Here is a 113,741-nt window from a genome sequence, read left to right on the forward strand (position 1 = left end):
CAACAGCAACACATACTACGAGGCGCGGCTGATCGGAGCGACCACGGAGTAGGTGCTCGAGTCACCCTGGATGGCCTGGCTGGGTTTGCCATCGATGCTGACGGGAATGTCGCCCGCAATGGTCACACGGTTGAGCTTGCGGGGCTGGCCGTCGTAGTTGTCCGGTGCGTAGTGCTGCGTGATGCGGTTATCGAACAGGACCACCTGGTTGGGCTCCCAGTTCACCCGGACCACGTTCTCCGGACGCGTCACGTAGGCCTGCAGCAGGCGGATGATGTCCTTGGATTCGGTGTTGGACAGGCCCACGATCCTGAGCCGCTGCGCGAAGCCCCCAATAAACAATCCGCGCTCGCCGGTCAAAGGGTGGACCCGCACCACAGGGTGGGCGGTTTCGAACTTCAGCCGGGTGAATTCCTTGCGTCGTTCTTCCGCGTTGGAGTGCTCAAGGTTCTTGGGCACCGAGTAGTCGTAGTCGTTGGTGTGGATGGCCCACAGGGTGTCCGCGAAGTTCCGCAACTCCTCCGGAAGGTCCTGGTATGCCCCGGCCGAGGACGCGATCAGGGTCTCGCCACCGTAGGCGGGGAGATCGATGCTGCGCAGTGTGGAGGCCTGCGGCGGGTTGACCACGAAAGTGACGTCCGTGTGCCAATTGTTGGCCGAGCCATTCTCGCTGTCCACGGGCAGGACATTCTCTTCGCCGTCCACCGAAGCGACCGTCGGGTGCGCCTTGGTGAGCGGGCCGAAGTGGCTGGCGAACTTCACCTGGGCTTCGTCCGTGAGAATGTTGGCCTCGCGGAAAACAAGTGCCTTGTGCTCGTTCAGGGCTGCCCGGATCTGCGCAATGGTTTCTTCACCCAGGTCGCCGCTGATGTCCAGGCCACGGATTTCGGCGCCGATACGGGAGCCGAGTTTGGCGAACTCGAGTTTGGTTTCGGTAATGACGGTCATGACGTGTTCCTTACTTGTTGAGATGGATCTTGTTGTGATGGTTGCGGCAGGTGCCGCGGGGTGGTTCAGGAAGCGGCAGCGCCAACAGCGGTCCGCCAGCGGGAGAAGTGCTTTTCAAGGGCAACCAGCAGGAAGTTCACGCCGAGCCCCAGCAAGGACACTGTGAGGATGCCCGCGTACATATCCGGGATGAGGAAGCTGCTCTGCGTATTCACGATCAGGTAACCCAGCCCAGCCTTGGCTCCCACCATTTCAGCGGCGATCAGCACCAGGATGGAGGCGGTGCCGGCCATGCGAATGCCCGTGAAGATCGTTGGTACAGCCGACGGGAGAATGAGCTTTTGGAAGAGCCTGAAGCTGTTGAGCCCCAAGGAGCGGGCGGCCCTGATCAGGAGCGGGTCCACGGTCTTCACACCGGCAATGGTGTTGAGGAGAACCGGGAAAAAGGCGGCGTACGCCACAATGCTGATCTTGGATTCTTCTCCGATGCCCAGCAGCAGCGTGAACACGGGAAGAAGAGCCAGCGCCGCTGTGTTGCGGAAAAGCTCCAAGAACGGGTTCAGCACCGAGTTCAGGCGTCCGTACCAAGCGATGAGCAAGCCCAGCGAGACACCCGCCACCAGGGCTGCGCCGAAGCCGGCCACGGACCGGGTGAGACTGGCCGCGATATGGCCTTGGATGGTGCCTGCTTCGAAGAGCTTGCCCCAGGCCAGCAGCACTTCGTGCAGCGGCGGGAGGAACACCCGGGTGGACGGGCTCGCCAAATATGTAGGTCCAAGCTCCCACAGTGCCAGGAAAGCCAGGACCGCTGCGGACTTCCACAGACCCGACCCCACGGCTCCGGCGACGCGTCGCGCTATGCCGGGTGCCGGCGTCGTACGCTCTTCAGTTGCCACCTGAGTAACGGAACGTTCGACGGCGTCACTTGGGTCAGGCGCGGTACCCGCCTTGGGCGCTGTGGCGGCAGTTTCGGCTTGAGTGAGTGTGGTGGTCATCAGGTGGCGCTCCGTTCGGTGATGGTTGCCGGTTCGTCCGGTGCGCTGCCGTCCGGCAGGATCTTGCGGTGCCCGGCGTCCTGGGCCCGGCGGACTTCGTCGTGCAGAAGAGTCCACACCTGGTGGCGGTGCTCCACAAAGGCGTGGTTGGAACGGATGTCCTCGTCGCCGTCGCGGTCCGGGATGTTGATGTCCACGATTTCCTTGAGCCGGCCGGGGCGGGCGCTCAGCACAGCAACGCGCTCGCCGAGGTACACAGCTTCATCGATGCCGTGCGTGATAAAGACGATGGTCTTGCCGGTGGCCTTCCAGATCCTGAGGAGCTCATCCTGAAGCTGCTCGCGGGTCTGGGCGTCCAAGGCTGCGAACGGCTCGTCCATCAGCAGCACATCCGGCTCGTAGGCCAGGCTTCGGGCGATGGCAACACGCTGTTTCATACCGCCGGAGAGTTCGTGAGGGTAGCGGTCCTCGAAGCCCGCGAGCCCCAGCAGGGCCAGGTATTCGCTGGCTTTCGCGGCGCGTTCGCGGCGATTCAGCTTCTTGCCATCCGGACCCACACCTTCGAGCCCGATGGAGACGTTGGCCGACGCCGTCCGCCACGGGAACAACGCATACTGCTGGAACACCACGGCGCGGTCCTTGCCCGGCCCGGTGACGGCTTTGCCATCCACCAGGACTTCACCGGAAGTCGGGGTGGAGAGCCCGGCCAGGAGGTCCAGGAGCGTGGTCTTGCCCGAGCCGCTGGGCCCTACCAGGGTGAGGAACTCGCCGTCGCGAACGTCCAGGCTCAAGGAATCTATGGCGGTGAGGCGGGTGGCGCTTGTGGTTTTGGTGGCCCGGACCGTGAATTCCTTGGTGACGTTCCGGAGGCTGATTTTGGCGGTCATGGCTATCCCTTCGCTGCAGCGAGCTCGTTGAACTCGTTCGTGTAGTACTTGGAAGGCGTGAGCTTGTCCTTGACGATTCCCGACGAGTTCAGCCAGGCCTCCCAGCGGGTGAAGTCCTCATCCTTGACCACACCGTTTTCCGGAACGCCGGGGCTCTTCCAGAACTTCAGGTTGGCTGTGCTCTCATTGCGGCCACGGCTCTCGATGATCTTGGTGTAGCGGGCAATGACCTCATCGCGGGGCGTTTCAGTGGCCCACTTGAGTGCTTTTGCGATGGCCGTGGTGAAGGTCCGGGTAGTGGTGGGGTTCTTCTCGATGAAGTCGTTGCGGAGCACAATCTGGCCGCCGGCGAACGTGCCGAACAGCTCGTAGTCGTTGAACAGGGACCTCAACCCACCGGCCTCGATGGCCCGGTCCTGCAGGACGCCGCCCAAGGTTCCCACGTCCACTTGTCCGCGGCGGATGGCTTCTTCGGTGTCATTCGGCGCGAGGGGCACCAGTTGGACTTGCTTGATCTCGTCCTGGCTGAGCCCGTTCTTGGTCAGGTACGTGTTGATGACGGCTTCATGGTGGGCGCCGAGTGTGTTGACGGCGATCTTCTTGCCGATCAGGTCCCGCGGTTCCTTGATGGCGCTGTCCGCTTTCACGTAGTAGCCGCTGAAGTTCTTCTCGTCCGCGCCGTAGTAGTTGATGACGCCTTTCACGGGCGCACCGGCTTCGATGAGTTTGGTGACGGCGCCGGTGAACGCGCCACCAAAATCGGTCTGGTTTGTGGCCGCTGACTGGATGTCCTGGGGGCCGCTGGTGGTGTTTCCCACCCACTTCAGCTTGACGTCACCCAGGTATCCAAGGTCTTCCGCCAATTCCGGGAAGGTGACCTGGTTGGCCCAGCCCTGGTACCGGAGTTCCGTGATTTCGTTGCCGGCTTGAGCGCCTTGCCCGGCTTCGGCTGCACCGCCGCAACCGGACACCGTCAGCCCTAGTACGACGGCGGCCGCGACGCTCAGCAGGGGCAGATGCAGTTTCATGGGAGCTACTTTCGATGGTTTGTGATCTGTTGGGTGGCCGGCTTAGGCAAGTGCTTGGGAGCCTTGCAACGGCTTGGGAACGATGTAAACCCATCCCGACGCCGACTGGGAAGTGCGGCGGTAACTCCCGGAAACCCTGCGAAACAGCCCGAAATGGAACGAAATCCGGGGCCATTCCCGGCAACCCTGGGACACAAAGACGCCGTGTTGAGCCCTGTGAACAACAGCGACAGGTGGGCCGGATATGACTGGCGCGTCCCGCCGTCGGGCGTTCATACTGCGGGACCCCACAGTCATATGGGGGTTTAGTTCGTATTGATCCTCACAACCGGGTGGAATTCTTCGCTGTGCGGGGTGCCGGACGGATACGGTAGATACATGACGTCTAGCATCGCCGCCGAATCTGTTCGGCCTACCCGCAATATTCCCGCCGACATTGCCCGTTCATGGCTCCTTGTGAATGCCATGAAGACGGAGCTTTTTGACGAATCCGCGGGTTCACGGGCAGACGCCATCATCCTTGACATCGAAGACGCCGTTGATCCTTCCCAGAAGGACATTGCCCGTGAGAACGTGGTCAACTGGCTGACCTCCGGTGGCAAGGCGTGGGTCCGCATCAATGACGCCACCAGCCCATTCTGGGCCGACGACCTTGCTGGATTGCGTGGCACCCCGGGCCTGCTCGGCGTCATGCTCGCCAAGACCGAGTCCGCTGACCAGGTCACAGAGTCCTACCACCGCATGGACGGCAAGACTCCCGTAGTCGCATTGGTTGAGTCCGCCCTCGGCATCGAGGAAGCAAACCACATCGCCCGTGCACAGGGTGCTTTCCGGCTTGCCTTCGGTTCCGGCGACTTCCGCCGCGACACCGGCATGGCGGCCACCCCGGAGGCCATGGCCTACCCGCGCGCAAAGCTCGTCGTCGCCAGCCGCGTTGGTAACCTGCCGGGCCCCATCGACGGCCCCACCGTCGGCACCAACCACCCCATCCTGCGTGAGCAGACGGGCATCACCGTGACCATGGGCATGACCGGCAAGCTCTGCCTGGCAATCGACCAGACCACCGTGATCAACGAGGTCATCAGCCCCACGCCTTCGGACGTCGCCTGGGCCACGGACTTCATGAACGACTTCGAGGCCAACGGCCGCGTCATCCGCGATGGTTCCGACCTCCCGCGCCTGGGCCGTGCTGAGAAGATCATGAAGCTCGCAGTGGCCTTCGGAGTTCAGCCTTCGCTGTAAGCATGCTTGTCCACGGGGTCGCTTGGGACACTTCGTCCCCTTCGCTGCGAATGTTCACGCCGGACGCGGAGTTCAGTGACGTTGCGTTGGTCCAGGGTTCAGCCCTGGGCCTTCGCGTAATCCCCGGATTGTGGTGCCTTGGCCACACCAAAGTCCACGGCCCCGGGGATCGGACGCATGTCCCGTGCCGCAGCGGTTCTCCAGCCGAGCGTGGGAAGCAATGCGGAGCCTGCTTCGCGCGGGACGACTCCCGGCTGATGCACGACTTCCACCGCGGCACGTCCGTACCCACCGGCCTCCGTGCCTACGTGATGCAACCGCACTGGCTCTACGTGGCGACGTTCGCCAACGGTGCCAGCAAAGTGGGTACGGCCTCTGCTCCGCGCAAGTGGAAACGGCTCGCCGAACAGGGCGCTGTCCACGCTGCCTATGTGGCGCACACCGAGGACGGCCGCGTCGTTCGTGTTCTCGAGGACTTGGTGACGCGCGAGCTTGGCCTCGTCCAGCAAGTCCGCTCCGCTTCCAAGGCTGCGGGCCTCGTGGAGCCGCGTGCCGGCGTCGAGCTTTTGACGCTGAACCGTCAGCACGCTGGCCGGGTGCGCGAGCTTCTAGGTGGTTTGGCGATGACCGGCTATTCCGTTGTGGAGGAAGAGTGGGAGCGGCCCGCCTTTGCGGAGCGGCTCTGTGTTCCTGCTGCCGAAGGGGTCCGTCGCCACGCATACCCGGCAACGTTCGACGGCGGCGGGCACGGTTTGCGGATCCGCTCCCTGTCGGGGGCGATCGCCTTGGCGGGCCTCCCGGATGCTTCGGGTAACGAGGTAGAGGGCAGTTTTGTGGCGGACCTGGGTGCTTTGAAGGGCCGCAAGATCGAGTTCGGCCCGCACACCACGGAAATCCCGGCGCTGCAGGACTCCTTGTTCTAATGCGTTGTGGGCCTCGCAACGCCCCCCCTTTGCGTTGTGAGGCCCGCTATGCAGGGTATTTCGGGGTTTTAGGGTGCAGAGTAGGCCTCGCAACGCCCCCCCTTTGCGTTGTGAGGCCCGCTTTGCAGGGTATTTCGGGGTTTTAGGGTGCAGAGTAGGCCTCGCAACGCACCCCGTAGACTTGGATGGTGCTGGAACAATTTTGGGCTACGGCCTCTACGTCTTACAAAGTGCTGGTTTTCAGCGCCATGGGGCTGATCGCCGTCGGGCTCATCCTGTCCATTGTGGGGAATACCTCCGGCAACCAAGGTCTGGCCATTGCTTCGTTGCCCGTCATTGGCGTCGGCCTGGTGCTCCACGTCGCCGGACTGGTGGTTCGGGGCCAGAAGATCCGCAAGAGCTACAAGAAGTAACCTCTTCACCCAAGCAACCCGCTGCGTCCGGGCTCCCGGGGCCGATAGGGTTGGACCATGAGTATCAATCCGGACTTGCAGGGCCGAAGCTACCCTGCCGCAGAGGTATACGACGTCGGGCGTGAAAAGATCCGCGAGTTCGCAAAGGCTGTAAAAGCCAGCAACCCGGCGCATTTTGATGTTGAGGCAGCCAAGGCCCTGGGCCACAGTGACCTCGTAGCCCCGCCGACTTTCGCCATCATCGTCGCCCAGCGTGCTGACGCCCAGTTGGTCCAGGACCCGGAGTCGGGCATCGACTTTTCCCGTGTGGTCCACGCCGACCAGCGTTTCACGCACCACCGAGCCATCGTTGCCGGCGACCGCCTTGTTGCCGAATTGCATGTTGACGGCGTCCGGGCCATGGGCGGGGGAGCGATGATCACCACCCGCTCTGAGATTTCCACCGAAGCCGGCGAAAAGGTCGCCACCACAACCTCGTCCATCCTGGTCCGCGGAGAGGGACAGTAACCATGAGCCCAACATTCGAAGAACTGACGGTCGGCCAGGAAATCGGCACCCGCAGCATTGACGTCACCCGTCAGGACCTGGTCAAGTACGCCGGAGCATCGGGCGACTTCAACCCCATCCACTGGAACGAATCGTTCGCAACCTCCGTGGAACTGCCGGGTGTCATCGCGCACGGCATGTTCACCATGGGTGCCGCAGTGCAGTTGGTGAGCGACTGGGCAGTCGACCCCGCCGCCGTCGTCGATTACCAGACCCGCTTCACCAAGCCCGTCCTCGTCACCGACACTACCGGGACCGATGAGGCGGGTGCTGTCATCGACGTCACCGGCGTGGTGGGAGCGCTCGACGCCGATGCCCGCACCGCACGCATTGATCTCACCGTCGTTGCGGGCGGACAGAAGGTCCTCATGAAGTCGCAGGCGGTTGTGAAGGTCTCTTGAACCAACCGAACACCACTCAACGGCGCGCTACTTCGACTGACATGTCGCGGTGGCGCGCCGCTGTTCTTGCTTCATATGGGGCCAGCGGTATCGCGTTCGCCACCTGGGTTTCCCGGCTCCCTGCCATCCGTGACGGGCTGAATCTCACGCCTGGTGGCATCGGCCTCTTGCTCATGTGCATGACGGTGGCCTCGTTCATTTCGATCTCCGCCTCGGGGCTTATTGTGTTGCGGCTCGGTCCCAAGCTGACCACGAGGATCGGCAGCTGCATGGTGGGTGCGGGCCTTGTCATCGTGGGTGTGGGCACCTCTATGGCAGCCAATCCGCTGGTGGTGGCCGCAGGCTTGGTAGTCCTGGGTCTGGGTACGGCCAGTTGGAACACTGCGTCCAATGTGGAAGGGGCCTCGCTTGAACGCGAATTGCAACGGCACATCATGCCGCACTTGCACGGCGCTTTCAGCCTCGGAACCGTCGCCGCTGCGGGGTTCGGTGCCTGGGCCGCTGCCATCCATATGCCGGTGTTCTGGCATTTCCTGATCTCGGGTGTGGTTGTAGCGTCATCCGTGGTTACCGCAACCTTCTGGTTCCGTGCGGAAAAGACCGCTGCAGCCACGCACACGTACCGCGCCGAAGAAACCGACACTTTCCAGGATCCGTCCACGGGCCCGCTGCCCATCATCTCCGGAGACGCGGCCGGCCCTCAGACGGACGCCGGCAAAGCCGCCGCTCCACTGGATAACAAGCGGCTCGTGGCCCTTGCCTGGCGTGACCGAAGGACTTTGCTGATCGGCGTCCTGGTCCTCGGCTTGGCGTTAGCCGAAGGAGCCGCGGGGGACTGGGTTGCACTGGCACTCGCTGATGGTTACGGGCAGTCCGATGCCGCTGGGGCTGTCGGTTATGGGCTCTTCGTCACCTTCATGACCATCGGGCGTTTCACTGGCACTGTCATCCTGGATCGATTTGGACGTGTAGTGGTGATGCGCTGGTGCTCGGCCACCGCCGTCGTGGGCCTTGCGCTGTTTGTTTTTGCTCCGGTTCCATGGCTCGCGTTTGTAGCCTTGGCGGTGTGGGGCCTTGGTGCCTCACTCGGATTCCCCGTGGGGATGTCTGCCGCTGCCGACGATCCTGTGCACGCGGCGGCCCGCGTGTCAGTGGTGTCCACCATTGGTTACGGCGCTTTCTTGTGCGGACCTCCGCTCCTGGGGCTGTTGGCCGAACATTTCGGCATCCTGCATTCGCTGCTGGCACCCCTGGTACTGCTGGTGGTCAGCTTCTTCCTGGCACCATTGGCCGGTCAACAGAAGGCGAAGTCAGCGCACGCCAGCTAAGCCCGTTAGGCTTGATTGGTGACCCAAACGCTGCTTTCCGAACTGACCACTGCTGCCGTCGGCGGCCCCGCGGGCAACTATGTTGAGGCCCGCACCGAGGCAGAAATTATCGACGCCGTCCGGTCGGCCGACGCTGCCGGTGAAAAACTCCTGATCATCGGCGGTGGCTCCAACCTCCTGATTTCCGACGAAGGCTACCCCGGTACCGTTCTCCGAATCGCCTCCGAAGGATTCACCGTGAACTCCGAAGACAGCTGTGGAGGCGTGTCCGTCGTAGTGCAGGCAGGCCACAACTGGGACGCCCTGGTGGAACACACGGTGCTTCACGCCTGGTCAGGCCTGGAAGCATTGTCCGGTATTCCGGGAGCGACCGGAGCCACCCCCGTGCAGAACGTAGGAGCCTACGGCGCCGATGTTTCACAGACCATTGCAGCTGTCCGTACCTGGGACCGCGAACGCAACGCAGTGCAGACATTCACCAACTCCGAGCTCAAGTTCGGATACCGCGATTCCATCCTGAAGCAGACCACAGTTGAGGGCTCGCCCCGCTACGTGGTGCTGACAGTGGAGTTCCAGTTGCCGCTGGGACGGATGAGTGCCCCCATCAAGTACGCCGAGCTGGCCCGTGTACTGGGCGTCGAGGCAGGCAAGCGCGCCTACTCCAATGATGTGCGCAGGGAAGTCCTCCGGCTCCGCGCGTCCAAGGGCATGGTCCTGGACTCAGCAGACCGCGACACCTATTCCACGGGCTCATTTTTCACCAACCCGATCGTGCCGGCGGAGCGTGCCTCAGCCCTGCCGGAGAACGCGCCAAGGTATCCCGCTGGCGACGACGGGCTCGTGAAGCTCTCCGCTGCGTGGCTCATAGATCAGGCGGGATTTGGTAAAGGCTTCGGTCTTGAGGAATCCAGCGTCTCCGGTGGGCGGGCTTCCCTGTCCACCAAACACACACTTGCCATTACCAACAGGGGTTCAGCAACGGCTACGGACATGGTGGCCATCGCGCGTGAGGTGCGTTCCGGCGTCGTCGAGCGTTTTGGCATTGAACTGCACCCGGAACCATTGCTGATCGGCGTCAACCTCTAGCGAGTGCGGCGTTCGGCTATCGGCAGGACCTTGTTGAGCAGCAGGAACGTGAGGCCGCAGCTGACCGCTCCCAACAGGAAGATCTGGCTGAACGCGATACTTTGCGGCGACGGGCCGCTGGGCATGAACAGCCCGGCTGTGGCGAAGCCAACTAAACCCAGGAGCAGGACGATCGCTCCGAGCAGGAAGCTGCGGACTTGGGCTGCGGCTGCCGGGTAGAACCAGGGTTCGGGGGCGTCGTCGTCGCGGTCGGCTACGGGCTGGGTGGCGGCAGCGGTTCCGATGAGTAGCGCGGCTGCCGCAGTTGCCACCAGGCTGACCGTCTGAATGGCCTGCATTGAAGGGGAGAGGCTCACGCCGGTACCCACCGCCACGATCAGCCCGGCGCCGAGCCCGGCGAGCGTGCAGAACCAGCCGGCGGTAGCCAACCACCGGCTCATCGGCCGCACGAACGGAGCAAGATCACCAAAAAGCATGAACCCATCCTAGGATCTACTGCTGGGTGACGGCTGGGAGGCGCGGCAAGGTTCCCTGTGCTGGCCGGTCCTTTTAGGATGAAGCATGCCTGCCGAGAGAACCACTCCCACTCCGCGCGTCATGGGTCGGTTGCGGCTCGCCAGCCAAGGCCTGTTGGGCAGCGGCTTCACTACAGTTTCGGACGCGGTCCGGTGGATGACGGCCATGCAGGCGCAGGACCTCGGCTCAGCTTTGTGGGCAGTAGGCCAGCGTGTTCCGGGCACGGTTGCGTCGGATGTCCGGGCCGCCCTCGACGCCGGGACAGTGGTCCGCTCGTGGCCCATGCGCGGGACACTGCACCTGGTTGCCCCCGAGGACCTCCGCTGGATTCTGGGTATCACCAGCGACCGACTGATGAATTCACTGGCAGCTCGCCACCGTGAACTCGGCATCACGCCCGATGACATCAGCCATTGCCGGGACATCGCGTTCAAAACCACTGAGGTCCTTAAAGCAGGGGGTGCGCCAGGAGCCACACGGGAGCAGTTGTTCCAAGCGTTCGAGGAAGCCGGCCAGCTCACCAAGGCGCAACGTGGCATTCACTTGCTGGGGAGCCTCTGCCAACGTGCGTGGCTGGTCCAAGGGCCAATGGCAGGGACCAACGGCAAAGTGGGCGTGCAGCAGCTGTTCGCGCCGTTCGACGAGTGGATTCCGGAGTCCAGGCAGCTGGGACGCGAGGACGGAATTGTCGAGCTGCTGTTCCGCTACTTCCAGAGTCACGGCCCCGCAACCATCAAGGATTTTTCGTGGTGGAGCCAAGTGCCCCTGACGGAAGCGCGCCAAGCCCTGAACGAGGTACATGGCCGCCTGTTTGAGCTGCAGTTCGGTGGCACTAGTTACTGGCTCTCGCCGGAGACAGCAGAAATGCTCGACGACGGCGTCCCCGGCTCGCGCTCGTTCCTGGCGCTCCCGGGGTTCGATGAATTCTTGCTCGGGTATCAGGACCGGGACCTCGTGCTGGCTCCCGAGCATGCGGAATTGGTGGTGCCTGGCAAGAATGGAGTCTTCAAAAGAATCATGGTGTCCGGCGGAGAAGTGGTGGGAACGTGGGCAAGGGCCGTGAGCGGAAAGACCATAGGTGTGGTGCCTGAACCATTCACGGGGCATCTGGGTCCGGCCGCTGAGCGTTCGTTCCAAGCCCAGGGCCGTGCCTACCTGAAGTTCATGGCCGGCTGAACCCGCCGGAAGAGTGCCAGGCAGAACCCCTAAGACGTCGAAAACCCGCTGTTCCGTTGCTGGGCAGCAACGGAACAGCGGGTTAGCGACGTGCTAAGCCGGGCAGGATTAGAGCTTGCCTGTCACAATGTTGAGCATGCGGCGGAGCGGCTCGGCTGCACCCCACAGGAGCTGGTCTCCCACGGTGAAGGCGCTGATGTATTCCGGGCCCATTTCGAGCTTGCGGATACGGCCCACAGGGATGTCCAGAGTGCCGGAAGCGGCCACGGGCGTCAGGTCAGCCATGGAGGCTTCCTTGGTGTTGGGAACAACCTTGGCCCATTCGTTGTCCTTGGCCAGGAGATTCTCGATTTCGGTCACGGACAGGTCTTCGCGCAGCTTGAGCGTAAGGGCCTGGGAGTGGGAACGCATGGCGCCGATGCGGACGCACAGGCCGTCCATGGCGATGTGGTCCTTGCCTGCGGTGCCATTGCCGGTGCCGAGGATCTTGTTGGTCTCCACCCCGGCCTTCCACTCTTCCTTGGACTGGCCGTTGCCGAGATCGGCGTCGATCCACGGAATGAGGGAGCCAGCCAGCGGCACGCCGAACTGGGTGGCGTCAACGCCGGTGCGCTGGGCAGCGAGGACCTTGTGGTCGATTTCGAGGATGGCCGATGCAGGATCGTCCAGTTCGCTGCTGACCTCGTTGTTGAGGGTGCCGAACTGGTTGAGGAGTTCACGCATGTGCCGGGCGCCGCCACCTGAAGCTGCCTGGTATGTCATGGAGGTGCCCCACTCGACCAGGTTGTTCTTGAAGAGACCGCCGAGGCCCATCAGCATGCAGGAAACCGTGCAGTTGCCGCCGATGAAGTCCTTCACCCCACCGGACAGGCCGGCGTCGATGACATCGCGGTTGATGGGGTCCAAAACGATGATCGAGTCGTCGTTCATGCGCAGGGTGGAAGCAGCATCGATCCACAAGCCATCCCAGCCGCGGTTGCGGAGTTCGCCGTGGACCTGCTTGGTGTAGTCGCCACCCTGGGCGGTGACAATAATCGGCAGCTTGGCCAGCGTCTCAATATCGAACGCATCCTCGAGCTTGCCGGCCCCCTCAGCAAAGGACGGGGCGGCACCTCCTGCGTTCGAGGTGGAGAAAAATACCGGGTTGATGTTGGCGAAGTCGTTCTCTTCCTGCATGCGCTGCATCAGGACGGAGCCGACCATGCCACGCCAACCGACCAGTCCAACGGACGGATTAGCTGCTGTAGTCATTCACCAAGTCTAAACTTTCGGAGCGAACTGCCGCTGTTGGTTACGTCACGCACACGCTGCACGACGACGGCACTCGCTGTGGCGGAACCAGGAGGCTGACGCGCGTGGCTAGCGGCTGCTGGCGTCGGGTTCCTGGAGAAGGAGGGCTTTGCGCTTGCGCAGGGCAAAGAAAGCACCAAACGTAAAGACCTGCGTGACAACGATCAGCACGATAATCCCGGCAATCCTGTTGCCGCCCAAGATCATGGTGAGGCCCACAATGGCAGATATCAGGGCGAAGAGCGGCAGCAGCATATAGCCCAGCACGAACAAGGTTTCAGGTTTTTTCAGCATGCTTAGTCTTCCTGGGTTTCCTGGCTAGCGTTCCGGCGCCATGTGGTGAACCGGTAGTTGGTGCCGTTTTTAGCAGTGAGCCAGCCTTCGGGCGGGGCTACCGCGTCGAAGGTCCAATCCTCACCGAGTTCCGGTGCGAAGGTGTCGCCTTCCAGCTCGGCATCAATAATGGTGACTACGGCCAAGTTAGCGATGCCCATGGACTGTTCAAAGATTTCGCCGCCGCCGATAATCCACACTTTCTGGCCCCCGGGGGCGAACTGAGATTCCAGCAGTGCCGCATCAAGGGATGAAACCACGACGGCGCCCTGGGCCTCGGGCGTGGACGCCCAGTCGGCGTTGCGGGTCACCACAATGTTGGTCCGGCCGGGAAGCGGACGGTACTTTTCGGGGAAGGACAGCCAGGTCTTGCGGCCCATGATGACGGGGTGCCCCGTAGTGAGCTGGCTGAAGTGCTTCAAGTCCTCGGGCAGGTGCCACGGCATGGAGCCGTCCTTACCGATCACGCCGGACTTGGTTTGGGCCCAGATCAGTCCGATGCCCGTCATTCGGGCCGCGGTCTCCTGGGTGAAGATGACGCCGGGAAGCTGGGATGGAGTCTCAGGGGTAGGCACGCTCATACTGCAATCGGCGCCTTGATGGTGGGGTGGTGGCGGTAATCCACAACCTCGAAGTCATCCAGCGTGTAATCGAAGATGGAGTCCGGCTTGCGGAGGATCTTCAACTGCGGGTACTCGTACGGCTCGCGGCTGAGCTGCTCGGCAACCTGGTCAACGTGATTGTCGTAGACATGGACATCGCCGCCGGTCCAGACGAATTCGCCGGGATCGAGTCCAAGCTGCTGCGCCACCATGCGCGTCAGCAGGGCGTAGGAGGCAATATTGAAGGGGACGCCCAGGAACGTGTCCGCGGAGCGCTGGTACAGCTGGCAGGACAACTTGCCGTCCGCCACATAGAACTGGAAGAACGCATGGCACGGCGGCAACGCCATGTCCTTGAGCTCGGACACGTTCCAAGCCGACACAATGTGGCGCCGGGAATCGGGGTTGGCCGCCAGATTGGTTATCAGCTCAGAGATCTGGTCGATGTGCCCGCCGTCGGGAGTGGGCCAACTGCGCCACTGCACACCGTACACAGGGCCCAATTCGCCGTCGGCATCCGCCCATTCGTCCCAGATGGAGACGCCCTGATCCTGCATCCACTTCACGTTCGAGTCACCGCGCAGGAACCACAGGAGTTCTACTGCCACGGACTTGAAGTGAACCCGCTTGGTGGTGATGAGCGGGAAGCTTTCGGCGAGATCGAACCTCAGCTGGCGGCCAAAAACGCTGCGCGTTCCCGTTCCGGTGCGGTCCGACTTGTGTGTGCCGTTGGCCATGACGTCGCGCAGAAGGTCTTCATATGGGGTGGGGATGCTCACGAGTCCAGCTTACTTGTTTGGGCAAGTCGTCCCCGAAGCAGGTCTACGAGCGATTCGTCACCTATGCCTATGTCGCGCGACGTTCGAATCAAATCGTCGACGGCGGCAATAACCGCGGCGTCTCCGCCCGCCACGGCACGCGTCGGCTGAGGTGGCCCGACGACGATAGTCCCGTTTCGCCGTCGTGATTCAATCAATCCCGACTGCTCAAGTTCTTTATAGGCGCGAGCCACAGTTCCGGCGGCGATACCAAGATCGGCGGCCAGGCTGCGGACCGTGGGAAGCCGGCTCCCGGGTTCCAAAACCCCTACCGCAATCAGCGAGCTGAGTTGTCGTCGGATCTGCTCGTAGGGCGGCACCGGATCGGAAAGGTCCAAGGTAATTCCGGCAGTCATTGTGCGCGTTCCCCATGTTTGACAGGCTCGCTGCGGGGGATGGCGCGGAACAGGCTGCGCACCGGTACCACCGAGACGATCACGGCGATGGCCGCCAGCACCATTCCGACCGTGATGGCCGGGCTGGGTGCCAGCGGATATTCGCCATCGCCCGGTGAGAACACGCTGTACCAGGCATCGCCGGTGATCATCAGCAGCGCTCCCGCCTGCCCCAGGCAGTATGCGGCCAGTGTCCTCAAGATTCGATACATGCTGATGGCCCTCAGGGCGGCGTCCAGGCCTCTGTCACCATCCCCTTCCGGAATACCACGACGCCGGCGCACGACGAGGATGGCCACCGTACCTGTTCCGGCAACCGCAGCAGAGAGCAGAAGAACAGCGTGCCATGTCCCGGGGACAAAGGGCTGTTCTTCCGCGGCCACGGCCACGGCGAAGGCTACTGCCACGGCAAGCACCAATGCGCTTCCGATCGCGAAGGAGAGCAATCCTCGCGAAACGGGCTGTCGCGGCCAGTGGATTGGCGCTTCGGTTCGTCCGTAATTTCGCGCCATCAACGCCTCACCCACCGCAATGGCCGACAGCAGAGTCGCGGCAGCAATGGCGGTCAGGACGGGAAAAGGCCATGGATTGAGAGGACGCACGGCGACAAGGATCACCACCACTCCGGCCAGGAGCGCGAGTCCGCCCACGACGCCCAACACCGCGCCAAGGGAGATGGTGAGCCGGACAGCGCCGTGCGTTCGGGAATCGGCGCGCAGCGTGTTTGCGCTCGTGGTTTTCCGGACTTTGAGAAGCGACGGGAGTTCAGGGACCTTCCACCACAACATGGCGAGGAGCACTGCCATGTTGACAATCCCCAGGACATTGAACCAGGACGACTGCCACACTGCACCCGGCTCCGGTTGTGCCGCGAAGTTGCCGGCGATGGAAGCCAGCCCTGCGGCGATGGTCGCGACGGTCCGGAGTAGCCGGTTAGTGGCAATGGTCCGGAGTGTTCGATTGTCGTCGGCGTCGAGGGTTTCCAACTGCCTGCGCCGGGCGATCAGGAGAAGGACCACCCAGGTTCCCAGGGCCAGGACCAGCAAAGCCCCGCCCAGCCACAGCGCCATATCCGAGCCCGGAATCCGACCGTCCTGCCCTTGAAACGTCGTAGTGGGGGCGGAGGGTGCGTTGGGCTGCTGGGGGGAAGCCGGCGGCGCAGGCTGTGCCGGCACCAGGGCGGCGTGCCCAGGCAACGCTGCGATCCATGCAATGGCCAACGCTGCGTAGAGAAAGATCACGCCTGTGGTCCGCGCAAGATTTCGGGGAAGGAAGTCCCTGATTCTGCGGACCGTCAGTTCCGCGTATCTGCGGGGTGCCTTCGGTGCAGGGTAGCTCAGTTGACCCAAGGCGTGAACGGCGAGGCAGGCCAGGACGGGCCAGGCTAGAGCGACGCCGATCTGGTCCGGAGTTGCGGGGGCGCTGGAACCCATGGGGTTCGCGCGAATGATCCCCGCGTCCATGGCACCCTGCAGGGAACTGGCCATCCACCCGATGATGCCTACCCACCACCCGTGGGAGGCAACGGCCTGGGCATCCGGCTTGGACCAGACCTGCATGCGCAGAAACAAGTACAGGATGACGGCGCCGATTACAGGCCCCAGGAAAAACAACGTTGGCAGAACAACCACAGCAAGACCCCCACATCTTTTGTATCAATCTACTGATACAAAGAAGTGAGGGTCAAGCAAGCAGTTCCTAGTCGTCGAAAGGCTTGACCTGCTCAACGGACACTATTTTCCGTTCAGACCCGCGAGCTACCTGGCAAACAATGACCTCACCCGGCGACAGGTAGGGATCAGCGGAAGGCAGCAGGTTCCGCAGGGCCTGTGACATGTGTTGGCCCAACTGCTTCAGCGCCGTGGGCAGGGCGGGGCGATGCGTACACACAGCGATCGGCACTTGCTTGTCGAACAGGGCCTCAACAGCGGCTGCGGTTTTCTTGGGGGAGCGTTGGTGGGTGTGCTCGGTGAGTGCTTCCACCAGTTTCACCTTGGCTCCGCTGGCCTTGGCATAGGGGGCGATAGTGGCGACACAACGCGCCCAAGGGCTGGTCACCACACGTTGCGGTTTCCACACCTCCAAAAGGCGCTGGACAGCCACTGCCTGCCGTTGGCCCGTTGCTGCCAAGGGGCGGTCGCCCTCGGCTTTTGTCCATGAGGAGCGCGGCTTCGCTTTGGCATGGCGGATCAGTACCAACGGCCACGTGTCCAGTTCCCCGCGGACGTGGGCCTTCTCGAGGTATTCGAGCGGCTCCACGTCCGTAGGGTTGCTCAGGAAGCTGGCAGCCCGGTCCGGGCTGCACCACATGACGCTGTCCACTTCTTTGCCGTCGGGCCGGAGCTGCGCTCCATTGACCTTGACCGCCCAGTACCGGACCACCTTCAAGCCGGCAGCTACATGGTAGTGAATAGCTGGAAGAGGTATGCCCAGTGGTGCCTGTAGGCCTATCTCTTCCCACACTTCACGGGCGGCGCATTCGGGAACTGTTTCGCCGGCGTCGAGCTTTCCTTTGGGCCATGACCAATCGTCGTAACGGGGGCGGTGGATCAGGAGAACCTCAAGGGCACCTTTGGTGACGCGCCATGGAATCGCGCCGGCGGCTACAACGGCCACCGGCTCGCCGGGGTGATCTGTTTGATCTGCCACGGGGGTATCGCTGTTCAACTGGGTCCTTACCGCCGGGCCGCAGCGCGCTGGCGTGAACGGGAAGCCAGGAGCCAGGACTGCATGTCCAGCAACGGCTTGCCGTCTTCGTCCAAGTGGTGCCTGGTCCAATGTCCGTGATCGTCCAGGTGCCAGCTGGCGGTCCCGTCGTCAACATAGCGGCGCAGCAGGTCCATGACAGTCGCCGTGTCTTCTTTGCTGGCCAGCTGCACCAGTGCCTCTACGCGGCGGTCCAGGTTGCGGTGCATCATGTCTGCGGAGCCGATGTACACCAACGGATCGCCACCGTTGCCGAAGGCAAAGACGCGTGAGTGTTCAAGGAAGCGACCCAGGACGGAGCGGACCCTGATGTTTTCGCTGAGTCCCGGCACCCCCGGGCGCAGGGAGCAGATACCGCGCACCACGACGTCAACCTTCACGCCGGCCTGCGAGGCCCGGTAGAGGGCATCGATGATGGCTTCGTCCACCATGGAGTTGACCTTGATCTGTACCAATCCGGGAGCGCCGGCCTGGGCATGGCGGATTTCGGCTTCAATCCTGTCCATCAAGCCGGCCCGCACCGATCGCGGCGCAACGAGCAACCTCTTGAACGTGGACTTTGGGGCGTAGCCGGAGAGCTGGTTGAACAGCTTGGAGAGGTCTTCTCCCACTTGTTCGTTGGCGGTCAGCAAGCCAAGGTCTTCGTAATAGCGGGCTGTGCGCGGGTGGTAGTTGCCGGTGCCGATGTGGCAGTAGCGCCGCAGTCCGTCCACTTCCTGGCGGACCACCAGGGACAACTTGCAGTGGGTCTTCAGGCCGACGATGCCGTACACCACGTGAACGCCCGCTTGTTCGAGCTTTCGCGCCCAGGAAATGTTGGCTTGCTCGTCGAAGCGGGCCTTGATCTCCACGAGGGCCAGGACCTGTTTGCCTGCCTCAGCGGCATCGATGAGAGCGTCAACGATGGGGGAGTCACCTGATGTCCGGTACAGGGTCTGCTTGATGGCCTGCACCTTGGGATCCGCTGCAGCCTGCTCCAGGAAGGCCTGAACGGAGGTGGAGAACGAGTCATACGGGTGGTGGAGCAGGATGTCCCTGCGGCGCATCGCTGCAAAGACGTTGGCGGCCTTCGAAGTCTCGGACTCGTTGAGGTAGCGGGACGTGTGCGGGACATGCTTGGGGTAGTGCAGGTCAGCGCGGTCAATGGCGCTGATAGCTGACAGTCCCCGGAGGTCCAACGGCGCGGGAACCGAGTAGACCTCGGACTCTTCAACCCCGAGCTCACGGATCAGCAAAGCCTTGATGTTCGGGTTGATATCGGTGGTGACCTCTAGGCGGACCGGCGGGCCAAACCGGCGGCGCAGGAGTTCCTTCTCCAGGGCCTGCAGGAGGTTCTCGGCGTCGTCCTCTTCTACTTCCAGGTCCTCATTGCGGGTGACGCGGAAGGTGTGGTGTTCCAAAACTTCCATCCCGGGGAAAAGCTTGTCCAAGTGGACAGCGATGACTTCTTCCAAGGCGATGAAACGGGCTACGCGGCCCGGGATGGCACCGGCGCGCGGTCCGTCCACGGAAATGAGGCGGGGGAGCTGGTCCGGAACCTTGACGCGGGCGAAGAGCTCCTTGTCGCTGATCGGGTTGCTGACGATCACGGCGAGGTTGAGGGAGAGGCCGGAGATGTAGGGGAAGGGATGTGCGGGGTCCACAGCCAGCGGCGTCAGGATGGGGAAGACCTTCTCCTGGAACATGATGCTGATCCGGTGGCGGGCATCCTCATCCAGTTCATTCCAGTGCATGATGTGGATGTGCTCGTAGGCCAGCGCCGGGCGGATCTGCTCAGCGAAGACCCTGGCGTGACGTTCCTGAAGCCTGTGGGCCTCTTCGCTGATCTGTTCCAGCACCTCAATGGGGCTCAGCCCGGCCGGTGAAGGCACAGCCAGGCCTGTGGCTATGCGCCGCTTGAGGCCGGCAACACGGACCATGAAGAACTCGTCGAGGTTGGAGGCAAAAATCGACAGGAAACCGACACGTTCCAACAGGAAAAGGTCAGGATCTTCGGCGAGCTCCAGCACACGGGAGTTGAAGGCCAGCCAGCTCAGCTCGCGGTCCAGGAAGCGGTCCGGGGAGATGTCGCCTTCGGGCTCCAGGCTCGGTGCGAATTCCGGAATATCGATGCGGTCCTGGGTGGCTCGCGAGGCCGGCACTTCCGATGATCCGAAGCGTGGGGGCAGGGTTGCGCCCTTCGAGGTGGATCCGGCGGTGCCGACGGGGTCCGGCTGCATGGGTTCTCCTAAGCTCAGGACGGGGTTTCCTCCCACATTACAAGCAATTGCGGTGCTCGAATCCAAGATGTCACCGGCTTTCCGGCAACTGATCCCCTCAGGTTAATTTTTGGTTAAAGGCCCATACATCACGTCGGTGTCCCAGCGAACAAAGCCAAGCTTCTGATATAGAGCTACTGCTGCCTCATTGTCAGCATCAACGTAGAGCATGACGGCGTGCAGGTCCTGGTCCTGGAGGTGCTTGATGCCCGCAACCGTGAGCGCCTTGCCAAGCCCCAAACCCTGCGCCGCTGGAGTCACGCCCACCACATAGACCTCGCCGATGGCCGGGTGGGGACCTTGCCGGGGATGGACCTTGGTCCAGTGGAAACCCAGCAGCTCGCCTTCAGCGTTCACAGCCAACAGGAAGCCTTCGGGATCGAACCAATCCTCAGCCTTGCGTGCCTCGAGGTCCGCCAGTGTCATGGACCCCTGTTCGGGGTGGTGGGAGAACGCGGCCCTATTGGCTGCCAGCCACGCCTGCTCATCCCGGCCCGGCACGAAGGCACGGAGCGAAACACCGTCCGGAAGTCCGGCGTCGGGCAGTGCTGCGGTTGAAGACATCAACCGCATCTTCCACAGTTCGCGCATCGGACCGTAACCGAACTGCGTGGCCAGCTCGGCGGCGGCCTCATGGTTGCCGTGGGACCATGCGCTTAATCCGTCGAGGCCCCGCTTGCCCTGCAGCGCGCCCAGCAGCCTTCCGGCAACGCCCTGGTTGCGGTAGCTGGGGTGGACGGCCAACTCCAGGACACCGCTTCCGTCTTCACTTTCAACGACGACGGCGACACCCGCCAGATCCTCTCCGGTGGCCGGATCAGAATCTTCGTCCGGTGCATACAGGACGAAGGACAAGACTGAATGCTCGCCCGAGTCCGCACCGCGCAGCATGACAATCGTCTGTTCGGAGAAGGGCGGATTCCCGTCGGACTCCCCGGCGGCTGCGGCGAGGGTCTTGACGTCCCTGAGGAGTTCAGTGTCCAAAGCTCCGGCAATGATCAGTACGGGCCAGTTTTCCGGGTGCGCGTGACTCATGATGCAAGGCTATACGTCCGGTGCAACCCTGATGATTTGATGTCACTGGAAATGGGAGGTAGTCTCAATATCTCGTTCGGCTTTGCGGTTTGTCCGCGAGTCAGCACAGGGGGGATCCACCAGTGGGGTGGCCTCGATACGTTCGACCCGTATGTCCTCCACCAGGAAATGAAAAAGAGGCCAGGATCCGTGTGGATCCTGGTCTCTTTTTTGGTCTGCTTCATCTGTCCGGGTTGCCGCTCAGGCTTCGGACAACTCATCGTCCGGGAGGCGGACAAGGGTGAGCCGGTAGCCCACGTTGCGGACTGTACTAATCAGGTTCTCGTGATCCACGCCGAGCTTGGCCCGAAGCCGCCGGATGTGGACGTCCACTGTCCTGGTGCCTCCGTAGTAGTCGTAGCCCCACACTTCGGTCAGCAATTGCTGGCGGGTGAATACGCGGCCCGGGTGCTGGGCCAGGTACTTCAGGAGTTCGAACTCCTTGAATGTCAGGTTGAGTGGCTGGCCGCTGACACGGGCGGTATAGCTTGCCTCGTCAATCACGACGCCGGCGGCCCGGATTTCGGTCTGGGTTTCCTCTTCGCCGGGGACGGCACGCGCCATGGCAAGCCTGATGCGGGCCTCTACCTCCGCAGGCCCGGCGGAGTCCAGCACAATGTCATCCACTGCCCAGGCCGAGGAGACAGCAGCCATGCCGCCCTCCGTGAGGATCAACATGAGCGGCGCACTGAGGCCGGTGGCTTTCAGCAACTGGGTCAGTGAGCGGGCACCCACCAGGTCCTTCCGGGCATCCAGGAAGACGATATCCGTGGGGTCGGTTTCCAGTAGTGCTGTGGGTTCTGCCGGGAGGATGTGCACGCGGTGGTTCAGCAACTCCAAGGCAGGCAAAATGTCCACCGAAGAGCCGGTGCTGTTCGTTAGGAGCAGGATGTGCGACATAGTTCCTCCAATGGGCTGTACGCGCATCATCGGGCGTCGAAACCGGAGTCTCACCGGTCGGTCACAACGCATTGGCAGCCTCTCCCGTTGTAACGGGATCGCGGCCAACACAGTGCGCTGTTGAAGTCTGAGTATACCCATCAGTGCCTTGCGACACATGGATTCGTGACGGGCAAGCGCTGGAATTACGACATATTGGGTCAGCTTAAGGCAGGATTGTCGAGAGGTCGTAAGGCGCATCGGATTGAGGTCGGCACACAGTGAAGTCTTGGAGCATCGGGGTATTCGGACTCGTGGCGCTCGCAGCCATCGTGGCCAGCACCTTCGTTTCCCGGGAAGCCATGGTGGGCGCAGGCATCGCGGCGTCAGCGGCTGTCGGGATCGGGTGGCCGCACTTTCTGGCTGTCCCGGCCAAGAAAACGCTGGCCGCCGTCATTGGTCTCGCCGGCGCGGGATCTGCTGTCACCGCTGCCTATATGCCGGCGCCCGGATTCCTGGACGGTACACCCGCGTTCGTGGCTCTGGGCGTGATGGCAGTGTTCGTCGTCCAACTGGTCAGGGGCACCGGGCAGGCCCAACGCTTGGAATCCACCCTCGGCTGCTCTGCCGGTGTGCTGCTGAACTGCCTTGGCGCGGGATGGATCGCCAGTGCACGGTTCAACGGCGTCAAGGAGATGGTCCTCGTGGCCGGACTCAGTGCCGCGGTGGCCCTGCTGGTGGGAATCATCCGTTGGCCGGACCGGATCGTGGCTCCGCTCGGCGTTGTGATGGCTGGCCTGATGGGGCCGCTGGCAGGGCTTGTTTTCTCCGATATCGCCGTGCTTCCGGCCGCTTTGGTTGGCGTGGTGGTGGGTTCCGTCCTCGTTTGCTTCCGGCGGATGACCACCCTCCGGCGGGGGCGCCTCAACATCCCGGCAGCAATAGGAATGGGCGTAGCGCCCGTTTGGGCTGTGGGGGCCTTGGCTTACTTCATAGACAAACTACTCATCTACTAACGGTTAGGATTGCATCATGTCTGTACTCGCATTTGAAATCTTCTTCCTCGTTCTCCTTGGTCTGGCCAGCGTCGCCATGGCATGGTTTGCGGGATTTGTCGTTTACCGCCTTTTCAAGGGCCAGAAGTAACCTTCTGATCCTGCAGCTCGACAGAGGTAATCGTTGTGCCTATTGAGATCCCAACAGATCTGACGCCCGAACTCGTCCCTCTTTCCTGGCTCATTGGTGAGTGGGAAGGCCGCGGCCGGCTCGGCAGCGGAGACGAGGATTCCGAGCATTTCGTCCAGCACGTGTCCTTCACCCACAACGGGCTTCCGTACTTGCAGTACCGGGCCGAGACCTGGCTCAGTGACGACGCCGGCGAGAAGTTGCGCCCGTTGACCGTTGAGACAGGGTTCTGGGCGTTGGAGCGGAAGCTTGAAGAGGGCGACGGCGGTCCCGGCCTGATCCCGGCCGACATCGTCCCCGTCCTCAAGACAGCTGACGAAGTCGAGGAGCGTCGAAACAAGGAGGGCGGCTTCGACATCTCAGTGTCGATCGCCCACCCCGGCGGAATCACCGAGCTTTACTACGGCCAGATCAAGGGACCCCAGATCCAGCTGAGCACCGACATGGTGATGCGTGGAAGCCACTCCAAGGAGTACACGGCGGCCACCCGCATCTTCGGTTTGGTTGATGGCAACCTCCTTTGGCGCTGGGATGTCGCTGCCAGCGGCAAGGCTCTCGAAGCGCACGCCTCGGCATTCCTCCACAAGGTGTCCTGACCCGAGGCCTCACTGTACGTTCCACGGCAACCAGCAGAAGGAGCAGATAGTGAACAACCTCAAACCGGAGGGCTACAGTGGGCTTAAGGCTGTCTTCTTCAATGGCACGCTGAAGCCCTCGCCGCAGCTCAGCAATACCGACGGCCTGATCAAAATCAGCCGGGACATCATGGAGAAGCAGGGCGTCAGTACCCGCCTCATCCGGACCGTGGACCACGACATCGCCAGTGGTGTCTACCCGGACATGCGCGAGCACGGCTGGAAGACCGACGAGTGGCCTGAGATCTACCCGCATGTCCGCGACGCCGACATCGTTGTGGTTGCAGGGCCCATCTGGTTGGGCGACAACTCATCCATGACCAAGAAACTCATCGAGCGCTTGTATGCCCACTCCGGCGAACTGAACAGCAAGGGCCAATGGGCTTTCTACCCCAAGGTGGGCGGCTGCCTCATCACCGGCAATGAAGACGGCATCAAACACTGTTCCATGAACGTGCTGTACAGCCTTCAGCACATCGGCTTCACCATTCCGCCCCAGGCCGACGCCGGATGGATCGGCCCGGTGGGACCCGGACCCAGCTATCTTGATGAAGGATCGGGCGGGCCTGAGAGTGATTTTACTAACAGGAATGCCACCTTCATGACGTGGAACCTGCTCCACATGGCCAAGCTCCTGCGGGATGCCGGGGGAATTCCCGCCTACGGCAACTTGCCGGAGGAATGGAAAGCGGGCACCCGATTCGATTTCGAAAACCCGGAATACCGCTGACCCGCAAGGACTTCTACTACATATGACTTACAAGAGCCCCCTGTTGTCGCGCCCTGGCGCCGTTGAAGATACCGGCCTCGATGCCGGCGTCGCGGCCCACTACGGTGAACCCCTGCGTGAGCAGCGCGCCCTGGCGACCGGTACCGCCGTCGTCGATCTTTCGCACCGTGGCGTGGTGACCGTGAGCGGCCCGGACCGGCTCAGCTGGCTGAACACACTCTCCTCCCAGCAGCTCACGAATCTCCAGCCGGGCGTCGCCAGCGAACTGCTGCTGCTCAGCGTCCAAGGCCGCATCGAGTTCGATGCCCGCGTTATTGACGACGGCAGCACCACGTGGCTGATCGTAGAGACCGCCGAGGCCGCGCCGCTTGCTGAGTGGTTGAACCGGATGAAGTTCATGCTCCGCGTCGAGATCAACGACGTCTCGGAGCATTGGGCCGTGCTGGGCGCCACCAAGCCGGTGGAGCAACTGTCCGGCCGCCTCGTGTGGGAGGATCCGTGGCCGCACGTGAGCCCTGGGGGTTACGCATACAGCATCGTCCCGGAAGAATCGCATCCCGGACTTGAACGCCCTTGGTTCGAGTACCTTGTACCGGCCAGCGAGTTGGATGAAGTCGTTGAAGGCCTTCCCCTGGCAGGCGCCATGGCGGCAGATGCCTTGAGGATTGCAGCGTGGCGGCCCCGCCTTGGCGCCGAGACTGATGAAAAGACGATTCCCCACGAGCTGGATCTCTTGAGGACCTCGGTGCACCTGAACAAGGGCTGCTACAAGGGCCAGGAGACCATAGCGCGTGTCCACAACCTTGGCCACCCGCCCCGGCGCCTCGTGTTCCTCCAGCTTGATGGGTCACAGCACACGTTGCCGGCCGTTGGCAGCGTCGTATTTGTCGGGGAGCGCAAGGTAGGTACTCTGACATCGGTGGCGCAGCACTTTGAAATGGGACCCGTTGCTCTGGCCGTGATCAAACGGTCCGTTTCGGCGGAAGAAACCCTGACAGTGATGGACGGCGAGGAACCGTACATCGCAGCCCAGGAAGTGATCGTCGCCCCCGACGCCGGCCAGGTTGTCGGGCGCCAGACCGGATTCCTGAAGGGACCCCACCGATGACCCAAGCTACAGGCCCCGACGACGAAACGTTGGCCTTGGCCCATGCCTTGTTCGATGCTGCCCGCGAAGGTGACGCAGAACTGCTGCGTGGCTACTTGAACGCCGGCGCTCCTGCCACGTTGACGAATGCCGCTGGTGACTCCCTGCTGATGCTGGCGGCCTACCACGGGCATGCGGAAGCCGTGCAGCTGATCCTCCATCACGGTGCTGACGTAAACGCCGCGAATGATCGAGGACAGACCCCACTCGCCGGAGCTGTCTTCAAGGGATACACGGATGTGGCGCGGGTCCTGCTGGACGCGGGAGCAGATCCCGACGCCGGAACTCCCACCGCGCGCGAGGCCGCCTCGATGTTCGCCCGATCGGAGATCCAAGCCCTCCTGGGCTAAAGCAGGTATCACGAGGGGAGCCCGGTCGCTGTGCGGCCGGGCTTTCCTGCGTGCGGGCTTTCTTGCGTGCCGGATACTCCACGTGGAATAGTTGTTGTGGAATAGTTGTTGTGGAATATTTGATGGGGAAGAAGGTCATCGTGCCGAAAATCGCAGAACTGACGCCGCTCGGTGTCGCTTCACTGGCGCTCCTGGCAGAGCAACCCATGCATCCGTACGAGATGTACCAATTGTTGATGGCACGCCATGAGGACCGCCTCGTCAAAGTCCGCCCCGGCACGCTTTATCACGCAGTGGGCCGGCTGGCGGAAAGCGGGCTTGTGGAGGCCGCAGGAACGGAACGCGAAGGCAACCGTCCCGAACGGACCACCTACAGGATTACCGCCGCCGGACATGAGGCCCTCGATGCGCGGATCCAAGACATGCTCTCCACGCCCGTCAACGAATACCCCGTGTTTCCCCACGCAATCGCCGAAGCCCATAACCTTCCCGCGGCTGTGGTGATGGAACTGCTGGCGGAGCGGCTGGCAGCCCTCGGAGCCGATCTCGACTTCCTCGTGCATGCCGAGGCAACCGTGACAGCCAAGGGGCTGGATCGCAAGTACTGGATCGACATCACGTATCAACAAGCAATGCGCCGAACGGAGATCGCGTGGATCCGCGAACTCCTCGAGGAGTTGCGCAATGGGCGCCTGCCCTGGGATGAACCCCGGCCAACTCCAACCGAACTTTCATACAAGCCAAAGGAATCCCTTGGAAAACGTAGCTAAGCCGTGGCCGGCCCTGTGGTCACTGGTGGTGGGCTTCTTCATGATCCTCATCGACACCACTATCGTGTCGGTGGCCAACCCTCGGATCATGGAGGGCCTCAACACGGACATCAATGCCGTCATTTGGGTTACCAGCGCCTACTTGTTGGCCTATGCCGTGCCGTTGCTGATCACTGGCAGGCTGGGTGACCGCTTTGGGCCCAAGAACCTGTACCTGATCGGCTTGGTTGTCTTTACGCTCGCTTCGCTGTGGTGCGGACTCTCCGGCGACGTCACCATGTTGATCGCGGCCCGGGCAGTCCAAGGCTTGGGTGCGGCCATGATGACTCCCCAAACCATGGCCGTAATTACGCGCATTTTCCCTCCGGACCGCCGTGGTGCAGCCATGGGGTTGTGGGGAGCCACAGCCGGCATGGCTGTGCTGATCGGACCGATCCTCGGTGGCTTGCTCGTGGACAGCCTCGGCTGGGAGTGGATCTTCTTCGTCAATGTCCCCATCGGGATCGTGGCCTTCATCCTGGTGATGCGTTTCGTGCCGAAACTGACCACGCACAGCCATACGTTCGACGTCGTGGGCGTGGTGCTTTCCGCCGTCGGCATGTTCCTGCTGGTCTTCGGCATCCAAGAGGGTCAAACGTACAAGTGGGGAACAGTCACAGGCTTCGTTTCCGTGTGGGGACTGATCATTACAGGACTTGTGGTCCTGGTGCTGTTTGTCGCCTGGCAATGGCTCCTTGAACGCCGGGGCGGGGAACCCCTGCTGCCGCTTGGCCTGTTCAAGGACCGCAACTTTTCCCTGGGCAACACCGCCATCATGGCGGTTGGCTTCACGGTGACCGCCTTCCCGCTGCCCACCATCTTCTACTACCAAACCGTCCGGGGACTGACGCCGACGCAGTCTGCGTTGCTGATGATTCCCATGGCCGTTATTTCAGGTGCGCTGGCCCCGTTCGTGGGCAAGCTCATAGACCGTGCCAACCCGCGCTGGTTCGCATCCTTCGGCCTCGTCTGTCTGGCCGGGGCTCTGTTCTGGACGGCGTCCCTGCTGGGGCCGGATACTCCCATCTGGATGTTCCTGCTGCCCAGCGCACTGCAAGGTGTTGCCAATGCCTTCATCTGGGGGCCGGTGTCCAACGCGACCACCCGCAACCTGGAACCACGCCAGGCAGGGGCCGGTTCCGGCGTCTTCAACACCACGCGCCAAATCGGTGCTGTCCTCGGTTCGGCTGCCATCGCCGCCCTTATCCAGTCGCGGCTCGCAGCGGAGTTGCCCGCAGCTCCCGCCGGGGCTCCTGTTGGCGAAGCCTCCCTGGGCGGAGTGTTGCCGGAAGCGCTCCACGCGGGATTCTCGACGGCGATGAGCCAGTCCATCATGTTGCCCGCCTGCGCGATTCTGCTGGGTGCCGTGGTGGCGTTGTTCTTTGGCAAGCCAAAGTCGGTCAGCGGTTGGGGTGGGGAAGCGGCTGGAGAGCCGGCCGTGCAGGAAACTGTCCGGAAGTAGCATTTGTTCGGTGTCGGGACCAGCCCACTTTTGGGCTGGTCCTGCCCTGTTTAAGCGCTGTTCCCGCCCTTTACTTGCCCAATGTAGGGCCGGTTCGGCGCTTTGTTAGCCGAGGAGCACGCTCGCGTGGAGCCCGCCGGTGGCAAAGCCAAGGCTGCGGGCCATCGCGAGCGCTCCGGTGTTGCTGACATCGGCCTTCCATTGGAGGGTCAGCCCGGATGCCAGGGCCTCGTGCGCAGCGATGGACGCGGCCAGGGTGCCCACGCCGCGTCGTCGCCAGGGAGGCGCAACCAGGACGCCCATGTTGGCCAGGATGCCTTCCCACTCGGCATAGGCTCCGCAGGCCACGGGCGTAGGCTGGTCCTCTTCGGGGTGCATGATAGTGAAGCGATGCTCGAGCCCTTGCAACCCGACTTCATTGACGTCATCCGGCGGGCATAATCCCTCCAGGCTGATTGCTTCGGGGTTGCCCTGCGAAACCGTGAGTTCGTCGGACGGCTGCTTGAGCGGTAGATCGTCCGCGAAGAACAAGGCGGATGACCCGAGGCCGTGTCCGCCGTGTGACCGGGTGATGGTCAGCAGCGTCACGTGCTGAGCGAGCTCGGTGTCCGGAATTGGCGCCGCCGCATCCAGCGCCCACTGCGGCCCCACGAGCGCCGAGACGCCAAAGAGGCGCAGGAAAACCAAGGCCCGCGCAGAATCATCCACACGGGTAATGCGGTTGCCGGGTTCCCCTGGGTCTACCGCAGAAGCGGTGAGCCGGGCAGCCGCGCTGGCGAAAGCGTCGTCGTCGAGCCCCAAACGGCGAGCCCACGCCAGCTGGATAATGGCAGCAGACGTGGGCTCTAGAGTCATGGATTCAGCCTAGCGGACTAGCCGAACAGCACAGACGCTTCGTCGTAACGGTGTTGCGGCACGGTCTTGAGCTTGCCGAGAGCTTCCTCGAAGCCCACGTGGGAGATGTCCGTCCCCTTCAGGGCCACCATGGTGCCCCAGCGACCTTCCACCACGGAGTCGATGGCTGCCATGCCCAGGCGCGTGGCCAGGACGCGGTCGTAGGCCGTGGGGACGCCACCACGTTGGATGTGGCCGAGGATGGTGGCCCGCGTTTCGATGCCCGTGCGCGCTTCGATTTCGGGGGCGAGCTGGTCAGCGATGCCGCCAAGGCGGGGACGGCCGAACGTATCCAGGCCGCGCTCGGAGTGCGGGGACTCCATGTGGTCCGGAACGAAGCCCTCGGCAACCACTACCAGCGGCGCACGGCCACGGTCGTGGGCTTCCTGGACCCATTCGGTGATCTGTTCGATGCTTGCCTTCTGCTCCGGAATCAGGATGGCGTGGGCCCCGGCTGCCATGCCGGCGTGCAAGGCGATCCAACCGACGTGGCGGCCCATGACTTCGGCGATCATGCAGCGGTGATGGGATTCGCCGGTGGTGCGCAGCCGGTCGATGGCCTCAGTGGCGATCTGGACAGCGGTATCGAAACCGAAAGTGTAATCAGTGGCATCAAGGTCGTTGTCCACGGTCTTGGGGACGCCAACAATCTTCAGGCCCGCGTCGGTGAGGCGCTTGGCAGCTGCCAGTGTTCCCTCGCCCCCGATAGCGATGATGGCGTCGATGCCAAGGCGTTCCATGTGTGCCTTGATGACGTCCGGGCCACCGCCGTTTTCAAACGGGTTGGTGCGGGAGGTGCCCAGAATGGTGCCACCCTGCTTAGCGATACCGCGGACCATGGTGCGGGGGATGTCGATGACATCACCTTCAACTACACCGCGCCAGCCGTCGCGGAAGCCCACAAACTCCTGGCCGTGGATGGCAATGCCCTTAAGGACTGATCCCCGGATCACTGCGTTGAGGCCGGGGCAGTCGCCACCGCTGGTAAGAATGCCAATTTTCATGTTTGCTCACTCATGGCTTGGAGGAATACGTGCAGAGCGCCACGCTGAGCTCCCAATGATTGTAGACGCGCATGTGGGGTGGGACACAAACGGTTACTTTTGACCTTGGCCGTGCGGTATTGGAAACCTAGCTGAAAACAACGAAACGCCCCGCTAACTGGCGGGGCGTTCCATTGTTTCGGCTTGCCGTAACCGGCAACTACCGGGAACGCTGGCTGATGAAAGATTCGAGCGCGATCTTGTTGTTCTGGTCAGGCAAGATGAGCCAGCCCAGGATATAGGCCACGAATGCGGGGCCGGGCAGCAGGCAGAAGAGCAGGAAAGCGACCCGGACGTACGCTACGTCGACCCTGAGCTTTGCTGCGATTCCGCCGCAGACTCCGCCGAGCCAGCGTTGCGGACCACGCTTCAGGCCGAAGCCCCTGACGATGCTGAAGAACTTGTCCATGGCTACACCCTTCCCTGTTGCGGTTGCTTTGTCACGTTGCTGCTTCGAGTCACTTCGCCGGGCTCTTCGTGCTGCCGGAACCCTTACGGGCCGAGACGAGACCACCGACCACCAGGGCTGCGCCGGCGCCGATCATCAGGCCGATCAGGACATACGTACCGTTCAGCGTGACCCAACCGAGTGTCGAGATGACAATTAGGGCCGCCAGGGCGATCACAATCAATCCCCACACCACTGTGCCGATCCGTGCCTGGTGGGGTTCGTCGTCGTCCGCGTGCTCCACCTTGAAGCTGGGCTCCAACGGTGGCGTGAGCGGGATCTGCTGAAGGCTCGGCTTTGGAAGGGCCTCCGTGGGGCGGGTTTCCTTGGGCAGTGGCTCGGTTGCTTGGGCTTCCCGTGCCTTGCCTGGCTCGTTGGTGCTCATATCAGTTTCCTTCCTGGATGGTCACGTTGCTGAACGTGCCGTCAATTTCCACCACGAGGTTGGCTCCGGGCTTTTCTGTGTTGTAGAGGGTTCTCTCGTCCTGCAGCCGGCCGCCCCGGTCCGTGCCGCGTTCGTTGAGGTTGCCGAATGTCATGTCTGCCCGGACCTCAACGGGGACGTCATCGGGAATGACCACGGTGACGTTGCTGGCTGTGGCATCAACCGGAATCAGGACCTCGGAAACCAGCGGGGGCGTCATGGTGATTTCGCTCAGGTCCACCACACCTTGTGCCCCGGTTACATCGATGCCTTGCCGTGCCTGCTCCAGACTGGTGGGCGCCCAGTTCACGTCATGGAAGGTGAAGCGGTCGCCGTCCCTGGGGACCACATTGAAGATTCCGCCGATGATCAGGGCGGCCACGGCGAGGAAGCCAAGGAAGCCTGACGTCCGCCCACGAAGTCCCGCGATGAGGATGCCCAACCCGAGTACGGCGGCACCGGCAGCCCACACCACGGCGTTGCCCGAGTTGCCCAAATCAATGACGTTTCCGGCGTCGAGCGCTTTCAACGTGCCGCCGGCAAGAAGTGCCGCACCGGCTGAGACCGAAACGATCGCAGCCCCGGGTCCCCTGCGCTTGGGAACGGCGGGCTTTGGTTGCCAGCCTTGCGGGGGAGTGGAACCGTAAGGAGGACGCGGGCCCGAAGGCGTGGACGGTCCTGAGGGGCCGAACGGCCCTGACGGGGGAACCGGCCCGGAGCCGTGGCCATGACCGGAACCGTAGGCGCCGCCTGCGGAAGGAGCTCCGTAGGTTTTGCTGCCGGGCTGGCCACTGCCGTAGACAGGCACACCGGTGTTAGTGCCGGTGGTCGTGGTGGACGCGAAGGACGTGGGCGTACCGTAGGCAGCTGTGTTGCCGGAAGAGTACGGCGTCGCGGAGTAATTCTGATGGCCCACAGGTGGAGTTCCCTTCGAAGCTTTGTTGCGTTGAACCAGGAAGTAGATGAGGTAGAAGACGCCGCCCATCCAGAAGAGCGTCCAGAACAGTCCGGGCAGTCCATCCCAACCCCAGCCCCAGAAGCCGCGGCCCAGGCTGGGCAGGCCGATAATGGTGGTGATCAACGCACCGGTCATGCCCCCTGACCATCGGCCCGCGGCTGCTTCCTGCACGTGGATGCGGCCGTCAGGCTCCGGGAGGAGCGCCCAGGCTACGCCGTACAGCAGCACGCCGACGCCCGCGAACAGTGCCAGGACAATGAAGATGCCCCTCACAATCAGGGGGTCGATGCCGAACCGGTGGGCCACTCCGCTGGAGACGCCGCCGATCCAACGGTCCGGTCCCCGGCGGATGCCTTGGTCACGGATCCAGTCGAAGAAGTTCTGCTGGGAGGTTGCAGGAGCGCTGCCGGCCTGCGGATAACCGCCGCTGGCGGCACCGGTTCCCGAGGGCACGCGGGCTTCATCGGGTGCCGCGGATGGTGCCCCCGAAGGTGCCCCGGAGGGTGCCCCGGACGTAGCGCCAGGGGCGCCGGTGGAAGCGCCGGTGTTGGCGCTGGAGCCGGATTCGCCGGCGGTGCCTGGCGTTCCGGGTTCCTCTGGGTTCATGCTGTTCGCGTTCATACTTCGATCCTGCCGCCCGGGCCATCCTTCCCTCTACTGGGGGATACCCTGATTGATCCCTGAGCGACCCCCGAACAACGCCGGTTTCCGGTCCGGGGCACCCTGATCCGTGTTTGGATTGGTACATGACAACCGTTGTGCAACGCCCCACGCTGGTCCGCAGCAGCGACCGCATGATCGCGGGCGTTTGCAGCGGTTTGGCCGATCATTTGGGCTGGCCGGTCAAGTTCGTCCGGCTGGGGATGATTCTGGCCTGCTTCGCCGGTGGAGCAGGCGTGGCCTTCTACGCGTGGCTGTGGACCATGGTTCCCACCGCGGACGAGAACGCCAAGCGCAACGCCCGCCGCCCGGCGTCGCCCATTGCTCCTGCGGTGAGCCTCCCGCCCACCTTCGCGGCCCCCGGCCCTTCCGCGGAGCCAACGTACGACGCCGGCCCCTCGCCGACCGTGGCCGGCGCGCCTCCGGTATCCGGTTCAGTCACAGGGAGCAGTCGTGTTCCAGGCAACGGTTCTGTCCCGGGTAATGGTTCTGTCCTCGGGCAGGCAGGCGCCGGGTCCGTCGCCGAACCTGCGGCCTTTGGCAGTGCCGCGTCATCGTGGGATTGGGCAGGATCCAGGGGCGAAGCAGCCAACGGCACCGGAAGTACGTTGTCGTCCTGGTTCACGTTCCGCAAGATCCAATACGGCAAGGAAATCCTGCTCGGCGCAGCCTTGCTCTTGGTTGCTGCGATCCTGATCGCCCGCCAGTTCGGCGTCGACGTCCCTTTGGGCACACTGATTCCGGCGGCCGCCATCCTCGGTGGCGCAGCTATTGCCTGGATGCAGCTCGATGAGACCCGCAGGGCCGGCCTGGTGGACAAGACGAAGGCCGACCAGGCCGGCGGATGGACGCGCCTGGCAGCGGGTTTGGCGCTAGTGGTGGCCGGCGTCCTGGTGATGGTGTCCGGTTCGGGGTCGTGGGAGCAGACGTGGCTGGCGCTCCTTGCCTCTGTCGCTGTCCTGGGCGGTGTTGCCTTGGTATTGCTGCCGTGGGGGCTGAAGTTCTGGAAGGACCTTGAAACGGAACGGGCCGGCAGGGTCCGTGAAACTGAACGCGCAGAGATCGCTGCCCACTTGCACGACTCCGTCCTTCAGACCCTGGCGCTCATCCAGCGCCGGGCGGGCTCCGAGCAGGACGTCATCCGGCTCGCAAGGGCCCAGGAACGCGAACTCCGCTCTTGGCTGTTCAGTGATCCCGCCAAGGAATCGGGCCTTCTGGCTGACAGGATCAAGGCCGTGGCGGCAGAAGTGGAGGACTCCCATGGGCATGCCGTTGAGGTAGTCACTGTAGGGGACACCGACATGACGGACCGGCATGAGGCCTTGGTCCAGGCAGCCAGGGAAGCCATGCTCAATGCCGCCCGCCATGGTGGCGGGACAGTGTCCGTTTACTTGGAGAGCACTGCCGGCAGTACGGAAATCTTCATCAAGGACCGCGGCCCGGGCTTCGACCCTGATGCTGTCCCGGATGACAGGCTGGGCGTGAAGGAGTCGATCATCGGCCGGATGAAGCGGCACGGCGGCACGGCGGTCATCAACAGCAGCAGCGATGGGACGGAAGTCCGATTGTCCCTTCCATCAATAAGTCCGGACGCCGGCGAGCAGCGGAATGGTGAGCAGCGGAATGGCGACCTGCGGAATGCCGAACATCGGAATGGAGAAACAAAGCAATGAACAACAGCCCTGAAAGTGGTGTCGGACGCAGGGTGCGTGTGGTCATCGTGGACGACCACACCATCTTCCGTTCTGGTTTGAAAGCGGACCTCGACGAACGCATGGATGTGGTGGGCGAGGCCGGCACCGTGGAGCAGGCCATTGCCGTCATAGCCGAGACGCGCCCTGAAGTCGTGCTCCTGGACGTGCACCTCCCGGGCGGATTGGGCGGTGGCGGACGTGAAGTCATTGCCGGCTCCGGCGCTTTGCTCGGCACCACCAGCTTCCTTGCCTTGAGCGTGTCCGACGCCGCCGAGGACGTGGTGTCGGTGATCCGGGCCGGAGCACGTGGATACGTCACCAAAACCATCTCGGGCAAGGAGATTTCCGACGCCGTCATCCGCGTGGCCGATGGCGATGCCGTCTTCTCTCCCCGTTTGGCAGGCTTTGTGCTGGACGCTTTCGGGACCGCTCCCGCTGACATCGCAGACGACGAATTGGACAAGCTTTCTGCCCGCGAACTCGAAGTCATGCGGCTCATTGCCCGGGGTTACAGCTACAAGGAGGTGGCCAAGGAGCTGTTCATCTCCATCAAGACGGTGGAAACACATGTGTCGGCAGTACTGAGGAAGCTACAGCTATCCAGCCGCCACGAACTTACCAAGTGGGCGGCCGAGCGTCGCCTCCTCTAACGCTCCCTCACGTCCCGTCGGGTTTTCCCGATCGGTCTCTCACGTCCCGCGCCTTAAACGGAAACGCTCTTCCACCTGTCACAGGTGGAAGAGCGTTTGCGTTGGCTGGTTGCTACTTGGCCTTGCCCAGGAACTCCTGGATGCGGCGGACACCCTCTGCGAGGTCGTCATCGCCGAGTGCGTAGGACAACCGCACGTAGCCGGATGGACCGAAGGCTTCGCCCGGAACGACGGCAACTTCAACTTCGTCGAGGATCAGCGTGGCGAGTTCCGCAGAGGTGGACGGGCGGACGGGACCATTGGAGGTCTCAAATTCCTTACCCAACAGGCCGCGCACGTCCGCGTAGACGTAGAAGGCGCCGGTCGGCGTCGGGCATTCAACACCTTCGATCGCGTTCAGGCCGGCGACAATCGCCTTGCGGCGTCGGTCGAACGCAACTTTCATTTCGTCGACGGCGGTCAGCGGCCCCGTGAGGGCTGCTGCGGCTGCGATCTGCATGATGTTGGAGACGTTGGACGTCGCATGGGACTGCAGGTTGGTGGCGGCCTTGATGACGTCGGCAGGGCCGATCATCCATCCCACGCGCCAACCGGTCATCGCGTAGGTCTTGGCAACACCGTTGAGGATGACAACCTTGTCGCCCAGTTCCGGCGCAGCAGTGGCGATGGACGTGAACTCGACGCCGTCGTAGGTCAGGTGCTCGTAGATCTCGTCAGTGACAACCCAGAGGCCCTTGGACGCGGCCCACTTGCCGATCTCCGCAACCTGCTCCGGGCTGTAAACAGCGCCGGTGGGGTTGGACGGGGAAACGAACAACAGGATCTTGGTCCTGTCCGTGACAGCGGCTTCGAGCTGCTCGACGGTTACCAGGTAGCCCTGTTCCGGGCCGGCGAAGACCTCAACGGGCACGCCGCCGGCGAGCCGGATGGCTTCCGGGTACGTGGTCCAGAAAGGGGTGGGGATGATGACTTCGTCGCCCGGGTCCACGAGGGTCGCGAACGTGTTGTAGACGGCCTGCTTACCCCCGTTGGTCACCAGGACCTGGGAAGGATCAACCTGGTAACCGGAGTCCCGCAGGGTCTTCTCGGCGATAGCCTTCTTCAGCTCGGGGAGCCCACCTGCGGGGGAGTAGCGGTGGTACTTCGGCTGGCCTGCCGCCTCAATGGCGGCCTGGACGATGTAGTCCGGGGTTGGAAAATCAGGTTCGCCGGCACCGAAACCGATCACGGGACGTCCCGCGGCCTTCAGTGCCTTGGCCTTGGCGTCAACGGCAAGGGTGGCGGATTCTGCAATGGCGGAGATTCGCTGTGAAATGCGGGCGGTAGTTGTTCCGGCAGACATCTATGTACCGTTCTACGCAGGCAGCTCGAGGGCTGGATGATGGGATTCGACGTAAACTACCTTATGCTGTTCTGCGGAGCTCCCGGGTGCCTACAGAACTTTGTGACTGATAATGCTGGTCACAGGCTTTTAGGGCTGGGAGGTCCGGAATCGGGCCGGTTCGACTAACGCGAAATTCTTGCGTAGACTGGTTCACCGGTGTTGAAAAGCACCGCAGGCTGAAGTGCGGCCTGAAACATGGATTCGATCCATAGGGTAGTGGCGCAATTGGTAGCGCAGCGGTCTCCAAAACCGCAGGTTGCAGGTTCGAGTCCTGTCTGCCCTGCGCAAGCTGTTCCGGCGGAAACGCCGGGGCACGCGCAGCAACCATGGCTCTGATCAGAGTCGGGTCAACGACTTTGCAAGGTGAGTGAGGACCAGGTGACCGAAACAGCTGCCAGCAGCTCGAAGGGCCGTCCCGCCAAGAAAGCCGATCGCGGCTTCTTCGCCCGTATTGCACTCTTCGTCCGCCAGGTCATTGGTGAACTGAAGAAGGTCGTTGCGCCCACCCGCAAGGAACTGATCAATTACACGCTCGTGGTGCTGGTGTTCGTGGCCATCATGATGCTCATCGTCAGCCTGCTGGACATCGCCTTCGGGACGGGAGCCAGCTGGGTCTTCGGTGGGACAGGCGTCACGGACCGCTAAGCGGATCTGTCCGCAAACTGTGTGAAATTCCTTGTTAGCTCAGGGATTTTGCGGGGTTTGCGGAATTGAGCCATTTAAATAGGCATGTTAGGCAATGAGGAAGCAGGAGACCAAGTGTCTGAGCAGGAGCTCGAGGTAAACGAGACTGAGCTGGAAGAAACTGAGGGCGCCGCAGCTGAGGCTGTGGAAGAGTCCGAGGTTGATTCCGCTGCGCCCGAATCTGCCGACGCCGACGATTCCGAAGAGGACTTCGAAGCTGACGTGGACGCCGAGTCTGATGCCGCGTCGGACGACGCTGCAGGCGACGAGGAAGAGTCCGACGGCGACGACCTGGCAGCCGCTGCTGCTGCAGCGCCGGCCGATCCGGCTGAAGAATTCAAGGGCAAGCTGCGCCGCCAGGAAGGTGACTGGTACGTCATCCACTCCTACGCCGGTTACGAAAACCGCGTGAAGGCCAACCTTGAGACCCGCATCCAGACCCTGGACATGGAAGATTACATCTTCGAGATCCAGGTGCCCATGGAAGAGGTCGTCGAGATCAAGAACGCGCAGCGCAAGGTCATCAACCGCGTGCGCATTCCCGGCTATGTCCTTGTCCGCATGGACCTGACCGATGCTTCCTGGGGCGCCGTTCGCCACACGCCGGGTGTCACCGGCTTCGTGGGCAACGCCCACAACCCCGTCCCGCTGCGGCTCGATGAGGTCTTCTCCATGCTCGCCCCGGTCTTCGAAGAAGAGCAGGCAGAGCAGGGCAAGCCCGTCAACAAGCAGAACCAGGCTCCCGTGGCCGTCGACTTCGAGGTCGGCGAGTCGGTCATCGTCAAGGAAGGTCCGTTCGAGACCCTCCCGGCAACGATCTCCGAGATCAAGCCCGAGTCCCAGACCCTGGTGGTCCTGGTCTCGATCTTCGAGCGCGAAACCCCGGTGACGCTCGCATTCAACCAGGTCACCAAGATCTAGCTGATTCCAAAATTTCGCTCCAGTCCTGCCTGCTTAGCAGTTCGGGAGCGGCCGGCCGCCTCGCCATGGCGGCCACCAACCTGGGACGCGCTCCTGTGTCCCAGGAAGCTATTGAGAGAAGGACCCTACATTGGCTCCCAAGAAGAAGGTCACCGGCCTCATCAAGCTGCAGATCCAGGCAGGTGCCGCTAACCCGGCTCCGCCGATCGGTCCTGCGCTTGGCCAGCACGGTGTCAACATCATGGAATTCTGCAAGGCGTACAACGCTGCAACGGAATCCCAGCGCGGAAACGTTATCCCGGTTGAAATCACGGTTTACGAAGACCGTTCCTTCACCTTCATCACCAAGACCCCGCCGGCTGCAGAGCTCATCAAGAAGGCTGCAGGCGTCGCCAAGGGTTCGGCTACCCCGCACACCGTCAAGGTTGCAAAGCTGACCCAGGCACAGGTTGAGGAAATTGCTTCCACCAAGATGGAAGACCTCAACGCCAACGACATCAAGGCAGCTGCCCTGATCATCGCAGGCACCGCCCGCTCCATGGGCATCACCGTAGAAGGCTAGTAACCTTCGAAGGCCCTTGTGGCCTTCACCCGCCGGGCAACCGGCATCTGAAACATTGAAATGTCGCAGGATCCTTGCCGGATCCGCGACTTGTGGCAGGGCCCAGCGCGGTCCGCAGACCACAACTGCACAAGGAGAAATAGCAGCATGGCAAAGCGCAGCAAAGCATATGAGGCAGCCGTAGCCAAGATCGAGGCAGACAAGGTCTACGCCCCGATCGAGGCCATCACCCTCGCGAAGGACACCAATCCTTCCAAGTTCGACGCAACCGTTGAGGTCGCTTTCCGTCTGGGCGTTGACCCGCGTAAGGCTGACCAGATGGTTCGTGGCACCGTCAACCTGCCCCACGGCACCGGTAAGACCGCCCGCGTCCTCGTTTTCGCAACCGGCGACAAGGCTGAAGCAGCTATCGCTGCCGGCGCCGACTTCGTTGGTTCCGATGACCTGATCGAAAAGATCGCAGCCGGCTGGACCGACTTCGACGCCGCAGTGGCAACCCCTGACCTCATGGGCAAGGTTGGCCGCCTCGGTAAGGTCCTCGGCCCGCGTAACCTGATGCCGAACCCGAAGACCGGTACGGTTACCCCGGATGTCACCAAGGCTGTCAACGACATCAAGGGTGGCAAGATCGACTTCCGCGTCGACAAGCACTCCAACCTGCACTTCATCATCGGCAAGGTGTCCTTCGACGTCAACAAGCTGGCTGAGAACTACGCAGCTGCTCTGGAAGAGGTGCTTCGCTTGAAGCCGTCCGCTTCCAAGGGCCGCTACATCCAGAAGGCTACCGTTGCCACCACGTTCGGTCCGGGCATCACCGTTGACCCGAACGTCACCAAGGTCCTCGTCGACGCGTAAGCTTCGCGGGCACTTGCTCTGATAAAAGGACCGTCCGGCTTTGCCGGGCGGTCCTTTTTCTGGCTCTTTTCCCTGTTCACCACCGGGGGAGAGCCGTAGGCTGTGGTGCGTGCCGACGTCGAACTCTTCCGCCATCGCCGGGTTGTCCGTGCAGCGGATCCCGGTGCCGAAAAGCCCCGACGCGAAGGGGGAGCCCGATTTCCGCGCCTTCCATGACTTGGACGTTGCCCACCACATGGATCTCTGGGGGAACCTGGACCGTTGCTCCACGCTGGCCGAAGCTGTCCTCTTCTGGCAGGGCAATGAATACGAAGAACGGCATGTTTTCCTGGCACGCCTCGGCGGTACCGTAGTGGGCAGCGGCACACTGACTCTGCCCCTTAGCGAAAACACGACGACGGCGGGCGTGGACGTCCTGGTGGACGCTGCCTTTCGTCGGCACGGCATTGGGACGAGGGTCCTCGGGGTGCTGGAGCAAGTGGCGCGTGAGCGGGACCGCACGTCCTTTGACGCGTTTTGCGCCGAGCCAATCCGGTTCCTTATCCCGGGCGTTGAGTTGCTGGAGGCAAAGTCAGGAACGGGTGGCGTCCCACTGGATTCCGCCTCTACCCGCTTTGCCCTCCATCACGGATATTCCCTGGAGCAGGTCGAAACCAACAGCACGCTGCCCCTCCCGGTCGAAGAAGCGCTCCTGCAGGACCTTGAAGAGCAGGCAACAAACCGGGCAGCAGGCTACAGCGTCATCGGGTGGCAGGACCGCTGCCCAGATGAGCTTGTGGATGTGTTCGCGAAGCTCAAAAGCCTCATGAGCACCGAGGTGCCCATCGCAGGCCTTGGCTGGGAGGGCGAGGACTGGGATGCCAACCGCGTCCGTCTCGAGGAATCCACGTGGCTGGCAGGCGGCGTTGCTTCCATGGCGGCTGTTGCCCGGCACGACGCCACGGGGGAGTTGGCGGCCTACACCATACTCACCCACCGCGAGGCTACCCCGGGCATGGTCTACCAAGAGGACACGTTGGTTGCCCCAGGGCACCGCGGACACCGCCTTGGCATGCTGATCAAGATTGCCAATCTTCGCCGTATCCACGAGCTATGGCCCAGCGCCACGTCCGTGATGACATGGAACGCCGATGAAAACCGGCATATGCTGGCCATAAATATCGCATTAGGATTCAAGCCCTCCGGCTTTGACGGCGAATGGCAGAAACGGCTGGAATGACTGTAGACGAGGCGAAGACCGTTCAAGTCGAGCAGCTGTGGGTGCCTGACACCCTGGACAGCCCCGACGCCGCTGATTTCCTGGACGCCGTTGAAGTTGGGCGCCGGGTACGTATGGAGACATGGGGGAGTGACGACCTCGCCTATACGCCTTTGGAAAAGCTGTTGGAGTTTTCCGATCCCTATGAGCGCCAGATTATTTTGGTGGCAAAAGTAGAGGGCGTCATTGTGGGCACGGTAGATATTGCCCTGCCCTTGGCGGATAACCTGGACCTGGCCGAGTTCACCCTGGACATCCTTCCTGAGTTCCAGGGCCAAGGGGTTGGCCGTCAGTTGCTGGAGGCAGCGGAGCAGCTCGCCCGGGCGGAGGGACGCACCATGGCGTTGGTGGATACCAACCACCCGGCAACGTCGCTCACTGAGGTACCCGAGGACCAGTTGATCCCGGGCAGCGGGGCCGGGTTTGTTCCTGAGAGCAGCAGGGAGGTGGACTTCGCCAAGCGTGCCGGGTACACCCTTCAACACATCGAACAGTTCAGTTCATGCGTGCTGCCCCTGGATTCCAAGCTGGTGGGGGATCTGCAGCTTGAAGCCGAAGAAGCCAACGGCGGCCGGTACACCTTGCACCACTGGACTGACCGTTGCCCCGAGCCCTGGCTGGAAGCCGTGGCCGCACTGGAGAACGCCGCGGGCGAGGTAGTCCGTGACGCTGGCGACGAAGACGCCCCTGAAGTGGAGGCGAGCGGAATGGTCTTCGACGCAACGGTACTTCGCGAAACCGAGGATGCGGCCTTGGCGCAGGGCAGGCGAACGGTGGTGACCGCCGTCGAGCATGTGGAGAGCGGGCGGCTGGTGGGTTTGACCACCATCAGCGTCCTGGCGCACCGCCAGGACGTGGTTTTCCAGGACGACACGTTGGTCCTGCAGGAGCACCGGGGCAACAAGCTCGGTCTGTTGATCAAGATCGCCAACATGGAACGGCTGAGTGAGCAGTTTCCGGACGCCCGGGTCATCTATACCTGGAACGCGCCCGAGAACAGGTACCTCCTGACCGTGAACAAGCAGTTGGGATTTACCACCGCGGGCGTCACCGGACTGTGGCAGAAGGAACTTCCGGGCAGGCTCGCAGGGGCTACATCGTCAGACTAGGCATGGCCGATTTGGTTTGCTGAACACTCTCCCGTAACCTTGAAGTACCAAAGACCGTCGGTTGATGGGAATCCACTCTTTCGAGCAAAGCTCAATTCTGTAGCTGTGCCCTTGAGGTAAAAGTGAATTCCTTGACGAAGGACCCTGAACATAGGGCGGCCGGCGCAGGTGAACGAAGCAAGTCTCCACGGATCAAACTGTGTTGAGCCAAGCCCCGTGCATCTGCGCGGGGCGTTTTTAGTTTTAGCTCTCGTGAGCGGGGACCCGGAAGACCGGCTTTATTCCCCGGAAGGAGGGTTATGACAACGCCTAGCAAGATCTCAGCAGTTGCAGAGATCACCAACGATTTCAAGGAATCGAACGCGGCTGTCCTGACCGAATACCGCGGGCTCACTGTTGCACAGCTCAAGGAACTGCGTGTTGCGCTCGGCCAGGACACCAAGTTCTCGGTCGTCAAGAACACCCTGAGTGCCATTGCAGCCAAGGAAGCTGGAGTTGAAGCATTCAACGATCAGCTCGCCGGCCCTACTGCAATCGCCTTCATCAAGGGTGACGCTGTTGCTGCTGCCAAGAGCCTGACGGACTTTGCCAAGGCCAACAAGCAGCTGGTTATCAAGACCGGCGTCTTCGAAGGCAAGGCATTGGACGCAGCAGGAGTTGCCGCACTGGCAGCCCTCGAGTCCCGCGAGCTGCAGCTTGCACGTGTTGCTGGTGTCCTCAAGGCTCCCGCATCCGCTGCTGCACGCATCATCGACGCCCTGCGCCTCAAGCTTGAAGAAGAGGGCGGCGCATCTGCACCGGCCGCTGAAGAAGCCCCGGCCGCTGAAGAGGCTGCTGCTGAAGAGGTTGCGGCTCCGGCCGAAGCCGCTGAAGCTGCAACCGAAGAGAACTAAGTTCTCCCCTCAATCAAACTCTGGTGCATGGACAGGCTTAGCCCGGATCTGCACCAACTAATGGAAGGACGCCACCATGGCGAAGCTCAGCAACGAAGAGCTCATTGAAGCTTTCAAGGAACTGACCATCATCGAGCTCTCCGAGTTCGTCAAGCTCTTCGAAGAGACCTTCGAAGTTACGGCTGCTGCTGTTGCAGTTGCTGGCCCCGCTGCCGGCGGTGCTGCTGAAGCTGCTGAAGAGAAGACCGAATTCGACGTCGTTCTCGAAGCTGCTGGCGACAAGAAGATCGCAGTGATCAAGGAAGTTCGCGCCATCACCTCCCTCGGCCTCAAGGAAGCCAAGGACCTGGTTGACAGCGCACCGAAGGCTGTTCTCGAAGGCGCCACCAAGGAAGCTGCCGAGAAGGCAAAGGCTCAGCTCGAAGAAGCTGGCGCAACGGTTACCCTCAAGTAACTCGTCTTGCTTGTGGAAGCCCCGTCCGGTTCGCCGGGCGGGGCTTCCTGCGTTAACGCACCCAAGGTTTCGGGCACCCAAGTAGGTAGCAGTTAAGCGCGTTTTGGGCTCTCAAAACGCGCTCAGCTGCGACTTAGTTGGGTTCGCTGATGTCCGCTACTACCGCGCCCAGTGCTGCGGTGAGTGCGTCCGCGTCCACGAAAGCACTCCGGCCATGCGCCCCGGCACCCATCGAGATACGTCGCCCGGCAATGGTGGCGTCGGCATAAACAGGCCACGGTGTGGTGCTGCCCAGCGGAGTGATGGTTCCACGCTCGTAGCCGGTGGCGGCCAAGGCGACGTCGGCGTGGGGGAGCGAGAGCTTATTGACGCCTACCAAGGCTCGCAGCTTGGGCCAGGAGATCTGGCGGTCCCCGGGAATGAGTGCGAAGAGGAAACTGCCGTCGCGGTGTTTGACCACCAACGACTTCACAATGTCCGCGGGCCTGATGCCCAGGATGTCGGCAGCCTCTTCCAAACTGCGGGCAGCTGGACGCTCGACGACGTCGACGTCCAGTCCGCGCGCGGCGGCGTCTGACAGGAATCGTTCGGCACCGTCCATCCCGGGCACAGGCACTGCGTCAGTCATCAGTCGCGGTAAAGGAGGAGGGCTTCACCCTGGCCTCCGCCTCCGCACAAGGAGACAGCCGCTTTTCCGGTTCCCCTGCGCTTGAGCTCGTGTGCGGCATGCAGCGCGAGCCGTGCTCCGGATGCCCCGATGGGGTGGCCCAAGGCAATGGCGCCGCCATGGATGTTGCACTTCTCCAAGGGATAGCGGAGGTCCTTGAGGGACTGGACGGCCACGGAACCGAAAGCCTCATTGATTTCGATGAAGTCCAGGTCCTCCGCCGTCCAACCGGCGCGCTTCAATGCCTGCGCTATGGCGTTCGAAGGCTGTGAATGGAGCGAGTTGTCAGGTCCTGCAACCTGCCCGGGCTTACCCACCACAGCCAGGTAGTCCAGCCCGTTGTCCTTGGCGAAGCGGCGACTGGTCAGTACCAGTGCGGAGGCGCCGTCGGACAGGGGAGAGGAGTTGCCGGCCGTGATGGTGCCGTCGGTGGCGAACGCAGCCTTGAGCGGTGCCAGCGTCTCCACTGTGGTGTTGGGGCGGATGCCCTCATCCGTGGTGAGCACCAGCGGATCGCCCTTGCGCTGCTTGACGCTTACCGGAGCGATTTCGACGTCGAAAGTTCCGGCCGCGATGGCGGCGGCAGCCCGCTGGTGAGAGGCCGCCGCAACTTCATCCTGGGCCTTGCGATCGATGCCGAGCGTGACGTTCTTCGTTTCCGTGGACAAGCCCATGGACTGTCCGTCGAAAGCATCGGTGAGGCCGTCATGGGCGGCGACGTCCAGCGCCTGGATGGCTCCGTACGTCCACCCCTGCCGGGATCCCGGAAGGAGGTGTGGCGCCCGGGTCATGGATTCCTGGCCTCCGGCAACTACCACTGTGGCATCGCCGCTGCGGATCATGCGTGCGGCATCAATGACGGCTGTGAGGCCGGATAGGCACACCTTGTTGATGGTGACGGCAGGGATGTTCCAGCCGACACCTGCGGCGATTGCGCTCTGCCGGGCCGGATTCTGGCCTGCACCGGCCTGAAGAACCTGGCCCATGATGACAGCGTCCACCTGTTCGGCTTTGACACCGCTGGCCGCCAGCGCGGCGGTTATGGCATGAGCGCCGAGGTCGACGGCGGTGAAGCCCGCCAATTGCCCGTTGAGCCGACCCTGTGGTGTGCGGGAAGCAGCAAGGATGACAACGTCATTGTCGTCAGCGGAGTTGGTCATGGTCTCTCTTCCGATCCGGGAGTGGTGTAGCAAGGCTATCGCGGAGCGCGCGCCAGCCAATCTCTTCAACAATTGTGCCGTTCCTCCCATTCCTTGTCGGCTTCCTCAAGTACGTGCCCGGCATTGGTGCCTGCAGCAACCGTGCTTGCAATCACGGCCGATCTGGGGTAGACAGAAAGGCTGCTTTGCCGTATCGTAGATATTTGCGTCTTCCCTGTTAACCTTCAGCCTTCATATAGCGGTGGGCTTTACCTCTCAGCTGCGTCATTGACGTGCCGTTCCGAAACGTGCACTGTCATAAGCGGACTGGGTCCGGGTCATATAGCGGAACCGGAAAAAGTATCCTGCGGAGCACTCTGCAGGATGCAAACGGGGGAGATCTGAAAACGCCTGAAGGTCTGTGGAAGGATCCCTCTTGGTCGCCTCGAGCACCTCTAATAACGAAACCGCTAACACGGCAAGCACCGATGGTGCCACCCGCCGCCTCTCATTCGCAAAGATTCACGAACCACTTGATGTTCCGAATCTTCTCGCCCTGCAGACAGACAGCTTTGACTGGCTGGTCGGAAACGAACGCTGGCAGGCGCGGGTAGCGAAGGCTGTCGAGGAGGGCGACCTCAGCGTCGCCACCACCTCCGGACTTGCCGACATCTTCGAAGAGATCTCCCCCATCGAGGACTTCCAGGGCACTATGTCCCTGAGCTTCTCCGAGCCGGAGTTCGCTGACCCGAAGTACACCATGGCCGAATGTAAAGACCGTGACGCCACCTACTCGGCCCCGCTGTACGTCAAGGCCGAGTTCATGAACAACAACACGGGCGAAATCAAGCAGCAGACCGTGTTCATGGGCGACTTCCCCCTCATGACTGAAAAGGGAACGTTCGTCGTCAACGGCACCGAGCGTGTCGTTGTCTCCCAGCTGGTCCGTTCGCCGGGCGCCTACTTTGAGCGCACCGCTGACAAGACCAGTGACAAGGACATCTTCACTGCGAAGATCATCCCGTCGCGTGGCGCATGGTTCGAACTCGAAATCGACAAGCGCGATCAGGTCGGCGTTCGCCTCGACCGCAAGCGCAAGCAGTCGGTCACGGTTCTCCTGAAGGCCCTTGGCTGGACCGAAGGCCAGATCCTGGAAGAGTTCGGCCAGTACGACTCCATGCGTGCAACGCTGGAGAAGGACGCCACTGAGACCCGCGAAGACGCGCTTTTGGACATCTACCGCAAGCTGCGTCCAGGCGAGCCGCCCACAGTTGAGGCTGCCCAGTCCCTGCTGGACAACCTGTACTTCAACGCCAAGCGCTACGATCTTGCCAAGGTTGGCCGTTACAAGATCAACCGCAAGCTCGGCATCGACCGCTCCCTTGGTGACAAGGAAGCATCGGTCCTGCACGTTGAAGACATCGTTGCCATGATCAAGTTCCTCGTTGCGCTTCACGCCGGCGAGAAGACCCTCATGGGCAAGCGCGACGGCGAAGACCACGAGCTTCGCGTCGACGTCGATGACATCGACCACTTCGGCAACCGTCGCATCCGCGCCGTAGGCGAACTGATCGAGAACCAGGTCCGCACCGGCCTCTCCCGCATGGAACGCGTCGTCCGCGAACGCATGACCACGCAGGACGTCGAGGCCATCACGCCGCAGACACTGATCAACATCCGTCCCGTCGTGGCAGCCATCAAGGAGTTCTTCGGAACTTCGCAGCTGTCGCAGTTCATGGACCAGAACAACCCGCTCTCGGGTCTGACCCACAAGCGCCGCTTGTCCGCGCTTGGCCCGGGTGGTCTGTCCCGTGACCGTGCAGGCATGGAAGTTCGAGACGTTCACCCGTCCCACTACGGACGTATGTGCCCCATCGAAACTCCTGAAGGCCCGAACATTGGTCTGATTGGTTCGTTGGCATCCTACGGCCGCATCAACCCGTTCGGCTTCATCGAGACGCCGTACCGCTTGGTTTCCGAGGGCGTCGTGTCCGACGAAGTCCAGTACCTGACGGCCGACGACGAAGCCGAGGTCCTGATCGCACAGGCCAACGCTCCGCTGGATGCTGACAAGAAGTTCTCGGAAGAGACCGTTCTTGTCCGTGCCCGTGGTGGTGGAGGCGAGCCTGTCCTGGTTCCCGCTGCCGACGTTCAGTTCATGGACGTTTCCCCGCGCCAGATGGTGTCCGTGGCAACTGCCCTGATCCCGTTCCTTGAGCATGACGATGCCAACCGTGCACTCATGGGTGCCAACATGCAGCGCCAGGCCGTGCCGCTGGTCCGTTCCGAGGCTCCTTTCGTGGGCACCGGCATGGAGCGCGCAGCAGCCGTCGACGCCGGTGACGTTGTCATCGCGAAGAAGGCAGGTGTGGTCACAGAGGTTTCCGCCGAGCTGGTTGTCATGATCAACGACGACGGTACCGAGACCAACTACCGCATCAACAAGTTCGCCCGTTCCAACCAGGGCAACTGCTACAACCACCGCGTATTGGTCAGCGAAGGCCAGCGCCTGGAAGTTGGCGGCATCATCGCAGATGGTCCCGCAACGGACCAGGGCGAGCTCGCCCTTGGTAAGAACCTGCTCGTGGCATTCATGTCATGGGAGGGCCACAACTTCGAGGACGCCATCATCCTCTCCCAGCGCATTGTTGCTGAGGATGTACTCTCCTCCATCCACATCGAGGAACACGAAATTGACGCCCGCGACACCAAGCTTGGTGCCGAGGAAATCACTCGTGATATCCCCAACGTGTCCGAGGAAGTCCTTGCAGGCCTGGACGAGCGTGGCATCATCCACATCGGTGCCGAGGTTGAAGCCGGCGACATCCTGGTCGGAAAGGTCACCCCTAAGGGTGAAACCGAACTGACCCCGGAAGAGCGCCTCCTCCGCGCAATCTTCGGTGAGAAGTCCCGCGAAGTCCGCGACACCTCCCTGAAGGTGCCCCACGGCGAGTCCGGTACGGTCATCGGCGTGCGCGTCTTCGACCGTGACAACGACGACGAACTGCCTCCGGGCGTGAACCAGCTGGTCCGCGTCTACGTCGCAGCCAAGCGCAAGATCACCGACGGCGACAAGCTCGCCGGCCGTCACGGCAACAAGGGTGTTATCTCCAAGATCCTTCCGATCGAGGACATGCCCTTCCTTGCAGACGGTACCCCGGTGGACATCGTCCTGAACCCGCTGGGTGTTCCGGGTCGAATGAACGTTGGCCAGGTTTTGGAAACCCACCTCGGTTGGGTTGCCAAGACCGGTTGGAAGATCGAAGGCGAGCCGGAGTGGGTCAAGAACCTCCCGAACCTGCCCCGTGAAACCGGCCAGACCACCGTTGCCACCCCGGTGTTCGATGGCGCCCGCGAAGAAGAAATCACGGGCCTGCTTGACTCCACCAACGTGACCCGCGATGGCGACCGCCTGATCGACTCCTCCGGTAAGACCCGTCTGTTCGACGGCCGCTCCGGCGAGCCGTTCCCGGATCCGATCTCCGTCGGTTACATGTACATCCTGAAGCTCCACCACCTGGTGGACGACAAGATCCACGCGCGTTCCACCGGCCCGTACTCCATGATCACGCAGCAGCCGCTGGGTGGTAAGGCTCAGTTCGGTGGCCAGCGCTTCGGTGAAATGGAAGTGTGGGCGCTCGAAGCTTACGGTGCCGCTTACACCCTTCAGGAACTCCTCACGATCAAGTCGGATGACATCCATGGTCGTGTGAAGGTCTACGAAGCCATCGTCAAGGGCGAGAACATCCCTGAGCCTGGCGTTCCCGAGTCCTTCAAGGTCTTGATCAAGGAAATGCAGTCGTTGTGCCTGAACGTGGAAGTTCTTTCCACCGACGGAACCACGATCGAAATGCGTGACTCTGATGACGCAGTCTTCACGGCTGCGGAAGAACTGGGCATCGATCTGTCTCGCGCAGAGCCCAGTTCCGTAGAAGAGGTCTAGCAGCTGTTCCGGCGGGCAGCCTCACAACTGTCCGTCGGAACAACTCCCTCTTCCCGTAACCAAGACTTCAGAATTTAGAGAACAAGAGAGAACAGGGACCATATGTCCAGCGAATCCTCCTTCGGCCTCATGCAGATCGGCCTCGCCACCGCGGAAGACATCCGCGGATGGTCTTACGGTGAGGTCAAGAAGCCGGAAACCATCAACTACCGCACGCTCAAGCCCGAGAAGGACGGCCTCTTCTGCGAGAAGATCTTCGGCCCGTCCCGCGACTGGGAATGCTACTGCGGTAAGTACAAGCGCGTCCGCTTCAAGGGCATCATCTGCGAGCGTTGTGGCGTTGAAGTCACCCGCGCCAAGGTGCGTCGTGAGCGCATGGGCCACATCGAGCTGGCCGCGCCTGTAACCCACATCTGGTACTTCAAGGGCGTTCCCTCGCGCTTGGGCTACCTTTTGGACCTGGCACCGAAGGACCTTGAAAAGGTCATCTACTTCGCTGCCTACATGATCACCAGCGTTGACACCGAAAGCCGTCACGCTGAACTGCCGAACCTCCAGGTCGAGCACGACCTCGAGAAGAAGCAGATGGTGGACAACCGCGACAGCGACATCGCCACGATCGCCCGCGACCTTGAAGACGAGCTTGCCCGTCTTGAAGGAGAAGGCGCCAAGGCTGCCGACAAGAAGAAGGCCCGCGACTCTGCTGACCGCCAGATGGCGAACGTCCGCAAGCGTGCCGACGCCGATATCGAGCGCCTTGAGCAGGTTTGGGATCGCTTCAAGAACCTCAAGGTCGCTGACCTTGAAGGTGACGAAGGCCTCTACCGCGAACTGCGCGACCGTTACGGGCTGTACTTCGAAGGCTCCATGGGTGCCGAGGCCATCAAGAAGCGCCTCGAGACCTTTGACATGCAGGCTGAAGCTGAGTCACTGCGCGACACCATCCAGAACGGCAAGGGCCAGCGCAAGACGCGTGCCCTGAAGCGCCTGAAGGTTGTCAACGCGTTCCTGACCACCAACAACAGCCCGCTCGGCATGGTTCTCGACGCCGTTCCGGTGATCCCGCCGGAATTGCGCCCGATGGTCCAGTTGGACGGTGGCCGCTTCGCGACCTCCGACCTCAACGACCTCTACCGCCGTGTGATCAACCGCAACAACCGACTCAAGCGACTGCTTGACCTCGGCGCTCCGGAGATCATCGTCAACAACGAGAAGCGCATGCTTCAGGAAGCTGTTGACAGCCTCTTCGACAACGGTCGTCGTGGCCGCCCCGTTACGGGTCCGGGCAACCGTCCGCTGAAGTCCCTGAGCGACATGCTCAAGGGCAAGCAGGGTCGTTTCCGCCAGAACCTCCTCGGCAAGCGCGTTGACTACTCCGGCCGTTCGGTGATCGTCGTCGGCCCGCAGCTGAAGCTGCACCAGTGTGGTCTGCCTAAGCAGATGGCCCTGGAGCTCTTCAAGCCGTTCGTGATGAAGCGCCTGGTTGACCTCAACCACGCACAGAACATCAAGTCGGCAAAGCGCATGGTCGAGCGTTACCGTCCGCAGGTTTGGGACGTGCTGGAAGAGATCATCACCGAACACCCGGTGCTGCTCAACCGTGCACCTACCCTGCACCGCCTCGGCATCCAGGCCTTCGAGCCGCAGCTTGTGGAGGGCAAGGCAATCCAGCTTCACCCGCTGGTTTGTGGCGCCTTCAACGCTGACTTCGACGGCGACCAGATGGCAGTACACCTGCCGCTGAGCCCGGAAGCGCAGGCCGAAGCCCGCATCCTGATGCTGTCCTCGAATAACATCCTGAAGCCGTCCGATGGCCGTCCGGTGACCCTTCCTTCGCAGGATATGATCATCGGCCTGTACCACCTGACCACCAAGCGCGTCGGCTCCGCCGGCGAAGGCCGCATCTTCTCCTCGGTGTCGGAAGCCATCATGGCGTACGACGCCCGTGACCTGCACCTGAACTCCCAGGTGAAGATCCGTCTGGACGACTTTGTGCCTTACGCAGGATGGGAAGCTCCGGAAGGTTGGGAGCCCGGTCAGCCGGCGCTCGTTGAAACCTCCCTGGGCCAGGTCATCTTCAACCAGACGCTGCCCGAGGATTACCCGTGGGTTGAGGCTGTTGCGGATAAGGGCGAACTGTCCCGGATCGTCAATGACCTCGCCGAGCGCTACCCGAAGGTTGTTACGGCGGCAACGCTGGATAACCTGAAGGATGCCGGTTTCTACTGGGCCACCCGTTCGGGTGTCACGGTTGCCATCTCCGACATCGAGGTGCCTACCTCCAAGCCTGCCATTCTGGCCGGTTACGAGAACATGGCTGCCAAGATCCAGGGCCAGTACGACAAGGGCCTGATCGACGACGACGAGCGTCGCCAGGAACTGATCGAAATCTGGAACAAGGCAACCAACGAAATCGCCCAGGCGATGCGTGACAGCCTGTCCCCGATGAACACCATCAACCGCATGGTGTCCTCCGGTGCACGTGGTAACTGGATGCAGGTCCGCCAGATCGCGGGTATCCGTGGTCTTGTGGCCAACCCGAAGGGTGAGATCATTCCTCGCCCGATCAAGTCCTCCTACCGCGAGGGCCTGTCGGTTCTGGAATACTTCATCGCCACGCACGGTGCCCGTAAGGGTCTGGCCGATACCGCTCTCCGTACCGCCAACTCGGGTTACCTGACCCGTCGTCTGGTGGACGTTTCGCAGGACGTCATTGTCCGCGAAGAGGACTGTGGTACCGAACGCGGTCTGGTCACCCCGATCGCCGTGCCGGATTCCAACGGTGAGCTCGTCCTGGACGAGAACGTCGAGAACAGCGCCTACGCCCGTACGCTGGCCGTCGACGTCGTCGATGCCCAGGGCAACGTCCTGGCTGCCGGCGGCACCGACTGCGGCGACGTCGTCATCGACCAGCTGCTGGCTGCAGGCATCACCGAGGTCAAGGTCCGCTCCGTGCTCACTTGTGAGTCCAAGGTCGGCACCTGTGCACTTTGCTACGGCCGTTCGCTGGCCACTGGCAAGACCGTGGACATCGGCGAGGCCGTGGGCATTATTGCCGCACAGTCCATCGGTGAGCCGGGTACCCAGCTGACGATGCGTACGTTCCACACCGGTGGTGCTGTTTCCGCCGGTGGTGGCGACGACATCACCCAGGGTCTGCCCCGTATCCAGGAGCTCTTCGAAGCCCGTACTCCGAAGGGTGTTGCACCGATTGCTGAAGCAGCCGGCCGCATCACCATCGAAGAGTCCGAGCGCCAGATGCGCCTGGTCATCACTCCGGACGATGGTTCCGAAGAGATTGCCTACCCGGTGCTGCGCCGTTCACGTCTCCTCATTGAGGATGGCGAGCACGTCAGCGTCGGCCAGAAGCTGATCAACGGTCCGGTGGACCCGAAGCAGGTTCTGCGCATCATGGGCCCCCGTGCCGCACAGAAGTTCCTTGTGGACGAGGTTCAGGGCGTTTACCGCAGCCAGGGTATTGGTATCCACGACAAGCACGTCGAGGTTATCGTCCGCCAGATGCTGCGCCGCGTGACCGTCATCGAATCCGGCGACTCCGACCTGCTCCCCGGTGAGCTTGCAGAGCGCGCCCGCTTCGAGGACGAGAACCGCCGCGTCGTGTCCGAGGGCAAGGCCCCGGCTTCGGGCCGTCCGGAACTCATGGGTATCACCAAGGCTTCCTTGGCTACCGAGTCCTGGCTGTCGGCAGCTTCCTTCCAGGAAACCACCCGCGTCCTGACGCAGGCGGCCATGGAAGGTAAGAGCGATCCTCTGCTCGGCCTCAAGGAAAACGTCATCATCGGTAAGCTCATCCCGGCTGGTACGGGTCTGCCCCGCTACACAGAGGTCACTGTGGAGCCGACGGAAGAAGCGAAGGCAAGCCTGTTCACGGGCCCCAGCGCTTTCACCGACTTCTCCTATGACGCCCTGGGTGGCGACGGCGCTCCCGAGTTCCACGCCATCCCGCTGGATGACTACGACCTCGGCAACGACTTCCGCTAAACCGGCTCACGCCGTCACCGCAAAGTTGACGCTGTAAGGTTCGGCCCCGTACTCAGTGAGTGCGGGGCCGGACCCGTTAACGGCGGCTTTTGCCCGGCGAGCCGGGGGAGCGGAGGACGACGGCGGCAGCCGGCCTGCGCCGTCGTCCTCCATACACCCGATTAAGGCGCCAGATCAAGCCGTGCTAGACTTTTGGTAATTGTTCTGTGTGGCAGTGGATGAAGGCCGCCGCAGCATCATTTTGGTTTTGTTCTCATGGTGCTGGGTGGAGCCTGTTTCCGGGTTGCGGGCAACATGCGCAACGAATGCCGCACTTTTGCACGCCTACCGGAGTTTCGGCCGGCTGCACGAGCAACGCCAAAGTTCCCACGTTTACACCGGCTGGCGCCTGTGTGTGGGGGCAGAGATCAAACAACGGAGAACACGAAAGTGCCTACGATTAACCAGCTGGTCCGCAAGGGCCGCACGCCGAAGGTCTCCAAGACCAAGGCTCCCGCGCTGAAGGGCAGCCCGATGCGCCGCGGTGTTTGCACCCGCGTTTACACCACCACCCCCAAGAAGCCGAACTCGGCTCTCCGTAAGGTGGCACGTGTGCGTCTCAACGGCGGCGTAGAAGTTACCGCCTACATCCCCGGTGTTGGCCACAACCTCCAGGAGCACTCCATCGTGCTCGTTCGTGGTGGTCGTGTTAAGGACCTTCCGGGTGTCCGCTACAAGATCGTCCGCGGCGCACTCGACACCCAGGGTGTAAAGAACCGCAAGCAGGCTCGCAGCCGTTACGGCGCAAAGATGGAGAAGAAGTAATATGCCTCGCAAGGGTCCGGCCCCGAAGCGGCCGCTAGTTTCCGATCCCGTTTACGGCTCCCCGTTGGTCACGCAGCTGATCAACAAGGTTCTTGTCGACGGCAAGAAGTCCACCGCAGAGCGCATCGTTTACGGCGCACTCGAAGGTGCACGTGCCAAGTCCGGCGGCGACCCCGTTGCCGCTCTCAAGAAGGCCATGGACAACGTCAAGCCTTCCCTCGAGGTGCGTTCACGCCGTGTTGGTGGCGCTACCTACCAGGTTCCGGTTGAGGTCAAGCCGGGTCGCTCCACCGCCCTCGCTCTGCGTTGGCTCGTGGGCTACTCCAAGGCCCGCCGTGAGAAGACCATGACCGAGCGCCTCCAGAACGAAATCCTGGATGCCTCCAATGGTCTTGGTGCCGCTGTGAAGCGTCGCGAAGACACCCACAAGATGGCCGAGTCCAACAAGGCCTTCGCACACTACCGCTGGTAAAAACTTTCCGGACGCCGCCGGCTCACTGAGCCGGCGGCGAACGTGTAGTCCATCCGAAAGGGAGACCCCGTGGCACAGGACGTGCTTACCGACCTTAATAAGGTCCGCAACATCGGCATCATGGCCCACATCGATGCCGGCAAGACCACCACTACCGAGCGCATCCTGTTCTACACGGGTGTGAACCACAAGATCGGCGAGACGCACGACGGCGCTTCGACGACTGACTGGATGGAACAGGAAAAGGAACGCGGCATCACCATCACGTCTGCCGCCGTGACTTGCTTCTGGGACAAGAACCAGATCAACATCATTGACACCCCGGGCCACGTTGACTTCACGGTTGAGGTTGAGCGCTCCTTGCGCGTCCTCGACGGTGCAGTCGCAGTGTTCGATGGCAAGGAAGGCGTGGAGCCGCAGTCCGAGACTGTTTGGCGCCAGGCTGACAAGTACAACGTTCCGCGTATCTGCTTCGTCAACAAGATGGACAAGCTGGGCGCTGACTTCTACTTCACCGTAGACACCATCATCTCCCGCCTTGGTGCCAAGCCGCTGGTCATGCAGCTGCCCATTGGTGCTGAGAACGACTTCATCGGTGTTGTTGACCTCCTCGAAATGCGCGCCCTGGTTTGGCCTGGCGACGCTAAGGGTGACGTCACCATGGGCGCTTCCTACGAAGTGCAGGAAATCCCGGCGGACCTCCAGGCGAAGGCCGAAGAGTACCGTGCACAGCTCGTTGAGACTGTGGCCGAGGCTTCCGAAGAGCTCATGGAGAAGTACCTCGAAGGTGAAGAACTCACCCTCGAAGAGATCAAAGCCGGCATCCGCAAGATGACCATCAACTCTGAGCTCTACCCGGTCTTCTGTGGTTCTGCCTTCAAGAACCGCGGTGTCCAGCCGATGCTTGACGCTGTTGTTGACTTCCTGCCGAACCCGCTCGACGTCCCGCCGATGATCGGTCACGATCCCCGCGACGAAGAGAAGGAACTCACCCGCAAGCCGTCTGCAGACGAGCCGTTCTCGGCCCTCGCCTTCAAGATTGCCGCGCACCCGTTCTTCGGTCAGCTGACCTTCGTCCGCGTGTACTCCGGTCACGTCGAGGCAGGCGCCCAGGTGGTTAACTCCACCAAGGGCAAGAAGGAACGCATCGGCAAGCTGTTCCAGATGCACGCCAACAAGGAAATGCCTGTCGAGGGCGCTACCGCCGGCCACATCTACGCAGCCATCGGTCTGAAGGACACCACCACGGGCGACACCCTGTGCGATGCCAACAACCAGATCGTCCTCGAGTCCATGAGCTTCCCGGAGCCCGTGATCTCGGTTGCCATCGAGCCCAACACCAAGGGTGACCAGGAGAAGCTCTCCACGGCCATCCAGAAGCTCTCCGCTGAGGACCCGACCTTCCAGGTCTCCCTCAACGAAGACACGGGCCAGACCATCATCGCCGGCATGGGCGAGCTTCACCTGGATATCCTGGTGGACCGCATGCGCCGCGAATTCAAGGTCGAGGCAAACGTTGGCAAGCCGCAGGTTGCTTACCGCGAAACCATCAAGCGCGCCGTTGAGCGCCTTGACTACACGCACAAGAAGCAGACCGGTGGTTCGGGTCAGTTCGCAAAGATCCAGATTGCGATCGAGCCCATGGACACCGCTTCCGGCGAGCTGTACTCGTTCGAAAACAAGGTCACTGGTGGCCGCGTTCCGCGCGAATACATCCCGTCCGTTGACGCTGGTATCCAGGATGCACTGAACGACGGCGTCCTGGCCGGTTACCCGGTTGTCGGCATCAAGGCCACGCTGATTGATGGCGCGTCCCACGACGTTGACTCCTCGGAAATGGCGTTCAAGATCGCCGGGCGTATGGCTTTCAAGGAAGCTGCACGCAAGGCGAACCCTGTTCTGCTTGAACCGCTGATGGATGTTGAGGTCCGCACACCTGAGGAATACATGGGTGATGTTATTGGTGACCTGAACGCCCGTCGTGGCCAGATGCAGTCCATGGAAGACGCAGCAGGTGTGAAGGTTATCCGTGCACACGTTCCGCTGTCCGGCATGTTCGGCTACATCGGTGACTTGCGGTCCAAGACCCAGGGTCGCGCTGTGTACTCCATGACGTTCAACAGCTACGCGGAGGTCCCCAAGGCAGTAGCCGACGAGATCATCCAGAAAACCCGCGGCGAGTAATCTCCCGGTAACGGATGCAATTCCGGTATCGGGAAGGCATCTGAGCGCTTGAGGCGGGGCTGCGGCGACAGCCGCGGCCCGGCACCTGCGCAAACAGGCTCGAGGAACTACCATTGGTTCCTGAATCTGCAATTTCACCAAAACCAAGCCCCCAAGTAGACTTGCTAAAGTTTCTGCCGCGAAAAGCGCGGCCGAGGAGCACTTCACTTGAAATCGTTCTAGGAGGAACCTGTGGCAAAGGCAAAGTTCGAGCGGACTAAGCCGCACGTCAACATCGGCACCATTGGTCACGTTGACCACGGTAAGACGACGCTGACTGCCGCCATTTCCAAGGTGCTGTACGACCAGTACCCGGATCTCAACGAGCAGCGCGACTTCGCGTCGATCGACTCTGCTCCGGAAGAGCGCCAGCGCGGTATTACCATCAACATCTCCCACGTGGAGTACCAGACCGAGAAGCGCCACTACGCACACGTAGACGCCCCGGGTCACGCTGACTACATCAAGAACATGATCACCGGTGCTGCCCAGATGGACGGCGCAATCCTCGTGGTTGCTGCAACCGATGGTCCGATGGCTCAGACCCGTGAGCACGTTCTGCTCGCCCGCCAGGTTGGTGTTCCCTACCTGCTGGTCGCACTGAACAAGTCCGACATGGTTGATGACGAAGAACTCCTCGACCTCGTCGAAATGGAAGTTCGTGAGCTCCTGAGCTCGCAGGGCTTCGATGGCGATGAGGCTCCGGTTGTTCGCGTTTCCGGTCTCAAGGCTCTGGAAGGCGACCCGGTTTGGGTCAAGTCCGTCCAGGACCTGATGGCAGCTGTCGACGAGTCCGTTCCGGACCCCGTACGTGACCGCGACAAGCCGTTCCTGATGCCGATCGAAGACGTCTTCACGATCACCGGTCGTGGCACCGTTGTTACGGGCCGCGCCGAGCGTGGAACCCTCGCCATCAACTCCGAGGTTGAGATCGTCGGCATCCGCCCGATCCAGAAGACCACGGTTACCGGTATCGAGATGTTCCACAAGCAGCTCGACGAAGCATGGGCCGGCGAGAACTGTGGCCTCCTGCTCCGCGGTCTGAAGCGCGACGATGTCGAGCGTGGCCAGGTTGTCGTCAAGCCGGGTTCCATCACCCCGCACACCGACTTCGAGGCTAACGTCTACATCCTTTCCAAGGACGAAGGCGGACGTCACAACCCGTTCTACTCCAACTACCGCCCGCAGTTCTACTTCCGTACCACGGACGTAACCGGCGTTATCACCCTGCCGGAAGGCACGGAAATGGTTATGCCTGGCGACAACACTGAGATGACCGTTGCGCTCATCCAGCCGATCGCTATGGAAGAGGGCCTCGGCTTCGCTATCCGCGAAGGCGGCCGCACCGTTGGTTCGGGACGTGTAACCAGCATCATCAAGTAGTCTCTACTTGTAGATCGGTGACACTCCGGCCCAGCCGGTAGTTAGCTAAGAGAACCCCACCGCTACGGCGGTGGGGTTCTTTTTGCTATAGTTACTCTATCGAATGGATAAAGGCAGGCCAGCTGCTGCGTCCGGCGCAACCTAGGAGCTTCCATGACTGCATTCCTCATACTGCTGCTCATCGTCGTCGTTGGCGGGGTTGGCTTTGCGGTCGGTTTGGCTATGGGGCGCCGAGGGACTTCGTCCGATGCTTTTTCCACGCCGGACCAAGCCGCCTATCAAGCGGGCTACCTCGCCGGCCACCTGGCCGGTTGGCGGGATGCTGAGGCCAGGGGCCAGGGTAAGGACGGACCCTCGACCATGACAGTCCCTCCTTCCCCTGTGAGCCCGCCAGTGGCTCCGCTGTACACGCAGTCGTCCACGGGGTTGCCGGCCCAGCCCTCCATGCCAGCACCAGCTGTCCGGCACCCCTTGCCGAACCAAGCGGAGTATTTCCAGCCGCCTAGCCCGCAGCCCGTAGGCCCGGCAGCCCCGTATTCATCGCGGCAGGCCGTTCCGCAGCAGGCCATGCCACGGCAACCTGTCCCTCAGTCGCGGGCGGCTTTCCTTGCTCAGCAGCCGCCGGTCGTGCGGGAAACTCCCGAAGCCGCCGCTGCCCGCAAGGCGAAGCGTGACCAGCAAAACATCAACGTCACCCTCTACGTGGCCAGCCTACTGCTGGTAGCTGCAGGGGCCTTGTTCGTGGGCACGAGCCTTCCTGCACTCTTCCGCTTCGTGGGTATTTGGTTCATCACTGCTTTGTTCTACGTGTCGGGCATGGTGATCCATTCCCGGGTTCCCCGCCTGCGACCAGCTGCGGTTGCCTTCGTCGGAACCGGCCTGGCACTCATCCCCGTCACCGGCTTGGCCATGTACAACTTCGTTCTCCACAACGGTCCTGCTGCCTGGCTGGTCACATCGTTGCTGGGCACGGCCGTTTATGCATATACAGCAGTAAAACTGGACAACAAAGTCCTGGCCTTCCTTTCCCTGAGTTTCGTCGTCTCAACGGCGTGGTCCGGTGTCTCCGTTCTTGGGGGCGCCTTGGTCTGGTACTTCACGGCACTCATCGGCGTGGCCATTCTCCTGACTGTTGTTTCCTTGCTGCGTCCCAAGTGGCTTCCTCCGTTGTATGTCCGTCCGCTGATGCTGCTGCACCCCTCCCTGGTTCCCCTCGTGGCCGTTGTCGTGACTTTCACTCCGCATCTCTTGTCGAAGGGGGAGTACGCCTGGGTGATGTTGATGTGCGGCATCTACTTCGCTGTCATGTTCTTCGTGCCGCGGGCGCGGTACAGGAGGCAGCATCTTTATGCTGCCAGGGCTGCGCTGACACTGGCTGTCCTCGGGGTGGTGTGGGATATCACCGGTGACGTGAGCTCGGTGATGTTGGCAGCAATAGTCTGCCTCAGTGTTCAGTCCCTGGCAGTTGCCTTCGGCGGCAGGAAGTTGTTGCCGCGCTTCTGGTGGAACGACGCCATTTCCTGTCTGGCCTTGCAATTGATCACCGCGGCCGTACTCACTGTTGTGCTGGAGTTCGGGGCGTTCGACCTTCCCAACTATGTTCCGCTGTCCCTGACAATGCTGACTGCCATGGTGGTTGGTTGGAAACTGGGCCAAGGCATGGAGTTCGCCCCGGCCGTGGTGCTCGGGGTGGGAGGTGCGCTCGGAGGCCTGCTGGGTGCATGGACCGTCGCGGCACTCTTGGCTTCAGCGGCACTTTACTGGTTCGTGCGCGCAACGGTTGGGCCGGTCTCTTCGCGCCGGTACTTGATTCTTGCGGGACGGATCGCGCTCACCCTGGCAGTGCCCGCCGGTGTGGCAGGCATGATGACCGGAAATCAGGACAGGACTGCTTACTCCCTGATAGCGCTAGTGGCCGTGGCTGCTGTGCAGCAAGTTGTGAGCGCCGGGCTTGAACGAGGGGGAGTCCGCCTGTTGGCTCCGCAAGCGTCTGTGGCTGGCTTCGGCGGTGCCGCCGCGGCTGGGCTCCTTGTCCTCCCGGTGTTCGATGACGGCGCCGGACGCCCGGTAGTGGCCGCAGCTGTTCTGCTCCTCTTGTCGGCGGGCCTGGTCTCGGGCCTCCTGATGTTTCCGGGAACTCATCGGGCGCCGGATGCACCCGTGGCGTGGCGCCCAACGGTGGCTGAGGTAATCGCTCCGGCAACTGCGGTTCTTGCTGGCGGCATGGCAGCATCATTCGTGTCCTGGACGCTGGGAAATGCTGTCCTGCTGGCTTTGCTTGCCTACCTTGTGGTCACGGCCCTTCGAATCCACCCGTCCTTCCACAGGCAGTGCTATTGGTGGCTGGCCCGGGCAACCGGCACGGTGTTGGCGGCATCGGCCTACGGAGATGCAACGCGCGATGGCTGGAGCATTCGCCTCGTAGGCGAAGTTCCCGCGATTGGGCTTGTACTCGTCATGGCTGCTGCGCTCCAGTTGTTCCTTCCCCTGAATGCCGGCAACCGACGCCGTTACCCCCGTGCTTCCGTGCTCGATGCCGGCGCTGTGGTTGTCGTCATGGCCGCGGCTACCACCTTCCTTACTGTCACCACCGCGTGGGGAGCTTGGAGCGTCAGGGACAGCTGGCAGCCGGGTGTTGCCGCGGTAACAACTGCCGTCGCTGCCGTCCTGGTCAGTTCGGTTCTCCGAAGTCACTCCGCAGCGTGGATCTTCGCTCCCTTGGCATTTGTGCTCCTCCTGGCTCTTCGGCTGGGGAATATCCGGGACGTCGAAATCTTGCTTGCCATCTTCGCGAGCTACAGCGGTTTCATGATGGGCGTGGTAGGCGACCGGTTGATCCGGGGTGGTTACCTGCTTGGCGTCCGGGTGCTTGCGGGCGCCTTGATCGCTGTAACGGTCGGTGATGTCACGGACTCGCCCGCAGCGGTGTCCATCAGCCTGGCCCTGGTGCTTGCGTTGCAGCATGTGTTCACCTTGGTCCTGCGCAGGCGTGGCGTGGATGTCGCCTTCCAACAGGCAACCGTTCAGCTCACCCTGGGTGCCCAACTCTTGCTGCCGTTCGCCTACTTGCTTGCAGGAGATTACGACGGCGGTGGCCGCTGGGTACTGTTGCTTCAGTTGGCCTTGGTCCCGGCTTCCGCTGCGGTCGCCTGGCGTGTCCTCGGTGCACGCGGGTCCCAATACTTCGGTGTCGCGGCCATAGGAGCGGGAGTCATCGCAGCCGGGCCCGCGCTCACGTTCCCTGTATCGACGTGGCTGCAGCAACCACTGCTGGACAAGTCCCAAGTACCCGTAGTCTTGCTCGCACTGGCTGTCGCCATGATTGGAGCCAGGGCCGCGTTCCGGCCGGAAAAGACGCCTCCCGGTGCAATCGAGGGTGTTACAGAGCGGTGGTTCTGGCTCATCTCTGCCATCGCGTTCACGGTTGCGGGCGGCCTTCTGACCTTAGGTGTGTCCTACTCCCTGACCGGACTTTCCGTGTTGGTCCTGGCTTGTGTTCTGTTCTCAGCCTCACACTTTGAACGAATGCCGGCTCTTTATGCGGCAGCCGCTCCAGCCGTGCTGGTAGGGGCGATTCCCGCCGTCGACGGGCTGCTGCAAGGCCTGCCTGCGGGCGTCTGGAGCGATTACGCTGTTTGGCTCATTGGCGGAGTCGGGACCGCTGTGCTCCTTTATTCGCTAAAGACCTTTGGCGGACCGGCAATGAGGGACGAGGACTGGCGGCGGAACTCCCTGGTTGCGGCCGCGGCCTTGGCTGTTGCATCATCCGCGGCGGTGGGACTGGGAAGCGACGAAACATCCATGGTCGGGTTTATCCTGGTGGTCGCAACCGGGGTGCTGGTGGTGGCTGAGGTTCCGCACGGTAAATGGGTGGCCGCTGAGGTTGCGGGACTGGTCTCTGTCGCAGCCCTCCAACGGGCGGTCCTGTTTGTGGACGCATCCAGGCCTGATTGGTTCTGGGCCGCGCAGTGGTACGTGATAGCCGGCGCCGTTATAGCAGGGCTGCGCTACATGAAGGGGCAGCGGGCGGATGGCCTGCTTCGGCTGTGCATTGCAGCCGGAGCTCTGTCGCTGACGTCCGTGGGGACCATCTTCAGCGGTACTTCATCGCAGCAACTGTACGTACTCGTGGCACATGTCCTGCTACTGGCCGCCGGCCTGCTGCTGGCGGAGCGGGTGCTTGTCTGGTGGGGGGCCATTGCCGTTGCGCTGAGCATCATGTGGGCGTTGCGCTCCTATGCCTTTGCGATGCTTGCCCTCGTCGCTTTGGGCCTGATTGTGCTGGCGGTGTGGCGCTTGAACCGGAAGCCGCCAGGCAATACAGGCGAACCGGGAGAGGGTGGAGCTCCGAGTGACGCCCCGCCTGCGCGGACCCGTGACGGAATCCGATAATGTTGCAGTCTACGGAGAGGAGCGCACCATGGAATTTTTGATTTTCCTGGCAGTCATTGCAGCTATCGGCGGCGGCGTGTTGTGGGGTCGAAAGAACTTCAAGACCGAGATTGAACGCGCCAAGAGGATTCGGCGCGCCAACAAAAACAAGTAGGGCAACGTTCCGTAGTGCGGGAGTTAACCCGGGCGGGCTACATGACGATAATTTCCGCGGCCTATAAGTGACGGTGACGTGCACGGCCCAGCGCCCGGTACCAGTAGAACGAATCCTTGGGCGTCCTTTCCAAGGTTTCGAAGTCCACATGGATCAGGCCGAATCGCTGCGAGTAGCCCGCCGCCCACTCGAAATTGTCCAACAAGGTCCAGACGTAGTATCCGCGAAGATCCACATCCTCGGCTATGCCTCCAGGCCCGGTTGCCGTCAGTGCGTGGCCTAGATGTTCAGCCAGGTATGTGATGCGGTTGTGGTCCTGGACAGGTCCATCGACGTGGGCAGGTTCGGGAAAGCTGGCTCCGCCTTCGGTGATGTAAATGGGAGGAAGTGCATCACCGTACCGGTCCTTCATTTCGCGTAGCAGCAGGGCCAGGTACTCAGGCGCAACCGGCCAGCCGAACCCGGTGGTCTCATACTCCTGGTAGGCGGCCAGATGGAATGGAACCTTGGTCATCTCCTGCGACCTTCCGGTGGGTATCTCCGCCGGACCGGGGCCTGCCGCGGCCTTCACGGGGTAGTAGTAGTTGAGCCCATAGAAGTCCAGCGGTTGGCTGATCAGTTCAAGGTCGCCGTCGTGAACTGTACCCAGCGAGCGGAACCACGGTTTCATGGGCAGGGGTGGCTTGGGGTATTGGCCCAGCAGGATCGCATCGGCATAGATGCGGTTGAGGATCAGGTCCAGGGCCTGCGCCATCAATCGATCGACGAGACTGGTGCTGGCTGGTTCGACGGGGCAGTGCATGTTGGACACGCCGATCTGCCCCTTCACTCCTGCGCCTCGGAGGGCCTGGACCGCCATTCCATGGCCCAGCAATTGATGATGTGCGGCAGGCAGTGAGTCGAACAGCAACTGCCGGCCTGGTGCGTGCACTCCCAACGAGTATCCCTGCACGGTGACTGACACGGGCTCGTTCATGGTCACCCAGTGCTCAACGCGATCCCCGAAGCGCTCGGCTGCGGCTTGGCAGTAGACAGCGAAGCGTTCGGCTGTGTCCCTGTTCATCCACCCCCCGGCATGTTCCAACTCCAGCGGGGTGTCCCAGTGGTACAAGGTGGCCATGGGGGAGATGCCTGCGGCAAGGAGTTTATCGATCAGGCGATCATAGAAGTCCAACCCCCGCTGGTTGACCGCGCCCTTGCCTCCGGGCTGGATGCGCGGCCACGAGAGTGAGAAACGGTAGGAGTCGACTCCGAGCTCCTGCATCAAGGCGATGTCTTCGTCCGAACGGTTATAGTGATCGCAGGCCACGGTGGGGGAGCCGCCGTCGACTATTGCTCCAGGCTTTTCACAGAACGCATCCCAGCCGGACGGTCCCCGCCCATCAGCGGTCAGCGAACCTTCTATCTGGAAGGCTGCGGCCGCGACACCCAGCGTGAACCCCGGGCGGAGTCGGGCGGCGAGATCTTCCACGGAGCCTGAATCCTGGGCGTTCATGACCCCATCATCCTCACCGGATGGGGGCCGGGCAATGGCTCCTCAGCGTCGATTGGCCTTTACACCATATTTCCGCCATACTGGATGAGTTGTTCAAGCGCTTCTTCGTGTCCCGATCCGGATAATGCCGGGTGTCAGGGTCCAGGCTGAAGCCCAAACATAACCCTGAACCCCATGATTGCGGTCGAGTTTGCGTGGAAATCGCGACACGCCCGACCGCGGGGGTCGGTGCGCCGACAAGGTGAGGAACCCGGATTACTCCGGATTCAGCTTGTGCGGCGTGTGGTGGTAAATCCTCAAACGCTTCGGCGGCCACATCAACAGGTAAGTAAACAGAGCAGCCCTAACTAGAGCAGCACTAGCTGAAAGAGAGTCAGGCGACATGGCGGGACAAAAAATCCGCATCCGGCTGAAGTCATATGACCACGAGGTCATTGATGTTTCAGCGCGGAAGATCGTTGAGACGGTCACGCGCGCAGGCGCAACGGTAGTCGGCCCGGTGCCGCTGCCGACGGAGAAGAACGTTTACTGCGTTATTCGCTCTCCTCACAAGTACAAGGACAGCCGTGAGCACTTCGAAATGCGTACTCACAAGCGTCTGATCGACATCATCGACCCCACGCCGAAGGCTGTTGACTCGCTTATGCGTCTCGACCTGCCCGCCGACGTGAACATCGAAATCAAGCTCTAGGGAGGTGCTGAGAGACTATGACCGCAACCCGTAACGTAAAGGGCCTGCTGGGCACGAAGCTCGGCATGACCCAGGTCTGGGACGAGAACAACAAGCTCATCCCGGTAACTGTTGTCCAGGCTGACTCGAACGTCATCACCCAGCTGCGCAACGCAGAGGTAGATGGCTACGTCGCCGTACAGATCGGCTACGGCCAGATCGACCCCCGCAAGGTCACCAAGCCGCTGGCTGGTCACTTTGAAAAGGCTGGCGTGACTCCTCGTCGCCACGTCGTCGAACTGCGTACCGCAGACGCCGCATCCTACGAGCTGGGCCAGGAGCTCTCTGTTGAGATCTTCGAAGCCGGCCAGAAGATCGACGTCGTCGGCACCTCCAAGGGTAAGGGCTTTGCCGGTGTTATGAAGCGTCACGGCTTCCACGGCGTTGGCGCTTCCCACGGTGCCCACAAGAACCACCGTAAGCCTGGCTCCATCGGTGGCGCATCCACCCCGAGCCGCGTCTTCAAGGGCCTGAAAATGGCCGGCCGCATGGGCGCCGAGCGTCACACCACGCTGAACCTCACGGTTCACGCCATTGACGCTGAGAAGTCGCTGCTCCTTATCAAGGGTGCCGTTCCCGGTGCCCGCGGCCAGGTCGTACTCGTACGCACCGCCGTGAAGGGAGCCTAGTTAAATGACTAGCACTGTCAAGGTAGACCTGCCTGCAGAGATCTTCGACGTCCAGACCAACGTGCCGTTGCTGCACCAGGTCGTCGTCGCACAGCTCGCTGCTGCACGCCAGGGTACCCACAAGACGAAGACCCGCGCCGAGGTTTCCGGTGCAGGTCGCAAGCCGTTCAAGCAGAAGGGTACCGGCCGCGCCCGTCAGGGTTCCATCCGTGCTCCTCACATGACCGGCGGTGGCGTTGTCCACGGTCCGACTCCTCGTGACTACAGCCAGCGCACCCCCAAGAAGATGAAGGCTGCTGCACTCCGCGGCGCCCTGTCTGACCGCGCCCGCAACGGCCGCATCCACGTCATCGCTGAACTGGTAGCCGGCACCAAGCCGTCCGCCAAGGAAGCACTGGCTTCGCTGCGTGCAGTCTCCGAGCGCAAGAACCTGCTCGTCGTAATCGAGCGCGCCAACGATGTTGCTGCACTGTCCGTGCGCAACCTCGAAGGTATTCACGTTCTGTACGCAGACCAGTTGAACACCTACGACGTGCTTGTCTCCGACGACGTGGTCTTCACCAAGGCTGCTTTCGAGGCGTTCGTCGCTGACAAGGCCAAGAACGAGGAGGCCTCCAAGTGAGCGTAACCACCATCAAGGACCCGCGCGACGTCGTGCTTGCACCCGTCGTTTCGGAAAAGAGCTACGGTCTGATCGACGAAGGCAAGTACACCTTCCTGGTGGACCCTCGCTCGAACAAGACCGAGATCAAATTGGCCGTTGAGAAGATCTTCTCGGTCAAGGTTGACTCGATCAACACCATCAACCGTGCCGGTAAGCGCAAGCGCACCAAATTCGGCTGGGGACAGCGCAAGAGCACCAAGCGTGCAATTGTCACCCTCAAAGAAGGCACAATCGACATCTTCGGCGGTCCGCTCGCGTAGCGGAGACCACTTTAACGAGGAAATAAATTATGGGAATCCGTAAATACAAGCCGACTACCCCGGGCCGTCGTGGCTCGAGCGTAGCCGACTTCGCTGAAATCACGCGATCGACTCCGGAAAAGTCGTTGCTGCGTCCGCTGCACAAAACAGGCGGCCGTAACAACTCCGGTAAGATCACCACCCGTCACAAGGGTGGTGGGCACAAGCGCCAGTACCGTCTGATCGACTTCCGTCGTCACGACAAGGACGGCATCAACGCCCGCGTTGCCGAAATCGAGTACGACCCGAACCGTACGGCTCGCATCGCACTCCTGCACTACGTTGATGGCACCAAGCGTTACATCATCGCTCCTAACAAGCTGTCCCAGGGTGACTTCGTCGAGGCTGGTCCTGACGCTGACATCAAGCCGGGCAACAACCTGCCGCTGCGCAACATCCCGGTTGGTACCGTAATCCACGCAGTTGAACTGCGTCCGGGTGGCGGCGCCAAGATGGCACGTTCCGCAGGTGCTTCGGTACAGCTCGTTGCCAAGGAAGGCCGCTTCGCACAGTTGCGTCTGCCCTCCGGCGAAATCCGCAACGTTGACGTGCGCTGCCGCGCAACCGTCGGCGAGGTCGGCAACGCCGAGCAGTCGAACATCAACTGGGGCAAGGCCGGCCGTATGCGCTGGAAGGGCGTTCGCCCGACCGTCCGTGGTGTAGCCATGAACCCGGTTGACCACCCGCACGGTGGTGGTGAAGGTAAGACTTCCGGTGGACGTCACCCGGTTAACCCGAACGGCAAGCCCGAGGGCCGTACCCGCCGTCCGAACAAAGAGAGCGACAAGCTTATTGTTCGTCGCCGCCGTACTGGCAAGAACAAGCGATAGGAGCCTGGACACATGCCACGCAGCCTGAAAAAAGGTCCTTTCGTTGACCAGCACCTCTTTGTGAAGGTCGCACGGGAAAACGATAAGGGCACCAAGAACGTCATCAAGACCTGGTCCCGCCGTTCGATGATCATCCCCGACATGCTCGGGCACACGATCGCCGTACACGACGGACGCAAGCACATCCCGGTGTTTGTCACAGAGTCGATGGTCGGGCACAAGCTCGGCGAATTCGCTCCCACGCGGACATTCCGCGGCCATGTTAAGGACGACCGTAAGGGCAAGCGCCGCTAGGCGCCTGACTTTACGTCTTAGACGAGAGAAGGAAAGCAATGGAAGCCAAGGCTATTGCGCGTCACATCCGCGTAACGCCTATGAAGGCCCGGCGCGTCGTCAACCTTGTTCGTGGTAAGCAAGCGAATGAGGCTCTGGCAATTCTGAAGTTTGCCCCCCAGGCAGCTTCGGAGCCGGTATTCAAGGTACTTCAGTCGGCAATGGCCAACGCACGTGTCCTCGCGGACCGTGACGGCGTTGCATTCGACGACAGCGACCTCTTCATCACCGAAGCATTTGTTGATGAAGGCCCGACCATGAAGCGGTTCCAGCCGCGTGCCCAGGGCCGCGCCTACCGCATTAGGAAGCGGACCAGCCACATCACGCTGGTTGTCGCAACCCCGGAGAAAGAGGAGGCTCGCTAAGTGGGACAGAAAGTAAACCCGCACGGGTTCCGACTCGGCATCACCACCGACCACGTTTCGCACTGGTTCGCTGACAGCACCAAGCCCGGACAGCGCTACAAGGATTTCGTCCGCGAGGACATCAAGATCCGTCAGCTCATGTCCACCGGCATGGAGCGCGCCGGCATCGCCAAGGTCGAGATCGAGCGCACCCGTGACCGTGTCCGCGTGGATATCCACACGGCACGCCCGGGTATCGTTATCGGCCGCCGCGGCGCTGAAGCAGACCGCATCCGCGGCGAGCTCGAAAAGCTCACCGGCAAGCAGGTTCAGCTGAACATCCTCGAGGTCAAGAACCCCGAGATGGAAGCACAGCTTGTTGCCCAGGGCATCGCTGAGCAGCTGACTTCCCGCGTGGCTTTCCGCCGTGCGATGAAGAAGGCCATGCAGTCCGCACAGCGTGCGGGTGCCAAGGGTATCCGTGTTGCTTGCTCGGGTCGTCTGGGTGGCGCAGAAATGTCCCGCTCGGAGTTCTACCGCGAAGGCCGTGTGCCCCTGCACACCCTCCGCGCGAACATCGACTACGGCTTCTACGAAGCCAAGACCACCTTCGGCCGTATCGGTGTGAAGGTTTGGATCTACAAGGGTGACGTAACTGCCAAGGAACTGGCTCAGCAGGCAGCTGCTGCTCCGTCCCGTGGCCGTGCAGGAGACCGTCCGGGCCGTCCGGGTGGCGACCGCCGTCGTCGTAACGACCGTCCGGCAGCTGAGGCAGCACCCGCTGCCGTTGAAGCACCGGCCGCTGAAGCTGCTGCTCCGGCAGCAGAAGGAGGACAGGCTTAAATGCTTATCCCACGTCGAGTCAAGCACCGTAAGCAGCACCACCCGGGTCGTTCCGGCGCTGCAACGGGCGGCACCAAGGTCAGCTTCGGTGAGTACGGTATCCAGGCTCTCAGCCCGGCATACGTAACCAACCGTCAGATCGAGTCCGCTCGTATCGCGATGACCCGCCACATCAAGCGTGGCGGCAAGGTCTGGATCAACATCTACCCGGACCGTCCGCTGACGAAGAAGCCTGCTGAAACCCGTATGGGTTCCGGTAAGGGTTCTCCGGAATGGTGGGTCGCAAACGTCAAGCCGGGCCGGGTTCTCTTCGAACTCTCCGGTGTCAATGAAGAGGTAGCTCGCGAGGCCCTGCGCCTGGCAATCCACAAGCTCCCGTTGAAGGCACGCATTGTGCGTCGCGAAGGTGGTGAATAGAAATGGCAGTAGGGTCGAAGGATCTCGCACCCGCACAGCTGGACGGTTTCGACAACGAGCGTCTCGTTGAAGAACTCCGCAAGTCCAAGGAAGAGCTGTTCAACCTGCGTTTCCAGTCCGCCACCGGACAGCTGGAGAACCACGGTCGCCTGCGTGCGGTAAAGAAGGACATCGCACGCATCTACACCGTTCTCCGTGAGCGCGAGCTGGGCATTCGTGCCGAGGTTGCCGCACCGGTTGTGGAAGCCAAGGAAGAAAAGAAGTCCAAGAAGGCTGCCAAGGCTGACAAGGCCGAGGTTGAAGCTGGAGAGGACGCCAAGTGAGCGAGAAGGAAACTGTGACGGAAGCAGCAGCCAGCGCTGAACAGCGCGGTTACCGTAAGACGCGTCGCGGCTACGTTGTCTCTGACAAGATGGAAAAGACCATCGTTGTTCAGGTTGAAGACCGCGTGAAGCACGCTCTGTACGGCAAGGTTATTCGCCGCACCTCGAAGATCAAGGCTCACGACGAAGAGAACACCGCCGGCATCGGCGACCTCGTTCTCATCTCTGAGACCCGCCCGCTGTCCGCTACCAAGCGGTGGCGTCTGGTGGAGATCCTCGAAAAGGCCAAGTAAATCCGACGCCGGGCACGCCTGGCAGTGATTCACTGGAAAGGCCCGCATTCCTTTGGGAATGCGGGCCTTTCCGCTTCTCCCGCCGTTTCGGTTACAGGCTGTAAACGTGCTAGGATATTGAGTTTGTATGGCGCCACTTGTGCGTCGTCCACTACCTCGTAAACAATCGTGCCGCTGCATACTGCCCCGCGCAGAGTTTTCTGCAAGGGAAGCTGATGCTTGTGGCACGGGCGTTTAGGCCTGTACTGGCAAAATCCAGGCAGGTCAAGAGACACCCCGATCAACCGTTCCGCAAGGCTCATTCCGTATGCATGATTTCGGTCTGAGAACCGGCGCGACGCAAGGAGTAAAAATTGATTCAGCAGGAGTCGCGACTCAAGGTCGCCGACAACACGGGTGCTAAGGAAATCCTTACCATTCGCGTTCTCGGTGGATCCGGTCGTCGCTACGCAGGCATCGGCGACGTCATCGTCGCCACCGTCAAGGACGCTATCCCTGGCGGCAACGTAAAGAAGGGTGACGTCGTCAAGGCTGTCATCGTTCGTACCAAGAAGGAACGCCGCCGTGCGGATGGTTCCTACATCAAGTTTGACGAAAACGCAGCTGTGATCCTGAAGAACGACGGTGACCCCCGCGGTACCCGTATCTTCGGCCCGGTTGGTCGTGAACTTCGCGACAAGAAGTTCATGAAGATCGTTTCGCTGGCCCCGGAGGTGCTTTAGTCCATGGCTAAGATCAAGAAGGGTGACCTCGTTCAGGTCATCACTGGCGCCAAGCAGGAACGTGGCGGCGACCGCGGCAAGCAGGGCAAGGTCCTGCGCGTATTCCCCGACACCAACCGCGTGCTGGTAGAGGGAATCAACCGCGTCACCAAGCACTCCAAGGTCGGTCAGTCGCAGCGCGGCACCAAGACCGGTGGCATCGAGGTTGTTGAAGCCCCGATCCACGTTTCCAACGTTGCTTTGGTTGACCCGTCCACCAAGAAGCCGACCCGTGTTGGTTTCCGTCTCGACACCGTTGAGAAGGATGGCGCTACCAAGACCGTCCGTATCCGCGTGTCCAAGGCCACCGGGAAGGACATCTAATGACTGAGACTCTCGAGACTCCGGTAAAGATCGTTCCGCGTCTGAAGACGAAGTACGCAGAGACCATCAAGAAGTCACTGCAGGACGAATTCAGCTACGCGAACGTCAACCAGGTTCCCCGCCTGGTGAAGGTTGTAGTGAACATGGGTGTTGGAGATGCCGCCAAGGACTCCAAGCTGATCGACGGCGCTGTCCGCGACCTCACCCTGATCACCGGCCAGAAGCCGCAGGTAACCAAGGCCCGCAAGTCGATCGCACAGTTCAAGCTGCGCGAAGGCATGCCCATCGGTGCACACGCAACTCTGCGTGGAGACCGCATGTGGGAATTCGTGGACCGTCTGGTTTCGCTGGCACTGCCGCGTATCCGCGACTTCCGCGGCCTCAACGGCAAGCAGTTTGATGGCAACGGCAACTACACCTTCGGTCTGACCGAGCAGGTTATGTTCCACGAAATCGACCAGGACTCCATTGACCGCGTTCGCGGTATGGACATCACGGTCGTCACCACCGCCAAGACCGATGACGAAGGCCGCGCGCTGCTCAAGGCGCTTGGTTTCCCGTTCAAGACCGAAAACTAACTACGTGACAGGTCCGTCCGCGCAGGCTCTTAGGAGCAAGCGCAGCGGAAACCGGTACGAGGAAGGGCTATAGCCCAAATGACTATGACAGATCCTGTCGCAGACATGCTCACGCGTCTGCGCAATGCAAACTCGGCATACCACGACACCGTGTCCATGCCGTACAGCAAACTGAAGGCACGCGTTGCTGACATCCTGAAGGCAGAAGGCTACATTGCCGGCTGGAAGGAAGAAGACGCCGAGGTTGGCAAGAAGCTGACCATCGACCTGAAGTTCGGTCCGAACCGCGAGCGTTCCATCGCTGGCGTCCGCCGCATCTCCAAGCCGGGCCTCCGCGTTTACGCGAAGTCCACCAACCTGCCGCACGTGCTGGGTGGCCTGGGTATCGCAATCCTGTCCACCTCTTCCGGCCTCCTGACTGACAAGCAGGCCGGCAAGAAGGGCGTGGGCGGCGAAGTCCTCGCGTACGTCTGGTAACGGGAAAGGAAGAGAATAATGTCACGTATTGGACGTCTCCCCATCACCGTTCCTGCCGGAGTTGAGGTCAAGCTCGATGGCTCCGTCATCAGCGTCAAAGGTGCCAAAGGCGAGCTGAGCCACACTGTGGCCAGCCCGATCGAGGTTACCCAGGAAGAGAACACTCTCACGGTCACCCGCCCGAACGACGAGCGCAACTCGCGTTCGCTGCACGGCCTGACCCGCACCCTGATCGCCAACATGATCCAGGGCGTTACCGAGGGCTACGAGAAGAAGCTTGAAATCGTTGGTACTGGTTACCGCGTTCAGGCCAAGGGTTCTGACCTGGAGTTCGCTCTGGGCTACAGCCACCCGGTCAACGTCTCTGCACCCGAAGGCATCACCTTCGTAGTAGAGGGTCCGACCAAGCTCTCTGTTGCGGGTATCAACAAGCAGCAGGTCGGCGAGGTTGCTGCCAACATTCGCAAGCTGCGCAAGCCCGACCCCTACAAGGGCAAGGGTGTCCGTTACGCCGGCGAAGTCATCCGCCGCAAGGTCGGAAAGGCTGGTAAGTAAACCATGGCCATCGCAATTAACAAGAAGCGTTCGAACAAGAGCAAGTCGGCTGCACGCAGCCGTCGCCAGCTTCGTATCCGCAAGCGCATCACCGGTACGGCTGTACGTCCTCGTCTGGTCGTCAACCGTTCGGCACGTCACGTATTCGTCCAGGTTGTCGATGACAGCAAGGGTGTAACCGTGGCTTACGCTTCCACTCTGGAAGCTGACCTCCGCGCATTTGACGGAGACAAGACTGCCAAGGCCAAGCGCGTCGGCGAGCTCGTTGCCGAGCGTGCCAAGGCTGCAGGCGTCGAAGCTGTTGTCTTCGACCGTGGCGGTAACAAGTACCACGGCCGCATCGCCGCCGTCGCTGACGGTGCTCGCGAAGGTGGGCTGGCACTGTGACCGTTGAAAATAACGAAAAGGACACCCAGGTGACTGAAGCTGTAGCTGCTGAAGCAACTGAGACCGCACCCGCTACCGATGACCGCCGCGGCGGACGTCGTGGCGAGCGCGGCGACCGTGGCCAGGGCCGCGGCGACCGTGGTGGCCGTGGTGGCCGCGACGGCGGTCGTGAGGCTGAGAAGAGCCAGTTCGTAGAGCGCGTTGTCACCATCAACCGCGTTGCCAAGGTCGTCAAGGGTGGTCGTCGCTTCAGCTTCACCGCTCTCGTCGTCGTCGGTGACGGCAACGGTATGGTCGGCGTCGGCTACGGCAAGGCCAAGGAAGTTCCCGCGGCTATCGCAAAGGGCGTTGAAGAGGCCAAGAAGTCCTTCTTCCGCGTTCCCCGCGTTGGCAGCACCATCCCGCACCGTGTGCAGGGTGAGGCCGCTGCAGGTGTAGTCCTGCTGCGTCCGGCTTCCGCCGGTACCGGTGTTATCGCCGGTGGTCCGGTCCGCGCGGTATTGGAGTGCGTGGGTATCCACGACATCCTCTCCAAGTCGCTCGGTTCCTCAAACGCGATCAACATCGTTCACGCGACTGTTGCCGCTCTGAAGCAGCTCGAAGAGCCCGCTTCCGTGGCTGCCCGCCGTGGCCTGCCGCTGGACGAGGTTGCTCCTGCTGCTCTGGTGCGCGCGCTCCAGAACCAGAAGGCAGGTGTTTAGTCATGGCTAAGAACCTGACTCCCTCCGACGCCAAGTTGGAGATCACCCAGATCAAGGGCGTCATTGGCGCCAAGCAGAACCAGAAGGCCACCCTTCGGTCCCTCGGCCTGAAGCGCATCGGACACACCGTTGTCCGTAACGCTGACGCTGTGACCGTTGGAATGCTGAACACGGTTCCGCACCTCGTGAATGTAGAGGAGGCGAAGTAATGGCAGAGAACAAGACCGCCGAAGAGACTGCTGAGAAGCAGCACGCTCTGAAGGTCCACCACCTGCGCCCCGCCCCGGGTGCCAAGACCGCCAAGACCCGTGTTGGTCGTGGTGAAGGCTCCAAGGGTAAGACCGCTGGTCGCGGTACCAAGGGTACGAAGGCCCGCTACCAGGTAAAGGCTGGCTTTGCCGGCGGCCAGCTGCCGCTGCACATGCGCCTGCCGAAGCTGCGCGGCTTCAAGAACCCGTTCCGGGTTGAGTTCCAGGTTGTTAACCTGGAGAAGCTCAACGAGCTGTTCCCGGAAGGTGGCGTTGTCACCGTCGAGTCCCTGGTTGAGAAGGGTGCCGTTCGCAAGAACCAGCCCGTCAAGGTGCTGGGCACCGGCGACATCACCGTCAAGGTTGACGTCACCGCTCACGCATTCTCTTCCAGCGCTGCGGAAAAGATTGCTGCAGCAGGCGGAAGCACCACTGCTCTCTAAGAGCCAGTGGGGCAAATGCCCGTTGTAAAAGGATCCCGGTATGCGGGGCTTCGGCCCTGTATACCGGGATTTTTTGCGTGATTGTGGACTCTCGATTATTCCGACGGCGTCACAAGCGGTTAGACTCGGTTGTTGGGTTTCATTGATCCCATCCACATCCTTGTACTTTCTACTCAGGAGGACGCTTGCTAAGCGCATTCGGCCGGGCGTTTCGGACGCCTGATTTGCGACGCAAGTTGTTGTTCACGCTGGGAATCATCACAATCTTCCGCTTGGGAGCTTTTATCCCCTCGCCTGGTGTGAACTACCAGAATGTCCAGCAATGCTTGAACACCGGTGACACCTCGCAGGGCATCTACCAGCTGGTGAACTTGTTCAGCGGCGGCGCGTTGCTGCAGGTTTCAGTGTTTGCCTTGGGCATCATGCCCTACATCACGGCGAGCATCATCGTGCAGCTGCTCCGGGTGGTCATTCCCCGGTTCCAGCAGCTCTACGAAGAGGGCTCCTCCGGTCAGTCAAAGTTGACGCAGTACACCCGGTACCTCACCATCGCTCTCGGACTGCTGAACGCCACCACGTTGGTGTCGCTCGCCCGGTCCGGCCAGCTGCTGCCAGGCTGCAACCTGCCCATCATTCCTGATGAGAGCATCATGACCACCATCCTCATCATCATCACGTTGACGGCCGGCACAGGCCTCATCATGTGGATGGGCGAACTGGTCACCGAAAAGGGTGTGGGCAACGGCATGTCGCTGCTCATCTTCACCTCCATCGCTGCAAGCTTCCCCGGCTCGCTGGGCTCCATCTGGGAGTCGAAGGGCCCGGGCACCTTCTTCATGGTCCTGGCCGTCGGCTTGCTGACGGTGGCCTTGGTGGTCTTCGTGGAGCAGTCTCAGCGCCGCGTCCCCGTTCAGTACGCCAAGCGTATGATTGGACGCCGCACAGTGGGTGGCACCAGCACCTACATCCCCATCAAGGTGAACATGGCCGGCGTCGTGCCTGTTATCTTCGCCTCCTCCATGCTCTACCTGCCCGGGCTGATTTCACAGTTCAACCAGCCGGCGCCAGGGGAGCAGATGGCCCCGTGGGTTGAGTGGATCAACAACAACCTCACCCGTGGCGACCACCCCATCTACATGGCGCTGTATTTCGCCATGATTGTTTTCTTCACCTACTTCTACGTTGCCATCACCTTCAACCCTGAAGAAGTGTCGGACAACATGAAGAAGTACGGCGGGTTTATTCCGGGCATCCGGGCGGGTAAACCGACCGCGGACTACCTGCAGTACGTGCTTTCCAGGATCACCTTGCCTGGAGCCCTTTACCTGGGCTTCGTGGCGTTGATTCCTTTGGTTGCACTCGTCCTGATCAACGCCAACCAGAACTTCCCGTTCGGTGGCACGTCAATCCTGATCATGGTGGGTGTTGGCCTGGAGACCGTCAAGCAGATTGATGCGCAGCTACAACAACGTCACTACGAAGGGCTTTTGCGATGACGAGAATGCTGATCATTGGACCTCCCGGTTCGGGCAAGGGTACGCAGGCTGAGCGGATTTCCGAGCGCCTCGGCGTAGTCGCCATCTCCACCGGCGACATCTTCCGTGCCAACGTAAAGGGCGAAACCCCTTTGGGCATCGAAGCAAAGAAGTACATGGACGCCGGGGACTTCGTTCCGGACAGTGTCACGAACGATATGGTTCGCGATCGCCTGAGCCAGAGCGACGTCGAAAACGGCTTCCTCTTGGATGGCTACCCGCGCACCACCGCGCAGGTGGACTACCTGGACCAGATCCTCGCTGAGGGTGAGCAGGAGCTCGACGTCGTGCTCCAGCTGACCGCCGACGATGAAGAGCTGGTAACCCGCCTCCTTGGCCGCGCCAAGGAAACGGGCCGTTCGGATGACAACGAAACCGTCATCCGGCACCGCCTGGACCTCTACCACGAGCAGACCGAGGCAGTTGTGGCCAAGTACGCCGAGCGTGGCATCCTCACGCAGGTTGATGGCATCGGTGGTATCGACGAAGTTACCGACCGTGTGCTGACGGCGATCGAGTCGGCCAAGGCCGTTTAGCTGGTTCTCCACATAGCCGGTAAAACGGCAGTGGAGCGAGGGGTGTGTCCCGTACGGTGAGTGCGGGACACACCCTTTTTCTTTTTCACGCTGCATTCCAATTTCGGCCATGCTCCCGGGTACGGGAAAATGGTTGAAGCACGGGGCCTGGTCGGCCTCGACAGCAAACCTTTCCAGAGGAGATCATGGCGTTCGGTCAGCCCCGCATTGAATACAAAACCAACGAGCAGATGCGCACCATGCACCAGGCAGGCCTTGTCCTGAGCCGTGCACTCGACGCTGCCGTTGCGGCGGCCAAGCCGGGCGTCACCACCAAGGACCTGGACGATGTCTTCGCCGCAGTCCTCAACGATGCCGGAGCAAAGTCCAACTTTCTTGGTTATCACGGCTTCCCGGCCACCATCTGCACCTCGGTCAATGAGGAAGTGGTGCATGGCATCCCGGGCGGCAAGGTCCTCAACGACGGCGACATTATCTCCATCGACGGCGGCTGCATCGTTGACGGCTGGCATTCCGACTCTGCCAGGACCGTAATTGTTGGCAACGTTGATCCCGAAGACCAGCGTCTTTCCGATGTCACCGAGGCAGCCATGTGGCGGGGCATCGCAGCCCTCGCCCAAGGCAAGTTTGTGGGAGACATCGGCAACGCGATCGATGACTATGTGTCATCCGTCCCTGGAAAGCCGTTGGGCATCCTGGAGGATTACGTCGGCCACGGCATTGGTTCGGAGATGCACATGGCCCCGGACGTTCTGAACTACCGGACCAGCCACCGCGGCCCCAAGATCCGGCCCGGCCTATGCCTGGCCATTGAACCCATGCTGGTACGTGGTGGCATCGAGACTGCTACCCTCGACGACGACTGGACCGTCGTCACCACGGACGGCAAGCGTTCCTGCCAGTGGGAGCATTCGGTAGCTGTTCACGAAAAGGGCATCTGGGTCCTGTCCGCCCCGGATGGGGGCGCCGCGCAGTTGGCACCGCTCGGCGTCGTGCCTGTTCCCATCCCGTAACACCTGCAAATGAAGAGCTGGGCTACTCAAGTAGCCCAGCTCTTCGCATATCCAGGAAGGCAGTTATGCCTTCAGTTTGGGCTTTACGTCCTTGGTGTAGATGCCCTCGAGGGTTTTCTTGAGCTCGGTCATGGTTGCTTGGACGTCACCTTGTTGCGTCAGGATCTTGGCCGCCGATTTGGCCATCTCCTGATCAGCGCCCGGAAGGAACACGCGGGCATTGTCCTGAACTCTGGTGGCGGTGAGTTGATCCATGGCGGTCTTGATCTGTGGCGTTGCCGCAAGAACCGCTGTCATGTCAGCTGAGAGCCTGGTGGGCATGTAGCCGGTGGCGGCCGAGAAGGCGGCAGTGTTCTCAGGTTCGGTCATGAACTTGAGGAACGTCGCCGCGGCCAGCTGCTCTTCCTTGCTGATGCCGCTGGGGATGCCGAGGCCCGCGCCGCCCGTGGGGCAAACGCCGCTGGGCGCCTCAGGGCCGCCGGGCAGGAAGCCGACGCCAACGTTGAATTTGGCGGCCTTCAGGACGCCGAGCAAGGAACCTGTGGAAGAGATAGTTGACGAGGTGATCCCGGCGGCGAAGTCGTCTGCTGCCTCTTTGGACGAAACGCCGGCCCATCCGTCCTTATAGATGGAGTCCTGGGCCCACTGAAGTGCGGCTACGGACTGCGGCGAATCGCAGGTGATGTCCCAGTCCTTTGACCAGCTTCCGCCCCAACCCCACAGGTTGTTCTGCAGGGTCCACCCTGCGTAGCCGGCCAGGGCAGGGTAGATGTAGGCGTATTGCGCACCCGAGGTGGCCTTGAGTTTCGGCGCCCACTCTGCGAACTCTTGCCAGGTGGCCGGCGCCCTGTCGGGAAGTCCGGCGGCCTTGAAATGGTCCTTGTTGTAGTAGAACAGCGGCGTGGAACGGCCGTAGGGGAGCGCCCACTGCTTGTCCTCGTATTTGTAGTCGTCCACCAGTGACTTTTGGAAGTCGTCGATTTTGATATCCAGCTGCTTCACCAAGCTATCGATGGGAATGATGCTGCCGTTGGAGTAGTAGCGGAACCACCAGACGTCAGAAAGGACTACCAGTCCCGGCAGGCCCGTCTTGGCTGCCTGGGACGTCTGGAACTTCTGGGCGATCTCTTCGTAGTTGGCGCCCGCCGTCACCAGGTTGACCTTGATGTTTGGGAATTTGGCGTGGAACTTCTCGATGATCGCCTTCTCCACGTCCTGTGACTTACCCGGGTGGTTGGTCCAGAAGTCGATGGAGGCTGCGGGCTTTACTCCGCTGAAGTCGATCGTGGCGGTGTCGACGGCGTCTGCCGTACCCGCCGTCGACGGTCCGCCGCATGCGGCGAGGGCCGCAGCTCCGGCGCCGAGGCCTGCCAGTCCAAGGAAATGTCGGCGGTCAAGGTTGGTGTGCATGGTGCTTCCTCTCAATAACGTACTTCGATGCGAATGGTGCGGTGGGAGAAAATCAGCCGGTGACACTCCCTTGGGTCAGGCCGGCAACGATGTAGCGCTGGAGCGCTGCGAACACCAGCAGAATGGGAACGATAACCAGTACGGCGCCTGCCATGAGGATTCCCCAACCGGCCCCATTGCCTTCCGAGTTCTGCAGCAGGGTCAGGCCCACCGGGAGCGTCATGGTTTCGGGGCGGTCAGTGATGATGAGCGGCCAGATGTAGTCGTTCCATTCGCTGACCACAGTTACCAGCGCGACCGTCGCGATCGATGGCACCGAGACCGGGACGATGATCTGCCACAGCCGGCGCCAATGACCCGCACCGTCGATTTCAGCTGCTTCGAGGATCGACGGCGGCAGGGTCAGGAAGTGTTGTCGGAGCAGGAAGGTACCGAACGCCGTCCCCAGGCCAGGAAGGATGATGCCCCACAGAGTGTTCTTGCCGCCCATCCCCGCGATCAGGATGTAGTTGGGCAGGATGGAGACCTGCGCAGGGACCATGAGGGCCACGAGGATCAGCACGAAGATCACGTTCTTGAACGGGAAGCGAACAAACACCAGCGCGTAAGCCGTCAGAATCGCCAGGACGACCTTGATGCTCGAACCCACCACTGTAACAATCAGGCTGTTGGCGAAGAACTGTGCGAACGGGACCGTGGTCATGGCCGTGGCATAGTTCTCCAGGTTCAGGGACTCAGGCAGGATCTTCAGATCCATGGTGACGATCTCGCCTGGTTGCTTGAAGGAACTCAACAACATCCAGAGCAACGGCAGGAACACCACAAGCGTGGCAATGATCAATGGAATGTAGCCGGTAGCCACTGTCTGGAGGAGGTTTGCGCTGGAGAAGGGGCGGGGGCGCTCATGCTGTGCGGCTGGCTGTGCGGCCCTTTGCGGGGGATCAACGACGACGGCGGGTGAGGGCGCGCTCATGAGTAGTGGACCTTTCGCTCAACGAACCGCAGTTGAAGAACAGTAATGATCAGTAGGATCGCGAAAAGGATCACCGAAATCGCCGCAGAGTAGCCTGCCCGGTTGTAGGCGCCGAACGCCTGCAAGTACGCCTCGTAAATCAGCGTGCTGGTGCCGTTGCCCAACGGAGTCATGATCCGGATGAGGTCGAAGGCCTGCAATGAACTCAGCATCGTGGTGATCAGCAGGAAGAACGTGGTGGGGGAGAGCAAAGGCATGGAAATGTTGAAAAATCTCCGCGCGCTGTTGGCGCCGTCCAACGCCGCAGCTTCCATCACGTCTCGGGGCAGGGACTGCAGGCCCGCCAGATAGACCACGGCACAGTAGCCCAGGTTCTTCCAGACGTACACGATGATGACCATCACCAACGAGAGCTGGGGATCGTTGATCCACTGCGGGCTCTGTTGTCCAAGGCCGCGCAGGACCCAGGCGAGCACTCCGTAGCCGGGATCGAAGATAAACAACCACACCAAGCCAACACCCACACCGGACAGCACATAGGGCGCGAACACCGCGGAACGGGCGAACGTGGTGCCGCGGACTTTGGAGTTCAAAGCAAGGGCAACCAACAGGCCGAGGACCATCGAACCGCCCACCGTCACCAGGGTGAAGATAGCCGTAGTCCCCAGGACCTTGGACGCATCCTCACTGGTGAAGAACGTGACGTAGTTCTGCAGCCCAACAACCGTGGCCGAAGCCGAGCCGAGCGTCCAATCCAACGTTGAATAGTAGATGTTATTGATCAGCGGCCAATAGGTGAACGTGCCGATCAGCACGAGGTTGGGCAGGGCCATGGCCAGGAAGACCAGGAAGTCCTTGCGGCTGCGGCCGGACCAGCGCCGTCTCCCCGGACGGGGCCGGGCGGCGTCGACCGGCGGCGTGGGATCCGGCCTGCCAGCAGGTGCAGCACTGCTGCTTTGAATCTGTCGGGTAGTCATGAGTCACTAACGGTTTTGGGCCAAGGCGGGCGCCAGCTCCCGGACCGGGGCGGCGAAGACAGGCCTAGCTCACCACACCGAAAGTCACCGACCGGACGAAAAGGGTGCCCCGTACCGATAGTTGGCTGACACTTCCAGAGCCGTTTACGCGGCGTTACTCGCGTGTTCGAATTCGAGGCTCGGCTCCCACTTTCCATGGTCCTTGCCCTGCGGGCGGGCTGAGCCCCTCTGCGCGCTCGGTCGTTCCTCCCCAACGGCCCCCTAACCTCGCAAGCTCGGCCAGGGAACCCGGCCGTCGTGGGCCCACCTTAGACGCGCGCTGCCGGGTCACCGCCCGGCTGGCCTTCGAGGCGGGGAGTGTGGCAGGTGGAGAATGGAGGCATGAATTCGATCACCGATGTTGCTGGCATACGGGTTGGGCATGTGCAGAGGGTGGGGGAGGGGTGGTTGTCCGGGGTTACTGTGGTGCTTCCTCCCGTGGGGACGGTGGGGTCCGTGGATGTGCGCGGCGGGGGTCCGGGGACTCACGAGACAGATGCCCTGGATCCGACAACGCTGGTTTCCACCGTGGATGCCGTGGTGCTGACCGGGGGCAGTGCCTTTGGACTGGCCTCCGCGGGTGGGGCGCAGCTGTGGTGTGAGGAGCAGGGGAGAGGTTTCGCTGTTCCCGGGACTGTGGTGCCGATTGTGCCGGCGGCCGCCATCTTCGACCTCGGGCGCGGTGGCGACGTCAAAGCGCGACCCGGAGCCGACATGGGCTACCAGGCAGCCGCCGCAGCCTTCGCCTCAGGCGACCATGCCGCCGTCGAGCGTGGAAACGTGGGTGCCGGGACCGGGGCCGTCGTTGCGCGCGGCCAGTTCAAGGGCGGGATCGGTACGTCGTCCATCACTCTTGCAAGCGGGGTGATCGTTGGAGCCATTGCGGTGGTGAACGCGATGGGGGTGCCTGTGTTTGGCCCTGCGGACCTGCAGCCCTCTGCGCGCTCGGTCGTTCCGCCGCAGGGGCTCAACACAACGTTGGTGGTGATTGCGACCAATGCCGTACTCGATGTGGCTGAGTGTAAGCGGACTGCTTCTGCCGGGCATGCGGGCTTGGCCCGGGCGTTGGATCCGTCCCATACTTTGGCGGACGGTGACACCGTGTTCGCGTTGGCGACCGGCGCCGTCGGGCTTGACCGCAGTACTGAACAGGCGCGGCAGGTCTCGCTGATAACGCTCCAAAGCGCCGCTGCGGAAGCTGTTCGGCTGGCGATTCTCGACGGCGTCCTGGCAGCCGAAAGCGTTTCGACGGCGGCGGGTGACTTCCCCCGGTATGGGCAAGCGGGGGAGTGACGGCTGGAGGCAGGTGCGCTACCATTGACGGATTTAACTTTCCGGCCTCATTGGCGTAGAGTTATTTGTTGGTTGTCTGTGCAGCCACGCCCTTTTTAGTGTCGTGGTTCCAAGAGGGCCAAGCAAACAAAAAACGTCCGCTGGATCTTCGGTGCCTAACTGGAGGACAGCGGCAAACAACAGTTAGCGGAGGATATGGCCAAGAAGGACGGGGTCATTGAGATCGAGGGCGTTGTGACTGAGGCGCTGCCCAATGCGATGTTTCGTGTTGAGCTCACCAATAAGCACGTCGTTCTCGCACACATCTCTGGGAAGATGCGACAGCACTACATTCGAATCCTCCCCGAGGACCGGGTAGTGGTGGAGCTGAGCCCATACGACCTCACACGTGGTCGTATCGTCTACCGCTACAAGTAAATTGCTGGGCGGCAAGGCAATAGTGCCTAAGCCGCTCCAGCAGATCAACTGCAAAACACGCAAAGGAACGCCATGAAGGTCAAGCCGAGCGTCAAGCAGATCTGCGACAAGTGCAAAGTGATCCGCCGTAACGGCCGGGTCATGGTGATCTGCGAGAACCCGCGCCACAAGCAGCGCCAGGGCTAATTCCCCTTTCGGGAATCAGCGTCCGCGAGGACAAACCTGGGCTGCTAGCCCACGCAAGTAAATAAAGGCAGCACAAGCTGTGCCAGGACTGCATTACAGAGCCTGGTCAGCGAACCCCCGGTCGGAGGCTGGGGCCACACTGAACGTGTGGGTGTACTGCCTACGACCTCCGGTTTATTCAAGGAGTACTGCCACTATGGCTCGTCTCGCTGGCGTAGACATTCCCCGCGAAAAGCGGTTGGAAATTGCGCTTACTTACATCTACGGCGTGGGCAAGACCCGTGCACACGAAACCCTGGCTGCCACCGGCATCAGCGCTGACGTTCGCGTCAAGGACCTGACTGACGCCGAGCTGGTCCAGCTGCGTGACTACATTGAAGGCAACTACAAGGTTGAGGGTGACCTTCGCCGCGAGGTAGCCGCTGACATCCGCCGCAAGGTAGAGATCGGCAGCTACGAAGGCCTGCGCCACCGCAAGGGCCTGCCCGTACGCGGACAGCGTACGAAGACCAACGCTCGTACCCGTAAGGGCCCGAAGCGCACCGTCGCCGGCAAGAAGAAGGCCGGACGTTAATCCCTCGGGATTAATCCGGTTTTCCCCCGATAACTTTCTGTAGGAGAAACAATGCCCCCGAAGACTCGTGGAGCGGTTCGTAAGCCGCGTCGCAAGGATAAGAAGAATATTGCGCTTGGCCAGGCGCACATCAAGAGCACCTTTAACAACACCATCGTGTCCATCACGGACCCGAACGGTGCTGTAATCTCATGGGCTTCCGCCGGTGAGGTTGGCTTCAAGGGCTCCCGTAAGTCCACCCCGTTCGCTGCCCAGATGGCTGCCGAAGCTGCTGCAAAGCGCGCTCAGGAGCACGGTCTGCGCAAGGTTGACGTATTCGTCAAGGGCCCGGGATCCGGACGCGAAACCGCAATCCGTTCGCTTCAGGCCGCTGGCCTCGAGGTTGGCTCCATCCAGGACGTCACCCCCAGCGCCCACAACGGTTGCCGCCCGCCGAAGCGCCGCCGCGTCTAATTAGGTCTTCCCCGCCTGACCGGCCGGGCCTGCTATGGATGGTTTCGATCATCCATCAGCATGGCCCGGCTGGTCAGGCTGGAAACCGAAGCCGATTTCCACCACCTGTGTTGCGTCATATAGCGGATGCTCGCCGAAAGGAAACCTAAGTGCTCATTGCACAGCGCCCCACCCTGTCTGAAGAAGTTGTATCCGAGAACCGCTCCCGTTTCATCATTGAACCGCTGGAGCCGGGCTTCGGCTACACCCTCGGAAACTCCCTCCGCCGTACCCTGCTCTCCTCCATCCCCGGTGCCGCTGTAACCAGCATCCGGATCGATGGCGTGCTGCACGAGTTCACCACGGTTCCGGGTGTCAAGGAAGATGTCACCGAGATCATCCTGAACATCAAGAACCTTTCGGTTTCCTCCGAGCACGATGAGCCGGTTGTTGCTTACCTGCGCAAGCAGGGCCCCGGAGTCGTCACCGCCGCGGACATCGCTCCGCCGGCCGGCGTCGAATTCCACAACCCGGATCTGCACATTGCCACTCTGAACTCGAAGGGCAAGTTCGAACTCGAACTGACCATCGAGCGCGGCCGTGGCTACGTTTCGGCAGCTCAGAACAAGTCCGGCGACTCCGAGATCGGCCGTATTCCGGTTGACTCGATCTACTCGCCGGTCATGAAGGTAACTTTCCGCGTGGAAGCTACCCGTGTTGAGCAGCGCACCGACTTCGACAAGCTCATTGTCGACGTCGAGACCAAGCAGGCCATCGCCCCGCGCGATGCTGTCGCTTCCGCAGGCACCACCTTGGTGGAACTGTTCGGTCTGGCTCGTGAGCTGAACACCGCAGCTGAAGGTATCGAGATTGGCCCGTCGCCGACGGACGCTGCCCTGGCAGCGGACATGGCTCTGCCGATCGAGGATCTGGACCTCACCGTCCGTTCCTACAACTGCCTCAAGCGTGAGGGCATCCACACCGTGGGTGAACTCGTTGCCCGCTCCGAGGCTGACCTGATGGACATTCGTAACTTCGGTGCGAAGTCCATTGACGAGGTCAAGGCAAAGCTCGTGGAACTGGGTCTGTCCCTCAAGGACTCCCCTCCCGGTTTCGATCTCGCAGCCCGCGCCGCAGCCATCGAAGAGGACGACGCCGCGTTCAGCGACGACGAGCTCTAAACAGCAGATCTTGGCCGCCGGGTCCAGCGATGGACCTGACCGGCTTACATAACAGGAGAAATAACTATGCCTACCCCCACTAAGGGTCCGCGCCTCGGAGGCGGCCCGGCTCACGAGCGCCTGATGCTCGCGAACCTGGCAGCTGCTCTTTTTGAGCACAAGCGCATCACCACCACGGTCACCAAGGCCAAGCGCCTTAAGCCGTACGCAGAGCGTCTGGTCACCTTCGCCAAGCGTGGCGACCTCGCTTCCCGCCGCCGCGTTCTCGGCCTGATCAGCGACAAGGGCGTTGTCCACGAGCTGTTCACCGACATCGCCGGCGCCGTTGCTAACCGCGATGGTGGCTACACCCGCATCACCAAGATCGGCAACCGCAAGGGCGACAACGCGCCCATGGCTGTCATCGAGCTCGTTCTCGAGCCGGTTTCCCCGAAGCAGGCCGTTGTTGCTGAAGCAACCGCTGCCGCTGCCAAGGCTGCTCCGGCTGCCGAGGAAGAGGTCGTTGAGACCGAAGCTGTAGAGACCGAAGCTGCTGAAACCGAAGAGGCTCCGGCCGCTGAGGCAGAGGCTGCTGAAGCTGAAGCTGCTGAGACCGAAGAGGCTCCGGCCGCTGAGGACAAGAAGTAATTCACTGAATTCTTCACAGTAGACTTAAGTCTATGAACGAACGAAAACCCGCTGCCCCCGTCATGGGGGGCGGCGGGTTTTTGCGTGTCCGGCTGGATCTTTCCTACGACGGCGGCCCGTTCAATGGGTGGGCCCTGCAGCCCGGTCTTCGCACCGTTCAAGGATCCGTTGAAGAGGCTTTGGCGCTTCTCCTGCAGCGCCCGATTCGCGTGACGGTTGCCGGCAGGACCGACGCCGGAGTCCACGCCCGGGGCCAAGTGGTTCACCTGGACCTGAGCGAAGCCGAGTGGCTGTCGCTGCCGCGGGGGCACGAGCTTGATCCCGGCGCTGCGCTCTTGCGCCGCCTCCGTGGCGCCTTGAGCCGAATTCTCGGTGACCTGACGGGTGCTATTGAAGTGCACGACGCCGGTCTGGCGCCCGAGGGCTTCGACGCCCGCTTCTCAGCGTTGTGGCGGAGGTACAGTTACCGCATTGCCGACGGTCCGGAACGCTGGGACCCGGTTCTGCGCGGGATTACTTTGTGGCACAAGGCGCCGTTGGACGTTGCGCTCATGAATGAAGGAGCCCGTTCGTTGCTGGGCCTCCAGGATTTCCGTTCCTATTGCAAACCCCGAGAGGGAGCGACGACCATCCGCGAGCTGCAGCAGTTCTCGTTTGCTCGTGGAAGCGACGACGTTATTGTTGCCACCGTGCAGGCCGATGCGTTCTGCCACAACATGGTGCGGTCCCTGGTAGGTTCGGCCTTGCGAGTTGGAGAGTGCCTGGAAACTCCGGCGTGGCTGCACTCGCGGCTCCTGGAACGGAAACGCGATGCCAAGTCCGTTCTCGCTGCGCCGCACCCCTTGGTGCTGGAGGAAGTTGCTTACCCGTCCGACAGCGAGTTGCTGGCTCGCGCGGAGCTGACTCGGGCGCGCCGGGAGTAGCCCTTTCTGTCGATGAGCTATAGGGGTTGCCCGCCTTCACGACGCGTTCCATCCTCCGGGCGAGTTGGTTCTTGTACCCAGGGCAGCTGTGCTCCGGCGGGCAAAGCAGCTGCAGGTGCTGTCCGTGGTTGTTTGCGCATTGCTCGGGACAGGAAAACTGCCATGACGGCAAGTGCGAGCACGAGGCCTACCACTGTCACGATCATCCACAGCGGAATCTCAGGTCCGTTTGATGTGACTGCAGTCGGGTTCTCAATGGCAGCCGCAGGGGTAGCGGACTGCGATGCCGACTCAACCAATTTGACTCCGTTGGCGGTCAGGAAGTCACGGAGCGTTTGCGTGTCGGTGATGTAGTTGGCCTGCCCCGCCCCTTGGTATACGTAGGCGGAATTGATGCCAATAACCTGCCCCTCTTCATTCATCGAGGGCCCACCCGACATGCCGGGAGTGATGTCGGTATCGATTTCGGTACGGGGAACGCCTTGAGTTGAATAACTGCGTGAGCTGACCGCACCGGATCGATAGGACGGCTTTTGCCTTTCCACATCCGAGGTGGAGCCTACGAGATCAGGAAAGCCGATGGAGGTAACCTTCTCGCGGACCTTTGGCGCTTCCGAACCGATCGACAACGCAGGGGTGTCTTTCATATCCGCGATGCGCAGGAGGGCGTTGTCACCTTTCTCAAATCCCTGTTTTGCGATCAATTGCGCTGTGATGGCAGTCTTTCCGCTAAGGACTCCACCGTCGATGCCAGAGGGTTGGTCAATTTTGATTGAAGGATCGCCCAAGGTCATTGGCCAGTCAACGTCCGCAGCCTTGACTCCGGTCAGGCCCTGCTCTTCTATGATGTTGGAGTAGACGCTGACGCGAAGTCCGTCATCAGCTTCCACACAGTGGCCGGCAGTTGCCACATGCCCGGTGTCACTAACGAACCATCCCGTGCAATAGGCGTAGACGGTGGTCTTGAATGTTTCGGTGGTGCCGTCTTTGAACGGAACCTGGACGGAGGCGCTCCACGCACTGTCGACCCACACAATGGACTTGTCTATGGTGTCCGCATTGATGTCGGCTGCGGCAGGTGACGCGACCAGGAGTGGTGCAGCTACCAGTGCCGCCAACGCAGCCGGTACCGTCAGCTTCTTTTCCGGCTTCTTGACCGTCTCCGACCTTTTCATGATCATTCCTAGGCTTTGATGTGGGCAGACGTTGGGCGGATCCCAGGCTGTACATGGAGTGTAGAAGAGTGGCTCTCGTCTTGACACGAGTAGGGCGTACTCGACTTCCGGAAGCAGCGCTACCTGAACCCCCGCTGCAGGTACTCGCTTGCGCAGAAGAAGCTACTGGGGGTGGGACTGTTGGAGGACCCCCTCCCGGCTCTGGGTACCGGAAGGGGGCCGTTGTGGCCGCCCGTGGTCTGGGATCCGCGAACGGCCGGTTTTTAGGGCAGTAACACCAGAACCCTAAAAAGTGCCGGCCAGATTAGTCATCACATTGAGGACGGCCGGACCCATGATGACGATGAAAAGCACCGGCAAGATGCAGAACATCAGGGGGAACAGAACTTTGACGGGCAGCTTCATTGCCTGCTCTTCTGCCCTTTGGCGACGCTTGATACGCATTTGCTTGGCTTGTGTTCGGAGGACATTGGCGATGGCGATCCCATAGGTATCGGCCTGCACTATGGCCCCGACGAATGCCCTGAGGTCGTGGACATCCACACGTTCGGCCAAAGCCACGTATGCTTCCTTGCGACTGCGTCCCGCCTGCATGTCCTGCAGTGTTCGGAGCATTTCCATGGCCAGCGGTCCCGAACCATTCTGCCCAGCCCTGGCCATGGCCCCTTCAAAACCAAGGCCGGCTTCAACGGAGATGAGCATCTGGTCCAGAGTGTTGGGTAGCTCAGTTTGGATGGCCTTTTGCCGTTCGGCAGCGCGGCCGTGGATGAGCAGGTCAGGGATGAAGTACACCAGCAACACGGCGACCAGGTACAGCAGGAAACCCTGGCCCGAAGGGGCTCTCAGGAAGAACAACAGACCCACGAGACCTGCTGCCAAGGCCAACGCTGGTTTGAGGATCAGGAGGCGTCCCAAGGGCATGCTTGCTGGTCGGCCCAATTTGGCCAGCAACTTGTCCAACCAGTTGGTGTAGCCCTTGGGGGTGAGCTTTGCACCCAGGCGATGCAGGTTCAATGCTGACGGCTGCGCCCCCAAATCAGTGGCCATTCCTGCGCTACGGCTCAAGTTGGCTCGCACTGTTGCCAGGCCAGCGCGATCCACTGAAATGAAGGCCCACGCCATCAAGGCGATGGGAACTACGATCAATGCGACGGACGTCCATGCAATAACGTTCATGGTCACTCCCTAGAACTTAATCTTGACGACGCGGCTGAGCCAGAAGGAGCCCAACGCAAGAAGGACGACGGCTACCACGAGCATGATCCAACCCACGGGGTGCGTGAAGAGTGGCTGGATGTACGTCCCGTTGGCGAGGCTGAGGTACAGAAACATGCCGGTCGGCAGCGCTATGAGCACATACGCTGACAGCCGACCTTCAGCGCTGAGGGCCCGCACTTGGCCTTTGATTTGTGACCGCTCGCGGATCGTTTCAGCCACGTGGTCCAGTACCTCAGCCAAGTCGCCGCCCACTTCACGGTGAATCTCAATGGCCTGGGTGGCCCAGAGGAAATCCTCACTGTGTAGACGGTTTGCTGCATCCAGGAGTGCATCGCGGAGATCACGTCCCAGACGAACTTCTCCTACGATCCTGGCGAATTCTTCCTTGGTAGGTGACTGTGCCTCCAGAGCCACAGCATCGACTGCCCGCAGCAAGCTATGACCGGCCCGCATGCTGCCGGACAGCATTTGCAGCGTGTCGCCCAGTTGAGCTTCGAACTGCGCCCGGCGTCGGGACGTCATGACGCTCAGAACCATGCGTGCGCCGATGGGCACTAAGATTCCGAAGAGTATCGCCACCAAGAGACCGCCGAGGATGAATCCTACGACGGCACCAGTGAAGGTGGCGCAGATAACCAAGAGCACGTAGTCCGCCGGCCGCATCCTGGAGCCGGCCTGCTCAAGGAGAAGCCTGGTTCCGGAAGCCCTGCTGGCCGAAACTGACCCATCTACCATTGCAACAGCAGAATTTGTCATCCGGGTCAGCATGGAATCCTGAGTGCCGGCGTTAGGACGCCGCCGGGACAATGCGATTGCCGAGTTTCTCGACCGAGGGATGAGAAAGAGCCCGATCGCCAGGGCCGCAAATCCCAGGATTATCCCGCCGATGAGCAGTAGGGGACTGGTTGCGGTGATCACCTCTTTCCACCGCCAGACGTCATCGTTCCAAAGACCGCTGGTGAAATATGAATGCCCAAGTCCGCAAAATGGTCTACGAACCGTGGCCGCACTCCTGTAGGAACGGGCTTTCCAAGGAACCGCCCATTGACGTCCATGCCGGCTGAGTAATCGAAGGTGAAGGCGTCCTGCAGGGTGACAACGTCACCTTCCATGCCCTGGACCTCCGTCACATGCGTGATGCGGCGGGTGCCGTCGCGCAACCTCGAGATTTGGACAACCAGGTTCACAGCGGACGAAATCTGCTCACGGATCGCCCGGAGAGGTAAGTCCATGCCGGCCATCAGGACCAACGTTTCAAGGCGGGCGATGGCGTCGCGCGGAGAATTTGCGTGAACAGTGGAAATGGAACCATCGTGGCCGGTGTTCATTGCCTGAAGCATGTCCAGTGCCTCACCGCCACGAACTTCGCCCACTACGATCCGGTCGGGGCGCATGCGCAGGGAATTGCGCACGAGATCGCGGATGGCGATTTCACCCTTTCCTTCGATGTTGCTTGGTCGGCTTTCCAACCGGACAACGTGCGATTGCTGGAGCTGCAGTTCCACGGCGTCTTCGATGGTGACGATGCGTTCATCTGAAGGAAGAAACGATGACAGGACATTCAGGAGTGTTGTCTTTCCCGTTCCTGTACCGCCCGAGACGATGATATTCAGCCGGGCCTGTACGCACGCGTGAAGCAGTTCGGTGATCTCGGGGCTCATGGTTCCCAATTGGATGAGATTCTGGGCCGTTAGCGGCACACGGCCAAACTTTCGAATCGTGAGTGACGATCCATTGACAGCGAGCGGAGGAATAATCGCATTGACTCGGGATCCGTCCGAGAGCCTTGCGTCCACCAGTGGAGAGGACTCGTCAATGCGGCGGCCAACCTTGGAGACAATCCGCTCAATGATTCGGCGAAGATGCTCTTCGGAGCTGAAATGAACATTGGTTAAGTGAAGCCTTCCGGCAATTTCCACGTAGACCTTGTCGGCACCGTTCACCATGATCTCTGTGACGTCCTTGTCGTCAAGGAACCGTTGAAGCGGCCCAAGACCAAGAACGTCGTCAGCGATTTCCTGGACCAGTCGTTGTCTCTCCTGGGATGTCAGCGGAATGTCGTCTTCGTCAATAACGGCACGGAGTTCCTCTTTGACGTAGCGGTGGAGTTCCGCCTCATCCAGTGTGGTGTCTGAAATTCGGGAACCCATACGATCAAACAACGCTGAACTGGTGCGTTCTTTGACTGCTGACAACGCTTGACTGGAGTCCTCGTTAGCTGGTCCTGATCCCGTTGAATCGGCGATGTAGTCAGGGGTGTGGGTTGCTGGCCCGGCCCATGGATCTCCCAATGTTGATGTGCCGGGGGTCTCAACTTCCAGCCCCCGAGCGGTCTGAAGGCGCTTTGCGAGGTTCACTTAACTACCGCCCTTCGGTGCAGCTGCTTGTGCGGCCGTTCTTCCCAGCCCGGCTTGAAGCGGTCCACGAGCTGACGGAGACCGCGGAGCGTGACATCCTTCGTCCCGTCTTGAAGTACGGGGATGCCCCTATTGGTTGAGTAGGGGAGTGAACGGGACCGCGGCAAAGTGACATCCACCGGGCACCCTATGGTTGCTTCCACATCAATCAAAGTCAGCCCGCTGCGTTTGTCCGCGAAGTTCAGGACAACGTGGCGCTGTTCGGGGACCAGCCCGATCTCGTCAAGTATTTCGAGACCGTTCCGAAGTCCTCTGATGCTCGGGATATCCATTCCACAGACCCACACGACGTCGGAGGCACGTTCGAGGGTCGCCAGGACGTGCTCACCAAGACCCGGTGCGGTATCCACAATCACGTAGTCGAATTCCCTGGCCAGTTGTTCAAGGAGATGCCCCACCTGTTCCGCGGAAATATGCTCGATTTGGGAGGGGTTGCGGGGTGCACAGAGGGCATAAATACCGGCGGGATGAACTGAGAGATATGACTTCAGCACCATGCTGTCCTGGACTGCCGCACCGGTAACCGCATCCGCGATTGTCCTATCCGGGTCTATGAGGAGCCCGGATGCGACGTCGCCGAACTGGAGGTCCAAATCGGCGATGACTACCCTCATGGGTGAGGTTCGCCCCAGCCCAATAGCGAGGTTGGTTGAGATGGTCGTCTTGCCCACGCCGCCTTTGGGCGACATGACGGCGATAATCCGCCCTCCCTGTGGCCCTGCGTCTACTTGTCCACCCAAGCCTCTGCGACGCCCGGCAGCTGCGAGGCTGGCACGCTCCAACAGCGCTCGAATGGTGCCCGAATCCGCGGAGGGCTCCAACAAGTCACGGATGCCTGCGCGCATTGCCGGGAGTGCGACTTCCGCTGTATCCGTCGAAGCGAGCACTACGCTGATCTCCGGATACTGAAGGTCGAACAGGCTTGCCAATCGGATTGCGTCGTCGGACTCCAGCCCGGGCCCCAGGACAAGGACTTCCAGCAGTTGACCGGACAGCACCCGGAGGACGTCGTCCGGGCCCTGCGGCAAGTAGTCGGCGATGATGGACTGCACATCGCCATGCATGCCGGCAGCGGCTTGGCGGACGCGCTTTTCGAAATCGACATCAGCCGTGATGACTAGAAAGCGGCTCATTGGAGTACCTCTGCCTTCTTGATGGTGACGCGCGCGCTTTCCTGGGCCTCGGCGGGTTCTTTCGTCAGCCAGATGTCCCCGTATTTTGCTCCGTAAACGATCTTGGTGGCGTCCACATCGCTGCGGGCGAGTGTCACGATGAATGAACCCTCCGGCAGCTGTGTGTTGGCCTGTTCGGAGCTTGCTTGCGCGGTGTTCGAGTTCCTGGCTGTGGCCCGCTGAACGCTGGTAACTAGCACTTTGTGGAAGACGAGCTGGGCTGAAGCGTCAGTGTCGGATTGCCCGTTCTCGCCCATCAACACCACGACGCCTACGGTGTCGCCGGCGGCCAGTCGCCCGCCTACAACGCGCTGCGCATCAAGTTGTACTGAAACTTCTTGAAGTCCGTCGGGCACTGGGACTGATCCCGGGGCCGCCAGGCTGTTGGGATCCACCAGGCGGTTTCCCAGCAGGGCTTCACCAGGCATGAGTTCTGCCCCCGCGACTTTGCCCTCCATTCCGGAGAGGCTCTTGAGGGCACCATTGGGTACCGAAGCCGCGGGTAGCGAAGCAAGCTTTACAGCAGACTTGATCTGCTGAAGATCGGCTCCCTCGGGAACCTGACTTTGTATAACGAGGACATCAACGGGCTGGAGGTCCTTTTGTGCCCGCGCGTCTGCTGCTTGAACGTATGTGACCAGTAGCAGCGTGCCGACTATTGCCAGCACGACTGCGACTATGCCTCCCAGTAGGCGAGTTTTCACTTTGATTCTCCTTAGTGCAATGGAGTTTTCTCCCAGATTGGTTACTACTCGGTGAGTTGGACGCCCAAGGCGCCGTACGTGGTTGGGCCGCCCAGAGTTGCGGCCTCCGTCAGACTTACTTTCTTGATGAAGGTGCCGTACAAGCCTGTGTCGCTGTTCTTGAGACCCAGGGACTTCTGAAGGGCAGAGGCATCGGAGGTCATGTAGCTGGATCCGCCGCCCGTGAGATGCCACCCCCGGAGAGAGATCTGCGCGAAGGCCTCGATCTTGAAGGACTTCTTGTAGGGTGAGGAAGCGCAGGGGTTGGTTCCCGTACCCTTCTTCACTGGGCAGGCTGTTTCGAAAATCGGAATGAGAAGTTCCACAGGCTTGCCGGCTTTGAGCTTGGTCTCCCAGGAAGCGAAGGCAGCGGTGCAGGTGGAATCGAAATCATTGCCCTCGTTGGCCTCCAACCAGGGATCGTCAATGTCTATGTGCACCGTGCAGGTGGAGCCTGGGTGTTTGAGCCAGCCGAATCCACCGGGAAGCTCGAATCCCGATGAAGACTGGTGCTGGCATGCGTAGTCCGGGTCGTCGGAAAGCGTGGTGCCGTGAACCGGGAAGAACTGCAGGCCCTTGGTGAAGCTCGGGTCCGCCTCGCATTGGGAGAACGTCAGCGGGATGGCATCCGTAGCTGAGAATCCGCCGAATTTAGCTTGGGCCGAGGCCTGGATGTTGGCTGTCTCGACGCCCAAGGCTCGCGCGAACACCAGAGTGAAGTGATTATCGCCGGAGGTGTTGCGGGATTGGGTGGTGACATCAACGGTCCCGGCGCCCAGATTTACCGAGGCTTCCGGCGCATTGCTGACACCGTCGAGTGCATTCAAGCCCGCCAAGGAGGTTGCTGCTGATGTGGGTGCAGCACAGTCGGCTGAAGCTGCGTTCTGCGCACAAGCCTGGGCGATGCCAATTGCTGATGAGTCGGCACCATTCTGCAGCTGTGCGTGCTCGGAGTACATCATGGCAACATCTACGGCGAAAGCAGTCATGCCCAGTAGGGCCACCATCAGCATGGCGGTCATGGGAGCAACAGCGCCGCGCTCGCGATCATCGTGTTTCAGCCGCCGCATCGCATGACTCCTGTCCCGGAGATGTCCAGTTCGGCCGGCATCCCAGGCACCAGTCCTGGAAATCCAGTCATCCACGGCGTGCTGTAAGAGATATTGACCTCCACGTTGCACGGGCTTGTGCCCGACGACGTGACGGTGATGTCGCCCGGAGCCAAGTCCACGGTGGGCGCGGCGGCTACACCAGCCGCCTGCGCGTCGCCGACGCTGTAGCTGGAATCTGATTGATGAATAGCTGCGTAGCGGGCTGCTTCGCGAGCGGCCTCAGACAAGGAAATCTGGATGTTGAATGCCCGGCCGAACTCAAAAATCCCGAGTACCAACACCAGGAATATCGGCAGTACAAGTGCGAATTCAACTGCTACCGCACCAGACTGGCTTTTGGCGGTAGAGGGCTTTCTGTCAAAGAGCGTTTTACTCTTCCTACCTTTGGATCTCATAGCAACTCCCAGAAAACGATTCCGGGCCGGCTGCAGCCGATGAGTGTATCGGAGCAGCCGGCCCGGGTTTCGATATGAAGCCGGCCAGTTCCGAGCTACGGAAGTGTGGTGACGACCGTGGTGAAGCCCTTCAGCACCTCTGTGCCGAGTGTGAGCACGGTGCCCACGATGACCGCCGCGATCAGGGCAACGAGCAGGCCGTATTCAACAGCCGTCGCACCCTTCTCCTCGGAGGTGAAGCGGTCTTTGACGCCGGCGATGAACGAAATTACGGAAACCATGAGAGATGACATTGGAAAATCCTTCCCAGAATAAAGTTGGCAAATGATGAATAACGAACTCCGAATTGAAATTCGTCCGAGTTTCGAACTGCCCCCATGTTGCCTTTAGCGGTTCGGAATTCGATGAGATAAGAATTCACCAGGGCAGGCAGAAGCCACAATGCGTAGTCGTACTCGATTTAATGGGCCACTCATTACTTGGTGGCGCACTGCGAAGGCAGTGAGTACTCAGTTTCGACGCCATAACAGGCGGAAACTACTTGGTTTGCAAAGCAGCCTTATTAATTGCGGCGCACCCCGAAGTCACAGGAAGGGCGTACTAACCTCGGCTAGTTCATGAACAGGGCCACGCCCAGAGCGGCGACCACCATTGCAGGGCCGTGAGCCGTCTCCACGGGCTTTTCGGCTGATCGCAGGCGCAACATCAGCACCGTGAGCACCCCGCCCACCACGAATCCCAGAAGCCCCCCGAAGAGTACTTGGCCCCAACCCAAGTACCCCAAGTACAGCCCCAGGGGCGCTGAAAGCTTCACATCACCCATTCCGAGGCTTCCCGGCGAAATAAGTCCCAGAATTAAGTAGCCGGCGAACAGGATCGCCCCTCCGGCGAGAGCTCGAATCAAGTCAGCCCATCCTGGCGTGAGGGCAGCGGAGGCAAGGAGCAGGACCAATCCGCCCCCAAACAAAAGCAAAACCAGTGCGTTCGGCAGCAAGTGGACGGTGAAATCAATCCGCGAAAGCTGCACTCCTAGCAATGCCAACAAAAGAAATGCCGGCAACTCCGGAGAAAACCCAAAACGCCACGCCAGTAAGCCAAAAAGCAGCGCGGTGACCGCCGCCGTCGTGATCCGGACCTTGAGGGCAGGCGCGCCGCCGAGTCGCGGCAGCGTGCGGGCGATCACTAGCTCGGCAGTAGGGCTGAGCAGCAACCCGAGGAGCGCAATGAGGAGCGGAACGCCGGGGCCATCGGTCATGTTTCTCCCTTAGTAAAGGTGCGCTACCCCTAGGGGTGGTTACCCCATTTTGACCCGGACGCCCTAGTGACGGTATTGTTTAGAGTCGTTGTGCGTGTCCTATCTCGATGACACATGCCTTCCGGGGGATCCAGTTGCAGGATCGCTAACTCCTGAGGCATTTCGAGATCTTGGGATAACTGGTACATAGAGCCCTCACCTCTGCTCCGGTAGCGCATACATAGATAGGTGCACGCCTTATTGCGTGCCGCCTAAAACATGAACGCCAGAACAAGAACGAGGCAAAACCGTGCGTACGTACACCCCGAAGCCCGGCGATATCAACCGCCAGTGGCACGTCATTGACGCCACCGACGTTGTCCTTGGTCGTCTTGCCAGCCAGACCGCAACACTGCTGCGCGGAAAGCACAAGCCGACCTTTGCGTCCCACATGGACATGGGCGACTTCGTCATCATCATCAACGCTGAAAAGGTTGCCCTCACCGGCGCCAAGCTGGAGCAGAAGCGCGCATACCGCCACTCCGGTTACCCGGGCGGCCTGACCTCCGTCAACTACGCCGAGCTGTTGGAATCCAACCCGGTTCGCGCTGTTGAGAAGGCCATCAAGGGCATGCTCCCCAAGAACTCCCTCGCTGCACAGCAGTTGGGCAAGCTCAAGGTCTACCGTGGCGCTGAGCACCCCCACGCTGCACAGCAGCCGAAGACTTTCGAAATCACCCAGGTCGCCCAGTAGTCCTGGCCACCAACCAACTTTTCATTACAAGGAGAACCGTGGCTCAGAACGAAGAACTGACCGCCGAAGCCGTCGAGGCTGAGGAAACCCTCACCAGCTACACCTCTGAAAGCACATCTGGTGAAGATGCGCCCAAGAAGGAGCGCCCGGCACTGACCGTTGCCGGTGCAGCAGTTGGTCGCCGCAAGGAAGCCGTTGCACGCGTTCGCGTTGTTCCGGGTTCCGGCAAGTGGACCATCAATGGCCGCACGCTGGACAACTACTTCCCGAACAAGCTGCACCAGCAGGACGTCAACGAGCCCTTCAAGATCCTTGATCTCGAAGGTGCCTACGACGTCATCGCCCGTATCCACGGCGGTGGCATCTCCGGCCAGGCCGGTGCGCTGCGTCTCGGTGTTGCTCGCTCGCTGAACGAGATCGACGTCGACAACAACCGCGCCACCCTCAAGAAGGCCGGTTACTTGAGCCGTGACGCCCGCGTCATCGAGCGCAAGAAGGCTGGTCTCAAGAAGGCACGTAAGGCTCAGCAGTACTCCAAGCGTTAATCTGCGCTTACTCGAAAGCCCGTTCCGCCGTTTCGGCGGGGCGGGCTTTCGTCGTTTCAGAACCCGGACAGGGGAGTCAAGAGGGCCGCCGCATGTGACCCTCCGGCGGCCCCTTGAACCAGTGCTGTCCCGGCGTCGTCTAAACTTGACCCGATGTCTAGATTATTTGGAACAGATGGCGTCCGCGGTCTCGCGAACGGATTGCTCACCGCCGAACTGGCTATGCAGCTCGCGCAGGCAGCTGCCGTCGTACTCGGCCATGACCGCACAAGCGATGGGAGACGGCCGCGCGCCGTCGTCGCCAGGGACCCCCGGGCCAGCGGCGAATTCCTTGCCGCTGCCGTTGAAGCCGGGCTTTCAAGCTCTGGCATCGACGTGTACGACGCCGGTGTGCTCCCCACGCCCGCAGCCGCTTACTTGGTGGCAGATCTCGACGCCGACTTCGGCGTCATGCTCTCGGCCTCCCACAACCCGGCTCCGGACAACGGTATTAAGTTCTTCGCCCGGGGCGGTCAAAAGCTTCCGGACGATGTTGAGGACGCCATCGAGGCGCAGCTGGGTAAAGAGCCCCAGCGGCCGGTAGGCGCCGAAGTCGGACGCATCCAGCGGTTCTCAGACGCCGAGGACAGGTACATCGTGCACCTGCTGGGCACGCTCCCCAAGCGTTTGGAAGGCCTGAAGGTGGTCCTGGACTGCGCCCACGGCGCAGCAAGTGGCTGTTCGCCCCAGGTGTTCAAGGACGCCGGGGCTGACGTCGTGGTGATCGGAGCAGAGCCGGACGGCCTGAACATCAACGACGGCGTGGGTTCCACGCACCTGGGCCCGCTGAAGGAAGCGGTGGTCAAGCACGGCGCGGACCTTGGGGTAGCGCACGACGGCGACGCCGACCGCTGCCTGGCCGTTGACCATGAAGGCAATGAAGTGGACGGCGACCAGATCATGGCGATCCTGGCGTTGGCACTCAAGGAAGCCGGAAAGCTCAAGGACAACATCCTTGTTGCCACGGTCATGAGCAACCTTGGCCTCAAGATCGCCCTTCGCGATGCCGGTATCACCATCCGCGAGACCGGAGTTGGTGACCGTTACGTTCTGGAGGAAATGCGCGACGGCGGGTACAACCTTGGTGGCGAACAGTCCGGCCACGTGATCTTCTCGGACTTCGCCACCACGGGTGATGGTGTTCTGACTGGTCTCCAGCTTGCCGCGCAGGTTGCGCTGACGGGCCGCAGCCTCAAGGACCTGTCCAGCGCCATGACCAAGCTTCCGCAGCTCATGATCAACGTCAAGGACGTGGACAAGGCCCGTGCCGCCACGGACGAGGGCGTTGCCCAGGCCGTTGCAGCAGCTGAGCTTGAACTGGGTGAAACCGGCCGTGTGCTGCTCCGCCCCTCAGGCACCGAGGCGTTGGTCCGAGTCATGGTGGAAGCCGCTGACATGGAAACAGCCGAGCGCATCTGCAAGGGTCTTGCTGCCGTGGTCAAGGACCGTTTGGGCGCCCCCAGCGAAATGGCAGTCTAGGAAAGCACACTTTTTGGCCCGCTCCCTTGCTTGAGTTGAAGCAGGGGCGCGGGCCTCAGTGTTTAAGGACTAGAGCCTAAGCATCATGTACTAGAGGTAGTCCGGCGCTGCTTCGAGCCCAAAATACTCTTCCACGGTCGCAATGCCGCTCGTGACCATGTCCGTGGCTGCTTCCACGCCGATGTAACGCAGGTGCCAGGACTCGTAAAAGTACCCGGTGGTGTCGTGGAACATCCACGGATAGCGGACCACAAAGCCGAACTTGTGGGCATTGGCTTTCGCCCACACAGCGGCGGGCTGTTCGGCAAAGCAAGGTTGGAAGCTGCAGGCACCCGCGCCGTCGCCAATGTCGAAGGACCAACCAGTCTGATGCTCTGAGTGCCCTGGGCGGGCGGACGCGCGGTCCGCTGCAGCCTGACCGGTACTGGCTACATATCCGTTGTAGGTAGTCACCTGAGTGGAATAAGAACGGTAACCGGAGGCCAACGTCATGATGACGCCCTCCGCGGCGGCTGCGCCGAACATCTTTTCTGCGGCAGACGCCGTCGTGCTGTTAAGCAGAGCCGCTTCGCCGCTGACGGCGAGCCGTACGCCCGGCTGCACCAAATCTGTCGGAACGAAATCCTGGGGAGCCAATGGCCGGTGCTTGTTGACTACAACCCAGGGGCTCGCCGGATCCGTCAGCGAGTGCTGAGGGGCTACGGAATGCGAGGGAGCGGTGCTGGCAGGTATGTCGCTGGAGGGTGCAGGCTCAACGGGTGCAGGCTCGGTGGTAGCGGCGCTGGGCGTGGCCACGGAGGACGCTGCAGAGGCCGAGGGGACGTCGCTGGCGGCGTTGGCTGCGACAGGGGAGGGAGTGGTGTTGTCCGGCGTGCAGGCGGCCAGGGCTGCCATTCCGGCACCAGCGGTCAGGAGGCTCGCGAAAACCCGCCGGCTGGGCAGTGGTTGAGGATTGTTCTGCAAGCTAGACCTTCCTCAGCAGCATGCGGCGAATGGAGTGGTCTGCGTCCTTGGTAAGGACCAGCTGTGCACGTCCGCGGGTAGGCAGCACGTTCTCCTCAAGGTTTGGCTCGTTGATGCGTTTCCAAATGCCGCGTGCGGTGGATTCGGCGTCGTCGTCGGACAACGTGGCGTAGCGGTGGAAGTAGGACTCGGGCTGGGCGAAGGCTGTGGTCCGCAGCTTCCGGAAGCGGTCTACGTACCACTCCTCAATATAGGAAGTTTTGGCGTCGACATAGATGGAGAAATCAAAGAAGTCGCTGACAGCCAGTCCTTGTTTGCCGTCCATGCGGGGACGGGCGGGGGCCAGGACGTTGAGGCCTTCAACGATCAGGACGTCGGGTCGCCGCACCACGACTTCCTTGCCCGGCACGATGTCGTAAGTGACGTGGGAGTACCAAGGGGCGCGGACTTCCTCGGCACCGCCTTTGACTTCCGAGACGAAGCGAAGAAGGCCGCGGCGGTCGTAGGACTCCGGAAAACCCTTGCGCTCCAGCAGATGCCGGCGCTTCAGCTCGGCCAAGGGGTAGAGAAAACCATCTGTGGTGATGAGTTCCACGTTGGGAGTTCCGGGCCAGCGCCTGAGCATTTCCCGGAGCACGCGGGCGATGGTGGACTTACCAACAGCAACTGAACCGGCCACGCCGATCACGAACGGCGTCCGCTGGGTTTGCTCGCCCAGGAAGGTGGTGGTGGCTGCGTGCAACTGGTGGGACGCCTCGACGTACAGGTGCAGGAGGCGTGACAGCGGGAGGTAAACCTCCCGGACTTCCTTCATGTCCAAGGGATCGCCGAGGCCGCGGAGACGGAAAATGTCCTCTTCGTTGAGGGGCTGCTCCATCTGCGCTGCAAGCCTGGACCACGTTTGACGGTCCAGCTCTACAAACGGGGAAGCGCCGTCGCCATTAGCTTCGGTGCGTTGCAAAGTCACGCTCATGATTCTGCCCTCCGCGGGGCGGATCAGGAAATGCGCGACGACGAGCAGGTGAATTGTGAGTGGTCGATCTCGCGCGGAAAGGGGGTGGAGGGGGGATGTCCCACATCAGTTGTTTGCCCTAGCCGCTAGGCTTGTACCCATGTGTGGAATCGTAGGCTATGTTGGCAATTCGTCTCGCAAGGCAGCTGGATACAGCGCTCTTGACGTTGTGGTGGAAGGGCTGCGCCGTCTGGAATACCGCGGCTATGACTCCGCCGGCGTCGCAGTAGTCGCTGATGGGACCATTTCGTCCCGTAAAAAGTCCGGCAAGCTGAGCAACCTGATCGCGGAACTGGAAGCAAATCCCGTTCCCGAGTCCATGACCGGCATCGGCCATACCCGTTGGGCTACGCACGGCGGGCCCACCGACCGCAACGCACACCCGCATCTTTCCGACGGCGGCAAGCTGGCAGTCATTCACAACGGCATCATTGAGAACTTCGCTGAGCTTAAGCAGGAACTGCTGGGCAAGGGCGTCACCTTCGAGTCGGAAACCGACACCGAAGTTGCAGCCGCCCTTATCGGTGACATCTTCCGCACCCGGCTCAATGGCGACGGCGGCAACCTTACCGAGGCGATGCGCCTGGCTTGCCAGCGACTCGAAGGCGCTTTCACCCTTCTCGCAGTCCACGCGGACCAGCCCGACGTCGTCGTGGCCGCCCGTCGCAACTCCCCGTTGGTGGTGGGCCTGGGCGATGGCGAGAACTTCCTCGGCTCCGACGTTTCCGGCTTCATCGACTACACCCGCCGCGCGGTGGAACTGGGACAGGATCAAATTGTCACCATCACCGCGGACACCGTAGAGATCACCGATTTCTTCGGCGCTCCCGCCGAGGGCAAGGAATACCACGTTGACTGGGACCCCGCTTCGGCTGAAAAGGGTGGATTCAGCTCCTTCATGGAGAAGGAAATCAACGACCAGCCGGACGCCGTAGCGCAGACCCTCCTGGGCCGCTCGGACCTCAACGGCAAGCTCACCCTTGACGAAGTCCGCATCGATCCTGAGCTCCTCAAGCAGGTGGACAAGATCATCGTGCTGGCTTGCGGTACCGCAGCGTACGCCGGTCTCGTAGCCAAGTACGCAATCGAAAACTGGTGCCGGATCCCCACCGAGGTGGAGCTCGCACACGAGTTCCGCTACCGTGACCCCATCGTTGACTCCAACACGCTGGTGGTCTCCATCAGCCAGTCGGGCGAGACCATGGACACGCTGATGGCTGTCCGCTACGCCCGCGAGCAGGGCGCCAAGACGATCTCCATCTGCAACACCAACGGTTCAACCATCCCGCGTGAATCCGACGCCGTGCTCTACACGCACGCAGGTCCTGAAATTGCCGTTGCATCCACAAAGGCATTCCTGGCGCAGATCACAGCGGCGTACCTACTGGGCCTGTACCTGGCCCAGCTGCGGGGCAACATCTTCTCCGGCCAGATCAAGGATGTCCTCGCGGACCTCAACAAGATCCCGGCCAAGATCCAGAAAATCCTGGACAACGCAGGGCCCCTGCGCGAGCTCGCCCGCAGCATGAAGGACGAGAAGTCCGTCCTGTTCCTGGGCCGCCACGTGGGCTACCCGGTAGCCCTGGAAGGTGCCTTGAAGCTCAAGGAAATCGCCTACATCCATGCTGAAGGCTTCGCCGCCGGCGAGCTCAAGCACGGTCCGATCGCCCTGATCGACGACGGCCAGCCGGTCTTCGTTGTTGTCCCGTCCCCGCGTGGCCGCGATTCCCTGCACGCCAAGGTAGTCAGCAACATCCAGGAAGTCCGCGCACGTGGTGCCCGTACCCTGGTGATCGCTGAAGAGGGCGACGAGTCGGTCAAGGATTACGCAGAGCACGTCTTCTACGTACCGGAGACCCCCACTCTGCTGATGCCGCTGCTCACCACCGTTCCGCTGCAGATCTTCGCTGCTGAACTCGCGGGTGCCAAGGGTTACGACGTCGATCAGCCGCGTAACCTGGCCAAGAGCGTGACCGTAGAATAACGCCATGATTGTTGGCATTGGCGTAGACGTCGTAGACATCGAGCGGTTCGGCCGGCAGTTGGAACGGACACCGGGACTGCGGGACCGCTTGTTCGTTCCTGCCGAGCGGGAACTCAACACCCGGTCCCTGGCTGCACGTTTTGCTGCCAAGGAAGCCGTGGCCAAGGTGCTGGGCGCTCCGGCGGGCATGAACTGGCAGGATTGCTGGATTGGCCTCGACGAGAACGGACCCACCGTTCAAGTCAAGGGGACAGTGCTTGCTGTGGCTGAGGCCAAGGGCGTCAAGCGCTGGCACTTGTCCATGAGCCACGACGGCGGCATAGCCACGGCGACTGTCCTCGCCGAGGGCTAAGCGAACTTCATAAAACAATGATCAGCGCCTTCACCGGACAACAGATCAGGGATGCGGAACAACCGCTCCTGGACTCCGGTGAGGGCGCTGTTCTGATGCAACGGGCAGCTTATGGCTTGGCGCAAGCCGTGGCTCGCGAGGTCAAAAGCAGGCGAAAGCTTGCAGGCGCCAGTGTCACGGTGCTGGCCGGCAAGGGCAACAATGGTGGCGACGGCCTTTTCGCTGCGGCACTGTTGGCCCGTCGCGGAATGCGCACGACGGCGGTACTCGCCGCACCTGAGGTGCACCAGGAAGCCTTGGCTGCTTTCGTCGCAGCAGGCGGGCGCGTTGTCCAGCTGGAGGCCGGGAACGCAGAGGAGCTTGCGGTCCTCAGCGCGGGCAGTGACTGCATTATCGACGCGCTGCTCGGGACCGGTGCCCGCGGGGGATTGAGGGAAGCCCCGGCGGAGTTGGTGGCTTCACTTCAAGAACTGCGTCCCCGGCTGGTGGTGGCATGCGACCTCCCCAGCGGACTGGACGCCAACAGCGGGGAAGTGCATTGGCCCGTCCTGGATGCGGATATCACCGTGACGTTTGGCGGCATCAAAGCCGGACTCATGGCCGACCCGGGTGAGGGCTGCGCCGGGCGCGTGGAGCTGGTGGCGATCGGGATTGAGCGATCCTTGGAAAGTATCAGCCCTGAGCTTCGCCGCCTCACTGACTCGGACCTTGGCACTTTGCTGCCCAAGCCAGGCCGACGTGCGCATAAATACTCGCGGGGCGTCCTTGGAGTAGTAGCAGGTTCGGCGCGTTTCGCGGGAGCTGCTGCTCTGAGCGTTCACGCCGCGGCTCTCGCCGGAGTGGGCATGGTGCGCTATCTCGGACCTCAATCCGCGGCCCAACTGGTGCTTGCCCGAACTCCGGAAGCCTTGTGGGAGGCGGATCATTCCGGCCGCGTCCAAGCGTGGTTGCTGGGGTCCGGGGTTGACGGCGAGGAACAGCTGCAGCGGGCGAAGGAAGCCGGTGCGTTGGCCCTCGCTGACGATTTGCCGGTGGTCGTCGACGCCGGGGCCTTGAGCCTCCTGCCGGAACGCTGCCCCGCTCATTGGATACTGACACCCCATGCCGGCGAGCTGGCTACCTTGCTGAACTCGCTTCCTTCCACGGGGGAAGTGAAGGTGACCCGCGACGACGTCGAATCCCGGCCCCTCCACTTCGTGCGGCAGGCCGCCGAGCAGACCGGTGCCACAGTGCTCCTGAAGGGTGCCACCACGCTGGTGTCGTCGCCGTCGGGCGTGGTGTTCAGCCAATCCGAAGGCACCGCGTGGATGGCCACCGCAGGGAGCGGCGATGTCCTGGCCGGCGTTCTGGGCGCCCTTCTGGCGCAGGCTGCGGAATCCATCCGGCACGACGACGGCGCATATGCCGCCTTGTGCATGGACCCCGCCGACCGCTGGGCTGCCCTGGCCGCGGTTGCTGCAAGCGTTCACGGCCGGGCTGGTGCTCTGGCATCGGCAGATTTCGACGGAGGACCCCTTACAGCCTCGGCGATCGCGGAGGCTGTACCCCGCGTTATTGGTTCGCTCAGCGCGGAATACGACCCAACAAGACCGTAAGGTTGCTGTCGGTGTCTGGGGGCTTGAGTAGGCTTGCAACAGTTGTTCGCATCATCAAGAGGAGAACGCATGGAAGTCTGGCCTGGATCGGCTTATCCGCTGGGTGCCACCTTTGACGGCACCGGCACCAACTTCGCGCTTTTTAGCGAGAAGGCCGAAAAAGTGGAATTGTGTCTCTTCGACGACGACGGCGGGGAAGTCCGCGTAGACGTTACCGAAGTGGATGGTTACGTATGGCACTGCTATCTGCCGCAGGCCCAACCGGGACAGAAGTACGGCTACAGGGTGCACGGCCCCTACAACCCTGACGAGGGCCAACGCTTTAATCCCAACAAGCTGCTGCTGGATCCTTACGCCAAGGCCATCCACCGTCAGATCGACTGGGACCCGGCCCTGTTCTCATACAACATGGGTGACCCGGATTCGCGCAACGACGAGGACTCTGCACCGCACATGATGCTGGGCGTGGTCATCAACCCGTTCTTCGACTGGGACGGTGACAAGCTCCTGCGCATTCCGTATCACAAGTCCGTAATCTATGAAGCGCACGTCAAGGGCCTCACCCAGATGCATCCGGAAGTGCCCGAGGAGCAGCGCGGCACATATGCCGGCGTCGCCCACCCGGCGGTTATTTCCCATCTGCAGAAGCTGGGGATCACGGCGATCGAACTCATGCCGGTGCACCAGTTCGTCAATGACGGCATCCTGCAGGACAAGGGCCTGAACAACTACTGGGGCTACAACACCATCGGTTTCTTTGCGCCCCACAACAGCTACAGCTCCAAGGGTGATACCGGACAGCAGGTCCAGGACTTCAAGGCCATGGTGCGGGCGCTGCACACAGCTGGTATCGAGGTCATCCTCGACGTCGTGTACAACCACACGGCCGAGGGAAACCACCTCGGACCAACGCTGTCCTTCAAGGGCATTGATAACTCCGCGTACTACCGCCTGGTGGAAGACGACCAGAAGTACTACATGGACTACACCGGCACGGGCAACTCGCTCAATGTCCGCAGCCCGCACTCCCTCCAGCTGCTCATGGATTCCCTGCGCTACTGGGTGACCGAGATGCACGTAGACGGATTCCGCTTTGACCTCGCCTCCACGTTGGCCCGTGAGTTCTACGATGTGGACAAGCTGTCCACCTTCTTCGAACTCATCCAACAGGACCCGGTGGTCTCCCAGGTGAAGCTCATTGCCGAGCCTTGGGACGTTGGGCCCGGCGGTTACCAAGTGGGCAACTTCCCTCCCCAGTGGACAGAGTGGAACGGCCAATACCGCGACACCGTCCGCGACTTCTGGCGCGGCGAACCTTCCACCTTGGGCGAGTTCGCATCCCGGTTGACAGGGTCGGCGGACCTTTACGAGCACTCCGGGCGTCGCCCGGTGGCCTCGATCAACTTCGTCACCGCCCACGATGGCTTCACGCTGGCTGACCTTGTGTCCTACAACGAGAAGCACAACGAAGCCAACGGCGAGGGCAACAACGACGGCGAATCCCACAACCGTTCCTGGAATTGCGGTGCGGAAGGGCCCACGGATGATCCCACCGTCCTTGGTCTGCGGGCACGCCAGCAGCGCAACTTCATTGCCTCGCTGTTCCTGTCCCAGGGTGTTCCCATGCTTCTGCACGGCGACGAACTCGGCAGGACGCAGAACGGCAACAACAACGGCTACTGCCAGGACTCCGAGCTCACGTGGATCAACTGGGACAACGTGGACCAGCCCCTGATCGAGTTCACGGCGGCGGTCAGCGCACTCCGGGCCAAACACCCGAGCCTGCGGCGCAGTCGATTCTTCGATGGTCGTCCGGTGTTGCGTGGTGAAGGCGAGCGGCTCCCGGACATCGTATGGCTGGATGCTGACGCGAGCACCATGACGCCGTCCGATTGGGACGAAGCCCTGGGACGCTCCGTGGGCGTGTTCCTTAATGGCGACGGCATCCATGGCCGGGACACACAGGGCCGACGTATCACTGACGTCAACTTCCTGTTGTACTTCAATGCCGACCAGGACGAAGTAGGCTTCCGGATTCCTTCCGACGAGTATGCGCCCGCTTGGGATGTCATGATCGACACCGCTGGAGAAGGCGCTGAAGCAGGCGTTATCAAGCCCGACCAGATCCTGATGGTCGGCGGTAAGTCACTGGTGGTACTCCGTGCCCACAGCACCCCGGAAATTGAACCGGATCACTCTGTTGCAGCTTCCCTTGCCGCGCTGACTCATACGAGCACTCCGGAAACGGCATCCATCACCGCCCCTGCGGTGACGTCGTTGCCGTTCGATTACAAGGGCGCTGCGCCCGAGGGCGATGACGATGAAGGTGAAACGAAGGAGCCGAACGCATGAGGACCCCTGTCTCCACATATCGGCTCCAAATTCGCCCGAGCTTCACTCTTCAGGATGCAGCTGAGCTCACGGGATACCTGCAGTCCCTGGGTATCGACTGGGTCTATGTGTCACCGATCCTGACTGCAGAAAAGGGCTCGGACCACGGCTATGACGTGACCGATCCCTCCACTGTGGATCCCTCCAGGGGAGGCCCGGAAGGGCTCTCCGCCCTGTCCAAGGCAGCGAAGGACAAGGGCCTGGGCATCCTGGCCGACATCGTGCCGAATCACATGGGCGTTGCTTCGCCCAAGCAGAATGCATGGTGGTGGCAGCTGCTGAGGGAAGGCCGCGGCTCAAAGTATGCCGAGGCCTTCGACGTCGACTGGGAGTTCGGCGGGGGGAAGATCCGCATCCCCGTCCTGGGAAGTGACGACGACCTTGACGAGCTGAAGGTCGTGGACGACGAACTTCGCTACTACGACCACAGTTTCCCGTTGGCCGAGGGGACGTACACGTCCGGGGACAACCCGCGTGAGGTCCATGCCCGGCAGCACTATGAGTTGGTTGGCTGGCGCCGGGCTGACGCAGACCTGAACTACCGGCGGTTCTTCGCAGTGAACACCTTGGCCGGAGTGCGCGTCGAGGTTCCCTGGGTCTTTGACGAGTCCCATGAAGAGATTGTCCGCTGGTTCCGCGAAGGTCTGGTGGACGGCCTGAGGATCGACCACCCGGATGGGCTCGCCGACCCCGAGGGTTACCTCGCCAGGCTACGCGAGGTGACGGGGGGCGCTTACCTGTTGGTGGAGAAGATCCTGGAACCGGGGGAGCGGCTGCCCGAGACCTTCGACTGCGAAGGGACCACAGGATACGACGCCTTGGCTGACGTTGACCGCCTTTTTGTGGACCCGGCTGCGGAGGAGTACCTGAACTCCCTCGATGCCCGTCTGCGGAATGCGGACGCTCCGGCGGATTACCACGCCATGATTCATGCCACCAAGCGCCGCATCGCCGATGGCATTTTGCGCTCGGAAATCCTGCGGTTGGCCCGCCTGGTGCCCGAAACCTTGGAGCTGCCGTTCGCCAAGGTAGCCGACGCACTGGCTGAAGTAATTTGCTGCTTCCCCATCTACAGGACATATCTGCCCTACGGCGGGAAGACGCTCGTAGAGTCCGTGGAAAATGCCGCCAAGGAGCGACCCGACCTGGCAAACGTCCTCGGCCAGCTTCAGCCGCTCTTGCTGGATGAGACCAGTTTGCTGGCCCGGCGTTTCCAGCAGACGTCCGGCATGGTGATGGCCAAAGGTGTGGAGGACACTGCGTTCTTCCGCTATACACGGCTAGGATCACTGACGGAAGTGGGCGCGGATCCCACGGAATTCTCCATCCCCAGTGGAGTCTTCCATGAGCGAATGGCCCGCAGGCAGCAGCTCTTGCCGCTCTCCATGACAACGCTGAGTACCCACGACACCAAGCGGAGCGAGGACGCAAGGGCCAGGATCTCGGTCATCTCCGAGGCAGTACCTGAATGGGAGCTTTTCCTCGGCACCGTCCAGGAACTCGCCCCCATCCCCGATGGACCCCTCTCGGCATTGATCTGGCAATCGATCGTCGGCGCATGGCCCGCGGATCGCCAGCGTTTACAGTCCTATGCCTTGAAAGCAGCCCGCGAGGCCGGTAATTCCACTAACTGGACCGACCCCAACCAGGAGTTCGAGCGCAAGTTGGCTGCCGCCGTCGACGCCGTATTCGACGTCCCGGAGGTAACCGCCGCCCTGACGAACTTCGTGGACGAGCTCGAACCCTATGGAACGTCCAACTCGCTGTCCGCCAAACTGATCCAGCTGACCATGCCCGGCGTCCCCGACGTCTACCAGGGGACGGAATTCAGGGACGGCTCGCTGACTGACCCTGACAACCGGCGGCCAGTGGACTTCCAAGCCCGCATCGCTGCCTTGGCGGAGCTGGATGATGGTTCCAAGCCCGCGTTCACGGAGGAAGCTGCCAAACTTCTGGTGGTCTCCCGTGCACTAAGGTTGCGCCGTGACAGGCCCGGGTTGTTCGCCGGCTACCTCCCCGTCGCGGCCCAAGGTCCTGCCGCCGCACACGTGGTGGCTTTCGATCGAGGGGCTGACCGTCGGGGAGCTCTCACCGTTGCCACGCGCTTGCCCAAGCGCCTGGCCAGGGAAGGCGGCTGGCGGGACACGTCAATCGAACTGACCGTGGAATGCCGGGATGAACTCACTGGCGCTACGTACGGGGCCGGTGCTGTGCCTGTGGCCACTTTGCTGGAGCAATACCCGGTGGCCCTACTGGTACCCACGGACTGATTGTTGGACGGTCCTGATGAGCTGACCGTCTACATCGTCACTGCAAGCACGCTTGAACACGTACAGGGGAACTTGATGCTGGAAAACGCTGCTGGAAAAAACCGTTACGACGTCTGGGCACCGAACGCCGATTCTGTTCGGTTGCTGGCCGGAGACCGGGAGTACGGCATGGAACACCACCACGACGGCGGCGCCCGCGGTTGGTGGCGCGCGCCGGCTGATGTGGCGACGCAGCAAGCCGACGGGGTGCGGTACGGCTACATCGTTGACGGGGAGGGGCCGTTTCCCGATCCCCGCTCGCGGAGGCAGCCGGACGGGGTCCACGGTTTATCTGCGACCTTCGATCCCTCCACCCACGAGTGGAAGGACGGCGGATGGAAAGGCCGGAATCTCAAAGGTTCCGTGATCTACGAGATGCATTTGGGTACCTTCACACCAGAAGGGACGTTGGATGCCGCCGCCGGGAAGCTGGACTACTTGGTGGAGCTTGGTGTCGACTTCATCGAGCTGCTGCCGGTCAACGGCTTCAACGGTGTCCACAACTGGGGCTATGACGGTGTCCTTTGGTATGCCGTCCACGAACCCTATGGCGGACCTGAGGCATACCAGCGCTTTGTGGATGCTGCTCATGCTGCCGGTTTGGGTGTCATTCAGGACGTTGTTTATAACCACCTCGGGCCGAGCGGCAACTATCTGCCCAAGTACGGTCCCTACCTGAAATCGGGTGAGGGCAACACGTGGGGTGATTCGGTCAACCTGGACGGACCCGGCTCGGATGACGTTCGCCGCTACATCCTGGAAAATGCGGCGATGTGGCTCCGGGACTACCATGTGGACGGACTTCGTCTCGATGCCGTGCATGCCTTGCGTGACGAGCGTGCCGTGCACATCCTTGAGGAGTTCGGCGCGCTGGGAGATGAGATTGAGGCGGAGACGGGAATTCCCCGGACCATGATCGCTGAATCTGACCTGAACAACCCGCGGCTCATCTATCCGCGCAAGGACAATGGTTACGGGTTGGAAGGCCAGTGGAGCGACGACTTCCATCACGCAGTGCACGTCAACCTCAGCGGGGAGACTACCGGCTACTACGCTGACTTTGACTCCCTGGCAGTCCTGGCGAAGGTCCTGCAACATGGCTTCCTTCACGATGGCAGCTACTCCAGCTTCCGGGAACGGCATCACGGCCGGCCCATCAGGCACGATTTGGCGCAGCCGTCTGCGCTGGTGGTCTGCTTGCAGAACCACGACCAAATCGGCAACCGGGCAACTGGCGACCGGCTCACAGCTTCGTTGTCGTATGGAAAGCTGGCCATAGGGGCTGTGCTGACCATGACGTCCCCGTTCACGCCCATGTTGTTCATGGGCGAGGAATTTGGGGCCTCAACGCCGTGGCAGTTCTTCACCTCCCACCCGGAGCCTGAGCTTGGGAAGGCCACAGCGGAGGGGCGGATCAAGGAGTTCGAACGTATGGGTTGGGACCCTGCCGTGGTCCCTGATCCGCAGGACCCGGAAACGTTCGAGCGTTCCAAGCTCAAGTGGGACGAAGCAGGAGAAGGCGACCACGCACGCTTGCTGCAGCTGTACAAGGATTTAGCACAGCTGCGCCGGAACACTCCGGAGCTGGCGGACGGTGGATTCGGTGAGACCTCCGTTGAGTTCGACGATGACGAACACTGGCTGCAGTTCTCCCGCGGCTCAGTCCGGGTGGTTTGCAACTTCGGGGACGAAGCACTGGGGACGCCACTGAACGGTTCCGTGCTGCTGGCCACCGATAGCGAGGCAGCCTTGGAAGACCGGACATTGATGCTTCCCGGCGGTAGCGCCGCCGTCGTGCGCGTCCACTAAGCCCCGCCGATCGAGGGTGACGGCGCCCACATTGCGGACAGCGCCGTCACCCCGGTTTGTGCAGTGGCAGGATGGTACGTATGACTTATTCGGCTGCGGAAAACCGCTACGAAACCATGCCCTACCGCCGCGTCGGACGCAGCGGACTCAAGCTCCCCGCCATCTCGCTGGGACTCTGGCACAACTTCGGCGACGACAAACGCTTCGACGAACAGCGCGCCATCCTGCGCCGGGCATTCGACCTCGGCGTGAACCATTTTGACCTCGCCAACAACTACGGACCGCCGGACGGATCGGCCGAGACCAACTTCGGACGTCACTTGAAGGACGACTTCAAGCCGTACCGCGATGAACTGGTCATCTCCACCAAAGCCGGCTACTACATGTGGCCCGGGCCGTACGGGGAATGGGGATCCCGTAAGTACCTGATTTCCAGCCTCGACCAGTCGCTGGAGCGCATGGGCCTGGACTATGTGGACATTTTCTACAGCCACCGTCCCGACCCCGAAACGCCGCTGGAAGAGACCATGGGTGCGCTGGACTACGCGGTCCGGTCGGGCAAGGCACTCTACGCGGGCATCTCCTCCTATACCCCGGAGCAAACCCTCGAAGCTGCCCGCATTCTGAAGGAGCTCGGAACCCCGCTGCTCATCCACCAGCCCAGCTACTCCATGCTGAACAGGTGGACGGAAAACGGGTCGCCCAACCTGTATGAAGCGCTGGATCAAGTGGGCGCCGGTTCAATTGCCTTCTCACCGCTCGCCCAGGGCATGCTCACCAACCGGTACCTCAACGGTGTGCCGGCCGACTCCCGAGCAGCCAAGGAACGCTTCCTGTCCGAGTCCGCATTGACTGAAGACAAGCTGGACCGCGTGCGCGGATTGAACGCCATTGCCGAGGGGCGTGGGCAGACCCTCGCACAGATGGCCATTGCGTGGATCCTTCGCGATCAGCCAAAGGGTTCGCCGGTGACATCTGCACTTATTGGTGCTTCCAGCGTGGGCCAGCTTGAGGACACTCTCAGCGCAATCAACAACCTGAAGTTCACTACAGACGAGCTGACCGCGATTGACGAGTTCGCCGTCGAGTCGGACATCAATCTGTGGGCGCAGAAGTAACATTCAAGAACTGACATAAACAGTGGAAGCCGGTAGGGAACAAAACCGGCTTCCGCTGTGTTGGTTACAATGCAAGTGTGCGCCGAATGGCGCCGTGCCAATCAGCCGTGCCCTGGACTCAGTCAGGGATGCGCCTGGCACCTGAGGTTATTTCTCAAAAGGAGTTCCGTGTCTTCACATCCGATTCGTGTTGCCATTGTCGGCGTAGGTAACTGCGCCGCATCGCTGGTCCAAGGTGTTCAGTACTATCGCGACGCTGACCCCAAGGCCACGATCCCGGGTCTGATGCACGTTGAGTTCGGTCAGTACCACGTCAACGACGTCCAGTTCGTTGCTGCTTTCGACGTCGATAGCAAAAAGGTTGGACTGGACCTCGCAGACGCCATCGGTGCCAGCGAAAACAACACCATCAAGATCGCCGACGTTCCGGCCACTGGTGTGACCGTGCAGCGCGGCCACACCCTGGACGGCCTCGGCAAGTACTACCGCGAGACCATCGTCGAGGCCTCGGAAGAAGCCGTTGACATTGTTGCCGCCCTCCGCGAGGCCAAGGCCGACGTCATGGTGTGCTACCTGCCCGTAGGTTCGGACCAGGCCGCCAAGTTCTACGCCCAGTGCGCTATCGATGCCGGTGTTGCTTTCGTCAACGCGCTGCCCGTCTTCATCGCAGGCACCAAGGAGTGGGCGGACAAGTTCACTGAAGCCGGTGTCCCGATCGTTGGTGACGACATCAAGAGCCAGATCGGTGCCACTATCACGCACCGCGTCATGGCCAAGCTGTTCGAGGATCGCGGTGTCACTTTGGACCGCACGTACCAGCTGAACGTCGGCGGCAACATGGACTTCAAGAACATGCTGGAACGCGACCGCCTGGAGTCCAAGAAGATCTCCAAGACCCAGGCCGTTACCTCCAACGTCGAGGCTGAGCTGCACGCCGACGATGTCCACATTGGACCGTCCGACTACGTTGCATGGCTCGACGACCGCAAGTGGGCCTTCGTCCGCCTTGAGGGCCGCAACTTCGGTGACGCTCCCGTTTCCCTTGAGTACAAGCTCGAAGTGTGGGACTCGCCGAACTCTGCCGGCGTGATCATCGACGCCATCCGCGCTGCGAAGATCGGCCTGGACCGTGGCATCGGCGGCCCGCTGCTTTCAGCTTCCAGCTACTTCATGAAGTCGCCGCCGGAGCAGTTCAACGACGACCTCGCCCGCGACAAGGTTGAAGCCTTCATCCGCGGCGACATCGAACGCTAAACACCCCGTTACACCAAACGCCCCCGTATTCCGATGCGGGGGCGTTTGTCGTATCCCGGACGCTCTATCAGATCCCTCGGGCTTGGGCCGGACGCTCTATCACTTTCTTCAGAAGAGCGAGAGATGGTCGGGTTGGAGGGGGTGGGATGTGAGAGATGGTCGGGTTGGAGGGGGTGGGATGTGAGAGATGGTTAGAAAAGGCCCGTGGGGTTACCGTCCGAGTCGACGTCCATGCGCATCGCGGCGGGTTCCTTGGGGAGGCCAGGCATGGTCATCACCGCGCCGGTCAACGCAACAATGAACCCGGCACCCGTCTTGGGAATCAGTTCGCGGACGTGCACCCGGAATCCCTTGGGCGCACCAAGCCTGGAGGCATCGTCGGTGAAGGAATACTGGGTCTTGGCCATGCACACAGGGAGCCCTGACCAGCCATTTTTCTCGATCTCGGCGAGGCGCCTGAGTGCCGGAACTGAGAACTCCACGCCATCGGCCCCGTAGATCTCCTGCACAATCGTTTGGATCTTGTCCTCGACGCTCAGTTCCAGCGGGTACAGGTGACGGAAGTTGGACGGCGCATCCAAAGCCGCCGCCACTTTGGCTGCGAGCTCGTCACCGCCGTCGCCTCCGCCTCCGCGGCCCCAAACATCAG

At 61.6% G+C, this 113,741-nt stretch carries 115 protein-coding genes and 1 tRNA gene (1 of these 116 running past the window's edge); 76 read left to right on the forward strand and 40 right to left on the reverse strand.

Annotated features, from left to right (window positions below):
* Nucleotides 1-15 precede the first annotated feature (15 nt).
* From AC6CH8_RS12280 to AC6CH8_RS12295, 4 genes are all read right to left on the reverse strand, one after another.
* Nucleotides 16-948, reverse strand: a complete 933-nt coding sequence (locus AC6CH8_RS12280) for a TauD/TfdA dioxygenase family protein (protein ID WP_498190821.1) — start codon at nt 946-948, stop codon at nt 16-18.
* A gap of 65 nt (nt 949-1,013) precedes the next feature.
* Nucleotides 1,014-1,943 carry an ABC transporter permease gene (locus AC6CH8_RS12285; protein WP_498190823.1) on the reverse strand — a complete coding sequence of 310 codons (930 nt, stop codon included), beginning with the start codon at nt 1,941-1,943 and terminating at the stop codon, nt 1,014-1,016.
* The gene (locus tag AC6CH8_RS12290) at nt 1,943-2,830 is read right to left on the reverse strand and encodes an ABC transporter ATP-binding protein (RefSeq protein ID WP_498190825.1); all 888 of its coding nucleotides are present in this window, start codon (nt 2,828-2,830) and stop codon (nt 1,943-1,945) included. The genes AC6CH8_RS12285 and AC6CH8_RS12290 overlap by 1 nt, the downstream gene beginning before the upstream one ends.
* A 2-nt stretch (nt 2,831-2,832) precedes the next feature.
* Entirely contained in the window at nt 2,833-3,858 is a 1,026-nt protein-coding gene (locus AC6CH8_RS12295; protein WP_498190827.1) for an ABC transporter substrate-binding protein, read from the reverse strand.
* 378 nt (nt 3,859-4,236) lie between these two features.
* Here AC6CH8_RS12295 and AC6CH8_RS12300 point away from each other — a divergent pair, with 378 nt between their 5' ends.
* From AC6CH8_RS12300 to AC6CH8_RS12330, 7 genes are all read left to right on the forward strand, one after another.
* Entirely contained in the window at nt 4,237-5,100 is an 864-nt protein-coding gene (locus AC6CH8_RS12300) for an HpcH/HpaI aldolase/citrate lyase family protein (protein WP_091469072.1), read from the forward strand.
* 2 nt (nt 5,101-5,102) lie between these two features.
* Nucleotides 5,103-6,023, forward strand: coding sequence for a DUF2797 domain-containing protein (locus AC6CH8_RS12305; protein ID WP_498190829.1), 921 nt, complete (start codon nt 5,103-5,105; stop codon nt 6,021-6,023).
* Between the two features lie 188 nt (nt 6,024-6,211).
* Nucleotides 6,212-6,436 carry a DUF3188 domain-containing protein gene (locus AC6CH8_RS12310; RefSeq protein ID WP_054809088.1) on the forward strand — a complete coding sequence of 75 codons (225 nt, stop codon included), beginning with the start codon at nt 6,212-6,214 and terminating at the stop codon, nt 6,434-6,436.
* Nucleotides 6,437-6,493: 57 nt separating this feature from the next.
* Nucleotides 6,494-6,943, forward strand: a complete 450-nt coding sequence (locus AC6CH8_RS12315; protein ID WP_024817634.1) for an FAS1-like dehydratase domain-containing protein — start codon at nt 6,494-6,496, stop codon at nt 6,941-6,943.
* Between the two features lie 2 nt (nt 6,944-6,945).
* Nucleotides 6,946-7,383, forward strand: a complete 438-nt coding sequence (locus tag AC6CH8_RS12320) for a MaoC family dehydratase (protein ID WP_091469068.1) — start codon at nt 6,946-6,948, stop codon at nt 7,381-7,383.
* Complete coding sequence (locus AC6CH8_RS12325; protein WP_498190832.1) at nt 7,380-8,711, forward strand: MFS transporter; 1,332 nt, start codon at nt 7,380-7,382, stop codon at nt 8,709-8,711. The genes AC6CH8_RS12320 and AC6CH8_RS12325 overlap by 4 nt, the downstream gene beginning before the upstream one ends.
* An 18-nt stretch (nt 8,712-8,729) precedes the next feature.
* Nucleotides 8,730-9,797: a UDP-N-acetylmuramate dehydrogenase gene (locus AC6CH8_RS12330; protein ID WP_178997240.1), complete on the forward strand. Its 1,068-nt coding sequence runs from the start codon at nt 8,730-8,732 to the stop codon at nt 9,795-9,797.
* On the opposite strand, the gene AC6CH8_RS12335 is transcribed toward AC6CH8_RS12330, so the two are convergent.
* Nucleotides 9,794-10,273: a hypothetical protein gene (locus AC6CH8_RS12335; RefSeq protein ID WP_017200236.1), complete on the reverse strand. Its 480-nt coding sequence runs from the start codon at nt 10,271-10,273 to the stop codon at nt 9,794-9,796. The genes AC6CH8_RS12330 and AC6CH8_RS12335 overlap by 4 nt on opposite strands.
* An 85-nt stretch (nt 10,274-10,358) precedes the next feature.
* Between AC6CH8_RS12335 and AC6CH8_RS12340 the strand changes: the two genes are divergently transcribed.
* The gene (locus AC6CH8_RS12340; protein WP_498190835.1) at nt 10,359-11,489 is read left to right on the forward strand and encodes a winged helix DNA-binding domain-containing protein; all 1,131 of its coding nucleotides are present in this window, start codon (nt 10,359-10,361) and stop codon (nt 11,487-11,489) included.
* A gap of 108 nt (nt 11,490-11,597) precedes the next feature.
* Here AC6CH8_RS12340 and asd read toward each other — a convergent pair whose 3' ends face one another.
* The 10 genes from asd to AC6CH8_RS12390 all read right to left on the reverse strand — a co-directional run bounded on the left by asd (nt 11,598) and on the right by AC6CH8_RS12390 (nt 21,865).
* Entirely contained in the window at nt 11,598-12,740 is a 1,143-nt protein-coding gene (gene asd / locus AC6CH8_RS12345; protein ID WP_091469060.1) for an aspartate-semialdehyde dehydrogenase, read from the reverse strand.
* 108 nt (nt 12,741-12,848) lie between these two features.
* Nucleotides 12,849-13,073: an NF038396 family protein gene (locus AC6CH8_RS12350; RefSeq protein WP_498190837.1), complete on the reverse strand. Its 225-nt coding sequence runs from the start codon at nt 13,071-13,073 to the stop codon at nt 12,849-12,851.
* 2 nt (nt 13,074-13,075) lie between these two features.
* The gene (locus tag AC6CH8_RS12355) at nt 13,076-13,693 is read right to left on the reverse strand and encodes a dihydrofolate reductase (RefSeq protein ID WP_498190839.1); all 618 of its coding nucleotides are present in this window, start codon (nt 13,691-13,693) and stop codon (nt 13,076-13,078) included.
* Complete coding sequence (locus tag AC6CH8_RS12360; RefSeq protein ID WP_498190841.1) at nt 13,690-14,493, reverse strand: thymidylate synthase; 804 nt, start codon at nt 14,491-14,493, stop codon at nt 13,690-13,692. The genes AC6CH8_RS12355 and AC6CH8_RS12360 overlap by 4 nt, the downstream gene beginning before the upstream one ends.
* Nucleotides 14,490-14,888 (reverse strand): GntR family transcriptional regulator, encoded by a 399-nt coding sequence (locus AC6CH8_RS12365; protein ID WP_498190843.1) that lies wholly within the window; start codon nt 14,886-14,888, stop codon nt 14,490-14,492. Before AC6CH8_RS12365 ends, AC6CH8_RS12360 begins: the two co-directional genes overlap by 4 nt.
* Nucleotides 14,885-16,558, reverse strand: a complete 1,674-nt coding sequence (locus AC6CH8_RS12370) for a hypothetical protein (protein ID WP_498190845.1) — start codon at nt 16,556-16,558, stop codon at nt 14,885-14,887. Before AC6CH8_RS12370 ends, AC6CH8_RS12365 begins: the two co-directional genes overlap by 4 nt.
* 67 nt (nt 16,559-16,625) lie before the next feature.
* A complete protein-coding gene (locus AC6CH8_RS12375; protein WP_498190847.1) occupies nt 16,626-17,594 on the reverse strand; it encodes an NUDIX hydrolase in 969 nt (322 codons plus the stop codon).
* A gap of 8 nt (nt 17,595-17,602) precedes the next feature.
* The gene (locus tag AC6CH8_RS12380; protein WP_091469049.1) at nt 17,603-19,852 is read right to left on the reverse strand and encodes an RNA degradosome polyphosphate kinase; all 2,250 of its coding nucleotides are present in this window, start codon (nt 19,850-19,852) and stop codon (nt 17,603-17,605) included.
* Between the two features lie 102 nt (nt 19,853-19,954).
* Complete coding sequence (gene mshD, locus AC6CH8_RS12385) at nt 19,955-20,926, reverse strand: mycothiol synthase (protein WP_498190849.1); 972 nt, start codon at nt 20,924-20,926, stop codon at nt 19,955-19,957.
* A gap of 240 nt (nt 20,927-21,166) precedes the next feature.
* A complete protein-coding gene (locus AC6CH8_RS12390) occupies nt 21,167-21,865 on the reverse strand; it encodes a winged helix-turn-helix transcriptional regulator (protein WP_018776718.1) in 699 nt (232 codons plus the stop codon).
* 260 nt (nt 21,866-22,125) lie between these two features.
* On the opposite strand from AC6CH8_RS12390, the gene AC6CH8_RS12395 reads away from it, so the two are divergent.
* From AC6CH8_RS12395 to AC6CH8_RS12425, 7 genes are all read left to right on the forward strand, one after another.
* Nucleotides 22,126-22,860, forward strand: a complete 735-nt coding sequence (locus tag AC6CH8_RS12395; RefSeq protein ID WP_091469045.1) for a permease — start codon at nt 22,126-22,128, stop codon at nt 22,858-22,860.
* A 165-nt stretch (nt 22,861-23,025) separates the two neighbouring features.
* Nucleotides 23,026-23,625, forward strand: coding sequence for a nitrobindin family protein (locus tag AC6CH8_RS12400; protein WP_017200247.1), 600 nt, complete (start codon nt 23,026-23,028; stop codon nt 23,623-23,625).
* A 49-nt stretch (nt 23,626-23,674) separates the two neighbouring features.
* Nucleotides 23,675-24,394: a flavodoxin family protein gene (locus AC6CH8_RS12405; protein ID WP_178997229.1), complete on the forward strand. Its 720-nt coding sequence runs from the start codon at nt 23,675-23,677 to the stop codon at nt 24,392-24,394.
* 22 nt (nt 24,395-24,416) lie between these two features.
* On the forward strand, nt 24,417-25,502 hold the full coding sequence (ygfZ, locus tag AC6CH8_RS12410; protein ID WP_420178631.1) for a CAF17-like 4Fe-4S cluster assembly/insertion protein YgfZ: 1,086 nt from the start codon (nt 24,417-24,419) through the stop codon (nt 25,500-25,502).
* Nucleotides 25,499-25,891, forward strand: a complete 393-nt coding sequence (locus AC6CH8_RS12415; protein ID WP_420178630.1) for an ankyrin repeat domain-containing protein — start codon at nt 25,499-25,501, stop codon at nt 25,889-25,891. Before ygfZ ends, AC6CH8_RS12415 begins: the two co-directional genes overlap by 4 nt.
* 140 nt (nt 25,892-26,031) lie before the next feature.
* On the forward strand, nt 26,032-26,661 hold the full coding sequence (locus AC6CH8_RS12420; protein WP_498190993.1) for a PadR family transcriptional regulator: 630 nt from the start codon (nt 26,032-26,034) through the stop codon (nt 26,659-26,661).
* Nucleotides 26,645-28,162: a DHA2 family efflux MFS transporter permease subunit gene (locus tag AC6CH8_RS12425; protein WP_498190852.1), complete on the forward strand. Its 1,518-nt coding sequence runs from the start codon at nt 26,645-26,647 to the stop codon at nt 28,160-28,162. Before AC6CH8_RS12420 ends, AC6CH8_RS12425 begins: the two co-directional genes overlap by 17 nt.
* A 105-nt stretch (nt 28,163-28,267) precedes the next feature.
* Here the strand turns inward: AC6CH8_RS12425 and AC6CH8_RS12430 are convergent, their stop codons facing one another.
* From AC6CH8_RS12430 to AC6CH8_RS12450, 5 genes are all read right to left on the reverse strand, one after another.
* Complete coding sequence (locus AC6CH8_RS12430; protein WP_364306914.1) at nt 28,268-29,017, reverse strand: GNAT family N-acetyltransferase; 750 nt, start codon at nt 29,015-29,017, stop codon at nt 28,268-28,270.
* Between the two features lie 17 nt (nt 29,018-29,034).
* Nucleotides 29,035-30,060 (reverse strand): ATP-dependent 6-phosphofructokinase, encoded by a 1,026-nt coding sequence (locus tag AC6CH8_RS12435; RefSeq protein WP_014922397.1) that lies wholly within the window; start codon nt 30,058-30,060, stop codon nt 29,035-29,037.
* Between the two features lie 199 nt (nt 30,061-30,259).
* Nucleotides 30,260-30,508, reverse strand: a complete 249-nt coding sequence (locus AC6CH8_RS12440; RefSeq protein ID WP_054809083.1) for a PspC domain-containing protein — start codon at nt 30,506-30,508, stop codon at nt 30,260-30,262.
* 49 nt (nt 30,509-30,557) lie between these two features.
* Nucleotides 30,558-30,932 (reverse strand): hypothetical protein, encoded by a 375-nt coding sequence (locus tag AC6CH8_RS12445; RefSeq protein WP_498190855.1) that lies wholly within the window; start codon nt 30,930-30,932, stop codon nt 30,558-30,560.
* A gap of 1 nt (nt 30,933) precedes the next feature.
* Complete coding sequence (locus AC6CH8_RS12450) at nt 30,934-32,550, reverse strand: PspC domain-containing protein (protein ID WP_498190857.1); 1,617 nt, start codon at nt 32,548-32,550, stop codon at nt 30,934-30,936.
* A 125-nt stretch (nt 32,551-32,675) separates the two neighbouring features.
* On the opposite strand from AC6CH8_RS12450, the gene AC6CH8_RS12455 reads away from it, so the two are divergent.
* On the forward strand, nt 32,676-34,262 hold the full coding sequence (locus AC6CH8_RS12455) for an ATP-binding protein (RefSeq protein ID WP_498190859.1): 1,587 nt from the start codon (nt 32,676-32,678) through the stop codon (nt 34,260-34,262).
* The gene (locus AC6CH8_RS12460; protein WP_498190861.1) at nt 34,259-34,933 is read left to right on the forward strand and encodes a LuxR C-terminal-related transcriptional regulator; all 675 of its coding nucleotides are present in this window, start codon (nt 34,259-34,261) and stop codon (nt 34,931-34,933) included. Before AC6CH8_RS12455 ends, AC6CH8_RS12460 begins: the two co-directional genes overlap by 4 nt.
* A gap of 112 nt (nt 34,934-35,045) precedes the next feature.
* On the opposite strand, the gene AC6CH8_RS12465 is transcribed toward AC6CH8_RS12460, so the two are convergent.
* Nucleotides 35,046-36,275 (reverse strand): pyridoxal phosphate-dependent aminotransferase, encoded by a 1,230-nt coding sequence (locus tag AC6CH8_RS12465; RefSeq protein WP_178997212.1) that lies wholly within the window; start codon nt 36,273-36,275, stop codon nt 35,046-35,048.
* 252 nt (nt 36,276-36,527) lie between these two features.
* On the opposite strand from AC6CH8_RS12465, the gene AC6CH8_RS12470 reads away from it, so the two are divergent.
* The 9 genes from AC6CH8_RS12470 to rplL all read left to right on the forward strand — a co-directional run bounded on the left by AC6CH8_RS12470 (nt 36,528) and on the right by rplL (nt 43,053).
* A tRNA-Trp gene (locus tag AC6CH8_RS12470) sits at nt 36,528-36,600 on the forward strand.
* 80 nt (nt 36,601-36,680) lie between these two features.
* Nucleotides 36,681-36,962, forward strand: coding sequence for a preprotein translocase subunit SecE (secE, locus tag AC6CH8_RS12475; protein ID WP_091469017.1), 282 nt, complete (start codon nt 36,681-36,683; stop codon nt 36,960-36,962).
* A 114-nt stretch (nt 36,963-37,076) separates the two neighbouring features.
* Entirely contained in the window at nt 37,077-37,922 is an 846-nt protein-coding gene (gene nusG / locus AC6CH8_RS12480) for a transcription termination/antitermination protein NusG (protein WP_498190864.1), read from the forward strand.
* A gap of 130 nt (nt 37,923-38,052) precedes the next feature.
* Entirely contained in the window at nt 38,053-38,484 is a 432-nt protein-coding gene (rplK, locus tag AC6CH8_RS12485; protein WP_011775609.1) for a 50S ribosomal protein L11, read from the forward strand.
* Nucleotides 38,485-38,631: 147 nt separating this feature from the next.
* On the forward strand, nt 38,632-39,339 hold the full coding sequence (rplA, locus tag AC6CH8_RS12490; protein ID WP_011775608.1) for a 50S ribosomal protein L1: 708 nt from the start codon (nt 38,632-38,634) through the stop codon (nt 39,337-39,339).
* A gap of 109 nt (nt 39,340-39,448) precedes the next feature.
* Nucleotides 39,449-40,558, forward strand: coding sequence for a GNAT family N-acetyltransferase (locus tag AC6CH8_RS12495; RefSeq protein ID WP_498190867.1), 1,110 nt, complete (start codon nt 39,449-39,451; stop codon nt 40,556-40,558).
* Complete coding sequence (locus AC6CH8_RS12500) at nt 40,537-41,706, forward strand: GNAT family N-acetyltransferase (protein WP_420178622.1); 1,170 nt, start codon at nt 40,537-40,539, stop codon at nt 41,704-41,706. Before AC6CH8_RS12495 ends, AC6CH8_RS12500 begins: the two co-directional genes overlap by 22 nt.
* 299 nt (nt 41,707-42,005) lie before the next feature.
* Nucleotides 42,006-42,599: a 50S ribosomal protein L10 gene (gene rplJ, locus AC6CH8_RS12505; protein WP_011775605.1), complete on the forward strand. Its 594-nt coding sequence runs from the start codon at nt 42,006-42,008 to the stop codon at nt 42,597-42,599.
* A 76-nt stretch (nt 42,600-42,675) separates the two neighbouring features.
* A complete protein-coding gene (gene rplL / locus AC6CH8_RS12510) occupies nt 42,676-43,053 on the forward strand; it encodes a 50S ribosomal protein L7/L12 (RefSeq protein ID WP_011775604.1) in 378 nt (125 codons plus the stop codon).
* Nucleotides 43,054-43,186: 133 nt separating this feature from the next.
* Here rplL and AC6CH8_RS12515 read toward each other — a convergent pair whose 3' ends face one another.
* Together AC6CH8_RS12515 and AC6CH8_RS12520 are read right to left on the reverse strand one after the other, a co-directional pair.
* The gene (locus tag AC6CH8_RS12515; protein ID WP_498190870.1) at nt 43,187-43,681 is read right to left on the reverse strand and encodes an aminoacyl-tRNA deacylase; all 495 of its coding nucleotides are present in this window, start codon (nt 43,679-43,681) and stop codon (nt 43,187-43,189) included.
* Nucleotides 43,681-44,880, reverse strand: a complete 1,200-nt coding sequence (locus AC6CH8_RS12520; RefSeq protein WP_091469003.1) for an acetyl-CoA C-acetyltransferase — start codon at nt 44,878-44,880, stop codon at nt 43,681-43,683. Before AC6CH8_RS12520 ends, AC6CH8_RS12515 begins: the two co-directional genes overlap by 1 nt.
* Nucleotides 44,881-45,295: 415 nt before the next feature.
* Between AC6CH8_RS12520 and rpoB the strand changes: the two genes are divergently transcribed.
* The 8 genes from rpoB to AC6CH8_RS12560 all read left to right on the forward strand — a co-directional run bounded on the left by rpoB (nt 45,296) and on the right by AC6CH8_RS12560 (nt 62,232).
* Nucleotides 45,296-48,802 (forward strand): DNA-directed RNA polymerase subunit beta, encoded by a 3,507-nt coding sequence (gene rpoB / locus AC6CH8_RS12525; protein WP_091469639.1) that lies wholly within the window; start codon nt 45,296-45,298, stop codon nt 48,800-48,802.
* Nucleotides 48,803-48,904: 102 nt separating this feature from the next.
* On the forward strand, nt 48,905-52,804 hold the full coding sequence (locus tag AC6CH8_RS12530; RefSeq protein ID WP_011775600.1) for a DNA-directed RNA polymerase subunit beta': 3,900 nt from the start codon (nt 48,905-48,907) through the stop codon (nt 52,802-52,804).
* Nucleotides 52,805-53,233: 429 nt separating this feature from the next.
* Nucleotides 53,234-53,608: a 30S ribosomal protein S12 gene (gene rpsL / locus AC6CH8_RS12535; RefSeq protein WP_009358312.1), complete on the forward strand. Its 375-nt coding sequence runs from the start codon at nt 53,234-53,236 to the stop codon at nt 53,606-53,608.
* A gap of 1 nt (nt 53,609) precedes the next feature.
* On the forward strand, nt 53,610-54,080 hold the full coding sequence (rpsG, locus tag AC6CH8_RS12540; protein ID WP_003803829.1) for a 30S ribosomal protein S7: 471 nt from the start codon (nt 53,610-53,612) through the stop codon (nt 54,078-54,080).
* Between the two features lie 69 nt (nt 54,081-54,149).
* Nucleotides 54,150-56,264, forward strand: a complete 2,115-nt coding sequence (gene fusA / locus AC6CH8_RS12545) for an elongation factor G (protein WP_091469000.1) — start codon at nt 54,150-54,152, stop codon at nt 56,262-56,264.
* Nucleotides 56,265-56,495: 231 nt separating this feature from the next.
* A complete protein-coding gene (gene tuf, locus AC6CH8_RS12550; RefSeq protein ID WP_011775598.1) occupies nt 56,496-57,686 on the forward strand; it encodes an elongation factor Tu in 1,191 nt (396 codons plus the stop codon).
* Between the two features lie 153 nt (nt 57,687-57,839).
* On the forward strand, nt 57,840-62,078 hold the full coding sequence (locus AC6CH8_RS12555; RefSeq protein WP_498190874.1) for a hypothetical protein: 4,239 nt from the start codon (nt 57,840-57,842) through the stop codon (nt 62,076-62,078).
* A gap of 28 nt (nt 62,079-62,106) precedes the next feature.
* Nucleotides 62,107-62,232, forward strand: a complete 126-nt coding sequence (locus AC6CH8_RS12560) for a hypothetical protein (RefSeq protein ID WP_256870824.1) — start codon at nt 62,107-62,109, stop codon at nt 62,230-62,232.
* Between the two features lie 61 nt (nt 62,233-62,293).
* Here the strand turns inward: AC6CH8_RS12560 and AC6CH8_RS12565 are convergent, their stop codons facing one another.
* Nucleotides 62,294-63,727, reverse strand: a complete 1,434-nt coding sequence (locus AC6CH8_RS12565; RefSeq protein WP_498190876.1) for a GH1 family beta-glucosidase — start codon at nt 63,725-63,727, stop codon at nt 62,294-62,296.
* 382 nt (nt 63,728-64,109) lie between these two features.
* On the opposite strand from AC6CH8_RS12565, the gene rpsJ reads away from it, so the two are divergent.
* From rpsJ to map, 23 genes are all read left to right on the forward strand, one after another.
* Nucleotides 64,110-64,418 carry a 30S ribosomal protein S10 gene (gene rpsJ / locus AC6CH8_RS12570; protein WP_003803825.1) on the forward strand — a complete coding sequence of 103 codons (309 nt, stop codon included), beginning with the start codon at nt 64,110-64,112 and terminating at the stop codon, nt 64,416-64,418.
* Between the two features lie 17 nt (nt 64,419-64,435).
* The gene (gene rplC, locus AC6CH8_RS12575; protein ID WP_011775595.1) at nt 64,436-65,086 is read left to right on the forward strand and encodes a 50S ribosomal protein L3; all 651 of its coding nucleotides are present in this window, start codon (nt 64,436-64,438) and stop codon (nt 65,084-65,086) included.
* 4 nt (nt 65,087-65,090) lie between these two features.
* Nucleotides 65,091-65,708 carry a 50S ribosomal protein L4 gene (rplD, locus tag AC6CH8_RS12580; protein ID WP_091468992.1) on the forward strand — a complete coding sequence of 206 codons (618 nt, stop codon included), beginning with the start codon at nt 65,091-65,093 and terminating at the stop codon, nt 65,706-65,708.
* The gene (gene rplW, locus AC6CH8_RS12585; RefSeq protein WP_011775593.1) at nt 65,705-66,010 is read left to right on the forward strand and encodes a 50S ribosomal protein L23; all 306 of its coding nucleotides are present in this window, start codon (nt 65,705-65,707) and stop codon (nt 66,008-66,010) included. The genes rplD and rplW overlap by 4 nt, the downstream gene beginning before the upstream one ends.
* Before the next feature lie 29 nt (nt 66,011-66,039).
* Nucleotides 66,040-66,879: a 50S ribosomal protein L2 gene (gene rplB / locus AC6CH8_RS12590; RefSeq protein WP_011775592.1), complete on the forward strand. Its 840-nt coding sequence runs from the start codon at nt 66,040-66,042 to the stop codon at nt 66,877-66,879.
* A gap of 12 nt (nt 66,880-66,891) precedes the next feature.
* Entirely contained in the window at nt 66,892-67,173 is a 282-nt protein-coding gene (gene rpsS / locus AC6CH8_RS12595; protein WP_011775591.1) for a 30S ribosomal protein S19, read from the forward strand.
* A 38-nt stretch (nt 67,174-67,211) separates the two neighbouring features.
* Nucleotides 67,212-67,577: a 50S ribosomal protein L22 gene (rplV, locus tag AC6CH8_RS12600; protein ID WP_011775590.1), complete on the forward strand. Its 366-nt coding sequence runs from the start codon at nt 67,212-67,214 to the stop codon at nt 67,575-67,577.
* Nucleotides 67,578-68,399: a 30S ribosomal protein S3 gene (gene rpsC, locus AC6CH8_RS12605; protein ID WP_011775589.1), complete on the forward strand. Its 822-nt coding sequence runs from the start codon at nt 67,578-67,580 to the stop codon at nt 68,397-68,399.
* Nucleotides 68,400-68,816, forward strand: coding sequence for a 50S ribosomal protein L16 (gene rplP / locus AC6CH8_RS12610; RefSeq protein ID WP_003803795.1), 417 nt, complete (start codon nt 68,400-68,402; stop codon nt 68,814-68,816).
* A 2-nt stretch (nt 68,817-68,818) separates the two neighbouring features.
* The gene (rpmC, locus tag AC6CH8_RS12615) at nt 68,819-69,139 is read left to right on the forward strand and encodes a 50S ribosomal protein L29 (RefSeq protein ID WP_314323145.1); all 321 of its coding nucleotides are present in this window, start codon (nt 68,819-68,821) and stop codon (nt 69,137-69,139) included.
* Nucleotides 69,136-69,432, forward strand: a complete 297-nt coding sequence (rpsQ, locus tag AC6CH8_RS12620) for a 30S ribosomal protein S17 (protein ID WP_011775587.1) — start codon at nt 69,136-69,138, stop codon at nt 69,430-69,432. The genes rpmC and rpsQ overlap by 4 nt, the downstream gene beginning before the upstream one ends.
* Nucleotides 69,433-69,785: 353 nt before the next feature.
* A complete protein-coding gene (rplN, locus tag AC6CH8_RS12625) occupies nt 69,786-70,154 on the forward strand; it encodes a 50S ribosomal protein L14 (RefSeq protein ID WP_003803789.1) in 369 nt (122 codons plus the stop codon).
* Between the two features lie 3 nt (nt 70,155-70,157).
* Nucleotides 70,158-70,517, forward strand: coding sequence for a 50S ribosomal protein L24 (gene rplX, locus AC6CH8_RS12630; RefSeq protein WP_011775586.1), 360 nt, complete (start codon nt 70,158-70,160; stop codon nt 70,515-70,517).
* Nucleotides 70,517-71,095, forward strand: a complete 579-nt coding sequence (gene rplE, locus AC6CH8_RS12635; RefSeq protein ID WP_011775585.1) for a 50S ribosomal protein L5 — start codon at nt 70,517-70,519, stop codon at nt 71,093-71,095. The genes rplX and rplE overlap by 1 nt, the downstream gene beginning before the upstream one ends.
* A 78-nt stretch (nt 71,096-71,173) precedes the next feature.
* Nucleotides 71,174-71,572: a 30S ribosomal protein S8 gene (gene rpsH / locus AC6CH8_RS12640; RefSeq protein ID WP_011775584.1), complete on the forward strand. Its 399-nt coding sequence runs from the start codon at nt 71,174-71,176 to the stop codon at nt 71,570-71,572.
* A gap of 18 nt (nt 71,573-71,590) precedes the next feature.
* On the forward strand, nt 71,591-72,127 hold the full coding sequence (rplF, locus tag AC6CH8_RS12645) for a 50S ribosomal protein L6 (RefSeq protein WP_011775583.1): 537 nt from the start codon (nt 71,591-71,593) through the stop codon (nt 72,125-72,127).
* Between the two features lie 3 nt (nt 72,128-72,130).
* Entirely contained in the window at nt 72,131-72,514 is a 384-nt protein-coding gene (gene rplR / locus AC6CH8_RS12650) for a 50S ribosomal protein L18 (protein WP_011775582.1), read from the forward strand.
* 29 nt (nt 72,515-72,543) lie between these two features.
* Entirely contained in the window at nt 72,544-73,215 is a 672-nt protein-coding gene (gene rpsE / locus AC6CH8_RS12655) for a 30S ribosomal protein S5 (RefSeq protein WP_011775581.1), read from the forward strand.
* Nucleotides 73,216-73,217: 2 nt separating this feature from the next.
* The gene (gene rpmD, locus AC6CH8_RS12660; RefSeq protein WP_011775580.1) at nt 73,218-73,424 is read left to right on the forward strand and encodes a 50S ribosomal protein L30; all 207 of its coding nucleotides are present in this window, start codon (nt 73,218-73,220) and stop codon (nt 73,422-73,424) included.
* On the forward strand, nt 73,424-73,906 hold the full coding sequence (gene rplO / locus AC6CH8_RS12665) for a 50S ribosomal protein L15 (RefSeq protein ID WP_011775579.1): 483 nt from the start codon (nt 73,424-73,426) through the stop codon (nt 73,904-73,906). Before rpmD ends, rplO begins: the two co-directional genes overlap by 1 nt.
* 185 nt (nt 73,907-74,091) lie before the next feature.
* Entirely contained in the window at nt 74,092-75,402 is a 1,311-nt protein-coding gene (secY, locus tag AC6CH8_RS12670; RefSeq protein ID WP_017200273.1) for a preprotein translocase subunit SecY, read from the forward strand.
* Between the two features lie 5 nt (nt 75,403-75,407).
* Nucleotides 75,408-75,977, forward strand: a complete 570-nt coding sequence (locus AC6CH8_RS12675) for an adenylate kinase (protein ID WP_178997654.1) — start codon at nt 75,408-75,410, stop codon at nt 75,975-75,977.
* A gap of 185 nt (nt 75,978-76,162) precedes the next feature.
* The gene (gene map, locus AC6CH8_RS12680) at nt 76,163-76,990 is read left to right on the forward strand and encodes a type I methionyl aminopeptidase (protein ID WP_498190884.1); all 828 of its coding nucleotides are present in this window, start codon (nt 76,163-76,165) and stop codon (nt 76,988-76,990) included.
* 63 nt (nt 76,991-77,053) lie between these two features.
* On the opposite strand, the gene AC6CH8_RS12685 is transcribed toward map, so the two are convergent.
* Genes AC6CH8_RS12685 through AC6CH8_RS12695 form a run of 3 tightly spaced genes read right to left on the reverse strand, consistent with a single transcriptional unit; the run spans nt 77,054 to nt 80,350 of the window.
* Nucleotides 77,054-78,400, reverse strand: coding sequence for an ABC transporter substrate-binding protein (locus tag AC6CH8_RS12685; RefSeq protein WP_498190886.1), 1,347 nt, complete (start codon nt 78,398-78,400; stop codon nt 77,054-77,056).
* 52 nt (nt 78,401-78,452) lie between these two features.
* Entirely contained in the window at nt 78,453-79,373 is a 921-nt protein-coding gene (locus AC6CH8_RS12690; protein ID WP_498190887.1) for a carbohydrate ABC transporter permease, read from the reverse strand.
* Complete coding sequence (locus AC6CH8_RS12695; protein ID WP_498190889.1) at nt 79,370-80,350, reverse strand: carbohydrate ABC transporter permease; 981 nt, start codon at nt 80,348-80,350, stop codon at nt 79,370-79,372. Before AC6CH8_RS12695 ends, AC6CH8_RS12690 begins: the two co-directional genes overlap by 4 nt.
* A 381-nt stretch (nt 80,351-80,731) precedes the next feature.
* Here AC6CH8_RS12695 and AC6CH8_RS12700 point away from each other — a divergent pair, with 381 nt between their 5' ends.
* From AC6CH8_RS12700 to truA, 8 genes are all read left to right on the forward strand, one after another.
* Complete coding sequence (locus tag AC6CH8_RS12700) at nt 80,732-81,682, forward strand: P1 family peptidase (protein ID WP_498190891.1); 951 nt, start codon at nt 80,732-80,734, stop codon at nt 81,680-81,682.
* 195 nt (nt 81,683-81,877) lie between these two features.
* On the forward strand, nt 81,878-82,099 hold the full coding sequence (gene infA, locus AC6CH8_RS12705) for a translation initiation factor IF-1 (RefSeq protein WP_011775571.1): 222 nt from the start codon (nt 81,878-81,880) through the stop codon (nt 82,097-82,099).
* 72 nt (nt 82,100-82,171) lie between these two features.
* On the forward strand, nt 82,172-82,285 hold the full coding sequence (gene rpmJ, locus AC6CH8_RS12710) for a 50S ribosomal protein L36 (RefSeq protein ID WP_011775570.1): 114 nt from the start codon (nt 82,172-82,174) through the stop codon (nt 82,283-82,285).
* 196 nt (nt 82,286-82,481) lie between these two features.
* Nucleotides 82,482-82,859 carry a 30S ribosomal protein S13 gene (gene rpsM / locus AC6CH8_RS12715; protein WP_011775569.1) on the forward strand — a complete coding sequence of 126 codons (378 nt, stop codon included), beginning with the start codon at nt 82,482-82,484 and terminating at the stop codon, nt 82,857-82,859.
* A 51-nt stretch (nt 82,860-82,910) separates the two neighbouring features.
* Nucleotides 82,911-83,312 carry a 30S ribosomal protein S11 gene (rpsK, locus tag AC6CH8_RS12720; protein ID WP_014922380.1) on the forward strand — a complete coding sequence of 134 codons (402 nt, stop codon included), beginning with the start codon at nt 82,911-82,913 and terminating at the stop codon, nt 83,310-83,312.
* Between the two features lie 149 nt (nt 83,313-83,461).
* Entirely contained in the window at nt 83,462-84,472 is a 1,011-nt protein-coding gene (locus tag AC6CH8_RS12725) for a DNA-directed RNA polymerase subunit alpha (RefSeq protein ID WP_011775567.1), read from the forward strand.
* Nucleotides 84,473-84,538: 66 nt separating this feature from the next.
* Nucleotides 84,539-85,099 carry a 50S ribosomal protein L17 gene (gene rplQ, locus AC6CH8_RS12730; RefSeq protein ID WP_024817574.1) on the forward strand — a complete coding sequence of 187 codons (561 nt, stop codon included), beginning with the start codon at nt 84,539-84,541 and terminating at the stop codon, nt 85,097-85,099.
* Between the two features lie 32 nt (nt 85,100-85,131).
* Nucleotides 85,132-86,022, forward strand: a complete 891-nt coding sequence (truA, locus tag AC6CH8_RS12735; protein ID WP_498190895.1) for a tRNA pseudouridine(38-40) synthase TruA — start codon at nt 85,132-85,134, stop codon at nt 86,020-86,022.
* A 17-nt stretch (nt 86,023-86,039) separates the two neighbouring features.
* Here truA and AC6CH8_RS12740 read toward each other — a convergent pair whose 3' ends face one another.
* The 10 genes from AC6CH8_RS12740 to AC6CH8_RS12785 form a co-directional block, all read right to left on the reverse strand.
* Entirely contained in the window at nt 86,040-87,197 is a 1,158-nt protein-coding gene (locus AC6CH8_RS12740; RefSeq protein WP_498190897.1) for a S1 family peptidase, read from the reverse strand.
* Nucleotides 87,198-87,482: 285 nt separating this feature from the next.
* Nucleotides 87,483-88,373, reverse strand: a complete 891-nt coding sequence (locus tag AC6CH8_RS12745; protein WP_498190898.1) for a type II secretion system F family protein — start codon at nt 88,371-88,373, stop codon at nt 87,483-87,485.
* 9 nt (nt 88,374-88,382) lie between these two features.
* Nucleotides 88,383-89,333 carry a type II secretion system F family protein gene (locus tag AC6CH8_RS12750; protein WP_498190900.1) on the reverse strand — a complete coding sequence of 317 codons (951 nt, stop codon included), beginning with the start codon at nt 89,331-89,333 and terminating at the stop codon, nt 88,383-88,385.
* Nucleotides 89,330-90,772 carry a TadA family conjugal transfer-associated ATPase gene (locus AC6CH8_RS12755; RefSeq protein WP_498190902.1) on the reverse strand — a complete coding sequence of 481 codons (1,443 nt, stop codon included), beginning with the start codon at nt 90,770-90,772 and terminating at the stop codon, nt 89,330-89,332. Before AC6CH8_RS12755 ends, AC6CH8_RS12750 begins: the two co-directional genes overlap by 4 nt.
* Nucleotides 90,769-91,965 (reverse strand): CpaE/TadZ family protein, encoded by a 1,197-nt coding sequence (locus tag AC6CH8_RS12760; RefSeq protein ID WP_498190904.1) that lies wholly within the window; start codon nt 91,963-91,965, stop codon nt 90,769-90,771. Before AC6CH8_RS12760 ends, AC6CH8_RS12755 begins: the two co-directional genes overlap by 4 nt.
* Nucleotides 91,962-92,708: a Flp pilus assembly protein CpaB gene (cpaB, locus tag AC6CH8_RS12765; protein WP_454811118.1), complete on the reverse strand. Its 747-nt coding sequence runs from the start codon at nt 92,706-92,708 to the stop codon at nt 91,962-91,964. The genes AC6CH8_RS12760 and cpaB overlap by 4 nt, the downstream gene beginning before the upstream one ends.
* A gap of 44 nt (nt 92,709-92,752) precedes the next feature.
* Nucleotides 92,753-93,817 (reverse strand): pilus assembly protein TadG-related protein, encoded by a 1,065-nt coding sequence (locus tag AC6CH8_RS12770; protein WP_498190906.1) that lies wholly within the window; start codon nt 93,815-93,817, stop codon nt 92,753-92,755.
* Nucleotides 93,805-94,254, reverse strand: a complete 450-nt coding sequence (locus AC6CH8_RS12775; protein WP_498190908.1) for a TadE family protein — start codon at nt 94,252-94,254, stop codon at nt 93,805-93,807. Before AC6CH8_RS12775 ends, AC6CH8_RS12770 begins: the two co-directional genes overlap by 13 nt.
* Before the next feature lie 95 nt (nt 94,255-94,349).
* A complete protein-coding gene (locus AC6CH8_RS12780) occupies nt 94,350-94,547 on the reverse strand; it encodes a Flp family type IVb pilin (protein ID WP_178997174.1) in 198 nt (65 codons plus the stop codon).
* A gap of 317 nt (nt 94,548-94,864) precedes the next feature.
* Nucleotides 94,865-95,509, reverse strand: a complete 645-nt coding sequence (locus tag AC6CH8_RS12785) for a prepilin peptidase (RefSeq protein ID WP_498190909.1) — start codon at nt 95,507-95,509, stop codon at nt 94,865-94,867.
* Nucleotides 95,510-95,798: 289 nt separating this feature from the next.
* Between AC6CH8_RS12785 and rplM the strand changes: the two genes are divergently transcribed.
* From rplM to glmM, 3 genes are all read left to right on the forward strand, one after another.
* Nucleotides 95,799-96,242: a 50S ribosomal protein L13 gene (gene rplM, locus AC6CH8_RS12790; RefSeq protein WP_024817563.1), complete on the forward strand. Its 444-nt coding sequence runs from the start codon at nt 95,799-95,801 to the stop codon at nt 96,240-96,242.
* Between the two features lie 38 nt (nt 96,243-96,280).
* The gene (rpsI, locus tag AC6CH8_RS12795) at nt 96,281-96,787 is read left to right on the forward strand and encodes a 30S ribosomal protein S9 (protein ID WP_017200290.1); all 507 of its coding nucleotides are present in this window, start codon (nt 96,281-96,283) and stop codon (nt 96,785-96,787) included.
* A 153-nt stretch (nt 96,788-96,940) separates the two neighbouring features.
* Entirely contained in the window at nt 96,941-98,305 is a 1,365-nt protein-coding gene (gene glmM / locus AC6CH8_RS12800; RefSeq protein ID WP_498190912.1) for a phosphoglucosamine mutase, read from the forward strand.
* A gap of 90 nt (nt 98,306-98,395) precedes the next feature.
* Here glmM and AC6CH8_RS12805 read toward each other — a convergent pair whose 3' ends face one another.
* Both AC6CH8_RS12805 and coaA read right to left on the reverse strand, forming a co-directional pair.
* Complete coding sequence (locus AC6CH8_RS12805; RefSeq protein ID WP_498190914.1) at nt 98,396-99,268, reverse strand: M15 family metallopeptidase; 873 nt, start codon at nt 99,266-99,268, stop codon at nt 98,396-98,398.
* A 1-nt stretch (nt 99,269) separates the two neighbouring features.
* Complete coding sequence (gene coaA, locus AC6CH8_RS12810; protein ID WP_011775550.1) at nt 99,270-100,241, reverse strand: type I pantothenate kinase; 972 nt, start codon at nt 100,239-100,241, stop codon at nt 99,270-99,272.
* 139 nt (nt 100,242-100,380) lie between these two features.
* Here coaA and glmS point away from each other — a divergent pair, with 139 nt between their 5' ends.
* From glmS to AC6CH8_RS12850, 8 genes are all read left to right on the forward strand, one after another.
* Nucleotides 100,381-102,264, forward strand: coding sequence for a glutamine--fructose-6-phosphate transaminase (isomerizing) (glmS, locus tag AC6CH8_RS12815; protein ID WP_420178597.1), 1,884 nt, complete (start codon nt 100,381-100,383; stop codon nt 102,262-102,264).
* Between the two features lie 4 nt (nt 102,265-102,268).
* Nucleotides 102,269-102,616 (forward strand): holo-ACP synthase, encoded by a 348-nt coding sequence (locus AC6CH8_RS12820; RefSeq protein ID WP_011775548.1) that lies wholly within the window; start codon nt 102,269-102,271, stop codon nt 102,614-102,616.
* Between the two features lie 17 nt (nt 102,617-102,633).
* Nucleotides 102,634-104,211, forward strand: a complete 1,578-nt coding sequence (locus AC6CH8_RS12825; protein WP_498190917.1) for an NAD(P)H-hydrate epimerase — start codon at nt 102,634-102,636, stop codon at nt 104,209-104,211.
* 69 nt (nt 104,212-104,280) lie between these two features.
* The gene (gene glgX, locus AC6CH8_RS12830; protein ID WP_498190919.1) at nt 104,281-106,563 is read left to right on the forward strand and encodes a glycogen debranching protein GlgX; all 2,283 of its coding nucleotides are present in this window, start codon (nt 104,281-104,283) and stop codon (nt 106,561-106,563) included.
* Nucleotides 106,560-108,872, forward strand: coding sequence for a malto-oligosyltrehalose synthase (treY, locus tag AC6CH8_RS12835; protein ID WP_498190921.1), 2,313 nt, complete (start codon nt 106,560-106,562; stop codon nt 108,870-108,872). The genes glgX and treY overlap by 4 nt, the downstream gene beginning before the upstream one ends.
* A gap of 75 nt (nt 108,873-108,947) precedes the next feature.
* Nucleotides 108,948-110,720 (forward strand): malto-oligosyltrehalose trehalohydrolase, encoded by a 1,773-nt coding sequence (gene treZ / locus AC6CH8_RS12840; RefSeq protein ID WP_498190996.1) that lies wholly within the window; start codon nt 108,948-108,950, stop codon nt 110,718-110,720.
* Nucleotides 110,721-110,800: 80 nt separating this feature from the next.
* The gene (mgrA, locus tag AC6CH8_RS12845) at nt 110,801-111,838 is read left to right on the forward strand and encodes an L-glyceraldehyde 3-phosphate reductase (protein WP_498190923.1); all 1,038 of its coding nucleotides are present in this window, start codon (nt 110,801-110,803) and stop codon (nt 111,836-111,838) included.
* Nucleotides 111,839-112,006: 168 nt separating this feature from the next.
* The gene (locus AC6CH8_RS12850; RefSeq protein WP_017200299.1) at nt 112,007-113,092 is read left to right on the forward strand and encodes an inositol-3-phosphate synthase; all 1,086 of its coding nucleotides are present in this window, start codon (nt 112,007-112,009) and stop codon (nt 113,090-113,092) included.
* Between the two features lie 191 nt (nt 113,093-113,283).
* On the opposite strand, the gene AC6CH8_RS12855 is transcribed toward AC6CH8_RS12850, so the two are convergent.
* A protein-coding gene (locus AC6CH8_RS12855; protein ID WP_498190924.1) for a formate--tetrahydrofolate ligase crosses the window boundary here: on the reverse strand, nt 113,284-113,741 show its final stretch. The gene runs 1,231 nt beyond the window's last position; 458 of the gene's 1,689 nt are visible here — the last part of the coding sequence; its start codon lies off the right edge, out of view — the gene reads right to left on this strand; it ends in the stop codon at nt 113,284-113,286.

This window comes from Paenarthrobacter sp. GQ52 (assembly GCF_059759005.1).

Bases quoted from the DNA above. Each gene is read 5' to 3' on its own strand.
- AC6CH8_RS12280 (WP_498190821.1), bottom strand. From the start codon at position 948: ATGACCGTCATTACCGAAACCAAACTCGAGTTCGCCAAACTCGGCTCC.
- AC6CH8_RS12285 (WP_498190823.1), bottom strand. From the start codon at position 1,943: ATGACCACCACACTCACTCAAGCCGAAACTGCCGCCACAGCGCCCAAG.
- AC6CH8_RS12290 (WP_498190825.1), bottom strand. From the start codon at position 2,830: ATGACCGCCAAAATCAGCCTCCGGAACGTCACCAAGGAATTCACGGTC.
- AC6CH8_RS12295 (WP_498190827.1), bottom strand. From the start codon at position 3,858: ATGAAACTGCATCTGCCCCTGCTGAGCGTCGCGGCCGCCGTCGTACTA.
- AC6CH8_RS12300 (WP_091469072.1), top strand. From the start codon at position 4,237: ATGACGTCTAGCATCGCCGCCGAATCTGTTCGGCCTACCCGCAATATT.
- AC6CH8_RS12305 (WP_498190829.1), top strand. From the start codon at position 5,103: ATGCTTGTCCACGGGGTCGCTTGGGACACTTCGTCCCCTTCGCTGCGA.
- AC6CH8_RS12315 (WP_024817634.1), top strand. From the start codon at position 6,494: ATGAGTATCAATCCGGACTTGCAGGGCCGAAGCTACCCTGCCGCAGAG.
- AC6CH8_RS12320 (WP_091469068.1), top strand. From the start codon at position 6,946: ATGAGCCCAACATTCGAAGAACTGACGGTCGGCCAGGAAATCGGCACC.
- AC6CH8_RS12335 (WP_017200236.1), bottom strand. From the start codon at position 10,273: ATGCTTTTTGGTGATCTTGCTCCGTTCGTGCGGCCGATGAGCCGGTGG.
- AC6CH8_RS12340 (WP_498190835.1), top strand. From the start codon at position 10,359: ATGCCTGCCGAGAGAACCACTCCCACTCCGCGCGTCATGGGTCGGTTG.
- asd (WP_091469060.1), bottom strand. From the start codon at position 12,740: ATGACTACAGCAGCTAATCCGTCCGTTGGACTGGTCGGTTGGCGTGGC.
- AC6CH8_RS12350 (WP_498190837.1), bottom strand. From the start codon at position 13,073: ATGCTGAAAAAACCTGAAACCTTGTTCGTGCTGGGCTATATGCTGCTG.
- AC6CH8_RS12355 (WP_498190839.1), bottom strand. From the start codon at position 13,693: ATGAGCGTGCCTACCCCTGAGACTCCATCCCAGCTTCCCGGCGTCATC.
- AC6CH8_RS12365 (WP_498190843.1), bottom strand. From the start codon at position 14,888: ATGACTGCCGGAATTACCTTGGACCTTTCCGATCCGGTGCCGCCCTAC.
- AC6CH8_RS12380 (WP_091469049.1), bottom strand. From the start codon at position 19,852: ATGCAGCCGGACCCCGTCGGCACCGCCGGATCCACCTCGAAGGGCGCA.
- mshD (WP_498190849.1), bottom strand. From the start codon at position 20,926: ATGAGTCACGCGCACCCGGAAAACTGGCCCGTACTGATCATTGCCGGA.
- AC6CH8_RS12390 (WP_018776718.1), bottom strand. From the start codon at position 21,865: ATGTCGCACATCCTGCTCCTAACGAACAGCACCGGCTCTTCGGTGGAC.
- ygfZ (WP_420178631.1), top strand. From the start codon at position 24,417: ATGACTTACAAGAGCCCCCTGTTGTCGCGCCCTGGCGCCGTTGAAGAT.
- AC6CH8_RS12415 (WP_420178630.1), top strand. From the start codon at position 25,499: ATGACCCAAGCTACAGGCCCCGACGACGAAACGTTGGCCTTGGCCCAT.
- AC6CH8_RS12430 (WP_364306914.1), bottom strand. From the start codon at position 29,017: ATGACTCTAGAGCCCACGTCTGCTGCCATTATCCAGCTGGCGTGGGCT.
- AC6CH8_RS12435 (WP_014922397.1), bottom strand. From the start codon at position 30,060: ATGAAAATTGGCATTCTTACCAGCGGTGGCGACTGCCCCGGCCTCAAC.
- AC6CH8_RS12440 (WP_054809083.1), bottom strand. From the start codon at position 30,508: ATGGACAAGTTCTTCAGCATCGTCAGGGGCTTCGGCCTGAAGCGTGGT.
- AC6CH8_RS12445 (WP_498190855.1), bottom strand. From the start codon at position 30,932: ATGAGCACCAACGAGCCAGGCAAGGCACGGGAAGCCCAAGCAACCGAG.
- AC6CH8_RS12450 (WP_498190857.1), bottom strand. From the start codon at position 32,550: ATGAACGCGAACAGCATGAACCCAGAGGAACCCGGAACGCCAGGCACC.
- AC6CH8_RS12455 (WP_498190859.1), top strand. From the start codon at position 32,676: ATGACAACCGTTGTGCAACGCCCCACGCTGGTCCGCAGCAGCGACCGC.
- AC6CH8_RS12460 (WP_498190861.1), top strand. From the start codon at position 34,259: ATGAACAACAGCCCTGAAAGTGGTGTCGGACGCAGGGTGCGTGTGGTC.
- AC6CH8_RS12465 (WP_178997212.1), bottom strand. From the start codon at position 36,275: ATGTCTGCCGGAACAACTACCGCCCGCATTTCACAGCGAATCTCCGCC.
- rplA (WP_011775608.1), top strand. From the start codon at position 38,632: ATGGCAAAGCGCAGCAAAGCATATGAGGCAGCCGTAGCCAAGATCGAG.
- AC6CH8_RS12500 (WP_420178622.1), top strand. From the start codon at position 40,537: ATGGCAGAAACGGCTGGAATGACTGTAGACGAGGCGAAGACCGTTCAA.
- rplJ (WP_011775605.1), top strand. From the start codon at position 42,006: ATGACAACGCCTAGCAAGATCTCAGCAGTTGCAGAGATCACCAACGAT.
- rplL (WP_011775604.1), top strand. From the start codon at position 42,676: ATGGCGAAGCTCAGCAACGAAGAGCTCATTGAAGCTTTCAAGGAACTG.
- AC6CH8_RS12515 (WP_498190870.1), bottom strand. From the start codon at position 43,681: ATGACTGACGCAGTGCCTGTGCCCGGGATGGACGGTGCCGAACGATTC.
- AC6CH8_RS12520 (WP_091469003.1), bottom strand. From the start codon at position 44,880: ATGACCAACTCCGCTGACGACAATGACGTTGTCATCCTTGCTGCTTCC.
- AC6CH8_RS12530 (WP_011775600.1), top strand. From the start codon at position 48,905: ATGTCCAGCGAATCCTCCTTCGGCCTCATGCAGATCGGCCTCGCCACC.
- rpsG (WP_003803829.1), top strand. From the start codon at position 53,610: ATGCCTCGCAAGGGTCCGGCCCCGAAGCGGCCGCTAGTTTCCGATCCC.
- AC6CH8_RS12555 (WP_498190874.1), top strand. From the start codon at position 57,840: ATGACTGCATTCCTCATACTGCTGCTCATCGTCGTCGTTGGCGGGGTT.
- AC6CH8_RS12560 (WP_256870824.1), top strand. From the start codon at position 62,107: ATGGAATTTTTGATTTTCCTGGCAGTCATTGCAGCTATCGGCGGCGGC.
- AC6CH8_RS12565 (WP_498190876.1), bottom strand. From the start codon at position 63,727: ATGAACGCCCAGGATTCAGGCTCCGTGGAAGATCTCGCCGCCCGACTC.
- rpsJ (WP_003803825.1), top strand. From the start codon at position 64,110: ATGGCGGGACAAAAAATCCGCATCCGGCTGAAGTCATATGACCACGAG.
- rplC (WP_011775595.1), top strand. From the start codon at position 64,436: ATGACCGCAACCCGTAACGTAAAGGGCCTGCTGGGCACGAAGCTCGGC.
- rplD (WP_091468992.1), top strand. From the start codon at position 65,091: ATGACTAGCACTGTCAAGGTAGACCTGCCTGCAGAGATCTTCGACGTC.
- rplB (WP_011775592.1), top strand. From the start codon at position 66,040: ATGGGAATCCGTAAATACAAGCCGACTACCCCGGGCCGTCGTGGCTCG.
- rpsS (WP_011775591.1), top strand. From the start codon at position 66,892: ATGCCACGCAGCCTGAAAAAAGGTCCTTTCGTTGACCAGCACCTCTTT.
- rplV (WP_011775590.1), top strand. From the start codon at position 67,212: ATGGAAGCCAAGGCTATTGCGCGTCACATCCGCGTAACGCCTATGAAG.
- rplP (WP_003803795.1), top strand. From the start codon at position 68,400: ATGCTTATCCCACGTCGAGTCAAGCACCGTAAGCAGCACCACCCGGGT.
- rpmC (WP_314323145.1), top strand. From the start codon at position 68,819: ATGGCAGTAGGGTCGAAGGATCTCGCACCCGCACAGCTGGACGGTTTC.
- rplX (WP_011775586.1), top strand. From the start codon at position 70,158: ATGGCTAAGATCAAGAAGGGTGACCTCGTTCAGGTCATCACTGGCGCC.
- rplE (WP_011775585.1), top strand. From the start codon at position 70,517: ATGACTGAGACTCTCGAGACTCCGGTAAAGATCGTTCCGCGTCTGAAG.
- rpsH (WP_011775584.1), top strand. From the start codon at position 71,174: ATGACTATGACAGATCCTGTCGCAGACATGCTCACGCGTCTGCGCAAT.
- rplF (WP_011775583.1), top strand. From the start codon at position 71,591: ATGTCACGTATTGGACGTCTCCCCATCACCGTTCCTGCCGGAGTTGAG.
- rplR (WP_011775582.1), top strand. From the start codon at position 72,131: ATGGCCATCGCAATTAACAAGAAGCGTTCGAACAAGAGCAAGTCGGCT.
- rpmD (WP_011775580.1), top strand. From the start codon at position 73,218: ATGGCTAAGAACCTGACTCCCTCCGACGCCAAGTTGGAGATCACCCAG.
- rplO (WP_011775579.1), top strand. From the start codon at position 73,424: ATGGCAGAGAACAAGACCGCCGAAGAGACTGCTGAGAAGCAGCACGCT.
- AC6CH8_RS12675 (WP_178997654.1), top strand. From the start codon at position 75,408: ATGCTGATCATTGGACCTCCCGGTTCGGGCAAGGGTACGCAGGCTGAG.
- map (WP_498190884.1), top strand. From the start codon at position 76,163: ATGGCGTTCGGTCAGCCCCGCATTGAATACAAAACCAACGAGCAGATG.
- AC6CH8_RS12685 (WP_498190886.1), bottom strand. From the start codon at position 78,400: ATGCACACCAACCTTGACCGCCGACATTTCCTTGGACTGGCAGGCCTC.
- AC6CH8_RS12690 (WP_498190887.1), bottom strand. From the start codon at position 79,373: ATGAGCGCGCCCTCACCCGCCGTCGTCGTTGATCCCCCGCAAAGGGCC.
- AC6CH8_RS12695 (WP_498190889.1), bottom strand. From the start codon at position 80,350: ATGACTACCCGACAGATTCAAAGCAGCAGTGCTGCACCTGCTGGCAGG.
- AC6CH8_RS12700 (WP_498190891.1), top strand. From the start codon at position 80,732: ATGAATTCGATCACCGATGTTGCTGGCATACGGGTTGGGCATGTGCAG.
- infA (WP_011775571.1), top strand. From the start codon at position 81,878: ATGGCCAAGAAGGACGGGGTCATTGAGATCGAGGGCGTTGTGACTGAG.
- rpmJ (WP_011775570.1), top strand. From the start codon at position 82,172: ATGAAGGTCAAGCCGAGCGTCAAGCAGATCTGCGACAAGTGCAAAGTG.
- rpsM (WP_011775569.1), top strand. From the start codon at position 82,482: ATGGCTCGTCTCGCTGGCGTAGACATTCCCCGCGAAAAGCGGTTGGAA.
- rpsK (WP_014922380.1), top strand. From the start codon at position 82,911: ATGCCCCCGAAGACTCGTGGAGCGGTTCGTAAGCCGCGTCGCAAGGAT.
- rplQ (WP_024817574.1), top strand. From the start codon at position 84,539: ATGCCTACCCCCACTAAGGGTCCGCGCCTCGGAGGCGGCCCGGCTCAC.
- truA (WP_498190895.1), top strand. From the start codon at position 85,132: ATGAACGAACGAAAACCCGCTGCCCCCGTCATGGGGGGCGGCGGGTTT.
- AC6CH8_RS12740 (WP_498190897.1), bottom strand. From the start codon at position 87,197: ATGAAAAGGTCGGAGACGGTCAAGAAGCCGGAAAAGAAGCTGACGGTA.
- AC6CH8_RS12745 (WP_498190898.1), bottom strand. From the start codon at position 88,373: ATGAACGTTATTGCATGGACGTCCGTCGCATTGATCGTAGTTCCCATC.
- AC6CH8_RS12760 (WP_498190904.1), bottom strand. From the start codon at position 91,965: ATGAGCCGCTTTCTAGTCATCACGGCTGATGTCGATTTCGAAAAGCGC.
- AC6CH8_RS12770 (WP_498190906.1), bottom strand. From the start codon at position 93,817: ATGCGGCGGCTGAAACACGATGATCGCGAGCGCGGCGCTGTTGCTCCC.
- AC6CH8_RS12775 (WP_498190908.1), bottom strand. From the start codon at position 94,254: ATGAGATCCAAAGGTAGGAAGAGTAAAACGCTCTTTGACAGAAAGCCC.
- AC6CH8_RS12780 (WP_178997174.1), bottom strand. From the start codon at position 94,547: ATGTCATCTCTCATGGTTTCCGTAATTTCGTTCATCGCCGGCGTCAAA.
- AC6CH8_RS12785 (WP_498190909.1), bottom strand. From the start codon at position 95,509: ATGACCGATGGCCCCGGCGTTCCGCTCCTCATTGCGCTCCTCGGGTTG.
- glmM (WP_498190912.1), top strand. From the start codon at position 96,941: ATGTCTAGATTATTTGGAACAGATGGCGTCCGCGGTCTCGCGAACGGA.
- coaA (WP_011775550.1), bottom strand. From the start codon at position 100,241: ATGAGCGTGACTTTGCAACGCACCGAAGCTAATGGCGACGGCGCTTCC.
- glmS (WP_420178597.1), top strand. From the start codon at position 100,381: ATGTGTGGAATCGTAGGCTATGTTGGCAATTCGTCTCGCAAGGCAGCT.
- AC6CH8_RS12820 (WP_011775548.1), top strand. From the start codon at position 102,269: ATGATTGTTGGCATTGGCGTAGACGTCGTAGACATCGAGCGGTTCGGC.
- AC6CH8_RS12825 (WP_498190917.1), top strand. From the start codon at position 102,634: ATGATCAGCGCCTTCACCGGACAACAGATCAGGGATGCGGAACAACCG.
- glgX (WP_498190919.1), top strand. From the start codon at position 104,281: ATGGAAGTCTGGCCTGGATCGGCTTATCCGCTGGGTGCCACCTTTGAC.
- treY (WP_498190921.1), top strand. From the start codon at position 106,560: ATGAGGACCCCTGTCTCCACATATCGGCTCCAAATTCGCCCGAGCTTC.
- treZ (WP_498190996.1), top strand. From the start codon at position 108,948: ATGCTGGAAAACGCTGCTGGAAAAAACCGTTACGACGTCTGGGCACCG.
- mgrA (WP_498190923.1), top strand. From the start codon at position 110,801: ATGACTTATTCGGCTGCGGAAAACCGCTACGAAACCATGCCCTACCGC.